The organism is Streptomyces sp. NPDC043853 (genome assembly GCF_056436025.1).
Genome location: NZ_JBWKDJ010000008.1, coordinates 173,014 through 285,713, shown reverse-complemented (window position 1 = coordinate 285,713; position 112,700 = coordinate 173,014). Strand labels below are relative to the sequence as shown.

General features: G+C 70.1%; 115 protein-coding genes and 4 tRNA genes (2 of these 119 only partly in view). 90 read left to right on the top strand and 29 right to left on the bottom strand.

What is annotated here, in order from left to right:
• Positions 1-148: the start of a DUF3152 domain-containing protein gene (locus tag AC067U_RS22690; protein WP_478831544.1), read on the bottom strand. Its footprint begins 707 nt before the window's first position; only the first 148 of its 855 coding nucleotides appear in the window; its start codon is at positions 146-148; the stop codon falls past the left edge of the window.
• Between the two features lie 205 nt (positions 149-353).
• Between AC067U_RS22690 and AC067U_RS22685 the strand changes: the two genes are divergently transcribed.
• A complete protein-coding gene (locus tag AC067U_RS22685) occupies positions 354-1,103 on the top strand; it encodes a demethylmenaquinone methyltransferase (protein ID WP_478831543.1) in 750 nt (249 codons plus the stop codon).
• On the top strand, positions 1,103-2,014 hold the full coding sequence (locus AC067U_RS22680; protein ID WP_478831542.1) for a glutaminase: 912 nt from the start codon (positions 1,103-1,105) through the stop codon (positions 2,012-2,014). Before AC067U_RS22685 ends, AC067U_RS22680 begins: the two co-directional genes overlap by 1 nt.
• Positions 2,015-2,072: 58 nt before the next feature.
• On the opposite strand, the gene AC067U_RS22675 is transcribed toward AC067U_RS22680, so the two are convergent.
• Positions 2,073-2,597, bottom strand: coding sequence for a GNAT family N-acetyltransferase (locus AC067U_RS22675; RefSeq protein WP_478831648.1), 525 nt, complete (start codon positions 2,595-2,597; stop codon positions 2,073-2,075).
• 102 nt (positions 2,598-2,699) lie between these two features.
• Between AC067U_RS22675 and AC067U_RS22670 the strand changes: the two genes are divergently transcribed.
• Both AC067U_RS22670 and AC067U_RS22665 read left to right on the top strand, forming a co-directional pair.
• Positions 2,700-3,983, top strand: a complete 1,284-nt coding sequence (locus AC067U_RS22670; protein ID WP_478831541.1) for a geranylgeranyl reductase family protein — start codon at positions 2,700-2,702, stop codon at positions 3,981-3,983.
• A 154-nt stretch (positions 3,984-4,137) separates the two neighbouring features.
• Positions 4,138-5,025, top strand: coding sequence for a hypothetical protein (locus AC067U_RS22665; protein WP_478831540.1), 888 nt, complete (start codon positions 4,138-4,140; stop codon positions 5,023-5,025).
• A gap of 88 nt (positions 5,026-5,113) precedes the next feature.
• Here AC067U_RS22665 and AC067U_RS22660 read toward each other — a convergent pair whose 3' ends face one another.
• The gene (locus tag AC067U_RS22660; RefSeq protein WP_478831539.1) at positions 5,114-5,554 is read right to left on the bottom strand and encodes a hypothetical protein; all 441 of its coding nucleotides are present in this window, start codon (positions 5,552-5,554) and stop codon (positions 5,114-5,116) included.
• Positions 5,555-5,779: 225 nt separating this feature from the next.
• Between AC067U_RS22660 and AC067U_RS22655 the strand changes: the two genes are divergently transcribed.
• A complete protein-coding gene (locus tag AC067U_RS22655) occupies positions 5,780-6,196 on the top strand; it encodes a hypothetical protein (RefSeq protein WP_478831538.1) in 417 nt (138 codons plus the stop codon).
• A gap of 53 nt (positions 6,197-6,249) precedes the next feature.
• Here the strand turns inward: AC067U_RS22655 and AC067U_RS22650 are convergent, their stop codons facing one another.
• From AC067U_RS22650 to AC067U_RS22635, 4 genes are all read right to left on the bottom strand, one after another.
• Positions 6,250-7,500 (bottom strand): ABC transporter permease, encoded by a 1,251-nt coding sequence (locus AC067U_RS22650; protein WP_478831647.1) that lies wholly within the window; start codon positions 7,498-7,500, stop codon positions 6,250-6,252.
• A gap of 8 nt (positions 7,501-7,508) precedes the next feature.
• Entirely contained in the window at positions 7,509-8,180 is a 672-nt protein-coding gene (locus tag AC067U_RS22645; RefSeq protein ID WP_478831646.1) for an ABC transporter ATP-binding protein, read from the bottom strand.
• A 113-nt stretch (positions 8,181-8,293) separates the two neighbouring features.
• Complete coding sequence (locus tag AC067U_RS22640) at positions 8,294-9,802, bottom strand: peptidoglycan-binding protein (protein ID WP_478831537.1); 1,509 nt, start codon at positions 9,800-9,802, stop codon at positions 8,294-8,296.
• A complete protein-coding gene (locus AC067U_RS22635; RefSeq protein WP_478831536.1) occupies positions 9,802-10,251 on the bottom strand; it encodes a hypothetical protein in 450 nt (149 codons plus the stop codon). The genes AC067U_RS22640 and AC067U_RS22635 overlap by 1 nt, the downstream gene beginning before the upstream one ends.
• A 203-nt stretch (positions 10,252-10,454) precedes the next feature.
• Here AC067U_RS22635 and AC067U_RS22630 point away from each other — a divergent pair, with 203 nt between their 5' ends.
• Entirely contained in the window at positions 10,455-10,853 is a 399-nt protein-coding gene (locus AC067U_RS22630) for a hypothetical protein (RefSeq protein ID WP_478831535.1), read from the top strand.
• Positions 10,853-11,815 carry a hypothetical protein gene (locus AC067U_RS22625; RefSeq protein ID WP_478831534.1) on the top strand — a complete coding sequence of 321 codons (963 nt, stop codon included), beginning with the start codon at positions 10,853-10,855 and terminating at the stop codon, positions 11,813-11,815. The genes AC067U_RS22630 and AC067U_RS22625 overlap by 1 nt, the downstream gene beginning before the upstream one ends.
• A 115-nt stretch (positions 11,816-11,930) precedes the next feature.
• Here AC067U_RS22625 and AC067U_RS22620 read toward each other — a convergent pair whose 3' ends face one another.
• On the bottom strand, positions 11,931-12,755 hold the full coding sequence (locus AC067U_RS22620; protein ID WP_478831533.1) for a C40 family peptidase: 825 nt from the start codon (positions 12,753-12,755) through the stop codon (positions 11,931-11,933).
• A gap of 786 nt (positions 12,756-13,541) precedes the next feature.
• Between AC067U_RS22620 and AC067U_RS22615 the strand changes: the two genes are divergently transcribed.
• Genes AC067U_RS22615 through nuoN form a run of 14 tightly spaced genes read left to right on the top strand, consistent with a single transcriptional unit; the run spans position 13,542 to position 29,269 of the window.
• Positions 13,542-13,901: an NADH-quinone oxidoreductase subunit A gene (locus tag AC067U_RS22615; RefSeq protein ID WP_365105677.1), complete on the top strand. Its 360-nt coding sequence runs from the start codon at positions 13,542-13,544 to the stop codon at positions 13,899-13,901.
• Between the two features lie 15 nt (positions 13,902-13,916).
• Positions 13,917-14,471, top strand: coding sequence for a NuoB/complex I 20 kDa subunit family protein (locus AC067U_RS22610; protein WP_478831532.1), 555 nt, complete (start codon positions 13,917-13,919; stop codon positions 14,469-14,471).
• Positions 14,468-15,202: an NADH-quinone oxidoreductase subunit C gene (locus tag AC067U_RS22605; RefSeq protein ID WP_478831531.1), complete on the top strand. Its 735-nt coding sequence runs from the start codon at positions 14,468-14,470 to the stop codon at positions 15,200-15,202. Before AC067U_RS22610 ends, AC067U_RS22605 begins: the two co-directional genes overlap by 4 nt.
• Positions 15,202-16,542 (top strand): NADH-quinone oxidoreductase subunit D, encoded by a 1,341-nt coding sequence (locus AC067U_RS22600; protein ID WP_478831530.1) that lies wholly within the window; start codon positions 15,202-15,204, stop codon positions 16,540-16,542. Before AC067U_RS22605 ends, AC067U_RS22600 begins: the two co-directional genes overlap by 1 nt.
• Positions 16,539-17,276, top strand: coding sequence for an NADH-quinone oxidoreductase subunit NuoE (nuoE, locus tag AC067U_RS22595; RefSeq protein ID WP_478831529.1), 738 nt, complete (start codon positions 16,539-16,541; stop codon positions 17,274-17,276). Before AC067U_RS22600 ends, nuoE begins: the two co-directional genes overlap by 4 nt.
• Positions 17,276-18,625, top strand: coding sequence for an NADH-quinone oxidoreductase subunit NuoF (nuoF, locus tag AC067U_RS22590; RefSeq protein ID WP_478831528.1), 1,350 nt, complete (start codon positions 17,276-17,278; stop codon positions 18,623-18,625). The genes nuoE and nuoF overlap by 1 nt, the downstream gene beginning before the upstream one ends.
• The gene (locus tag AC067U_RS22585; protein ID WP_478831527.1) at positions 18,622-21,093 is read left to right on the top strand and encodes an NADH-quinone oxidoreductase subunit G; all 2,472 of its coding nucleotides are present in this window, start codon (positions 18,622-18,624) and stop codon (positions 21,091-21,093) included. The genes nuoF and AC067U_RS22585 overlap by 4 nt, the downstream gene beginning before the upstream one ends.
• Positions 21,090-22,451, top strand: coding sequence for an NADH-quinone oxidoreductase subunit NuoH (gene nuoH / locus AC067U_RS22580; protein ID WP_478831526.1), 1,362 nt, complete (start codon positions 21,090-21,092; stop codon positions 22,449-22,451). The genes AC067U_RS22585 and nuoH overlap by 4 nt, the downstream gene beginning before the upstream one ends.
• Positions 22,444-23,034, top strand: a complete 591-nt coding sequence (gene nuoI, locus AC067U_RS22575; RefSeq protein WP_478831525.1) for an NADH-quinone oxidoreductase subunit NuoI — start codon at positions 22,444-22,446, stop codon at positions 23,032-23,034. The genes nuoH and nuoI overlap by 8 nt, the downstream gene beginning before the upstream one ends.
• Entirely contained in the window at positions 23,031-23,843 is an 813-nt protein-coding gene (locus AC067U_RS22570) for an NADH-quinone oxidoreductase subunit J (RefSeq protein ID WP_478831524.1), read from the top strand. Before nuoI ends, AC067U_RS22570 begins: the two co-directional genes overlap by 4 nt.
• Positions 23,840-24,139 (top strand): NADH-quinone oxidoreductase subunit NuoK, encoded by a 300-nt coding sequence (gene nuoK / locus AC067U_RS22565; RefSeq protein WP_393580500.1) that lies wholly within the window; start codon positions 23,840-23,842, stop codon positions 24,137-24,139. Before AC067U_RS22570 ends, nuoK (AC067U_RS22565) begins: the two co-directional genes overlap by 4 nt.
• Positions 24,140-24,151: 12 nt before the next feature.
• Complete coding sequence (gene nuoL / locus AC067U_RS22560; RefSeq protein WP_478831523.1) at positions 24,152-26,047, top strand: NADH-quinone oxidoreductase subunit L; 1,896 nt, start codon at positions 24,152-24,154, stop codon at positions 26,045-26,047.
• Between the two features lies 1 nt (position 26,048).
• On the top strand, positions 26,049-27,647 hold the full coding sequence (locus AC067U_RS22555; RefSeq protein ID WP_478831522.1) for an NADH-quinone oxidoreductase subunit M: 1,599 nt from the start codon (positions 26,049-26,051) through the stop codon (positions 27,645-27,647).
• The gene (gene nuoN / locus AC067U_RS22550) at positions 27,644-29,269 is read left to right on the top strand and encodes an NADH-quinone oxidoreductase subunit NuoN (RefSeq protein ID WP_478831521.1); all 1,626 of its coding nucleotides are present in this window, start codon (positions 27,644-27,646) and stop codon (positions 29,267-29,269) included. The genes AC067U_RS22555 and nuoN overlap by 4 nt, the downstream gene beginning before the upstream one ends.
• An 89-nt stretch (positions 29,270-29,358) precedes the next feature.
• Here nuoN and AC067U_RS22545 read toward each other — a convergent pair whose 3' ends face one another.
• From AC067U_RS22545 to fahA, 3 genes are all read right to left on the bottom strand, one after another.
• Positions 29,359-29,913 carry a hypothetical protein gene (locus tag AC067U_RS22545; protein ID WP_478831520.1) on the bottom strand — a complete coding sequence of 185 codons (555 nt, stop codon included), beginning with the start codon at positions 29,911-29,913 and terminating at the stop codon, positions 29,359-29,361.
• 11 nt (positions 29,914-29,924) lie between these two features.
• On the bottom strand, positions 29,925-30,557 hold the full coding sequence (locus AC067U_RS22540; protein WP_478831519.1) for a hypothetical protein: 633 nt from the start codon (positions 30,555-30,557) through the stop codon (positions 29,925-29,927).
• Positions 30,558-30,783: 226 nt separating this feature from the next.
• On the bottom strand, positions 30,784-32,010 hold the full coding sequence (fahA, locus tag AC067U_RS22535) for a fumarylacetoacetase (RefSeq protein ID WP_478831518.1): 1,227 nt from the start codon (positions 32,008-32,010) through the stop codon (positions 30,784-30,786).
• Between the two features lie 253 nt (positions 32,011-32,263).
• Here fahA and AC067U_RS22530 point away from each other — a divergent pair, with 253 nt between their 5' ends.
• Entirely contained in the window at positions 32,264-33,046 is a 783-nt protein-coding gene (locus AC067U_RS22530; protein WP_478831645.1) for an HAD family hydrolase, read from the top strand.
• Between the two features lie 357 nt (positions 33,047-33,403).
• Here AC067U_RS22530 and AC067U_RS22525 read toward each other — a convergent pair whose 3' ends face one another.
• Positions 33,404-35,455: a CocE/NonD family hydrolase gene (locus AC067U_RS22525; protein ID WP_478831517.1), complete on the bottom strand. Its 2,052-nt coding sequence runs from the start codon at positions 35,453-35,455 to the stop codon at positions 33,404-33,406.
• Between the two features lie 206 nt (positions 35,456-35,661).
• Here AC067U_RS22525 and AC067U_RS22520 point away from each other — a divergent pair, with 206 nt between their 5' ends.
• From AC067U_RS22520 to AC067U_RS22505, 4 genes are all read left to right on the top strand, one after another.
• Positions 35,662-36,672 carry a polyprenyl synthetase family protein gene (locus AC067U_RS22520; RefSeq protein WP_478831516.1) on the top strand — a complete coding sequence of 337 codons (1,011 nt, stop codon included), beginning with the start codon at positions 35,662-35,664 and terminating at the stop codon, positions 36,670-36,672.
• Positions 36,673-36,895: 223 nt separating this feature from the next.
• On the top strand, positions 36,896-38,113 hold the full coding sequence (locus AC067U_RS22515; protein ID WP_478831515.1) for a LolA family protein: 1,218 nt from the start codon (positions 36,896-36,898) through the stop codon (positions 38,111-38,113).
• Positions 38,114-38,223: 110 nt separating this feature from the next.
• Complete coding sequence (locus AC067U_RS22510; protein WP_478831514.1) at positions 38,224-38,427, top strand: hypothetical protein; 204 nt, start codon at positions 38,224-38,226, stop codon at positions 38,425-38,427.
• Positions 38,424-38,858 carry a hypothetical protein gene (locus AC067U_RS22505; protein WP_478831513.1) on the top strand — a complete coding sequence of 145 codons (435 nt, stop codon included), beginning with the start codon at positions 38,424-38,426 and terminating at the stop codon, positions 38,856-38,858. Before AC067U_RS22510 ends, AC067U_RS22505 begins: the two co-directional genes overlap by 4 nt.
• On the opposite strand, the gene AC067U_RS22500 is transcribed toward AC067U_RS22505, so the two are convergent.
• The 7 genes from AC067U_RS22500 to AC067U_RS22470 all read right to left on the bottom strand — a co-directional run bounded on the left by AC067U_RS22500 (position 38,848) and on the right by AC067U_RS22470 (position 48,305).
• On the bottom strand, positions 38,848-40,179 hold the full coding sequence (locus AC067U_RS22500) for a M28 family metallopeptidase (RefSeq protein WP_478831512.1): 1,332 nt from the start codon (positions 40,177-40,179) through the stop codon (positions 38,848-38,850). The two genes, AC067U_RS22505 and AC067U_RS22500, sit on opposite strands and share 11 nt — an antisense overlap.
• 188 nt (positions 40,180-40,367) lie before the next feature.
• Entirely contained in the window at positions 40,368-41,345 is a 978-nt protein-coding gene (gene rarD / locus AC067U_RS22495; RefSeq protein WP_478831511.1) for an EamA family transporter RarD, read from the bottom strand.
• Between the two features lie 203 nt (positions 41,346-41,548).
• On the bottom strand, positions 41,549-42,625 hold the full coding sequence (locus AC067U_RS22490) for a 2-oxoacid:ferredoxin oxidoreductase subunit beta (RefSeq protein WP_478831510.1): 1,077 nt from the start codon (positions 42,623-42,625) through the stop codon (positions 41,549-41,551).
• On the bottom strand, positions 42,618-44,561 hold the full coding sequence (locus AC067U_RS22485; protein ID WP_478831509.1) for a 2-oxoacid:acceptor oxidoreductase subunit alpha: 1,944 nt from the start codon (positions 44,559-44,561) through the stop codon (positions 42,618-42,620). Before AC067U_RS22485 ends, AC067U_RS22490 begins: the two co-directional genes overlap by 8 nt.
• Positions 44,562-44,705: 144 nt before the next feature.
• Entirely contained in the window at positions 44,706-45,365 is a 660-nt protein-coding gene (locus AC067U_RS22480) for a LuxR C-terminal-related transcriptional regulator (RefSeq protein WP_478831644.1), read from the bottom strand.
• Between the two features lie 233 nt (positions 45,366-45,598).
• A complete protein-coding gene (locus AC067U_RS22475; protein WP_478831508.1) occupies positions 45,599-46,936 on the bottom strand; it encodes a sensor histidine kinase in 1,338 nt (445 codons plus the stop codon).
• Positions 46,937-47,099: 163 nt separating this feature from the next.
• On the bottom strand, positions 47,100-48,305 hold the full coding sequence (locus AC067U_RS22470; RefSeq protein ID WP_478831507.1) for a sensor histidine kinase: 1,206 nt from the start codon (positions 48,303-48,305) through the stop codon (positions 47,100-47,102).
• Between the two features lie 82 nt (positions 48,306-48,387).
• Between AC067U_RS22470 and AC067U_RS22465 the strand changes: the two genes are divergently transcribed.
• The 13 genes from AC067U_RS22465 (at position 48,388) to AC067U_RS22405 (ending at position 60,253) form a co-directional block, all read left to right on the top strand.
• Positions 48,388-48,861: an NADH-quinone oxidoreductase subunit A gene (locus AC067U_RS22465; RefSeq protein WP_478831506.1), complete on the top strand. Its 474-nt coding sequence runs from the start codon at positions 48,388-48,390 to the stop codon at positions 48,859-48,861.
• A complete protein-coding gene (locus AC067U_RS22460; protein WP_478831505.1) occupies positions 48,852-49,433 on the top strand; it encodes an NADH-quinone oxidoreductase subunit B in 582 nt (193 codons plus the stop codon). The genes AC067U_RS22465 and AC067U_RS22460 overlap by 10 nt, the downstream gene beginning before the upstream one ends.
• Positions 49,430-50,800 (top strand): NADH-quinone oxidoreductase subunit C, encoded by a 1,371-nt coding sequence (locus AC067U_RS22455; protein ID WP_478831504.1) that lies wholly within the window; start codon positions 49,430-49,432, stop codon positions 50,798-50,800. Before AC067U_RS22460 ends, AC067U_RS22455 begins: the two co-directional genes overlap by 4 nt.
• Complete coding sequence (locus AC067U_RS22450) at positions 50,797-51,765, top strand: complex I subunit 1/NuoH family protein (protein ID WP_478831503.1); 969 nt, start codon at positions 50,797-50,799, stop codon at positions 51,763-51,765. The genes AC067U_RS22455 and AC067U_RS22450 overlap by 4 nt, the downstream gene beginning before the upstream one ends.
• The gene (locus tag AC067U_RS22445; protein WP_478831502.1) at positions 51,765-52,379 is read left to right on the top strand and encodes a NuoI/complex I 23 kDa subunit family protein; all 615 of its coding nucleotides are present in this window, start codon (positions 51,765-51,767) and stop codon (positions 52,377-52,379) included. The genes AC067U_RS22450 and AC067U_RS22445 overlap by 1 nt, the downstream gene beginning before the upstream one ends.
• A 56-nt stretch (positions 52,380-52,435) precedes the next feature.
• The gene (locus AC067U_RS22440; RefSeq protein WP_478831643.1) at positions 52,436-52,975 is read left to right on the top strand and encodes an NADH-quinone oxidoreductase subunit J family protein; all 540 of its coding nucleotides are present in this window, start codon (positions 52,436-52,438) and stop codon (positions 52,973-52,975) included.
• Entirely contained in the window at positions 52,975-53,331 is a 357-nt protein-coding gene (gene nuoK / locus AC067U_RS22435) for an NADH-quinone oxidoreductase subunit NuoK (protein WP_478831501.1), read from the top strand. The genes AC067U_RS22440 and nuoK (AC067U_RS22435) overlap by 1 nt, the downstream gene beginning before the upstream one ends.
• Positions 53,328-55,313 carry an NADH-quinone oxidoreductase subunit 5 family protein gene (locus AC067U_RS22430; protein WP_478831500.1) on the top strand — a complete coding sequence of 662 codons (1,986 nt, stop codon included), beginning with the start codon at positions 53,328-53,330 and terminating at the stop codon, positions 55,311-55,313. Before nuoK (AC067U_RS22435) ends, AC067U_RS22430 begins: the two co-directional genes overlap by 4 nt.
• Positions 55,314-55,327: 14 nt before the next feature.
• Positions 55,328-56,914 carry an NADH-quinone oxidoreductase subunit M gene (locus AC067U_RS22425; RefSeq protein ID WP_478831499.1) on the top strand — a complete coding sequence of 529 codons (1,587 nt, stop codon included), beginning with the start codon at positions 55,328-55,330 and terminating at the stop codon, positions 56,912-56,914.
• The gene (locus tag AC067U_RS22420) at positions 56,911-58,485 is read left to right on the top strand and encodes an NADH-quinone oxidoreductase subunit N (protein ID WP_478831498.1); all 1,575 of its coding nucleotides are present in this window, start codon (positions 56,911-56,913) and stop codon (positions 58,483-58,485) included. Before AC067U_RS22425 ends, AC067U_RS22420 begins: the two co-directional genes overlap by 4 nt.
• 211 nt (positions 58,486-58,696) lie before the next feature.
• Complete coding sequence (gene htpX, locus AC067U_RS22415) at positions 58,697-59,560, top strand: zinc metalloprotease HtpX (RefSeq protein ID WP_478831497.1); 864 nt, start codon at positions 58,697-58,699, stop codon at positions 59,558-59,560.
• Positions 59,557-59,949 carry a YccF domain-containing protein gene (locus AC067U_RS22410; protein ID WP_478831496.1) on the top strand — a complete coding sequence of 131 codons (393 nt, stop codon included), beginning with the start codon at positions 59,557-59,559 and terminating at the stop codon, positions 59,947-59,949. The genes htpX and AC067U_RS22410 overlap by 4 nt, the downstream gene beginning before the upstream one ends.
• A 139-nt stretch (positions 59,950-60,088) precedes the next feature.
• Positions 60,089-60,253, top strand: a complete 165-nt coding sequence (locus AC067U_RS22405) for a hypothetical protein (RefSeq protein ID WP_478831495.1) — start codon at positions 60,089-60,091, stop codon at positions 60,251-60,253.
• On the opposite strand, the gene AC067U_RS22400 is transcribed toward AC067U_RS22405, so the two are convergent.
• From AC067U_RS22400 to AC067U_RS22385, 4 genes are all read right to left on the bottom strand, one after another.
• Positions 60,220-61,515, bottom strand: coding sequence for an APC family permease (locus AC067U_RS22400; RefSeq protein ID WP_478831494.1), 1,296 nt, complete (start codon positions 61,513-61,515; stop codon positions 60,220-60,222). The two genes, AC067U_RS22405 and AC067U_RS22400, sit on opposite strands and share 34 nt — an antisense overlap.
• Before the next feature lie 18 nt (positions 61,516-61,533).
• A complete protein-coding gene (locus AC067U_RS22395; protein ID WP_478831493.1) occupies positions 61,534-63,024 on the bottom strand; it encodes a SulP family inorganic anion transporter in 1,491 nt (496 codons plus the stop codon).
• A gap of 147 nt (positions 63,025-63,171) precedes the next feature.
• On the bottom strand, positions 63,172-64,479 hold the full coding sequence (locus AC067U_RS22390) for an MFS transporter (protein ID WP_478831492.1): 1,308 nt from the start codon (positions 64,477-64,479) through the stop codon (positions 63,172-63,174).
• Between the two features lie 233 nt (positions 64,480-64,712).
• Positions 64,713-65,846 (bottom strand): LuxR C-terminal-related transcriptional regulator, encoded by a 1,134-nt coding sequence (locus tag AC067U_RS22385; protein ID WP_478831491.1) that lies wholly within the window; start codon positions 65,844-65,846, stop codon positions 64,713-64,715.
• A 399-nt stretch (positions 65,847-66,245) separates the two neighbouring features.
• On the opposite strand from AC067U_RS22385, the gene AC067U_RS22380 reads away from it, so the two are divergent.
• Complete coding sequence (locus AC067U_RS22380) at positions 66,246-66,443, top strand: hypothetical protein (RefSeq protein ID WP_478831490.1); 198 nt, start codon at positions 66,246-66,248, stop codon at positions 66,441-66,443.
• A 69-nt stretch (positions 66,444-66,512) separates the two neighbouring features.
• On the opposite strand, the gene AC067U_RS22375 is transcribed toward AC067U_RS22380, so the two are convergent.
• Positions 66,513-67,001 (bottom strand): YajQ family cyclic di-GMP-binding protein, encoded by a 489-nt coding sequence (locus tag AC067U_RS22375; RefSeq protein ID WP_478831489.1) that lies wholly within the window; start codon positions 66,999-67,001, stop codon positions 66,513-66,515.
• A 215-nt stretch (positions 67,002-67,216) separates the two neighbouring features.
• On the opposite strand from AC067U_RS22375, the gene AC067U_RS22370 reads away from it, so the two are divergent.
• Positions 67,217-67,298: transfer RNA gene (locus AC067U_RS22370), tRNA-Tyr, on the top strand.
• Between the two features lie 159 nt (positions 67,299-67,457).
• A complete protein-coding gene (locus AC067U_RS22365) occupies positions 67,458-67,862 on the top strand; it encodes a DUF3574 domain-containing protein (RefSeq protein WP_478831488.1) in 405 nt (134 codons plus the stop codon).
• 237 nt (positions 67,863-68,099) lie between these two features.
• Here AC067U_RS22365 and AC067U_RS22360 read toward each other — a convergent pair whose 3' ends face one another.
• Positions 68,100-68,756 carry an SDR family oxidoreductase gene (locus tag AC067U_RS22360; protein WP_478831487.1) on the bottom strand — a complete coding sequence of 219 codons (657 nt, stop codon included), beginning with the start codon at positions 68,754-68,756 and terminating at the stop codon, positions 68,100-68,102.
• A 43-nt stretch (positions 68,757-68,799) separates the two neighbouring features.
• On the bottom strand, positions 68,800-70,050 hold the full coding sequence (locus tag AC067U_RS22355; RefSeq protein ID WP_478831486.1) for an amidohydrolase family protein: 1,251 nt from the start codon (positions 70,048-70,050) through the stop codon (positions 68,800-68,802).
• Positions 70,051-70,331: 281 nt separating this feature from the next.
• Here AC067U_RS22355 and AC067U_RS22350 point away from each other — a divergent pair.
• From AC067U_RS22350 to AC067U_RS22305, 10 genes are all read left to right on the top strand, one after another.
• A tRNA-Thr gene (locus AC067U_RS22350) sits at positions 70,332-70,404 on the top strand.
• 48 nt (positions 70,405-70,452) lie between these two features.
• A tRNA-Met gene (locus AC067U_RS22345) sits at positions 70,453-70,525 on the top strand.
• An 88-nt stretch (positions 70,526-70,613) separates the two neighbouring features.
• Positions 70,614-70,778 (top strand): 50S ribosomal protein L33, encoded by a 165-nt coding sequence (gene rpmG / locus AC067U_RS22340; protein WP_003956487.1) that lies wholly within the window; start codon positions 70,614-70,616, stop codon positions 70,776-70,778.
• Between the two features lie 100 nt (positions 70,779-70,878).
• Positions 70,879-71,337: an FAS1-like dehydratase domain-containing protein gene (locus AC067U_RS22335; protein ID WP_478831485.1), complete on the top strand. Its 459-nt coding sequence runs from the start codon at positions 70,879-70,881 to the stop codon at positions 71,335-71,337.
• Position 71,338: 1 nt separating this feature from the next.
• Positions 71,339-71,767: a MaoC family dehydratase gene (locus AC067U_RS22330; RefSeq protein WP_478831484.1), complete on the top strand. Its 429-nt coding sequence runs from the start codon at positions 71,339-71,341 to the stop codon at positions 71,765-71,767.
• Between the two features lie 92 nt (positions 71,768-71,859).
• Positions 71,860-72,441 carry a TetR/AcrR family transcriptional regulator gene (locus AC067U_RS22325; RefSeq protein WP_478831483.1) on the top strand — a complete coding sequence of 194 codons (582 nt, stop codon included), beginning with the start codon at positions 71,860-71,862 and terminating at the stop codon, positions 72,439-72,441.
• Between the two features lie 79 nt (positions 72,442-72,520).
• Positions 72,521-74,029: a DHA2 family efflux MFS transporter permease subunit gene (locus tag AC067U_RS22320; RefSeq protein WP_478831482.1), complete on the top strand. Its 1,509-nt coding sequence runs from the start codon at positions 72,521-72,523 to the stop codon at positions 74,027-74,029.
• A gap of 110 nt (positions 74,030-74,139) precedes the next feature.
• On the top strand, positions 74,140-74,544 hold the full coding sequence (locus tag AC067U_RS22315) for a DUF3291 domain-containing protein (protein ID WP_478831481.1): 405 nt from the start codon (positions 74,140-74,142) through the stop codon (positions 74,542-74,544).
• 65 nt (positions 74,545-74,609) lie between these two features.
• Positions 74,610-75,665 (top strand): UDP-N-acetylmuramate dehydrogenase, encoded by a 1,056-nt coding sequence (locus AC067U_RS22310; protein ID WP_478831480.1) that lies wholly within the window; start codon positions 74,610-74,612, stop codon positions 75,663-75,665.
• 3 nt (positions 75,666-75,668) lie between these two features.
• The gene (locus AC067U_RS22305) at positions 75,669-76,088 is read left to right on the top strand and encodes a hypothetical protein (protein ID WP_478831479.1); all 420 of its coding nucleotides are present in this window, start codon (positions 75,669-75,671) and stop codon (positions 76,086-76,088) included.
• 36 nt (positions 76,089-76,124) lie between these two features.
• Here AC067U_RS22305 and AC067U_RS22300 read toward each other — a convergent pair whose 3' ends face one another.
• Both AC067U_RS22300 and AC067U_RS22295 read right to left on the bottom strand, forming a co-directional pair.
• On the bottom strand, positions 76,125-77,144 hold the full coding sequence (locus AC067U_RS22300; protein ID WP_478831478.1) for an adenosine deaminase: 1,020 nt from the start codon (positions 77,142-77,144) through the stop codon (positions 76,125-76,127).
• Positions 77,145-77,319: 175 nt separating this feature from the next.
• Positions 77,320-78,546 (bottom strand): pyridoxal phosphate-dependent aminotransferase, encoded by a 1,227-nt coding sequence (locus AC067U_RS22295; RefSeq protein WP_478831477.1) that lies wholly within the window; start codon positions 78,544-78,546, stop codon positions 77,320-77,322.
• Between the two features lie 326 nt (positions 78,547-78,872).
• Between AC067U_RS22295 and AC067U_RS22290 the strand changes: the two genes are divergently transcribed.
• The 10 genes from AC067U_RS22290 (at position 78,873) to AC067U_RS22245 (ending at position 92,110) form a co-directional block, all read left to right on the top strand.
• Positions 78,873-78,945 (top strand) — tRNA-Trp (locus tag AC067U_RS22290).
• Positions 78,946-79,050: 105 nt separating this feature from the next.
• Positions 79,051-79,332 (top strand): preprotein translocase subunit SecE, encoded by a 282-nt coding sequence (secE, locus tag AC067U_RS22285; RefSeq protein ID WP_365106142.1) that lies wholly within the window; start codon positions 79,051-79,053, stop codon positions 79,330-79,332.
• 84 nt (positions 79,333-79,416) lie between these two features.
• On the top strand, positions 79,417-80,310 hold the full coding sequence (gene nusG / locus AC067U_RS22280) for a transcription termination/antitermination protein NusG (protein ID WP_478831476.1): 894 nt from the start codon (positions 79,417-79,419) through the stop codon (positions 80,308-80,310).
• A 172-nt stretch (positions 80,311-80,482) separates the two neighbouring features.
• On the top strand, positions 80,483-80,917 hold the full coding sequence (gene rplK / locus AC067U_RS22275) for a 50S ribosomal protein L11 (protein WP_478831475.1): 435 nt from the start codon (positions 80,483-80,485) through the stop codon (positions 80,915-80,917).
• Positions 80,918-81,005: 88 nt separating this feature from the next.
• Complete coding sequence (gene rplA / locus AC067U_RS22270) at positions 81,006-81,734, top strand: 50S ribosomal protein L1 (protein WP_478831474.1); 729 nt, start codon at positions 81,006-81,008, stop codon at positions 81,732-81,734.
• 162 nt (positions 81,735-81,896) lie between these two features.
• Positions 81,897-82,754, top strand: coding sequence for an SCO4651 family lipoprotein (locus AC067U_RS22265; RefSeq protein ID WP_478831473.1), 858 nt, complete (start codon positions 81,897-81,899; stop codon positions 82,752-82,754).
• Positions 82,755-83,044: 290 nt separating this feature from the next.
• The gene (gene rplJ, locus AC067U_RS22260; protein WP_478831472.1) at positions 83,045-83,575 is read left to right on the top strand and encodes a 50S ribosomal protein L10; all 531 of its coding nucleotides are present in this window, start codon (positions 83,045-83,047) and stop codon (positions 83,573-83,575) included.
• A 111-nt stretch (positions 83,576-83,686) separates the two neighbouring features.
• On the top strand, positions 83,687-84,070 hold the full coding sequence (rplL, locus tag AC067U_RS22255; RefSeq protein ID WP_179173462.1) for a 50S ribosomal protein L7/L12: 384 nt from the start codon (positions 83,687-83,689) through the stop codon (positions 84,068-84,070).
• Between the two features lie 556 nt (positions 84,071-84,626).
• A complete protein-coding gene (gene rpoB / locus AC067U_RS22250; RefSeq protein ID WP_478831471.1) occupies positions 84,627-88,109 on the top strand; it encodes a DNA-directed RNA polymerase subunit beta in 3,483 nt (1,160 codons plus the stop codon).
• A gap of 101 nt (positions 88,110-88,210) precedes the next feature.
• Positions 88,211-92,110, top strand: a complete 3,900-nt coding sequence (locus AC067U_RS22245; RefSeq protein WP_478831470.1) for a DNA-directed RNA polymerase subunit beta' — start codon at positions 88,211-88,213, stop codon at positions 92,108-92,110.
• 217 nt (positions 92,111-92,327) lie between these two features.
• On the opposite strand, the gene AC067U_RS22240 is transcribed toward AC067U_RS22245, so the two are convergent.
• A complete protein-coding gene (locus AC067U_RS22240; RefSeq protein WP_478831469.1) occupies positions 92,328-94,805 on the bottom strand; it encodes a YfhO family protein in 2,478 nt (825 codons plus the stop codon).
• 322 nt (positions 94,806-95,127) lie between these two features.
• On the opposite strand from AC067U_RS22240, the gene rpsL reads away from it, so the two are divergent.
• From rpsL to map, 28 genes are all read left to right on the top strand, one after another.
• Positions 95,128-95,499, top strand: coding sequence for a 30S ribosomal protein S12 (gene rpsL, locus AC067U_RS22235; RefSeq protein WP_007265893.1), 372 nt, complete (start codon positions 95,128-95,130; stop codon positions 95,497-95,499).
• 2 nt (positions 95,500-95,501) lie between these two features.
• Positions 95,502-95,972, top strand: coding sequence for a 30S ribosomal protein S7 (rpsG, locus tag AC067U_RS22230; RefSeq protein ID WP_478831468.1), 471 nt, complete (start codon positions 95,502-95,504; stop codon positions 95,970-95,972).
• Between the two features lie 39 nt (positions 95,973-96,011).
• Entirely contained in the window at positions 96,012-98,141 is a 2,130-nt protein-coding gene (gene fusA, locus AC067U_RS22225) for an elongation factor G (protein WP_478831467.1), read from the top strand.
• Between the two features lie 151 nt (positions 98,142-98,292).
• Positions 98,293-99,486 (top strand): elongation factor Tu, encoded by a 1,194-nt coding sequence (gene tuf / locus AC067U_RS22220; RefSeq protein ID WP_478831466.1) that lies wholly within the window; start codon positions 98,293-98,295, stop codon positions 99,484-99,486.
• A gap of 664 nt (positions 99,487-100,150) precedes the next feature.
• On the top strand, positions 100,151-100,459 hold the full coding sequence (gene rpsJ, locus AC067U_RS22215; RefSeq protein ID WP_003948644.1) for a 30S ribosomal protein S10: 309 nt from the start codon (positions 100,151-100,153) through the stop codon (positions 100,457-100,459).
• A gap of 14 nt (positions 100,460-100,473) precedes the next feature.
• The gene (gene rplC, locus AC067U_RS22210) at positions 100,474-101,118 is read left to right on the top strand and encodes a 50S ribosomal protein L3 (protein WP_478831465.1); all 645 of its coding nucleotides are present in this window, start codon (positions 100,474-100,476) and stop codon (positions 101,116-101,118) included.
• A gap of 5 nt (positions 101,119-101,123) precedes the next feature.
• A complete protein-coding gene (rplD, locus tag AC067U_RS22205) occupies positions 101,124-101,774 on the top strand; it encodes a 50S ribosomal protein L4 (protein ID WP_219664739.1) in 651 nt (216 codons plus the stop codon).
• On the top strand, positions 101,774-102,094 hold the full coding sequence (gene rplW, locus AC067U_RS22200; RefSeq protein ID WP_125642234.1) for a 50S ribosomal protein L23: 321 nt from the start codon (positions 101,774-101,776) through the stop codon (positions 102,092-102,094). Before rplD ends, rplW begins: the two co-directional genes overlap by 1 nt.
• A gap of 39 nt (positions 102,095-102,133) precedes the next feature.
• Positions 102,134-102,970: a 50S ribosomal protein L2 gene (gene rplB, locus AC067U_RS22195; RefSeq protein ID WP_478831464.1), complete on the top strand. Its 837-nt coding sequence runs from the start codon at positions 102,134-102,136 to the stop codon at positions 102,968-102,970.
• Between the two features lie 12 nt (positions 102,971-102,982).
• Positions 102,983-103,264: a 30S ribosomal protein S19 gene (rpsS, locus tag AC067U_RS22190; protein ID WP_007265903.1), complete on the top strand. Its 282-nt coding sequence runs from the start codon at positions 102,983-102,985 to the stop codon at positions 103,262-103,264.
• Positions 103,265-103,307: 43 nt separating this feature from the next.
• Complete coding sequence (gene rplV / locus AC067U_RS22185; protein WP_030201575.1) at positions 103,308-103,655, top strand: 50S ribosomal protein L22; 348 nt, start codon at positions 103,308-103,310, stop codon at positions 103,653-103,655.
• Positions 103,655-104,488, top strand: coding sequence for a 30S ribosomal protein S3 (rpsC, locus tag AC067U_RS22180; protein WP_352193896.1), 834 nt, complete (start codon positions 103,655-103,657; stop codon positions 104,486-104,488). The genes rplV and rpsC overlap by 1 nt, the downstream gene beginning before the upstream one ends.
• A 5-nt stretch (positions 104,489-104,493) precedes the next feature.
• Positions 104,494-104,913: a 50S ribosomal protein L16 gene (rplP, locus tag AC067U_RS22175; protein WP_478831463.1), complete on the top strand. Its 420-nt coding sequence runs from the start codon at positions 104,494-104,496 to the stop codon at positions 104,911-104,913.
• Entirely contained in the window at positions 104,913-105,140 is a 228-nt protein-coding gene (gene rpmC, locus AC067U_RS22170) for a 50S ribosomal protein L29 (protein ID WP_478831462.1), read from the top strand. Before rplP ends, rpmC begins: the two co-directional genes overlap by 1 nt.
• On the top strand, positions 105,140-105,421 hold the full coding sequence (rpsQ, locus tag AC067U_RS22165; RefSeq protein ID WP_400105731.1) for a 30S ribosomal protein S17: 282 nt from the start codon (positions 105,140-105,142) through the stop codon (positions 105,419-105,421). The genes rpmC and rpsQ overlap by 1 nt, the downstream gene beginning before the upstream one ends.
• 128 nt (positions 105,422-105,549) lie before the next feature.
• A complete protein-coding gene (gene rplN, locus AC067U_RS22160; protein WP_003956455.1) occupies positions 105,550-105,918 on the top strand; it encodes a 50S ribosomal protein L14 in 369 nt (122 codons plus the stop codon).
• 2 nt (positions 105,919-105,920) lie between these two features.
• Positions 105,921-106,232 (top strand): 50S ribosomal protein L24, encoded by a 312-nt coding sequence (gene rplX, locus AC067U_RS22155; protein ID WP_030201562.1) that lies wholly within the window; start codon positions 105,921-105,923, stop codon positions 106,230-106,232.
• On the top strand, positions 106,232-106,783 hold the full coding sequence (gene rplE / locus AC067U_RS22150; RefSeq protein WP_478831461.1) for a 50S ribosomal protein L5: 552 nt from the start codon (positions 106,232-106,234) through the stop codon (positions 106,781-106,783). The genes rplX and rplE overlap by 1 nt, the downstream gene beginning before the upstream one ends.
• Positions 106,784-106,788: 5 nt before the next feature.
• Complete coding sequence (locus tag AC067U_RS22145) at positions 106,789-106,974, top strand: type Z 30S ribosomal protein S14 (protein ID WP_003956452.1); 186 nt, start codon at positions 106,789-106,791, stop codon at positions 106,972-106,974.
• A 220-nt stretch (positions 106,975-107,194) separates the two neighbouring features.
• Positions 107,195-107,593, top strand: coding sequence for a 30S ribosomal protein S8 (gene rpsH, locus AC067U_RS22140; RefSeq protein WP_478831460.1), 399 nt, complete (start codon positions 107,195-107,197; stop codon positions 107,591-107,593).
• 20 nt (positions 107,594-107,613) lie between these two features.
• Positions 107,614-108,153: a 50S ribosomal protein L6 gene (gene rplF / locus AC067U_RS22135; protein WP_478831459.1), complete on the top strand. Its 540-nt coding sequence runs from the start codon at positions 107,614-107,616 to the stop codon at positions 108,151-108,153.
• A gap of 4 nt (positions 108,154-108,157) precedes the next feature.
• Positions 108,158-108,541, top strand: coding sequence for a 50S ribosomal protein L18 (rplR, locus tag AC067U_RS22130; RefSeq protein ID WP_478831458.1), 384 nt, complete (start codon positions 108,158-108,160; stop codon positions 108,539-108,541).
• Between the two features lie 45 nt (positions 108,542-108,586).
• Complete coding sequence (gene rpsE, locus AC067U_RS22125) at positions 108,587-109,192, top strand: 30S ribosomal protein S5 (protein WP_030201551.1); 606 nt, start codon at positions 108,587-108,589, stop codon at positions 109,190-109,192.
• Positions 109,192-109,374, top strand: a complete 183-nt coding sequence (gene rpmD, locus AC067U_RS22120) for a 50S ribosomal protein L30 (protein WP_005313525.1) — start codon at positions 109,192-109,194, stop codon at positions 109,372-109,374. The genes rpsE and rpmD overlap by 1 nt, the downstream gene beginning before the upstream one ends.
• Before the next feature lie 2 nt (positions 109,375-109,376).
• Positions 109,377-109,832, top strand: a complete 456-nt coding sequence (gene rplO, locus AC067U_RS22115; protein ID WP_030201548.1) for a 50S ribosomal protein L15 — start codon at positions 109,377-109,379, stop codon at positions 109,830-109,832.
• 187 nt (positions 109,833-110,019) lie between these two features.
• The gene (secY, locus tag AC067U_RS22110) at positions 110,020-111,339 is read left to right on the top strand and encodes a preprotein translocase subunit SecY (protein ID WP_478831457.1); all 1,320 of its coding nucleotides are present in this window, start codon (positions 110,020-110,022) and stop codon (positions 111,337-111,339) included.
• The gene (locus tag AC067U_RS22105; RefSeq protein WP_478831456.1) at positions 111,339-111,986 is read left to right on the top strand and encodes an adenylate kinase; all 648 of its coding nucleotides are present in this window, start codon (positions 111,339-111,341) and stop codon (positions 111,984-111,986) included. Before secY ends, AC067U_RS22105 begins: the two co-directional genes overlap by 1 nt.
• Positions 111,987-112,088: 102 nt before the next feature.
• Positions 112,089-112,700, top strand: partial view of a type I methionyl aminopeptidase gene (gene map, locus AC067U_RS22100; protein ID WP_478831455.1) — the 5' portion only. Its footprint extends 249 nt past the window's final position; 612 of the gene's 861 nt are visible here — the first part of the coding sequence; it begins with the start codon at positions 112,089-112,091; the stop codon falls past the right edge of the window.

The window sequence follows — 112,700 nt, the reverse complement described above, 5'->3', positions numbered from 1 at the left end:
GCCGCAGCACGAGCACCGCGACCGCGGCCACGCCGGCCACGCAGACCACCCCCAGGACCGTACGGCGGAGCCGTCTGCGGCGCTGGGAGCGGGCTCGCGACCGGGCGGCGCGGCGTTCCCCGCCACGTGTGGTGTGTGACTCGCGCATACATTCGCCGTCCGGAACCGGTCCGCTCGGCTTCCCCCTGGATCGTCGGTGCGGGTGCGGAACTGATGCACTATTCACCTTCGTAGATGCGTGAAGGAGGGGTCCAGGTTTCACCGGGGCCTGAAGTTCTCGTTCCGAACCGCCTGCCAGAATGGACCGGGCACCACCGACGCACCCGAACCGAGACGAGCGAGGCCGACCGCCAGTGACCCGCGCACACCTGGACAAGCAGCCGCACGAAGTCGCCTCGATGTTCGACGACGTGGCGGCGAACTACGACCTGACCAATGACGTCCTCTCGCTCGGGCAGGCCCGGCTGTGGCGCAAGGAGGTCGCCCGCGCCGTGGACGCCCGGCCCGCCCAGAAGGTGCTGGACCTGGCCGCCGGCACGGCCACCAGCTCCCTCCCGTTCGCGGCCGGCGGCGCGTACGTCGTCCCCTGCGACTTCTCCCTCGGCATGCTCCGCGAGGGCAAGCGCAAGCACCCGTGGCTGCCGCTGACCGCCGGCGACGCGACGAAGCTGCCGTTCCGCGACGACACCTTCGACACCGTCACGATCTCCTTCGGGCTGCGCAACGTCCAGGACACCGACGCCGCGCTGCGCGAGCTGTACCGGGTGACCAAGCCCGGCGGCAAGGTGGTCATCTGCGAGTTCTCGCAGCCGGTCTGGGGGCCGTTCCGGACCGTCTACACCGAGTACCTGATGCGCGCCCTGCCGCCGGTCGCCCGTGCCGTGTCCTCCAACCCGGACGCGTACGTCTACCTCGCCGAGTCCATCCGCGCCTGGCCCGACCAGCCCGAACTGGCCGGTCTGCTGCGGAAGGCCGGCTGGGGCCGGCCGGCCTGGCGGAACCTCAGCGGCGGCATCGTCGCCCTGCACCGGGCCTACAAGGCCGTCGAGGGCGGCCAGGGAACCGAGGGCGGTCAGGGAACCGAGGACGGCACGGGCGCGTAGTGGACTACCAGGCGCTGCTGGAGCGGATCGCCGGTGAGGTCGCACCGCTCGTCGGCAGCGGCACCCCCGCCGCCTACATCCCGGCTCTGGCCTCCGTGGACCCCGGCCGGTTCGGCATGGCCGTCGCCGACCTCGACGGCCGGGTGTACGGGGTGGGGGACTGGCGGGTGCCGTTCTCCGCGCAGTCCATCACCAAGGTGTTCGCGCTCGCCCTCGCGCTCGCCGAGGGCGGCGACAGCCTGTGGGAGCGGGTGGGCCGGGAGCCCTCCGGCAACCCCTTCAACTCGCTGGTGCAGCTGGAGTACGAGAACGGCATCCCGCGCAATCCGTTCATCAACGCGGGTGCGCTGGTGGTCACCGACCGGCTGCAGACCCTCACCGGTGACGCGAGCAGCGAGGTGCTCACCTTCCTCCGGGAGGAGAGCCAGAACGCGGAGCTCGGGTTCGACGCCGAGGTCGCGGCCTCCGAGCAGGAGCACGGCGACCGGAACGCCGCCGTCGCCCACTTCATGGCCTCGTACGGGAACATGGACAACCCGGTGCCGGCCCTGCTGGAGCACTACTTCTGGCAGTGCTCCATCGAGACCAGCTGCGCCGATCTGGCGCTCGCGAGCCGCTTCCTGGCCCGGCACGGGCTGCGCGCGGACGGCAGCCGGCTGCTGACCCGCAGCGAGGCCAAACAGATCAACGCCGTGATGATGACCTGCGGGACCTACGACGCGGCGGGCGAGTTCGCCTACCGCGTCGGGCTGCCCGGCAAGAGCGGGGTGGGCGGCGGCATCGTGGCCGTCGTCCCCGGCCGCTGCACGCTCGCCGTGTGGAGCCCCGGGCTGGACGCGCAGGGCAACAGCGTGGCGGGCGTGGCGGCGCTGGACCGCTTCACGACCCTGACCGGGCTGTCCGTCTTCTGACGCTCCCGTTCCCGGCGGACCGGGAGCGGGACCGGGACCGGGAACAGGAACGGGAGCGTCAGGAACCGCCGTTCAGGGCGAGCGCGTACCGGCGCCCTCTGCGGGCGCCGCCCGGCAGCGGAAACGTCTCCTCAAGGCTCATGCCCAGGCGTTCGGCCACCGCGATCGAGCGCTCGTTGGCCTCGTCGATCATCGCCACGACCCGCGGCAGCCCGGTCTGCCGCACCCGGTCCACGGTGGCCAGCGCGGCGGCGTACGCGTACCCCTTGCCCCAGTGCTCCCGCCCGAGCCGCCAGCCGATCTCTATCTCGCCGACCGGACCCCAGGCCTTCTCCGCCGGCCAAGGCTGCGCCCCGGTGAAGCCGACGACCTGCCCGTCCGAGTCGAGCAGGGTCCACAGGCAGTAGCCCAACCGCGCGTCGTGCAGCCGCTGGCGCGCGGTGAACTCCTCGTACGCCGAAAGCTCGGCGGGACCGCCCAGGAACTCCATGACGTCCGGGTCGTCGAAGACCCGGTGCCAGGCGTGGGCGTCCTCGTCGGTCGGCACGCGGAGGCTGACGGCCGGAAGCGGTGCGTTGGTCATCGTGCGGCCCTTCTCGGTGGTGATCACTGTTCGCTGCATAGACTGCCCATGTCCTGTGCCTTCGGCACGCAGAAGTTTCCAGCGCCCTCGGGAGATCCCGCAGTGACCGAGCCCCTCTCCGAACACACCGCGGATGTGATCGTCGTCGGGGCAGGTCCCGCCGGCGCCACCACCGCCTACTACCTCGCCAAGTCGGGCCTCGACGTCCTGCTGCTGGAGAAGACGGCGTTCCCGCGCGAGAAGGTCTGCGGTGACGGTCTGACCCCGCGCGCCACCAAGCAGCTGGTGGCCATGGGCATCGACATCTCCGAAGAGGCCGGCTGGCTGCGGAACAAGGGCCTGCGGATCATCGGCGGCGGGCAGCGGCTCCAGCTGGACTGGCCGGAGCTGGCCTCGTTCCCCGACTACGGACTCGTGCGCAAGCGCGACGACTTCGACGAGACGCTGGCCCGGCAGGCGCAGAAGGCGGGCGCCCGGCTGTACGAGCGCTGCAACGTCGGCGAGCCGATCCGCGACCCGCGCACCGGGCACATCACGGGCGTGCACGCCAAGCTCGGCGAGGAGAAGACGGCCGTCACCTTCCACGCCCCGCTGGTGGTCGCCGCCGACGGCAACTCCTCCCGGCTGTCGCTGGCCATGGGCCTGCACCGGCGCGAGGACCGCCCGATGGGCGTGGCCGTCCGCACGTACTTCACCTCGCCGCGGCACGACGACGACTACCTGGAGTCCTGGCTGGAGCTGTGGGACCGGCGCGGCCCGCAGGACCGGCTGCTGCCCGGCTACGGCTGGATCTTCGGCATGGGCGACGGCACCTCCAACGTGGGCCTGGGCATCCTCAACTCCTCCTCCGCCTTCCGCGAGCTGGACTGGCGCGAGGTGCTCAAGGCCTGGTGCGCGTCCATGCCGGCGGACTGGGGCTACACCCCGGAGAACATGACCCAGCCGATCCGCGGCGCGGCCCTGCCGATGGCCTTCAACCGGCAGCCGCACTACACCAAGGGCCTGCTGCTGGTCGGTGACGCGGGCGGCCTGGTCAACCCGTTCAACGGCGAGGGCATCGCCTATGCGATGGAGTCCGGGAAGATCGCGGCCGACGTGATCGTGCAGGCGCACGCCCGCGCGACCCCGGCGCAGCGGGAGCTGGCGCTGCACAGCTACCCCAAGGTCCTCAAGGAGACCTACGGCGGCTACTACTCCCTCGGCCGCGCCTTCGTGAAGCTGATCGGCAACCCGAAGGTGATGAAGGTCGCCACGCAGCGCGGTCTGACCCACCCGGTGCTGATGCGGTTCACGCTGAAGATGCTGGCGAACCTGACCGACCCGGCGGGCGGCGACGCCATGGACCGGATCATCAACGGCCTGTCGAAGGTGGCCCCGCGCGCCTGACGCGCACGGCCGACGGCTGACGTATGCCCGCCCGAGGCGGTGAACCGCCTCGGGCCGCACACCTGTTGCCCTTTATGCACCCCTCTTGGCAGACTCGCGCCGATCGCTTTTGATCTTCGTTTCTTCACGGGGGGTACACACAGTGGAATTCCGCATGCCCGCACGCGCCGCCGTAGGCGCGGCCGCCGCGCTCACCATCGCCGCCCTCGCGGTCCCGCTCGCCATCGCCGGCACCGCTCAGGCCGCCGTCATGCCGACGGCCGAGTTCATGTGGGCCGGGGACTCGGGCGACGGCCAGACCGACAGGCAGGTCTGGTACGGGCCGGTCTTCAACGACAAGATCGACGTCACGGCCTCCGCCGACCACCGCAGCCTGCGGGTCACGGTCACCCGCCCCGGCGACTCCTGGACCATGGACCTGGCGGCGCCGGCCGGCCAGACCCTGGCGCCGGGCTCGTACGCGAACGCGGTGAAGACGCCGGAGATGCCGGGCGTGGTCCTGGACCAGCCCAGCATGTTCGTCAACGGCTACCTCGGCGGCTGCAACTCCCTCACCGGCGGCTTCACGATCAAGGAGCTGGAGTTCGGCGAGGGCACCGCGGTCAAGAAGATCGACCTCTCCTACGCGCAGGACTGCGACGACCGCGACGAGCTCAGGGGCTACCTGACGGCCACGAACGTGGCCCCGCCGAAGCCGGTCGCCCTGACCATGACGGTCAACGCGGGCGGCAAGCTGTCCAAGGACGGCAAGGCCACCGTGAACGGCACGCTCACCTGCACCAAGCCGGTGAAGGTCGACGTCGGAGGCTCGGCGAAGCAGGAGCAGCCGAAGTTCGTCCAGGGCTACATCCGCACCCAGGTGAACTGCGTCCCGGGCAAGACCTTCACCTGGACCTCGCCGGTCACGGTGCACACCCCCGAGACGGGCACGCCGTTCATCAAGTCCGAGCGGCTCGCGGTCTTCGGCTGGGTCTCCACCACCGACCCGGACACCAAGCAGTACGTCTCGGTCAGCGCCGACAAGTGGGTGAACCTGCGCTGACGGGTCCGGATGACCCCTGACGGGGCCCGGCCGGGTGACCGGCCGGGCCCCGTCGGCCTTTTCACTCGTTGTTGCTGTGCTTCTTGGCCTAGTCGCTCCGGCACTCCTGCAGCGCGTCAGAATGCTGCCTCTTCAAGTCGCCCATCTGCTCGGCGGTCAACGGTGCCGTCCCGGTGGTCGGATTGACGTCGGGAACCCAGGTCAGTCCTTGCCGGCGCAGGCAGTCGACCCAACGCTGTTCCTCGGCAAGCTGCTCGGCGCCGACAGGCTCCACGGGGGGCAGCAGAGGAGCGCATTCCTTCGAGGCCGCGTCGATCTGTTCCGGCGGTTCGGTTTTGGCCAGTTTAGGCGTCCCATTGTCCGTGTATTCCACGGTGAGGCCCTGCTCTTTGAGACAGCCGTAGTACTTGATTTCGGCCGCCGACGGCGAAGGGCTGTCACTCGCCTTGGGCTCTGAATCGCCGGAGCAGCCGCTCAGGGCCAGGGTCGCGGCAAATGCCAGCGGAATGCACAGCCGGATGCGTATCACGATGCTTCCCCGATGTTTGGTCTTGGGCTCCCGTTCTGTTCGGGAGAGGTGCCACGGTCTCGCCCACCACGGGGTCCGGATGTTATTCACGGGACTTGCGCAACGTCAAGGTGACCAAAAATCAAGGTTGTTGAGTCCACTATCCGGAATGACCCTTTACTTCAGTCGGGTTCTGAACCTTAGATTCGACCGTCCCGAAAGGCGTTTACTGGAAGGGAACATTCCATGGACAAGAAGCTTCGGGTGTGGGCGGTCGGCGCTCTCGTTCCGGCACTCAGTGCGGCCGCACTTCTCCTCTCCGGCAGTCCCGCGATGGCCATCAACAAGGACGGCTACCTGGAAAAGGACGAGTTCGGCCTCTACTACAGCACCAACCGCACGGGGTGCGTGTTCGACCTCGGAAAGGAGGACATGAACTTCAGCGACAACAAGTTCTGGGGACCGTCCGGCTACGCCGGCTACCAGCGCATCACCAACGACAACACCGAGTCCTACTGGAACCGGGACGTCTTCACGTGGAAGGTCGGTACGGACAAGGACATGGACGGCCAGGTCGGCACATTGCCCGAAGGCCACATCGGCAACGCATCCGCCACGTTCAAGAACAAGATCAGCTCCGCCGACTACATCCTCGGCACCTGACACGGGGCGCACACCGACCGGCCCTCCGCCGAGATCCGGTGGGCAGGCCCGGATCAGCGGCGGAGGGCCTCCGCCGGCTCGATCCGGGCCGCCCGCCAGGCCGGGTAGAGGCCGGCCAGCAGGCCGGTGAGCAGGCCCACGAGGGGGGCACCCGCCACCGTGACGGGGTGGAGCACCGGGGTCCAGTCCCGGACCACCGCCACCGCGACCACCGTCAGCTCGCCCAGTGAGGTCCCCACCAGTCCGCCGAGCGCACCCAGCGCGGCGGACTCGGTCAGGAACTGCCCGGCCACATGCCGGCCCCGGGCCCCCAGCGCCCGCCGCAGGCCGATCTCCCCGGTCCGCTCCAGGACCGCGACCAGCGTGGTGTTGGCGATCCCGACCGCCCCGATCACCAGGCAGATCCCGGCGAGCAGCAGGAACAGCGCGCTCAGGTCCGAGGTGACGCTCGCCCGCAGCATCCGCGGATCCGGCGGCGGCACGGCCTTCAAGTACTCGGGGTGGTCGGGCCGCAGGGCGACCGGCGCCAGTTCGGCCACCTGCCGCGCCGCCCCCAGATCGGTGGCGATCAGCATCCGCGCCTCGGTAGGGCCGGGCGGCCCCCAAAGGTCCTCGGCGGTGGCCTTCGGGACCAGGACGGACATCAGGTGCTCGGGCTGCCGGCGTACGTCCCCGATGATCCCGGCCACGGTGAACGGCTGGTCGCCGATGAACACGGCCGGGCGGGTGGACAGGGAGCCGATGCCGAGGCGGTCGGCGAGCCCGCCGCCGATCAGCACGACCCGCTGCCGGCTCTGCTCGGCGAAGGCGTCGTACAGCCGGCCCTCCCGCAGGGTCGGGACCATCGCGGCGACGGCGCCCGGAGAGGCGGCGAAGACGGTGGAGCCGGTACCGGAGGCCGGCCCGGCTGCGGTGCCGGTCTCGGGCGGCACCGTGCCGACGGCGGCGGCCGAGGCGGCGCGGACCTGCCACAGGACGCCGGCCTGCTCGATACCGGCCACCGCCCGCAGCCGCTCCTCCGCGTCGGCGGGGAAGCCGGGCCCGGCGAACTCGTCCTGCTGTCCGGCCACGTCCTCGATGGTCACTTCCGTGGCGCTCAGCACGTTGAACCTGCCGTCGATCTGCGCCGAGATGGTGCCCGTCAGGCCGAGCACGGCGACGAAACTGCCCACGCCCAGCACCGTGCCGAGCGCGGTCAGCGCGGCGCGGCCGGGCCGGCGCAGCATCCCGGCCACGGCCTCGGAGAGCGCGTCGCGGAGCCTGAGCCGGGTGGGCGGTATCCGTTCGCTGGTCGGGTCCTTCATCCGTGCTCTCACCCGGTCTCTCCCAGCAGGCCGTCCCGGATGGTGACGGTCCGCTGTCCGCGTGCGGCGACCTCGGCGTCGTGCGTGATGACCAGTACGGTCATGCCCGCGCCGTGGAGCGCGTCCAGCAGGGCCAGCACCGAGGCGGCGTTGGCGGAGTCCAGGTTGCCGGTCGGTTCGTCGCAGAGCAGCAGCGAGGGCCGGCCGACCAGGGCCCGGGCGATCGCCACCCGCTGGCGTTCACCGCCGGAGAGCCGCCCGGGCACGGCGCCCGCGCGGTGGCCCAGGCCGACCTGTTCCAGGGCCTCGCGGGCACGGCCGATGCGCTCGGCGCGCGGGACTTGGGTGTAGAGCATGGCGAGGGAGACGTTCTCCAGGGCGCTGCGGTGGGGCAGCAGGTGGAAGGACTGGAACACGAAGCCGATACGGCGCCCGCGCAGCGCGGTGCGGTCCCGGTCGGCGAGGGTGCCGGTGTCGATGCCGTCGAGCAGGTAGCGCCCCCGGGTGGGGGAGTCGAGGAGCCCGGCGACGTTGAGGAAGGTGGACTTCCCGGAGCCGGACGGGCCGACGACGGTGATGAACTCGCCCCGGTGGACGGTCAGATCACACGGTTTGAGGGCGTCGACGGGCGGGGGGCCCGGATAGCGGAGGCCGACTTGCTCGAAGCGGATGACCGGCACGGCGTCGGTCTCGGTGTCGGTGTCGGCGTTGGTTTCGGCATCAGCCTCGGGGTCGGCGTCGCCCGACACGGCCGGCAGGGCTTCCGGGCCGCCCGGCCCGCGCCGCCACGGGCTCAACGTCCGCCTCCCGGGGGCGCTTCGCCGGTGGTGCCGATGACCACCTTGGCGCCGGGTGTGAGGGCGTCCGCCCGCTCGGTGGTGACGGCCACGTACCCGTCGCCGCTCGTGCCGGTACGGACCCCGACCCGCTGCTGGGAACCGTCCGCACCCACCACGGTGACCACGGTCTTGCCGTCGGCGCCCGCGGACACCGCGGTGACCGGCACCACCAGCGCTTCCCCGTCGGTGGCCGCGGACTCGATGGTCAGCCGCACGTCCTGGCCGGTGAAGGACGCGGGGAGCGCCTGGTCGGGCCGGACCAGCATCCGGTACCCCACGCCCGCCGGGGGGCCCGCGGCTCCGCCCGAGGAGGAGTCCTGTCCGCCCCCGCCGTCCTTGCCGTCGCCGGAGCCCCCCGGGGCCCCGCCCCGGTCCTGCTGCCCGGTGGACCGCTCGGAGGCGACGAGGGACACCTTGGCACGGATGTCCTGGCCGGCCGCCTCGGAGGAGATCAACGCCGGCATCCCGGGGCGCAGCAGCTGCTTCTTGTCCTCGGGGAGGTACGCCTCGACGACCAGGTCCCCGGAGGACAGGGTGAGGACCGGGCCGGACACCGCGGCCCCCAGCCGGGTGCCGACCGAGCTGACCCGGGCCGGGAACGAGCCGAGGAACACCGTCTCCGCGGCCGGCAGCGTCGGCCCGTCGGCGGCCTCGGCGGCGGCCAGTGCCGCGCGTGCGTCGGTGAGTTGCCGGCGGGCGCGGGCCAGTTCCCGTCCGCCGTCCGGCGAGGCCGGAGCCGTGGCTCCGGACCCCTTCTCCGGGGTGGTTCCGTCCTTGTCCCCGGTGCCGGGCTTGGCCTCGGTGCCGGGCTTGGCGGCGTCCTCGACGGCCCACTCGGCGGACCGTACGGCCTCCCGGGCCTGCTTGAGCGCGGCTCCGCCGTCGGGGACGGCGGGCAGCGGCTCGTACCCGATGGCCCGGTAGCGGGTGGTGAGCGCCGCCTTCGTCCCGGGGCCGAAGGTGCCCTTGGGGTCACGGCCGGTGCCGTGGCCGAGCTCGCGCAGTGCCTGCTGGAGCTGGGCGACGTCGTCGCCGGTGGCGCCCGGCTTCAGGTCGCGGTAGACCGGGAGCCCGCCCTTGAGGGCGAACACGGGCCGCCCGGAGACCTCGGCCAGCAGCTGACCGGCCTTGACCTCGTCGCCCGCCTTCAGCGGCAGCTTGGTCACCACGGCCGCGCCCGCGCCATCCCCGCCCCCGCCGCCCTGCGGGGACACGGCGACGGTCTGGCCCGCGATGACGGTGCCCCGCATGACCACGGTCTCGGCCAGCACGCGGTGCTCGACGGTGGCGGTCAGCGCCTGCTGCGCGGGCGGCCGGCTCTCCGCCGCGACCTGCGCGGGCGACTTCACCACGAACGTGGCGAGCAGCCCGCCCACGGCCATCAGCCCGGCCCCGGCCACCACCCCGAAGACGACCCGCCGCCCGCGGACGAGCGTGGCGCCACCCTGATCCTTCTCCGCCACTAGCCCTTGCCCTGCCGGCATTTCGCGAGGGCGTCCACGTGCTTGGTCTTGAGCTCGCCGGCCTGCTCGCTGCTCAGCGTGTCGAACTCGCCGGAGACCGGATTAGGGTCCGGGAACCAGGAAATTCCCTCGGCACGCATGCACTCGGTGTGTCTCCGAGCAGCGGAGAGTTCCGCGGCGGTGGCGCGCCGCTCGGCCGGCTTGGGCTGCAGTGAGGCGCATTCCTTTTGCGCCACCACGATTTTCTCCGCGGGGTCCGTTTTCTCCAAACGCGGGCTTCCGCCTTCGGAGGTTCCTACCTTCAGTCCCTGTTTCTCCAGGCAGTCGTAGTACGCGATTTCCTCGGCGGATGGCGGAGGGCTGTCCTTGGCGGACGGCTCTTTCTCCCCGCTGCAGGCCGTGACCGGCAGGAACAGGGCCACCAGTAGGGTGCCGAGATATTTGCGCATTACAGCCCTTCGGGTACGGGGGAGCGTGAGCCTCCGGATGTTAATCAGAGGCCTTACGGAGCGTCAAGTTCCGCAAGACTGCCTTAAGTTACCGGTCCGGAATGTGGAACCGCCTTTACTTTCCGTCGGATCTGATTCTTAGATTCAACCGGATCGGAAAGATCATTACTGGAGGGGAACATTCCGTGAATAAAAAGCTTCGTGTGCGCATGGCTGCCGCGGTCGTACCGGCCATGGCTGCGGCCGCTCTTCTCGCCGCCGGCGGCACTGCGGCGGCGTACGGCAAGGACGGCTACCTGGAAAACCAGGAGTTCGGCCTGTACTACCTCACCGACCGCGGCGGCTGCGTGTTCGACCTGATCAAGGAGGACTACAACTTCAGCGACAACACGTTCACCGGCCCGGCCGGCTGCCACGGCCGCACCGACACCACCAACGACAACACCGAGTCCTACTGGAACCGGGACGTCCTCACCTGGAAGGTGGCCACGGACAAGGACCTCGGCGGCAACGTCGGCACGATCCCCGAGGGCTACATCGGCAACGCTTCGGCGACCTACAAGAACAGGATCAGCTCCGCCGACTACATCCTCGGCACCTGATGGCGGGGCAGGGCCGCAGCATCCCCGTGGCCGCCGTGGCACTCGCCGCGGCCCTGCTGGCGTCGGGCTGCGGCACGGACGGAGGTGGCGGCAAGCAGGGTGGGAAAGAGCCCGGGCTCGGCCCCGTCGCCCAGAACCCGGCCACGTCCTCCCTCGCGTTCCCCATGGACGCGTTCACGGACTCCGATGCCGATGTCATCCGCATGGCCCGGGTCCAGGACCGGCTGACCGCGCAGTGCATGACCCGGTTCGGTTTCGCGTACGAGGGCTCCGCCTCGACAACGGCCCCCGCGGGCGCCGATGACCGTCACCGCTACCTGTTCGGACTGGCCGACCCGGTCCACGCCGCCCGGTACGGCTACGACAAGAACGCCGGAGTCGAGCGCACCAGGCCCGCCCGGCCGACGCTCAGCGACAGCGCCACCGTCGTCCTGCAGGGCTTGCGCTCCGGTGAGAACGCGGGGAGCCGCCCTGATCCGCTGACGCAGGAAGAGGCGGACAAGACCGACAGCGGGATCGACGTCGGAGGCAAGAAGGTCCCGGCGGGAGGCTGCGTCCGGGAGGGCTACCGCAAGCTGTACGCCCCGACCAAGGACAGTGTGGACCTGCTGTTCGCGTTCGGGCTGTCCTCCGAGGCGCACGAGCGGTCGAGGAGCGACTCGCGGGTCAAGGCCGTCCTCGGGAAGTGGTCGGACTGCATGGCCAAAGCCGGCTACTCGGGCATCCCGACCCCCTACGACGTAGTCGAGAAGCTGGGCCTGACCGACGACAAGGGCGGCCCGAAGGCGGTCGCAGTCGCGGTCAAGGACGTCGCCTGCAAGCGCGAGGTGAACCTCGTCGGCGTCTGGGCGGCGGTGGAGAAGGCGTACCAGGAGCAGTTGGCCGAGGAGCACGCCCAGACGCTCGCGCTCTACAAGAAGCAGCGCGACGCCCGGTTCAAGCTGGCCGCCTCCATGTCCTGAGGCGGCTCAGGCGGCATACGCGGCGTACGCGCACGAAGGGCCGGCACTCCCGAGCGGGGGAGTGCCGGCCCTTCGCCGTGTCCCGGAGGACGGTGTCCCGGAGGACGGAGGACGACTAGAGCACGCGGACCGCGCCCGTGGGGCGGTCGTAGCTCAGCGAGCGCTCCACGATGCCCGTGCGCGGGTTCTGGGCGCCGACGAACTTGCCGCCGCCGACGTAGATGGCCACGTGGTACGCGCTGCCCTTGGAACCCCAGTACAGGACGTCGCCCGGCTGCAGGTTGCTCAGCGAGACGGAGCGGCCGGCCAGCGACTGGGACTGGGAGGTGCGGGACAGGGAGATGCCGGCCTGGCGGTAGGCGGCCTGCACCAGACCCGAGCAGTCGTAGGCGGAGGGGCCGGTGGAGCCCATCACGTACGCCTTGCCGACCTGGGCGCGGGCGAAGTTCACGATGGCGGCGGCGGAGCCGGTGGCCACGGACTTCGTCGGGGTCTCGCCGTTGTTGACCGTCGTCTTCAGCGTCAGCGAGGAGCGGCCGTCGTTGCGGGTCGCGCGCTCGGCGGCGGCCTTGCGCTCGGCCTCGGCCTTGGCCTTCTTCTCGGCGTCGGCCTTCTTCTGGGCCGCTTCCTTGGCCTGCTTCGCCTGGGCGGCGGCGCCGGTCCGGGCGCTCTCCTCCTGAGCGGTCAGCTCGCCCTCGACGGCGGCCGCGCGGGAGTTGTCGGCGGCGGCGGTGACGGCGGAGGCGATCTCGGAGCCGAGGTCCAGGTCCAGGACCGGCATCTCGAGGGTCTCGGGCGACGGCTCGACCGGCGTTGCGCTCGCCGTGCCGGCCATCGCCAGGGTGCTGAGCACGCCACCGGCAACTCCGGCGCGGACCGCGAGCTTCGAAGCGCTGCGACGGGGCTTCCGGTGGCTGGGTATGTGAGCGGTATGGGACATGAGTACAACGGCTATCAGGGCTCCAGGGGTCCCTTCAAGAAACGTGGCTTGCGCCACAGTTGTGGCACAAGCGGCCTGAACCAGGCGTTCCGGAAGCCTTATTGACGCCGTAACGGGCGAATCGGACAGTGGCTCATAAGGCTGTGATCAAGGCGTTTCTTTGATTTGTCCTATTTGATCTAGCGCCTACCATCCATGCGCACAGATGGCCAAGCCCTCTTTCCCGGACGCGGAGCGGGCGTGACGCAGGTCACAGCGCGGTCACGGTTGGGTGGAGCCTTGAGTGTCATTTCCGGCCGGGCCGGGCCGGTCGCGCCCGCACCCCCCGTGCGGCGACGGGGTTCGTGAACCGACGCACGCACCGGAGTGCCCCGTGGGAGCCGCCCCGTGCGTCCACTTCCGTACCCCCCGCCTCCCCCGGCCGGGCGATGCGAGTTCCCTTATCACGCCACCGGCCGTGCTGCCAATTTGCGTGCAGGGGCCAATGTTTGGTAGTGCGGCAGCCTCTCTACCTGCGGTAACCGGCCCCGATGTCACCTCTGGTGATCATGTGGGTGCTTCGCGTACGAAGATCACCACTCATCGGACTTCATGATCGTTCGTCAGGTGGTGGAGATCACAAACTCGGTCTTGCAACCCGTGTCGCAGATCACAGAGGAGCGGGCATAGGATGCGCAGCAGTCCGGCTTGTGAACTGCCTCACATGTACGCGATCTTCGCGAGGCGGGACACGCGCGCCGGGTACAGCGGTCCAACGGTCAAGGACGACTGGAAGGAGCGAGGAGCGTGAATGCCTACACGCCCATCCTCGTACTCGGCGCACTGGGCGCAGGGTTTGCGATCTTCTCCGTGGTCATGGCCACGCTGATCGGCCCCAAGCGGTACAACCGGGCCAAGCTCGAAGCGTACGAGTGCGGCATCGAGCCGACTCCGCTGCCGGCCGGCGGCGGTCGCTTCCCCATCAAGTACTACCTGACGGCGATGCTCTTCATCGTCTTCGACATCGAGATCGTCTTCCTCTACCCCTGGGCCGTCACCTTCGACGCCCTGGGGATCTTCGGGCTCGTCGAGATGCTGCTCTTCGTGCTCACCGTCTTCGTCGCCTACGCGTACGTCTGGCGGCGGGGCGGCCTGGAATGGGACTGAGGGGCTGAGTTTTCCATGGGACTGGAAGAGAAGCTGCCGAGCGGCTTCCTGCTGACCACCGTCGAACAGGCCGCGGGCTGGGTGCGCAAGGCGTCCGTCTTCCCCGCCACCTTCGGCCTGGCGTGCTGTGCCATCGAGATGATGACGACCGGGGCGGGCCGCTACGACCTGGCCCGTTTCGGCATGGAGGTCTTCCGCGGCTCGCCGCGTCAGGCAGACCTGATGATCGTGGCCGGCCGGGTCAGTCAGAAGATGGCGCCGGTACTGCGCCAGGTGTACGACCAGATGCCCGCTCCCAAGTGGGTCATCTCCATGGGCGTGTGCGCCTCCTCGGGCGGGATGTTCAACAACTACGCGATCGTCCAGGGCGTCGACCACATCGTCCCGGTGGACATCTACCTGCCCGGCTGCCCGCCCCGGCCCGAGATGCTGATGGACGCGATCCTCAAGCTCCATCACAAGATCCAGACCTCGAAGCTCGGCGTGAACCGGGAAGAGGCGGCCCGTGAGGCGGAGGAGGCGGCCCTCAAGGCGCTCCCCACCATCGAGATGAAGGGGCTGCTCCGGTGAGTGAGACCCGCGAACCCAACCCGGACAAGGACATCAGCGCCCAGAACCTGCCCGGCCAGCGCGGGGACCACGGCGAGGAGATCCGCGTCCAGCGCGGCATGTTCGGCGCCCGCAACGGCGGTGACACCTCCGGCTACGGCGGCCTGGTCCGGTCCGTCCGGATGCCCGGCCCGTCCGCCCGCCCGTACGGCTCCTATTTCGACGAGGTCGCCGACGAACTCGAAGGCGCCCTGGAGGAACAGGACCTGGTCCCCGCCCACGCGATCGAGAAGACGGTCGTCGACCGCGGCGAGGTCACCTTCCACATCGCCCGCGAGCACCTGCTCCGCGTCGCCCGCACCCTGCGCGACGACCCCGCCCTGCGCTTCGAGCTCTGCACCGGCGTCTCCGGCGTCCACTACCCGGAAGACAAGGGCCGCGAGCTGCACGCCGTCTACCACCTGCGCTCGCTCACCCACGGCCGGCTGATCCGGCTGGAGGTCTCGGTCCCGGACGCCGACCGGCACCTCCCGTCGCTCGTCTCCGTCTACCCGACCAACGACTGGCACGAGCGCGAGACGTACGACTTCTTCGGTCTGATCTTCGACGGGCACCCGGCCCTCACCCGGATCATGATGCCGGACGACTGGCAGGGCTTCCCGCAGCGCAAGGACTACCCGCTCGGCGGCATTCCCGTCGAGTACAAGGGCGCCCAGATCCCGGCTCCCGACCAGCGGAGGTCGTACAGCTGATGTCCCACACCCCGAACCACGCGGAAGCGCGGGCCGAAGCCCGGGAGACCACCGAGGGCACCGTCTACACCGTCACCGGCGGCGACTGGGACGAGATCGCCCGGTCCGCGGCCACGGCGGACGACGAGCGCATCGTCGTCAACATGGGTCCGCAGCACCCGTCCACCCATGGAGTGCTCCGGCTGATCCTGGAGATCGACGGTGAGACGGTCACCGAGGCCCGCTGCGGAATCGGTTACCTGCACACCGGAATCGAGAAGAACCTCGAATTCCGCAACTGGACGCAGGGCACCACGTTCGTCACGCGCATGGATTACCTGACGCCCTTCTTCAACGAGGCGGCGTACTGCCTGGCCGTGGAGAAGCTGCTCGGCATCACCGACCAGGTCCCCGACCGGGCCACGGTCATCCGCGTCCTGCTGATGGAGCTCAACCGGATCTCCTCCCACCTGGTGTGCATCGCCACCGGCGGCATGGAGCTGGGCGCGACCACGATCATGATCTACGGCTTCCGCGACCGCGAGCTGATCCTCGACGTCTTCGAGCTGATCACCGGCCTGCGCATGAACCACGCGTTCATCCGGCCCGGCGGCCTGGCCCAGGACCTGCCCCCGGGCGCCATGGACCGGCTCCGCGACTTCGTGAAGACCTTCAAGAAGAACCTGCCGGAGTACGACAAGCTCGCCACCGGCAACCCGATCTTCAAGGCCCGTATGCAGGACGTCGGCTACCTCGACCTGGCCGGCTGCCTGGCGGTGGGCTCCACCGGCCCCATCCTGCGCTCCGCCGGACTCCCGCACGACCTGCGCAAGTCCGACCCGTACTGCGGCTACGAGGACTACGAGTTCGACGTGCCGACCACCGAGACCTGCGACTCCTACGGGCGGTTCCTGATCCGCCTGGAGGAGATGCGGCAGTCGCTGCGGATCGTCGAGCAGTGCCTGGACCGGCTGGAACCCGGCCCGGTCATGGTCGCCGACAAGAAGATCGCCTGGCCCGCCCAGCTGGCCCTCGGCCCCGACGGCCTCGGCAACTCGCTCGACCACATCAAGAACATCATGGGCACCTCCATGGAGGCCCTCATCCACCACTTCAAGCTGGTGACCGAGGGTTTCCGGGTCCCGCCCGGCCAGGCGTACGCGGCCGTCGAGTCGCCCAAGGGCGAGCTCGGCGTCCACGTGGTCTCCGACGGCGGCACCCGCCCCTACCGGGTCCACTTCCGCGACCCATCCTTCACCAACCTGCAGGCCATGGCCGCGATGTGCGAGGGCGGCCAGGTCGCCGACGTCATCGTCGCCGTCGCCTCCATCGACCCCGTGATGGGAGGTGTCGACCGATGACAGACGTTTCGCTCGGCATGCCGCAGCTCCCGGCCCCGGACTTCCCGGCGGACGTGCGCGCCCGGCTCGAAGCGGACGCGGGGGAGCTCGTCGCCCGCTACCCCGGCAGCCGGTCCGCCCTGCTGCCGCTGCTGCACCTGGTGCAGTCGGAGGAGGGCCACGTCTCCCGCACGGGCATCCGGTTCTGTGCCGAGGTGCTCGGGCTGACCACCGCCGAGGTCACCGCGGTCGCCACCTTCTACACGATGTACCGGCGCAAGCCGTCCGGCGACTACCAGGTCGGCGTCTGCACCAACACCCTGTGCGCGGTCATGGGCGGCGACGCCATCTTCGAGGAGCTCAAGGAGCACCTCGGCGTCGGCAACAACGAGACCACCGAGGACGGCAAGGTCACCCTCGAACACATCGAGTGCAACGCGGCCTGCGACTTCGCCCCCGTGGTGATGGTCAACTGGGAGTTCTTCGACAACCAGACCCCCGAGTCCGCGAAGGCCCTGGTCGACGACCTGCGCGCGGGCCGCCCGGTCGAACCGACCCGGGGCGCCCCCCTGTGCACCTACAAGGAGACCGCCCGCATCCTGGCCGGCTTCCCCGACGAGCGCGAGGGCGCCGTCGCGGCGAGCGGCGGCGCGGGCCCCGCCTCCCTGGTCGGCCTGCGGATCGCCCGCGGCGAGACCCCGCACGCGCCGATCGTCCACCCGCGCGGTGAAGCCAAGGCCGAGGGAGGGGAGTGATGAGCTTGTCGACCGAACTCAGTAAGAACGGCACCTCGCCGGAGAAGCTCCTCGCGCCCGTGCTGTCGGCGTTCTGGGACGAGCCCGAGTCGTGGACGCTGGAGACCTACCGGCGGCACGACGGCTACCAGGGCCTGCGCAAGGCCCTGGCGATGACCCCCGACGAGGTCATCGCCTACGTCAAGGACTCCGGACTGCGCGGCCGCGGCGGCGCCGGCTTCCCCACCGGGATGAAGTGGCAGTTCATCCCGCAGGGCGACGGCAAGCCGCACTACCTCGTGGTGAACGCCGACGAGTCGGAGCCGGGCACCTGCAAGGACATCCCGCTCCTCTTCGCCAACCCGCACTCCCTCATCGAGGGAATGATCATCGCCTGCTACGCGATCCGCTCCGAGCACGCCTTCATCTACCTGCGCGGCGAGGTCGTCCCCGTCCTGCGCAGGCTGCACGAGGCCGTGCGCGAGGCGTACGCCGCGGGTTACCTCGGACAGAACGTCCTGGGCAGCGGCCTCGACCTCGAACTCACCGTCCACGCCGGCGCCGGCGCGTACATCTGCGGTGAGGAGACCGCCCTCCTCGACTCCCTCGAAGGCCGGCGCGGACAGCCCCGGCTGCGTCCCCCCTTCCCCGCGGTGGAGGGCCTCTACGCCTGCCCCACCGTGGTGAACAACGTGGAGTCGATCGCGTCGGTTCCCGCGATCCTGAACCGGGGCAAGGACTGGTTCAAGTCGATGGGGACGGAGAAGTCCCCCGGCTTCACCCTGTACTCGCTGTCCGGACACGTCGCCAACCCCGGCCAGTTCGAGGCCCCGCTCGGCATCACCCTGCGCCAGCTGCTCGACATGAGCGGCGGCATGCGGCCCGGCCACCGGCTGAAGTTCTGGACCCCGGGCGGCTCCTCCACCCCGATGTTCACCGACGAGCACCTCGACGTCCCGCTGGACTACGAGGGCGTGGGCGCGGCCGGCTCGATGCTCGGCACCAAGGCCCTGCAGTGCTTCGACGAGACCACCTGCGTGGTGCGGGCCGTGACCCGGTGGACCGAGTTCTACGCCCATGAGTCCTGCGGCAAGTGCACGCCCTGCCGCGAGGGCACGTACTGGCTGGTCCAGTTGCTGCGCGACATCGAAGCCGGCAAGGGCGTGATGTCCGACCTCGACAAGCTGAACGACATCGCGGACAACATCAACGGCAAGTCGTTCTGCGCGCTCGGCGACGGCGCGGCCAGCCCGATCTTCTCCTCGCTGAAGTACTTCCGCGAGGAGTACGAGCAGCACATCACGGGCAAGGGCTGCCCCTTCGACCCCAAGAAGTCGACCCTGTGGGCCGACACGGAGGTGACCGCATGACCGCCCCGGCAGAGGACCTGGTCTCCGTGACCATCGACGGGGTCGAGCTGTCCGTCCCCAAGGGGACCCTCGTCATCCGGGCCGCCGAGCAGATCGGCGTCGAGATCCCCCGCTTCTGCGACCACCCCCTGCTCGACCCGGTCGGCGCCTGCCGCCAGTGCATGGTCGAGGTGGAGGGCCAGCGCAAGCCGATGGCCTCCTGCACGATCACCTGCACCGACGGCATGGTGGTCCGCACCCAGCTGACCTCGCCGGCCGCCGACAAGGCGCAGCGCGGCGTGATGGAGCTGCTGCTGATCAACCACCCGCTGGACTGCCCGGTCTGCGACAAGGGCGGCGAGTGCCCGCTGCAGAACCAGGCCATGTCGCACGGCAACTCCGAGTCCCGCTTCGAAGGGAAGAAGCGGACGTACGAGAAGCCCGTCCCGATCTCCACGCAGGTGCTGCTGGACCGGGAGCGGTGCGTGCTGTGCGCGCGCTGCACCCGTTTCTCCAACCAGGTGGCCGGCGACCCGATGATCGAGCTGGTGGAGCGCGGGGCGCTGCAGCAGGTCGGCACCGGCGAGGGCGACCCGTTCGAGTCGTACTTCTCCGGCAACACCATCCAGATCTGCCCGGTCGGCGCGCTCACCTCGGCCGCCTACCGGTTCCGCTCCCGCCCCTTCGACCTGGTGTCCTCGCCGAGCGTCTGCGAGCACTGTGCGGGCGGCTGCGCCACCCGCACCGACCACCGGCGCGGCAAGGTGCTGCGGCGGCTCGCGCAGAACGATCCCGAGGTCAACGAGGAGTGGATCTGCGACAAGGGACGGTTCGCCTTCCGGTACGCCCAGCGGCCGGACCGGCTGACCACCCCGCTGGTCCGGGACGCCGGGACGGGCGCCCTGGTCGAGGCGAGCTGGCCGGAGGCGCTGGCCGCGGCGGCCCGCGGACTCGCGGCGGCCCGCGGCCGCACGGGAGTCCTCACCGGCGGCCGGCTCACCGTCGAGGACGCGTACGCGTACGCCAAGTTCGCGCGGGTGGTGCTGGACACCAACGACATCGACTTCCGGGCCCGGGTGCACAGCGCCGAGGAGGCCGACTTCCTGGCCGCGCAGGTGGCGGGCACCGGGGTCGGGCTGTCCGGTGAGGGGGTCACGTACGCCTCGCTGGAGGCGGCACCCGCGGTGCTGCTGGCCGGTATCGAGTCCGAGGAGGAGGCTCCCGGCGTCTTCCTGCGGCTGCGCAAGGCGCACCGCAAGCGCAAGCAGCGGACCTTCGGGCTGGCGCCGTTCGCGACCCGCGGCCTCACCAAGGCGGGCGGCACCCTGCTCGCCGCCGCCCCCGGCACCGAACCGGAGTGGCTGGAGGCGCTGGCCTCCCGCACCGGTCTGGAGGAGGGCGGCCACGAGGCCGCCGAGGCCCTCCGTGCGCCGGGCTCCGTCATCGTCGTCGGGGAGCGCCTGGCCGGTGTGCCGGGGGCGCTGACCGCCGCCGTACGGGCGGCCGCCGCGACCGGGGCGCAGCTGGTGTGGATCCCGCGGCGGGCCGGTGAACGGGCCGCGATCGAGGCGGGCGCGCTGCCCTCGCTGCTGCCGGGGGCCCGGCCGGCCACCGACCCGCGGGCGCGCGAGGAGGTCGCGCGGGCCTGGGGCCTGGCGGAGCTCCCGCACCGGTACGGCCGGGACACCGGCCAGATCGTGTTGGCCGCGGCCACCGGCGAGCTGTCCGCCCTGCTGGTCGGCGGCGTCGAGGTCGCGGACCTGCCGGACCCGGCGCGGGCCCGCGAAGCCCTGGCCGAGGCCTTCGTGGTCTCGCTGGAACTGCGCCCGAGCGAGGTCACCGAGTACGCCGACGTGGTGTTCCCGGTGGCCGCGGTGGCGGAGAAGAGCGGCGCGTATCTCAACTGGGAGGGGCGGATCCGGCCGTTCGAGGCGGCCCTGAAGCCCGACCAGATGACCCGGCGGCTCGCCCCCGCGGACTCCCGGGTGCTGCACATGCTGGCCGACGAGGCCGGCCGGCCGCTGGGCCTGCCCGACGTCCACGCGGTGCGCCGCGAGTACGACCGGCTCGGCGCCTGGACCGGCGAGCGGGCCACCGCACAGCCGGCCGGCACCGAGCCGCTGCCCCGCCCCGGTGCGGGCGAGGCGGTCCTGGCCGGGCACCGGCTGCTGCTCGACCAGGGGCTGCTGCAGCAGGGCGACGAGGCCCTGGCCGGCACCCGGCACGAGGCGAGCGCCCGGCTGTCGGCGGCCACCGCCGCCGAGACCGGGGTCAAGGAAGGTGACGTGCTGGCCGTGACCGGCCCGGCCGGCACCGTGGAACTCCCGCTGCGCGTCACCGAGATGCCCGACCGGGTGGTCTGGCTCCCGCTGAACTCGACGGGCGGCGGGGTCCTCGCGGACCTGGGCACCCGCCCGGGCACCCTCGTCCGGATCGGCGCGGCCGGTCCGGCGCCGTCCGGCGACACCACTGCGGAGGTGGGCGCGTGAACACCGTCGTACTCGCCGCCGAGGACCTTTCGTTCTTCGGCAGCGACCCCTGGTGGCTGGTCCTCGTCAAGGCGGTGTTCTGCTTCGCCTTCCTGATGGTCACCGTGCTGTTCTCGATCGTGTGGGAGCGCAAGGTCGTCGCCTGGATGCAGCTGCGCATCGGGCCCAACCGACACGGCCCGTGGGGCATGCTCCAGTCCCTCGCCGACGGCATCAAGCTGATGCTGAAGGAAGACATCATCGTCAAGCGGGCCGACAAGGTCGTCTACGTGCTGGCCCCGATCGTCGCGGCCATCCCGGCCTTCATGGCGATCGCGGTGATCCCCTTCGGCCCGGCCGACGACCAGGTCTCCATCTTCGGCCAGCGCACCTCGATGCAGCTCACCGACCTGCCGATCGCGATGCTCTACATCCTCGCGGTCGCCTCCGTCGGCATCTACGGCATCGTGCTGGCGGGCTGGTCCTCCGGCTCGACCTACCCGCTGCTCGGCGGCCTCCGCTCCTGCGCGCAGATGATCTCGTACGAGATCGCCATGGGTGCGGCCTTCGCCTCGGTGTTCCTCTACTCCGGGTCGATGTCGACCTCGGCGATCGTCGAGGCTCAGCAGGACCGCTGGTTCATCGTCCTGCTGCCGGTGTCCTTCATCATCTACGTGGTCACCATGGTCGGCGAGACGAACCGGGCCCCGTTCGACATGCCGGAGTCCGAGGGCGACCTGGTCGGCGGCTTCAACACCGAGTACTCCTCGATCAAGTTCGCGATGTTCATGCTGGCCGAGTACGTCAACATGGTCACCGTCTCGGCGGTCTCGGTCACCCTCTTCCTCGGCGGCTGGCGGGCCCCCTGGCCGATCAGCACCTTCTGGGAGGGCGCCAACCACGGCTGGTGGCCGCTCCTGTGGTTCGTCATCAAGGTGCAGCTGCTGCTGTTCTTCTTCATCTGGCTGCGCGGCACCCTGCCGCGGGTCCGCTACGACCAGCTGATGAAGCTGGGCTGGAAGGTCCTCATCCCCGTCTCGGTGGTCTGGCTGATGCTCGTCGCCACCGTCCGCGCCCTGCGCAACGAGGCCTACGACTTCGGGCAGATCGTCCTCTACGTCGGCGGGGGCGTGTTCGCGGTCCTGCTGCTCTCCCTGGTCGTGGACGTGTTCCGGGACCGGAAGGCGAAGACGGCGGCCGCCGCCCCGCGGGCGGAGGAGCCCTTCGACCCGATGGCGGGCGGGTTCCCGGTGCCGCCGAAGCCCGGACAGAGCATGCCACTCGTACCGCGCAGGCGGCCCCGTGCGGAGCGGGAGCTGATTGTCAGTGGCGGGACGAATACTGACAGTGACCGAGAGGAGGGTGCTGAGAATGTCTGACGAGAAGTGGCAGAACCCGGTGGCCGGCTTCGGCGTGACCTTCAAGGCCATGTTCAAGAAGCGGCTCACCGAGCAGTACCCGGAGCAGCCGAAGACCACCGCGCCGCGCTTCCACGGGCGGCACCAGCTCAACCGCCACCCGGACGGGCTGGAGAAGTGCATCGGGTGCGAGCTCTGCGCCTGGGCCTGTCCCGCCGACGCGATCTACGTGGAGGGCGCGGACAACACGGAGGAGGAGCGCTACTCCCCGGGCGAGCGGTACGGGCGGGTCTACCAGATCAACTACGCCCGCTGCATCCTCTGCGGGCTCTGCGTGGAGGCGTGCCCGACCCGGGCGCTCACCATGACCAACGAGTTCGAACTGGCCGACGCCAGCCGCGAGTCGCTGATCTACACCAAGGAGCAGCTGCTGGCCGGGCTGACCGAGGGCATGGTCGAGGCGCCGCACGCGATGTACCCGGGGACGGACGAGGGGGACTACTACCGCGGCCTGGTGACGGGCGCGGCACCGGGCACCGAGCGCCAGACCGCCGTCTCCAAGGGCGCAACCCCGGTTGGTGACGACGAGGAGGTCGGGGCATGAGCACGCTCGCCGAAGCGGCCTCCACGGGCGAGGCCGTCCAGTTCTGGATCCTCGGCACGATCGCCGTGATCGGCGCGCTGTGCACGATCCTGATGAAGAAGGCCGTGCACAGCGCCCTCTGCCTGGCCGGCACGATGATCATCCTCGCGGTGTTCTACCTGGCCAACGGGGCCTACTTCCTCGGCGTGGTCCAGGTGATCGTCTACACCGGCGCGATCATGATGCTCTTCCTCTTCGTGGTCATGCTGGTCGGTGTCACCGCCGCGGACTCCCTCAAGGAGACCCTCAAGGGCCAGCGCTGGCTGGCCGTGCTGTGCGGGCTCGGCTTCGGCATCCTGCTGATCGCCGGCATCGGCCACGCCCGGCTCACCGAGTTCAACGGGCTCTCCCGGGTCAACTCGGCGGGCCAGGTCGAGGGCCTGGCCGCGCTCATCTTCACCAAGTACGTGTTCGCCTTCGAGATCACCGGCGCGCTGCTGATCACCGCCGCGGTCGGCGCGATGGTGCTGACCCACCGCGAGCGCACCGAGCGGGCCGCGACCCAGCGGGAGCTGGCCGAGCGCCGCGTACGCGAAGGGGTCCAGGTCCCGCCGCTGCCCGCGCCCGGCGTCTACGCCCGGCACAACGCGGTCGACGTACCCGGTCTGCTGCCCGACGGCACCCCGTCCGACCTGACGGTCAGCGACACGCTGCGGGCCCGGGGCCAGATCCGGGACGTGTCCGGGCAGGCGCTGGAGGACCTCAAGGCACTGGAGCAGCGCGCCGCCGAGCGCCTCGGGCGCGATGCGCACGAGGAGGCTGCCAAGTGAATCCGGTCAACTACCTGTACCTGTCGGCGCTGCTGTTCACCATCGGCGCGGCCGGCGTGCTGATCCGGCGGAACGCGATCGTGCTGTTCATGTGCATCGAGCTGATGCTCAACGCCTGCAACCTCGCGTTCGTCACCTTCTCCCGGATGCACGGCAACCTCGACGGGCAGGTCATCGCGTTCTTCACGATGGTCGTCGCCGCCGCGGAGGTCGTGGTCGGCCTGGCGATCATCGTGTCGCTGTTCCGTACCCGCCATTCGGCCTCGGTCGACGACGCCAGCCTGATGAAGCTGTAAGGGGCGTACACCGTGGAGAATCTGATCGCGCTGCTCGTGGCGGCGCCCCTGCTCGGAGCGGCGCTGCTGCTGTGCGGCGGCCGGCGGCTCGACGCCGTCGGGCACTGGCTGGGCACCCTGCTCGCCGCCGCGTCCTTCGGGATCGGCGTGGCCCTGTTCGCGGACATGCTGGGCCGTCCCGCGGACGACCGCGCCATGCACCAGTTCCTGTACCGCTGGATCCCGGTCGAGGGCTTCCAGGCGGACGTGGCCTTCCAGCTGGACCAGCTGTCGATGACCTTCGTCCTGCTGATCACCGGCGTGGGCACGCTCATCCACCTGTACTCGGTCGGGTACATGGAGCACGACGAGCGCCGGCGCCGCTTCTTCGGCTATCTGAACCTGTTCCTCGCGGCGATGCTGTTGCTGGTCCTCGCCGACAACTACCTGCTGCTGTACGTCGGCTGGGAGGGCGTGGGCCTCGCCTCGTACCTGCTGATCGGCTTCTGGCAGCACAAGCCCAGCGCGGCCACCGCCGCGAAGAAGGCCTTCCTGGTCAACCGGGTCGGCGACATGGGTCTGTCCATCGCCATCATGCTGATGTTCACCACCTTCGGCACCTTCGCCTTCGGGCCGGTGCTGAGCTCCGCGGGCGAGGCGTCCGAGGGCAAGCTGACCGCGATCGGGCTGATGCTGCTGCTGGCCGCCTGCGGCAAGTCCGCCCAGGTGCCACTGCAGTCCTGGCTCGGTGACGCGATGGAGGGCCCGACCCCGGTCTCGGCCCTGATCCACGCGGCGACCATGGTGACCGCCGGCGTCTATCTGATCGTCCGGTCCGGTGCCATCTTCAACGGCTCGCCGGACGCCCAGCTGGTCGTCACGATCGTCGGTGCGGTCACGCTGCTCTTCGGTGCGATCGTCGGTTGCGCCAAGGACGACATCAAGAAGGCGCTGGCCGGCTCGACCATGTCGCAGATCGGCTACATGGTCCTCGCGGCCGGCCTCGGCCCGATCGGCTACGCCTTCGCGATCATGCACCTGGTGACGCACGGCTTCTTCAAGGCGGGCCTCTTCCTCGGCGCCGGCTCGGTCATGCACGGCATGAACGACGAGGTCGACATGCGGAAGTACGGGGCCCTGCGGAAGTACATGCCGGTCACCTTCGTGACCTTCGGACTGGGCTACCTGGCCATCATCGGCTTCCCGGGCCTGTCCGGCTTCTTCTCCAAGGACAAGATCATCGAGGCGGCCTTCGCCAAGGGCGGCACCGAGGGCTGGATCCTCGGCGGAGTGGCCCTGCTGGGTGCGGCCATCACCGCGTTCTACATGACCCGCGTGATGCTGATGACCTTCTTCGGCGAGAAGCGCTGGCAGCTCGACGAGCACGGCCACGAGCCGCACCCGCACGAGTCCCCGAAGTCGATGACCGTCCCGATGGTCCTGCTCGCCTTCGGCTCGGTGTTCGCCGGCGCCGTGTTCAGCTGGCACGACTCCTTCGTGACCTGGCTGGAGCCGGTCACCTCCTTCGAGCACGGGCACCCGCCGATCGGCGCCGCCGCCATCACCGGCCTCACCGTGGTGGCCCTGGTCATCGGTGTCGCCGTGGCCTACGGGCAGTACGGCCGCAAGCCCGTCCCGGTCACCGCCCCCCGCGGCAGCTGGGCCACCCGGGCGGCCCGCAAGGACCTGTACCAGGACGACTTCAACCACGTCGTGCTGGTGCGCGGCGGCGAGCACCTCACCCGCTCGCTGGTGTACGTGGACCACAGCCTGGTCGACGGGGTGGTCAACGGCACGGCCGCCTCCGTCGGCGGGCTCTCCGGCCGGCTGCGCAGGCTGCAGAACGGCTACGCCCGCTCGTACGCGGTGTCGATGTTCGGGGGGACGGCGGTCCTCATCGCCGCGACCCTGCTGATGAGGGCGGTGTGACATGAACTTCCCGCTTCTGACGGTGACGGCGGCGACACCCGCGGTCGGCGCGATCCTGACGGCGGCCGTCCCGGCCGCCCGCCGGACCGCCGCCAAATGGCTCGCGCTGCTCGTCTCCCTGGCGACGCTGGCGCTGGCCGCGGTCGTCGCGGTCCGGTTCGAGCCCGGCGGCGCCCGCTACCAGCTCACCGAATCCCACCCCTGGATCCCGGACTTCGGGGTCAGCTACGAACTGGGCGTGGACGGCATCGGGGTGGCGCTGATCGCGCTCACCGCCCTGCTGATCCCGTTCATCATCCTCGCCGGCTGGCATGACGCGGATCCACAGGAGACCGACAGTCGGCGTTGGCGCCCGACCCAGGGCTTCTTCGCCCTGATCCTGATGGTCGAGGCGATGGTGATCATCTCCTTCGCCGCCACCGACGTCTTCCTCTTCTACATCTTCTTCGAAGCCATGCTCATCCCGATGTACTTCCTCATCGGCGGCTTCGGGGACCGGGCCACGTCCTCCCCATCAGGCGCTGCCGCGCCGGGGGGCTCGGACGAGAACGCGGCCGCCCAGCGGTCGTACGCGGCGGTCAAGTTCCTGCTCTACAACCTGGCCGGCGGCCTGATCATGCTGGCCGCCGTCATCGGGCTGTACGTGGTCGCGGGCAGCTTCTCCCTGACGGAGATCACCGACCTGCGCGCCGCCGGCAAGCTGGACATGTCCACCAACACCGAGCGGCTGCTGTTCCTCGGCTTCTTCTTCGCCTTCGCGGTGAAGGCCCCGCTGTGGCCGCTGCACACCTGGCTGCCGAACGCGATGGGCGAGTCCACCGCCCCGGTCGCCGTCCTGATCACCGCGGTGGTCGACAAGGTCGGCACCTTCGCGATGCTCCGCTTCTGCCTGGGCCTGTTCCCCGACGCCAGCAAGTGGGCCACCCCGGTGGTCCTGGTTCTCGCCCTGATCAGCATCGTCTACGGCGCGCTGCTCGCGGTCGGCCAGCGGGACATCAAGCGGCTGGTCGCCTACGCCTCGATCTCGCACTTCGGCTTCATCATCCTGGGCATCTTCGCGATGACCTCCCAGGGCCAGTCCGGCGCCACCCTCTACATGGTCAACCACGGCCTGTCGACGGCCGCGCTGATGCTGGTGGCCGGCTTCCTGATCTCGCGCCGCGGCTCCCGGCTCATCGCCGACTACGGAGGCGTCCAGAAGGTCGCGCCGGTGCTCGCCGGCACCTTCCTGATCGGGGGTCTCGCCACCCTCTCGCTGCCCGGACTCGCTCCGTTCGTCAGTGAGTTCCTGGTCCTGGTCGGCACCTTCGCCCGCTACCCGGTCGTCGGCCTCATCGCCACCTTCGGCATCGTGCTGGCCGCGCTCTACACCCTGGTGCTCTACCAGCGCACCATGACCGGGCCGGTCCGCGAGGAAGTCCGGACCATGCCCGACCTGCGCCTGCGCGAAGTCCTGGTGGTGGCCCCGCTGATCGCGGCGCTGATCTTCCTGGGCGTCTACCCGAAGCCGCTGACCGAGATCGTCAACCCGGCGGTGGAACACACCATGTCCGACGTGAAGCAGACGGATCCCCGTCCCGAGGTGGAGGCCGCGAAGTGATCACTCTGAGCGCCGACGCGGTGGACCGGATCCCGGCCCCGCACATCGAGTACGCACAACTGGCGCCCACGCTGATCGTGGTGGGCGCGGCCATCCTCGGCGTGCTCGTGGAGGCATTCGTACCGCGCAAGTCCCGCTACCCCGTGCAGGTCTTCCTCTCGGTGGCCGCGCTCGCCTCGGCCTTCGCGGCCGTGGTGGCACTGGCCGCGGGCGGGTACGGCACGACCAAGGCGCAGGTCGCCGCCATGGGCGCGCTGGCCGTGGACGGGCCCGCCCTGTTCCTCCAGGGCACCATCCTGCTGGCCTCGGTCGTCGCCCTGTTCACCTTCGCCGAGCGCCGCCTCGACCCGAAGGCGCACGGCCGGCGGGTGGACTCCTTCGCCGCCCAGGCGGCCTCCGTCCCGGGCAGCGACAGCGAGAAGGCCGCCGTCAAGGCCGGCTTCACCACCACCGAGGTGTTCCCGCTCGCGCTGTTCGCGATCGCCGGCATGCTGATGTTCCCGGCGGCCAACGACCTGCTGACGCTGTTCGTCGCCCTGGAGGTCTTCTCCCTCCCGCTGTACCTCCTCTGCGCCGTCGCCCGCCGCCAGCGGCTGATGTCCCAGGAGGCCGCGGTGAAGTACTTCCTGCTCGGTTCCTTCTCCTCCGCCTTCCTGCTGTTCGGCATCGCCCTGATGTACGGCTACGCGGGCTCCGTCTCGTACGCGGCGATCGCCGACGTGGTGGACGGCACGGTGACCCGGATCGACCCGGCGCTGGCCACCACCATGGGCAACGACGTGCTGCTGCTGATCGGCGGCGCGCTGATCCTGATGGGCCTGCTGTTCAAGGTCGGCGCGGTGCCGTTCCACATGTGGACCCCGGACGTCTACCAGGGCGCGCCCACCCCGGTCACCGGCTTCATGGCCGCGGCGACGAAGGTGGCCGCGTTCGGCGCGCTGCTCCGGCTGCTCTACGTGGTCCTGCCCGGCCTGCGCTGGGACTGGCGGCCGGTCATGTGGGGCGTGGCGATCGTGACCATGCTGGCGGGCGCGGTCATCGCGGTCACCCAGACCGATGTGAAGCGGCTGCTGGCCTACTCCTCGATCGCGCACGCCGGCTTCATCCTGGCCGGTGTGATCGCCACCTCGGAGGAGGGCATCTCCTCGGTGCTGTTCTACCTGGGCGCGTACTCCTTCGTGACGATCGGCGCGTTCGCCGTGGTCACCCTGGTGCGCGACGCGGGCGGCGAGGCCACCCACCTGTCCAAGTGGGCGGGCCTGGGCCGGCGTTCCCCGCTGACCGCGGCCGTGTTCGCGGTCTTCCTGCTGGCCTTCGCGGGCATCCCGCTGACCTCCGGCTTCACCGGGAAGTTCGCGGTGTTCAGCGCGGCGGCGGAGGGTGGCGCGGGCGCGCTGGTCGTGGTCGGTGTCATCTCCTCCGCGATCGCCGCGTTCTTCTACATCCGGGTCATCGTGCTGATGTTCTTCAGCGAGCCGAAGGCCGACGGCCCGACGGTCGCGGTGCCCTCGCCGCTGACCATGACCACCATCGCGGTGGGCGTCGCGGTGACGGTGGTGCTGGGTGTGGCGCCGCAGTACTTCCTGGACCTGGCGGGATCGGCGAGCACCTTCGTCCGCTGACTGCCGACCGCTGACCGTGAGTACGGCCGGGCCCGGCTCCCCTCGCAGGGGAGCCGGGCCCGGCCGTGTGCCGTGGGTGCGGGATCCGCTCAACGCGTCGGTGAGGCGGGGCACTTCACGTTCGGGTTGTGGACCTCGAACCTGCCGCGGGGGTTGTTCCTGAACAGCCACACGTGCAGTTCGTAGTGATGGGGCTGGCCCGAGACATGGCCGGGCATCGGACCCTCGAAGGGCATCCCGAACAGGTAGGGGCGGTCGTCGGAGGTCTCCAGCGTGCCGTCGCCGTCGTTGACCACCCATTCCGCGGCGACCAGTTCGCGGCCCTTCGGGCCGTCCGCGTAGACGAGGGTGGCGGGCGTGCGGGGGTCCACCGAGCCGACGTACTTCGGGTTGACGTAGTGGTAGCCGATGCCGCCGGACTTCGGGTCGGAGGCGCACTCCTCCGTGCGGATCCAGCCGTCCTTGATCGCGAGGGCCTCATCCGCGTACTTCGCCGTGGCCTTCGTGGCCGCCGAGAGCTCGCGCGCCTCGCGGACGGGGTCCGGGTCGGCGGCGGCCCGCGCCGGGGCGGGTGCGAGGACGGGCGAGAGGGTCAGGGCCGCGGTGACGGCGGCCAGCACGGGTGCGAGGGTGCGCACGGACATTCCTCCGGCTCCTACGGGTGCTGATGTGCGGGGGTGGGGGCGGGGGTGGACGGGGTGGTGCCGGGCTTGGCGCCGGGGCAGGTGACGGCGGGGTTCCAGTTGTGGAAGCGGCCCGACGGGTTGTCCTTGTACGCCCACATGTGCAGGTCGTAGTGCCTGGGCATGCCCGCCCAGTGGCCCGGCATGGGTCCGTCGAAGGGCAGGCCGAACATCGACGGGCGGTCCTCGGTGGTGGTCAGGTCCTGGTCCTTGTCGGAGACCATCCACTCCACGGCGTAGAGCCGGTGCTTGCCGTTCCGGTCCGTCTCCGGGCTGTAGACGAGCGCGGTCGGCTTGCTCGGGTCGGTCGACCCCCAGTAGTCGTCCTTGACGTAGTGGTAGCCCATCGCGCCGGGGCCGAACGGGTTGAGCAGGCACTCGCCGTGGCGGACGTAGCCGTCCTTGAGCGCCTGGTCCTCGTCCACGTACCTGGCGGTGACCGCGATGGCCGTGGCCATGTCGCGCATCGCCTGCGCGTCGAGCGGGTCGGGGGCGGGACCCTCCACGGCCCGCGCGGCCGGGGTGACTGCCGGAGCGACGGCCGGGGCGAGGGACAGGGCCACGGCCGCGGCGGCGAGGGCCGCGGTGCGGGCGGACACGAGCATGGCGGGGCCTCCTGCACGGCGGGGACATCCGGCTGTCCGAGCAGCATGCGGTCGCCGCCTCCCGCCCCGCCACGCGAACGGTCCGGACGGATGACCCCACCCGCCCGAACGGGCCCGCGGCCGGGCCGGACCACGCCCACGACCGGGCGGGCGTACGGGCCCGGTGCCGTGCGGGCGGGGCGGCGGGATCCGCCACCCCTCCCGCGAGGCCGTCACGGGGTGTGGACTAGCGGGTGCCCACGATGCGGCCGGTGACCTCGCCGAGGCCGACCTTGGTGCCGTCCGGGCCCGGGGCCCAGGCGGTGAGGGTGACGGTGTCGCCGTCCTCCAGGAAGGTCCGCTTGCCCTCGGCGAGCTCGATGGCGTCGCGGCCGTTCCAGGTCAGCTCCAGCAGCGAACCGCGCTGGTTCGTCTCCGGGCCGCTGACGGTGCCGGAGCCGAAGACGTCGCCGGTGCGCAGCGAGGCGCCGTTGACGGTCATGTGGGCGAGCTGCTGGGCGGCGGTCCAGTACATGGTGTCGAACGGCGGGTGCGCCACCTCCTGCCCGTTGACGGACACGGTGATGCGCAGGTCGAAGCCGCCCTGCTCGTCGGCGTCCGCGTCGTCGAGGTAGGGGAGCAGCGGGAAGTCCCGGGCGGGCGGCGCGACCCGGGCGGCGTCCAGGGCCTCCAGCGGGGTGACCCAGGCGGACACCGAGGTGGCGAAGGACTTGCCGAGGAACGGGCCGAGCGGCACGTACTCCCAGGCCTGGATGTCCCGGGCGGACCAGTCGTTGAGCAGGAACAGCCCGAAGACGTGCTCGCGGAACTCGCCGACGGAGACCGGCCGGCCCTGCTCGGAGGGAGTGCCGACGACGAAGCCGACCTCGGCCTCGATGTCGAGCTTGACGCTCGGGCCGAAGACGGGCGCCGGGTCGGCGGGCGCCTTGCGCTGACCGGACGGCCGTACGACATCGGTGCCGGAGACCACGATGGTGCCGGACCGGCCGTGGTAACCGATGGGCAGGTGCTTCCAGTTGGGGGTGAGGGCGTCGCCGTCCGGCCGGAACATCTTCCCGACGTTGGTGGCGTGGTGCTCGCTGGCGTAGAAGTCGACGTAGTCGGCGACCTCGTACGGCAGGTGCAGGGTCACCGCGTCGAGCGGCAGCAGGTGGGGCTCGACGGTGGGGCGGTGGCCGGGGTCGGTGACCCAGGCGGTCAGCGCGCGGCGCACGTCGTGCCAGGCGGTGCGGCCGGCGGCCAGCAGCGGGTTGAGGGAGGAGTGCCCGAGCAGCGCGGCGTACGGGGAACCGAGCGCGAGGGCGGCCGCGCCCGCGTCGAGGACGTGCCCGCCGATCCGCACACCGATGCGGCGCCGCTCCGGCTCCCCGGCGGTGCTGAACACCCCGTACGGGAGGTTGTGCGGGCCGAACGGATCGCCCTCGGGGACGTCGAGGGGGCTCTGCTGGGGCATGGGGTGCTGCCTCGCTTTCCACGCGGTCCGGGGGTGTCCCGGGTGACACAGTGAGGGTTGACACGTTACGTGGCCGGTGGGGGCTGCGGGAGGGCGGATTCGGGCGCTATTTGTAGGACTTGTCCGAGGAGGTCCTATCCTTGGCGCCGTGACAAGCGCCCTCCCACACGCCTCTTCGCACGCCTTCCGCGCCTCTTCGCACGCCTCTCCGCAGGTCCCCGCTTACGCCGGGCCGCACGCCGCCCCGTACGCCCTGATCGCGACCGACCTGGACGGAACCCTGCTGCGTGCCGGGGACACCGTCTCACCCCGCTCGCGGGCCGCGCTCGCGCTGGCGCGCGCCGCCGGCGCCGGGCACATCGTGGTCACGGGGCGCCCGGTCCCCCAGGTACGGCATGTCCTGGACGGACTCGGATATGCGGGGCTCGCGGTGTGCGGTCAGGGCGCGCAGGTGTATGACGCGGCGCGCGGCCGAATGCTTCACTCCGTCGAGATGGACCGGGAGCTGGCCGAGGTCGCCCTGGGCAAGATCGAGGCGGAGATCGGGGAGGTCTACGCCGCGGTCGACGGGGCCGGCCTGGACGCGGCGATGCTGACGGAGCCGGGCTACCGGATGCCGCACCCCCACCTGGCGACGGTCCGGGTGGGCCGCCGGGCCGACCTCTGGTCCGCCCCCATCAACAAGGTGCTGCTCCAGCACCCCGAACTGGACGACGACGAACTGACCCGCATCGCGCGGGCGGTGGTCGGTCACATGGTCAACGTGACGATGGCGGGCGAGCACACGGTGGAGCTCCAGCCGCCGGGCGTCTCCAAGGCGACCGGCCTGGCCCTGGCGGCGGCGGAACTGGACGTCCCGGCCGCCGGAACGATCGCCTTCGGCGACATGCCGAACGACATCCCGATGTTCGCCTGGGCGGCGCACGGCGTGGCCATGGCCAACTCCCACCGGGAACTGAAGGCGGTCGCGGACGAGGTCACCCTCTCCTGCGACGAGGACGGCATCGCGGTCGTCCTGGAACGCCTCTACGCCTGACGGCTCGCCCCGCCGGGCCCACTGCCCGACCCCTTCCCCCTCCCCGCCCCTTGGGCTTCGCCCCCGCGTGCCCGAGGGACGTGGGCTGCGCGTAGGCGGGGCCGCGGGCACCGAGAACGGGTCCCGGGCGGAGCCCGGGTACCCGAACGGGGGCCGGGGCGGAGCCCCGGGAGGGGGCTGGGGACGGAGTCCCCAGTTTCGGGAAGGGGCGGGGAGGGGAATGGCCCCGCGCAGCGGACCGCCCCCCCGCAACGGACCGGCCCCCCGGGCAGCCGCCCCGGGCAGCCCCCCGGGCGCCCCCCGGGCACACGCCCCGCGGGGTGCGGGGCGGCAGCCCTGGCGCGGGGACGGGGGCGCCTAGCCCGCGGCACGCGGAAGGCGGCGCTGCCACGTCCGGTGGAAGACCACCTCGTCCCCCTCACGGCAGACCAGCTCGTTCGAGGTGACGAAGCCCCCCTCGTCGCAGGACGTCTCCGAGTGCGTCTCCACGCGGACGTCCCAGCCGTCCTCCGGCCGGTGCAGCCGGACCCGCCAGTCCGAGCGCGCCCGCGCCGACAGCGGGTCCGCGTCCTGGATCTCGTAGACCTCCAGCACCTCCTCGCCGGCCTCCAGGCCGTCCGGGTACACCCGCGGGCCGTCGTACCGCGGGTCAACCTCCAGCCGCCACAGCCCGCGCGCGACGTCCCGTACGACCAGCCGCTCCGGCCGCGGCTCGTCCAGCGTCACCGGCACCGAGACGCCCAGCGGTTCCGCCTGCTCCGGCCCCTCGAAGGACACCTCCGCGTCCGCCGGCGACGCGCTCCGCACCGGAAGGACCAGCTCGCTGCCGGCCGGATCCACCGTCCACCCCGCCTCCGAGCCGGCCCGCGGCCAGATCCACGGCCAGTACGCCGAGGAAAGCGCCAGCCGGATCCGGTGCCCCGGCGGGAACGCGTGCCCGATGGCGTTGAGCTCGAACGTGACCGTCTCCCAGGCGCCCACCGGCCACGGCACCGCCCGGTCCCGCCCCGACCGCGCCGACAGGTTGAGCGCTCCCCTGGTGACCAGCGTCGACGCCCCGTCCGGCGCGACGTCGCACAGCCGCGCGACGATCTGGCCGTACGGGACGTCCATCCGGAGCCGGACCGTCACCGAGGCCCGGCCCAGCACCTCCACCGCGGAGCCGCCGGGAACTCCGGGCGCTCCCGGCGCTCCCGGCACCGGGAACTCGAAGCACGCCGACTTCGCGTCCTCTTCCCGCTGGTCCGGCGGCAGGTCGGCCTCGTTGCCGAACGGGCAGAACCGCCCCGCGTCCAGTCCCGTGTGCTGCGGCGAGCGGACCGGCACCAGCGCGCCCTGGAGGGCGTACGCGACGGGTTCCACGTTCGGCGAGGGCCACCCGGGGTCGGCGGCCCAGCGCCCCGGCAGCTCCTCGTACGAGGTGCGCGGCGGGTGCGAGCCGCTGATCCAGGAGCGGAGCAGCGGCTCCGCCATCACCCCGTTGTCGGCCCCCTTCAGCCAGTGGTCCCACCATCGCAGGGTCTCCTGCAGGAAGCCGATCGCCGGCCCCGGCGGCAGCCCGCGGTCCGGGTACTGGTGCGGCCAGGGCCCGATCACCCCCCGCACCCGGTCCGCGGGCAGCGCGGCCACCAGCCGCAGCACCGCGTCCCGGTACGGGTCGTGCCAGCCGCCGACCGCGAGCACGGCCGCGCCGATCGCCCCGGGGTCCTCGCAGACGCTGCCGTGCCTCCAGTAGTCGTCCCGGGTCTGGTGGGAGAGCCAGGTGTGGAGCAGCGGCTCCACCGCCTCCAGCCGGGACAGCCACAGGTCCCGCCAGCCCTCGCCCGCGTACCGCGGGTCCGGCGGACGCGCCGAGAGGGCCAGCATGGCCGCGCCCCGGGCGTGCATCTCCGAGCCGAGCACCGAGCCGCCCATGTAGTGCGCGTCGTTGTCGTAGCGGTCGTCGCTCGCACAGACCGCGACCACGGCCTTCAGCGGCTCGGGCGCGAGCGCGGCGACCTGCAGCGAGTTGGAGCCGCCCCAGGAGACGCCGAACATGCCGACGGAGCCCGTGCACCAGGGCTGCGCCGCCAGCCATTCGACGACCTCGGCCCCGTCGGCCAGCTCCCGCGCGTCGTACTCGTCGCCGGGCCGGCCGCCGCTGTTGCCGTGGCCGCGTACGTCGACCCGTACGGAGGCGTAGCCGTGCCCGGCGTACCAGGGGTGGCGCTGCGCGTCGCGCGGCGCGGTCCAGTCGGTGAGCCGGTACGGGAGGTACTCCAGCAGGGCCGGTACCGGCGCGTCGGTGACGGGCCGCCAGATCCGCGCGTACAGCCGCACCCCGTCCCGCATCGGGATCCGGACGTCCTCGTGGCGCGTCTCATGGGGGAAGGAGGTGCGGATCGTCGTACGGGCCACGGGCCGGCTCATGGGCAAAACGCACTCTCCACACCAATCGACACACAGAGAACATACCGGGGTGCATGGGGTGGTGTACGGAAGGCGGGACCGCCTGGACCGGCGGGCGCTCACGGTGATCGAAAATGGACGGGATACGCTGGCTTGAGTGAAGGCAGCGACACATCGACAATCCAGGTGATCGTCACCGTGGTCGTCAGCAGACAGGAGTACCCCTCGTGACCGTCGTCGGGCCGTTCGGACTGCGCGTGCGGGACCAGGCTCTTGAGACCGATGTCCAGGCCGGACTGGCCGCCGTCGAGGCGGGTCTGCTGGAGGCCACCAAGAGCGAGGTCCCCTTCATCACCGAAGCCGCCCAGCACCTGGTGAAGGCCGGGGGCAAGCGCTTCCGTCCGCTGCTGGTGATGCTGGCCGCCCGATTCGGGGACCCGTACGCACCCGGGATCGTGCCCTCCGCCGTGGTCGTGGAGCTCACCCACCTGGCGACCCTCTACCACGACGACGTCATGGACGAGGCGGACGTGCGCCGCGGGGTGCCCAGCGCCAACGCCCGCTGGGGGAACTCGGTGGCCGTCCTGACGGGTGACTTCCTCTTCGCCCGCGCCTCGCACATCCTGGCCGACCTCGGCCCGGAGGCCGTCCGCATCCAGGCCGAGGCCTTCGAGCGGCTGGTCACCGGACAGATCCTGGAGACCGCGGGCCCGCGGGACGGCCGGGACCCCGTCGAGCACTACCTGGAGGTCATGTCCGGCAAGACCGGCTCGCTGGTCGCCGTCTCCTGCCGCTTCGGCGCGCTGATGGCCGGCGCCGACGAGGCGGCCGTCGACATCCTCACGCAGTACGGCGAACGCCTCGGCACCGCCTTCCAGCTGGCCGACGACGTGCTGGACATCGCCTCCGACACCCACGAGTCGGGCAAGACCCCCGGCACCGACCTGCGCGAGGGCATCCCGACGCTGCCGGTGCTGCGGCTGCGCGAGATGGCCGCGCGGGACGGCCGCGAGGAGGACCTGGACCTCGTCCAGCTCCTCGACGGCGACCTCACCGACGACGCCCGGCACGCCGAGGTGCTGGCCCGGCTCCGGGTGCACCCGGCGCTGGAACAGGCCCGCCGCGACACCGTGCGCTACGCCGAGGAGGCCAGGGCCACCCTGGCCCCGCTGCCCGACTGCTTCGCCAAGTCGGCGCTGGAGGAACTGTGCGACGCGGTGGTCCACCGCGCGGGGTAGTACGCCCGGGGTAGTGCGCGCGGGGTAGTGCGCGCGGGCGGTCGGCACCCGCTGCGGGAAACGGCCCTTCCGAACCCCTACGGGATGGGGGAGGAGGGGCCTTGCCATGTCATACCGGGGTCGTACGCGGAGTTGGCTCCGGGGGTTGACGCGCACCCCGTGTCCGGTTTGGTCAGATGGAGCCATCAACCGCACCGGATCGGGACAGAGGGCAGGATCTGACATGGCAGCGAACGTGAAGACTTCCCGCAAGGCCGCTCGGTACGCCGTACCCGCCGTGGTGCTCGGCGTGGTGGGCGCGACGGTCGCACTCGTCCCGGCCTTCGCCAACGCCGGCGGCCCCGACCTGCCGAAGATCACGGCGCAGGAGCTGATCGAGAAGATCGCCGCCTCCGAGGTGGAGCAGCTGTCCGGCACGGCGAAGATCACCACGGACCTCGGCCTGCCGAAGCTGGCCGGCGGCCTGCTCGGCGGTGTCGGCGGCGCCGGCGGGATCGCGGGCGGCTCGGCGAACCCGGAGGACAAGCTGGCGCAGCTGGCCGCCGGCACCCACACCTTCAAGGTGGCGGCGGACGGCCCCGACCGTCAGAAGCTGACCTTCCTGGACGGGAAGGACGAGTACACCCTCGTCCACAACGGCAAGGACGTCTGGGGCTACGACAGCAAGTCCAACGAGGTCTTCCACGAGAAGTCGGAGGAGGCCGGGGCGCCGGGGGAGGCCGGCAAGCGGCACAAGACCGCCGAGCGGATGCCCGCCACGCCCAAGCAGCTGGCCGAGGAGGCCCTGAAGGCCGCCGGCCCCACCACCACGGTGACCGTCGGCGACACCGCGCAGGTGGCCGGGCGGAACGCCTACCAGCTGGTGCTCACGCCCAAGCAGTCCGGTTCCACGGTCGGTTCGGTCCGGATAGCGGTCGACGCGAAGAACGGCGTGCCGCTGCGCGTCCAGCTGCTGTCGAGCAAGGGTGGCAAGCCGATCGTCGACGCGGGCTTCACCCAGGTCGAGTTCGCCAAGCCGGCCGCCTCCGCCTTCGAGTTCACCCCGCCCAAGGGCGCCAAGGTGACCGAGGGTGAGGGCGAGCACGGCAAGGACGGGGGCAAGGAGTTCAAGGCCCTGGAGTCCCTCCCGGGTTTCGGTGGACTGACCGGCGGAGCCGGCGGCCCGGGCGATGTGAAGGAGCTGGGCGAGGGCTGGGCCACGGTGGCCCGCATCGACTCCGGTGCCGGCCAGGGTCTCAAGGAGCTGGAGAACGACAAGAACGCGCCGAAGGAGGCCAAGCAGTTCATGGACTCCCTCGGGGACAAGGTCTCCGGCAAGTTCGGTGAGGGCCGGGTCTTCTCGACCCGCCTGGTCAACGCCTTGATCACGGACGACGGCAAGGTCTACGTCGGCGCGGTCACGGCGGACCAGCTGGTGAAGACGGCCAACGCCGACAAGTAGGCGGCAGGCGGCCCCGCCTGCGCGACGAGGGTGGCCCGGGACCTGTGTCCCCGGCCACCCTTCGGCCGTTCCCTTTCTGCGTACAGCGCGCCCGCTGTACGGTGAACGGCATGTCGAGACACGTCACCATCCGCCTGGACGAGGAGTTCCACGACCGCCTCAAGGCGCGGGCGGCGGCGCTGGGTACGACGGTCACCGCGATGATCACCGAGGTCACCGAACGCGAACTGGACGAGGACCGGAAGAAGTTCCTGTCCGGCATCGAGGAGTTCGCCGATCACTGGGGCTACTTCCAGGAGCGGTTCGGCCATTGAAGATCACCATGGAGTGGGCCTGGACCGCCCTGGCCCATCATCTCCCCTCCGACCCCGCCGTCTGGGACCCGTCCGGGGTCGCCGCCGCCGTGGCCCGGCACCAGAACGACCTGGTGCTCGTGCCCGAGCAGCCGGCCCCCGACACCGCCTGGCGGGCCGCCGCTTTCCTGCACACCCTGGCGGTGTGCCCCGCCCTCGAATCCCCGATGAACGAGTTCTACGCGGCCGCGGCCACCCGCTCGTACCTGCGGGTGGCCGGTGCCAGACAGCTGCCGTCGCCGGAAGTGCTGGGGGATCTGGTGGAGGCCGCCAAGAAGGGCCGGGCGGACGTCGCCGCGGTCGCCGAGGAACTGCGCGCCCAGATCCAGGAGCCGCCGCCGGTCCTGCACGGCGACGGCTCCGAGGACGGCGGCACCGGGATCAGAAAGTGATCTTCCAGCTGTTGATGTAGCCGACGTCCTGCGCGGCCAGGTCCTTCACCCGGAGGTTCCAGACCCCGTTCGCGACCTCACTGGAGGCGTTGACGGTGTACGACTGGACGAGGTTGTCGGCGCTGCCGCCGCTGCGGTTGTGCAGGTTGTAGACGGTGCCGTCGGGGGCGATCAGGTCGACCACCAGGTCACCGCGGTAGGTGTGGACGATGTTCACGTCCACCTTGGTGGTGGCCGGGGCGTTGCCCGCGACACCCGAGGCCGTGATCGGCGAGTTCACCGCGGCGGCCGGGTAGTCGGGGACGTTCACGTCGGCGGTGTTCTCGAAGGACGGGCCGGGCGGGACCGGGGTGGCGGCGCCCAGGTTCCAGATCGCGTAGGCGGCGGCGTCGCTGTTGCGGTCCAGGGCGGTGTCGTTGATGTTCGCCGTGGTGTCGCAGGAGGAGTGGTAGCAGCGGTCGAAGGACTGGCCGGCGGTGCCGCCCCACTTCTGCGCCTGGGCCGAGGTCTTGGTGTTGCCGGCGCCGGTGAACAGGCCTCCGACCGGGATGCCGACGTTCTTGAACGAGGCGTGGTCGGAACGCCCGTCGCCCTCGGTCTCGATCTCGGTCGGGACGCCGATGCCCGCGAAGTAGTTCTTGAAGGTCTGCTCGATGGTCGGGTCGTCGTCGTAGACGAAGTAGCCCGGGTTCGGCGAACCGATCATGTCGAAGTTCAGGTAGCCCGCGAACTTCGCCCGCTCGGCGGCGGACAGGCTGTTCACGTAGTTCTTCGAGCCGACCAGGCCGAGTTCCTCGGCGCCCCACCAGCCGAAGCGCAGGTGCTTGGTGGGCTGGAGCTGGGCGCGGGAGACGGCGAGCGCGACCTCCAGGGTCGCCGCCGAGCCCGAGCCGTTGTCGTTGATCCCGGCGCCCGAGGTGACCGAGTCCAGGTGCGACCCGGCCATCAGGATCGAGTCGGGGTCGCCGCCCGGCCAGTCGGCGATCAGGTTGTAGCCGGTGGCGCCGCTGTACGTGAAGGTCTGCAGGCTGGTGGTGAAGCCGGCCGCGTCGAGCTTGGCCTTCACGTAGTCGATCGACGCCTTGTAGCCGGTCCGCCCGTGGGCCCGGTTGCCGCCGTTGTTCGCGGCGATGGTCGAGAACTGCGTCAGATGCGCCTTGACGTTGGCCAGCGGTATGTCCGGCGGGGTCGGTGCGGCGGTGGCGGTGGCGGCCGCCGGTGCGGCCAGGGCGGAGGGCGCGGTTGCGGCGACCAGCCCGCCGACCGCGAGGGCGGCGACGGCGGCGAAGACGGCAGGGCGCCGCGAAACGGACAGACTCATGTGGGGGCTCCGTGATTCCGAACGGGGATGGAACGGAACGTGCGGGGATAGAGCGTCTGTGCGAGCCCGATGGTCAGTGAGGATATGACAGTGCGTCAAGAGCGTAATCCGGTCAGCATGGTTCGCTGAACGGACGGTCCCCCGTACGCATGGTGCGTACGGGGGACCGAGTGGCGGAGGGGGCGGTGTTACGCCGGCTCGCGCGCGGGTGCCGCCGTGTCTGCGGCGGGTGCCTGTGGGGCCTCCTGCGGGACCTCTTGCGCGGCGGCCAGGGCGGCCCGGCTGCGCCGGGCGGCGCGCAGCGCGTCCCAGGTGAGCAGGGCCAGTGCGGCCCACACCAGAGCGAAGCCGGCCCAGCGCTCGGGCGGCATGGCCTCGTGGAAGTAGAGGACGCCCAGGGCGAACTGGAACACCGGCGCCATGTACTGCAGCAGTCCGAGGGTGGACAGCGGCACCCGGATGGCGGCGGCACCGAAGCAGACCAGCGGCAGCGCGGTGACCAGGCCGGTGGCGACGAGCAGGCCGCCGTGTCCGGCACCGTGCTGCCCGAAGGCCAGCCCACCCTGGCCGGAGAGCCACAGCAGATAGCCCAGGGCGGGCAGGAACTGCACGGCGGTCTCGGCGGCCAGCGACTCCACCCCACCGAGGTTGATCTTCTTCTTGATCAGCCCGTAGGTGCCGAAGGAGAAGGCCAGGATCAGCGAGATCCACGGCGGGCGCCCGTACCCGAAGGCCAGGACCAGCACGGCGGTGAGGGCGATGCCGACCGCCGCCCACTGGGCCGGACGCAGCCGCTCACCGAGCACCAGGACCCCGATGCCGATGCTGACCAGGGGGTTGATGAAGTAGCCGAGGCTGGCCTCGACCACGTGCCCGGCGTTGACGGCCCAGATGTAGACGCCCCAGTTCACCGTGATCACGGTGGCGGCGAGCGCGGTCAGGGCCAGCTTGCGGGGCTGCCGGAGGAGCTCCGGTATCCAGCTCCAGCGGCGCAGCGCGCAGAGCAGCAGGGCCACCACGGCCAGGGACCAGACCATCCGGTGGGCCAGGATCTCCAGGGCCTCGGCAGGCTTGAGCAGGGGCCAGAAGAGGGGCACGAGTCCCCACATGCCGTAGGCGGCGAATCCGTAGAGCAGACCCGTGCGCTGTTCGTTCTGTGCCTTCACGGGCCCTCCACCGCTACTTCAAGCCAACTTCTCGACCGTAGCGCCGGCGGCGTTATATGTCATGTCCGTAGACAGTGACAGTCATGACATCCCACATGGTAGACGGTGGGGCGGGCCCTGCGGGCCCCGCCGGGTGGCCGCGGGCAGCAGAACGGGCCCGGAGCTCAGCGGAGCTCCGGGCCCGTGGGGCCGTTCCGGGCGGGTCAGCCGACGACGGTCCAGGTGTCGTTGCCGGCGAGGAGGCGGCCGAGGTCGCCCTTGCCGTTCTGCTCGATGGCCTGGTCGAGCTGGTCGGACATCTGGGTGTCGTAGACGGGCCGCTCGACGCTGCGGAAGACGCCGATGGGGGTCTGGTGCAGGGTGTCGGGGTCGGCGAGCCGGGAGAGGGCGAAGGCGGTGGTCGGGGACGCGCTGTGGGCGTCGTGGACCAGGATCCGCGCCTCGTTCTCGGGGGTGACCGCGACGACTTCGAGGTCGCCGGTGGCCGGGTGGCGGACGACGCCCTTGTGGCCGTCGGCGCCGAACCGGATGGGCTTGCCGTGTTCCAGGCGGATGACGGCTTCCAGGGCCTGGTCCTGGTCCTTGAGGACCTCGAAGGCGCCGTCGTTGAAGATGTTGCAGTTCTGGTAGATCTCCACCAGGGCGGTGCCGGGGTGGTCGGCGGCCTGCCGCAGGACCTCGGTGAGGTGCTTGCGGTCGGAGTCGACCGTGCGGGCCACGAAGGAGGCCTCCGCGCCCAGGGCCAGCGAGACCGGGTTGAACGGGGCGTCCAGGGAGCCCATGGGGGTGGACTTGGTGATCTTCCCGACCTCGGAGGTGGGGGAGTACTGGCCCTTGGTGAGTCCGTAGATCCGGTTGTTGAACAGGAGGATCTTGAGGTTCACATTGCGGCGGAGGGCGTGGATGAGGTGGTTTCCGCCGATGGAGAGGGCGTCGCCGTCGCCGGTGACCACCCAGACGGAGAGGTCGCGGCGGGAGGAGGCCAGGCCGGTGGCGATGGCCGGGGCGCGTCCGTGGATGGAGTGCATCCCGTAGGTGTTCATGTAGTACGGGAAGCGGGAGGAGCAGCCGATGCCGGAGACGAACACGATGTTCTCCCGGGCCAGGCCGAGCTCGGGCATGAAGCCCTGCACCGCGGCCAGCACGGCGTAGTCACCGCAACCGGGGCACCATCGGACCTCCTGGTCCGACTTGAAGTCCTTCATGGACTGCTTGGCCTCGGCCTTGGGGACCAGCGAGAGCAGGGAGTGACCGGCAGGTGCCGCCGCCGTCTCAGTCATTGATGGCCTCCTTGAGAACCGTCGCGAGCTGCTCCGCCTTGAAGGGCATTCCGTTGACCTGGTTGTACGACTGGGCGTCGACCAAGTACTTCGCCCGGATCAGGGTGGCCAGCTGCCCGAGGTTCATCTCCGGCACCACTACCTTGTCGTAACGCTTCAGGACCTCCCCCAGATTCCGCGGGAAGGGGTTGAGGTGGCGCAGGTGGGCCTGCGCGATGGGGGCGCCGGTGATGCGGAGCCGGCGGACGGCTGCGGTGATCGGGCCGTAGGTGGAGCCCCAGCCCAGGACGAGTGTGCGGGCGTCGTCGGGGTCGTCGACGAGGAGGTCGGGGACCTCGATGCCGTCGATCTTGGCCTGCCGGGTGCGGACCATGAAGTCGTGGTTGGCGGGGTCGTAGGAGATGTTGCCGGTGCCGTCCTGCTTCTCGATGCCGCCGATCCGGTGTTCCAGGCCCGGGGTGCCCGGCACGGCCCAGGGGCGGGCCAGGGTCTGGGGGTCGCGCTTGTAGGGCCAGAACACCTCGGTGCCGTCGGCCAGCGTGTGGTTGGGCCCGGAGGCGAACTGCACCCGCAGGTCCGGGAGCTCCTCCAGGTCCGGGATCCGCCAGGGCTCGGAGCCGTTGGCCAGGTAGCCGTCGGAGAGCAGGAACACCGGGGTGCGGTAGGTCAGGGCGATCCGGGCCGCGTCCAGGGCGGCGTCGAAGCAGTCCGCCGGGGTGCGGGGGGCCACGACCGGGACCGGGGCCTCGCCGTTGCGCCCGTACATGGCCTGCAGGAGGTCGGCCTGCTCGGTCTTGGTGGGCAGGCCGGTGGAGGGGCCGCCGCGCTGGATGTCCACGATCAGCAGCGGCAGCTCCAGGGAGACCGCCAGGCCGATCGTCTCGGACTTCAGGGCCACACCGGGACCGGAGGTGGTGGTCACCGCCAGAGAGCCGCCGAAGGCCGCGCCCAGGGCCGCGCCGATGCCGGCGATCTCGTCCTCGGCCTGGAAGGTCCGCACGCCGAAGTTCTTGTGCCGGGACAGCTCGTGCAGGATGTCCGAGGCCGGGGTGATGGGGTAGGAGCCCAGGTAGAGCGGCAGGTCGGCCTGCCGGGAGGCCGCGACCAGGCCGTAGGACAGGGCCAGGTTCCCGGAGATGTTCCGGTAGGTGCCCGGCTCGAACGCCTTCGTGGCCGGTGCCACCTCGTAGGAGACCGCGAAGTCCTCGGTGGTCTCGCCGAAATTCCAGCCCGCCCGGAACGCCGCCACGTTCGCCGCCGCGATATCCGGCTTCTTCGCGAACTTCTGCCGGAGGAATTTCTCCGTGCCCTCCGTGGGGCGGTGATACATCCACGACAGCAGTCCCAGCGCGAACATGTTCTTGCTGCGCTCGGCCTCCTTGCGGGAAAGCCCGAAATCCTTCAGGGCCTCCACCGTCAGCGTGGTGAGCGGTACCGGATGCACGTTGAACGCGTCCAGGGATCCGTCTTCCAGCGGCGAGGTCTCATAGCCGACCTTCGCCATCGGCCGCTTGGTGAACTCATCGGTGTTGATGATGATCTCCGCGCCCCGCGGGACATCTCCGATGTTGGCCTTCAGGGCCGCCGGATTCATCGCCACCAGCACGTTCGGGGCGTCACCCGGAGTGAGGATGTCATGATCGGCGAAATGCAGCTGGAAGGACGACACGCCCGGCAGCGTGCCGGCGGGCGCCCGGATCTCGGCGGGGAAGTTCGGCAGCGTGGACAGGTCGTTCCCGAACGACGCCGTCTCCGAGGTGAAGCGGTCACCGGTGAGCTGCATTCCGTCACCCGAGTCACCCGCAAAACGAATGATCACACGGTCGAGGCGGCGAACTTCCTTGGCGTCCGAGCTCGCGGGCGTGCGCTGTTCGCCGACAACAGCCTCTTCGGCCCCGTCGGTCTGCTCGGCTGTGCTACTGACCTGGCTGGTCACTGAACTGGACCTCCTTCGAGGCATGGCATCCCCAAGGCCAACCCTACGTCGCTAAGGGTGTCCTTCCTCGGGCTGCTCATATTCTGGACGGCTTTTTGAGACGGCCGGTTCAATTACGCCTATATCTGACAGGGTGTCAGTTGATCAGGAATTCAGATAGGTGAGGACCGCCAGTACACGGCGGTGATCCCCGTCACTCGGCGAGAGGCCGAGTTTCATGAAGATGTTGCTGACGTGCTTCTCCACCGCTCCGTCGCTGACCACGAGCTGTTTCGCGATCGCCGAATTGGTGCGTCCCTCGGCCATCAGCCCCAGCACTTCGCGCTCGCGCGGGGTCAGCCCGGCCAGCACGTCCTGCTTGCGGCTGCGCCCCAGCAGCTGGGCCACCACCTCGGGGTCCAGGGCGGTGCCGCCCCGGGCGACCCGCACCACGGCCTCGGTGAACTCGCGGACCTCCGCGACGCGGTCCTTCAGCAGATACCCCACGCCGGTAGTGGAACCGGCCAGGAGTTCGGTGGCGTACTGCTCCTCCACGTACTGCGACAGCACCAGCACGCCTATGCCCGGGTGCTCCCGACGCAGGCGCACGGCCGCCCGCACCCCCTCGTCGGTGTGGGTCGGAGGCATGCGCACGTCCGTCACCACCACGTCCGGCACCGTGTGCTCGGCCGCGAGGTCCGCGACCGTCTTCAGCAGGGCTTCCGCGTCCCCGACGCCGGCCACGACGTCATGCCCCCGGTCGGTCAGCATCCGGGTCAGGCCCTCACGGAGCAGGACCGAATCCTCGGCGATGACCACCCGCACCCTGTCTTCCACGACGTATGCGCTCCCCGCGTCCACTCGTATCCGCCTTGTCACTGCTTCATGGTGAGCCAAGCATCCCAGCCTTACGGCCGGAACGCGGTCAGCCTCTCAGCGATACGAATGAAGATCGTGAAGAGTGCCCGCCCCGTGGACCGTCCCGTGGACCGTCCCGTGTGCCGGGCGGGGCGGGCGGGGAGCGGGCACGGGAGCGGGCGTGGGACGGGCGCGGCGCGTCAGTGGCGGGCCGTCGTGGCGGCCCGCTCCCGCCAGGGCAGCTCGGCGGTCGCCGTGGTCCCGCCGCCGACCGGGGAGCGGACGATCAGTACGCCGTCCACCGCGTCCAGCCGCTCCCCGAGCCCGGCCAGTCCGCCGCCGGCCCCGGCGGCCGCGCCGCCGCGCCCGTCATCCGTCACCTGGACCAGCAGCCGGTCGCCGGACTTCCACACGTCCACCGAGGCGGAGCGTGCTCCGGCGTGCTTGCTGATGTTCTGGAGGAGTTCGGAGACGGTGAAGTAGGCGATGCCTTCGATGGCTTCGGCGGGGCGGGTGGGGAGGTCGACGGTGACGCGTACGGGGACGGTGCAGCGGGAGGCGATGGCGGAGAGGGCGGCGTCGAGTCCGCGGTCCGTGAGGACGGCGGGGTGGATGCCGCGGGCGAGGTCGCGGAGTTCCTGGAGGGCGATCTTCACTTCGCCGTGTGCTTCGTCGACCATGCGGGCGGCTGCTTCGGGGTCTTCGGTGAGTTTTTCCTTGGCGAGGCCGAGGTCCATGGCGAGGGCGACGAGGCGGGCCTGGGCTCCGTCGTGGAGGTCGCGTTCGATGCGGCGGAGGTCGGCGGCGGCGGTGTCGACCACCACCCCCCGGTCCGACTCCAGCTCGGTGACCCGGCCGGCCAGCCGGGACGGGCCGAGCAGGCCCCTGACCAGCAGTCCGTCGACGGTGGTCAGCGCCCGCATCAGCCACGGCGTGACCAGGGTGAAGGCCAGGCCGAGCAGGAAGGCTCCGAGCACCCGGACCGGGCTGTCCACGTAGTAGGTGTAGTCGTCGTTCTGGAAGAGCGGGAGGCCCGGCTCGTCGGAGTAGACGGGGACCACCCAGAACCACAGCGGGCAGGTCACCAGCGTCCAGCCGATGGACCAGAAGACCATCGTGACGACGAAGGCGAAGAGCGACCACGGGAAGTGGAAGACCGAGTACACCGTGTGCCGCCAGGCGCTGCCGCTGCGCAGCAGCGCTCCGATCCAGGGGAAGACGCCGGGCTTGGCGCCCCGCACCGGCTCGGGGTCGGCGACGTCCAGCCCGAGCAGCACCCGGGCGCGGACCCGCTCGAACCGGCCGATGCCCCGGCACATGGCCAGTACGCCGGCGAGCACCGGGATGCCGAGGAAGGTGACCAGCAGGCCGGCCCCCAGGCTGATGCCCGTGATCGCCAGGGAGAAGTAGAGGACGCTCAGCGGGAACCCGAGCATCAGGTACCCGAACCTGCGCCAGGTCCGCCCCTCCAGGGGCGCCCGCAGAAGCTGCACCGCCACCGGCGGCCCGTCCGCTCCCGCCGTCGTCCTGCTGGTCATCTTCCGGCCCCGTTTCTGTCCGTCGTCCGTACGCTTCCACCCTCGCCGCCGGCCCCCTGGCCGGACCATGCGGCGGGTAGGCCTCTTCGCCGGGGGGATAACCCCACCCCCGGGGCGCGCCACCCCGCGGGCCGGCCCGGCCGCCGCGGGCGTGCGCCCCGGCCTACCTCCGTGCGGCCGGGGCGGTGGCGGAGCGGTCGCGCCAGGGCAGCTCGGCCGTCACCGTGGTCCCGCCGCCCTCGGGGGAGTCGACGACGAAGACGCCGTCCACCGCGTCCAGCCGTTCCGAGAGCCCGGCCAGTCCGGACCCGCCACCGGGCAGGGCCCCGCCCCGCCCGTCGTCCGAGACCCGGAGCATCAGCCGGGCCCCGGCCCCCGTCCCGGAGTGCCAGACCTCGACCTCGGCGCGCCGGGCGCGGGCGTGCTTGCTGATGTTCTGGAGGAGTTCGGAGACGGTGAAGTAGGCGATGCCTTCGATGGCTTCGGCGGGGCGGGTGGGGAGGTCGACGGTGACGCGTACGGGGACGGTGCAGCGGGAGGCGATGGCGGAGAGGGCGGCGTCGAGTCCGCGGTCGGTGAGGACGGCGGGGTGGATGCCGCGGGCGAGGTCGCGGAGTTCCTGGAGGGCGATCTTCACTTCGCCGTGTGCTTCGTCGACCATGCGGGCGGCTGCTTCGGGGTCCTCGGTGAGTTTTTCCTTGGCGAGGCCGAGGTCCATGGCGAGGGCGACGAGGCGGGCCTGGGCTCCGTCGTGGAGGTCGCGTTCGATGCGGCGGAGGTCGGCGGCGGCGGTGTCGACCACCACCCCCCGGTCCGACTCCAGCTCCGCGATGCGCCGCTCCAGCTCGTCCGAGGGCGAGAGCAGGCCCCGGACCAGCATCCGGTCCACGTTCGCCATGCCCCGGACCACCCACGGCAGCACCGGCCACAGCACGAACAGTCCGATCAGCGTCACCGTGAAGGTCAGCACGCCCCAGGGCAGCCGGATCAGGTGGAAGAGGACGCTCCGCCAGCCCACCGGATCCTTGAAGGCTGCCCACAGCCAGGCGAAGAACCCGCCCGACCGCCCCGGTCCGGGCAGCGGCGACGGCTCGTCCACGCGGACGCCGAGCAATATGCGGGCCCGCCCCCGTTCGAACCGTCCTGTCAGGCGGGACAGGTGGAGACCGACCGCGAGCAGCGGCAGTCCGACCACGGTCACGGACAGCCCGCCGGCCGTGCCGATCATGAACACCGTGTAAACAAAACCGATGATCGTGACGGGCAGATTCGCCAGGGCGTACCCGATCTCTTTCCACGTATCTACGCTGAAAACAGCGCGCACCGGCGAGGGCCGGTCGTTGTCCGGTCCCGGAGTGTTGACGCTCATGCGGCACAGCCTGTCAACCGCAGGGAGCTGATGCCATGGGGTGCCCTTGTCTCAGTGAACGGGGGATAACCCCACCCCCCTGATGGCAGGCCCTAGACTCCCGTCGGTACAGATCGTCGACAGTGGCCATGAGGAGCGAGGAACGGACGTGCCAGACCAGGCGGTATCGACCGTAACCGTGCTCGCGGCGGACTACTTCCGAAGTTATTCGGTCGTCGGCCTGCTCGCGGCTTTCGGTGTGCTCTTCGTGGCCGTGGCCTTCGGCGCGGGACGGCTGCTGCGGCCCGTCGTGCCCACGCCCGAAAAGCTGCTGACGTACGAATGCGGTGTCGACCCGGTCGGCGAGGGCTGGGCGCACACCCAGGTCCGCTACTACGTCTACGCGTTCCTCTACGTCATCTTCGCCGTCGACTCGATCTTCCTCTTCCCGTGGGCGACGGTGTTCGACGCCTCCGGCTACGGGGCCACCACCCTGGTCGAGATGTTCATCTTCCTGGGCTTCCTGGCCGTCGGCCTGCTCTACGCGTACAAGAAGGGCGTCCTCGAATGGACGTGACACCGGAGCCCCAGCTGCTCCCGGAGCCCAAGCGCCTGGGAGTGCTCTCCCGCCTCGCACCGGAGCCCATGAAGGTGGTCCTGAACTGGGGCCGCCGCTACAGCCTGTGGGTCTTCAACTTCGGCCTGGCCTGCTGCGCGATCGAGTTCATCGCCGCGTCCATGGCCCGCCACGACTTCATCCGGCTCGGGGTGATCCCGTTCGCGCCCGGACCGCGCCAGGCCGACCTGATGATCGTCTCGGGCACGGTCACGGACAAGATGGCCCCGGCGGTCAAGCGGCTCTACGAGCAGATGCCGGAGCCCAAGTACGTGATCTCCTTCGGCGCCTGCTCCAACTGCGGCGGCCCCTACTGGGACTCGTACTCGGTCACCAAGGGCGTGGACCAGATCATCCCGGTCGACGTCTACGTGCCCGGCTGCCCGCCCCGGCCCGAGGCGCTGCTCCAGGGCATCCTCAAGCTGCAGGAGAAGATCGCCCGCGAGTCGCTGGCCTCCCGCTACGCCGCGGACCGGCCCTCGGCCTCGGTGGCGCAGCTGACCAGCCCGCTCGTGAAGGGGCCGGACGCGTGAACCCGTACGACTCCCTGCCCGACGCCGCCCCCGAGATCTTCGGCGCGGAGGCCGTCGCCGACCTCTCCTACGACGTCCTGACCGTCGACGTGCCCGTCGGCTCCTGGATCTCCTCGCTGGAGATCGCCCGGGACAAGCTGGGCTGCACCTACTTCGACTGGCTGAGCGCCGTCGACGAGCCGGGCACCGGCTTCCGGATCTGCGCGCACGTGGTCGCCCTGGAGGGCCACCGCGTACGCCGCCTGCTGCTGCGCACCACCGTCCCGCACACCGCGCCCGAGCTGCCCTCGGCGGTCGCCGTGTACGCGGGTGCCTCCTGGCACGAGCGCGAGACGTACGAGATGTTCGGCGTCACCTTCACCGACCACCCGCACCTCGTCCCGCTGCTGCTGCCCGAGAACTTCGAGGGGCATCCGCTGCGGAAGGACTTCGTCCTGGCGGCCCGGGTCGCCAAGGCCTGGCCCGGCGCGAAGGAGCCGGGCGAGGGCGCGGAGACCGGCGGCCCCAAGCGGCGCACCATGCTGCCGCCGGGCGTGCCGGACCCCAACGACTGGGGCCCGCTCAAGGGCCAGCTCCCGCCCGCCCCGGCCCGTCCCGCCCGAACCCCGCGCGCCGCGGGCGACCGCCCGGCGCGCGCCCCGCGCGAGGGCGCGCCGGTACGCCGCTCCCGCTCGGTCGCGGAGGGCTCGGCCAGCCAGTCGGGCTCGGCGCCCGCCTCGCCCGAGGAAACCGGAACCACTGCCGCCGCCGCGGTCGAGCCGACCGAAACCCCGGCCCGCCCGGCGCGCCGTACCCGCTCGGCCTCCGACGGCTCGGCGAGCCAGCCGGCTCCCGCCGACGCGGTTCCCACCGAGGGTGCCGCTCCGTCGGACGCTGCGGTCGGGGATGGCCCGGCCCGCCCGGCGCGCCGCAGCCGCTCGGCCTCCGACGGCTCGGCGAGCCAGCCGGCTCCCGCTGCCCCGGAGGAGTCGGCGGCCCCTGCCGGGCAGCCGCCGGCTCGCCGTGCGGCGCCCCGCAGCAGCGACGCGCCCTGGCACAACCCGAAGCCCGCCTTCGACGAGCCGGAACGCCCGTCCGGGACCCCCGCACCCGCAGCGGAACCGGCCGCGCCGACCGAGCCGGCCGAACCCGCCGCGCCCGCGGCGCCGCAGGCCGAACCGGTGACGCCCGCCGCGCCGAGCGGGCAGACCGCCCCCGCGGAGCCCGCCGCCGCGCCCGCCGCGCCCGCCGCGCCCGCCGAACCGGCTGAGCAGCCTGCCGGACCCGCCGTAGCCGAAGGCGATGGCGCAGGCGAAGGCGATGACGGCGACGGTGGCGAAGCCACCAGGACCACCCGACCCGAAACCGACCACGGAGGCGACGCGTGAACGACGTGCTCGACGTCGCGCTGCGGATCATCGCCGTCTTCGCGATCTTCCTCGTGCTGCCGCTCGTCGTCGGACAGACGGAGCACAAGGTGATGGCGCACATGCAGGGCCGGCTCGGCCCGATGTACGCCGGCGGCTTCCACGGCTGGGCCCAGCTCGTCGCGGACGGCGTGAAGTTCGCGCAGAAGGAAGACGTCGTCCCGGCCAACGCCGACCGGCGGATCTTCCAGCTCGCGCCCGCCGTCGCGCTGCTCCCCTACCTCCTCGTCCTGATCGCCATCCCGATCGGCCCGGGCGAGGGCGCGGTCGGGCAGGTCATCGACGCCGGCGTGTTCTTCGTGCTCGCCGTCATGGGCGTCGGGATCCTCGGCTCCCTGATGGCCGGCTGGGCCTCCGCCAACAAGTTCTCCCTGCTCGGTGGTCTCCGCACCGCCGCCCAGCTGCTCGCCTACGAGCTCCCGATGCTCCTCGCGGCAGCCTCGGTCGCGATGGCCGCCGGCACCGTCTCCCTCCCGGGGATCGTCGGCGCCTTCGAGTGGTGGTGGCTGCCCTGGCAGATCGTCGGCGCGATCGTGTTCTTCACCGCCGGTCTCGCCGAACTGCAGCGTCCCCCCTTCGACATGCCCGTCGCCGACTCCGAGATCATCTTCGGCGCGTACACCGAGTACACGGGCCTGCGCTTCGCCCTGTTCCTGCTCGCCGAGTACGCCGGCATCGTCGTGCTCTGCGCGCTCACCAGCGTGCTCTTCCTCGGTGGCTGGCACGGCCCGTTCGGCGCCGACGGCCTCGGCTGGTTCTGGACCCTGCTGAAGACCGCCGTGCTCGCGTTCCTCGTCATCTGGCTGCGGGTCACCTACCCGCGACTGCGCGAGGACCAGCTGCAGCGGCTCGCCTGGACCACTCTCATCCCGCTCGCGCTCGCCCAGATCGCGCTCACCGGCATCGTGAAGGTGGCGATCCCGTAATGCCCATCCCCGGATCCGGTCTCGCCAAGGGCCTGGCCGTCACCCTGCGCACGATGACGAAGCGCTCGCACACCGCGCAGTACCCCGAGGTGCAGCCCGAACTCCCGCCGCGCACCCGCGGGGTCATCGGCCTGTTCGAGGAGAACTGCACGGTCTGCATGCTCTGCGCCCGTGAGTGCCCGGACTGGTGCATCTACATCGACTCCCACAAGGAGACGATCCCGGCCGCCACGCCCGGCGGCCGCGAGCGCAGCCGCAACGTCCTGGACCGTTTCGCCATCGACTTCTCCCTCTGCATGTACTGCGGTATCTGCATCGAGGTGTGCCCCTTCGACGCCCTCTTCTGGTCGCCGGAGTTCGAGTACGCGGAGACGGATATCCGCGAACTCACCCACGAGCGCGACAAGCTGCGCGAGTGGATGTGGACCGTTCCGGCCCCGCCCGCCCTCGACCCGGCCGCCGAGGAGCCCAAGGAGCTCGCGGCCGCCCGCAAGGCGGTCGAGAAGGCGGAGGCCGAAGCGGCCGCCGCCGCCGCTGCCGCCGCGGCCGAGGCGGAGAACGCCGCGGCCGCGGAACCGACCGACCCCGACGCGCTGGCCGGAGGTGCCGCGTGACCCACACCGCCCTCCTCGCCGCCGCCCAGGGCACCGCCGCCCAGGGCAACGGCTTCATGTCCCCGACCGGCGTCGAGGTGACCTTCCTGCTCGTCGGCCTCGCCACCCTCGGCGCGGCCGTCGTCACCGTCACCACCAAACAGCTCGTGCACGCCGCCCTCTGGCTGGTCGTCGCGCTGGGCGGGGTCGCCGTCGAGTACCTGCTGCTGACGGCCGAGTTCGTGGCCTGGGTACAGGTGCTGATCTACCTCGGTTCCGTGGTGGTCCTCCTCCTCTTCGGTCTGATGCTCACCAAGGCGCCCATCGGCCGCTCCCCGGACGCCGACTCGGGCAACCGCCTCGTCGCCCTCGCGGTCGCCGTGGTCTCCGCCGCGGCCCTGGTCTGGGTCGTGGCCGATGCCTTCCGCACCACCTGGATCGACCTGGACACGGTGCAGGGCTCCACCCAGGTGACCGGCGAGATCCTCTTCCGGCACTGGGTGCTGCCCTTCGAGGCGCTCTCGGTGCTCCTGCTGGCCGCGCTGATCGGAGCCATCGTGCTGTCCCGCAAGACCGGCGCCGCCGCGGGCGAAGACACCGAGAAGGGCACGCGCTGATGCACCTCGCCTACCCCGCCGTGCTGGCGGTGCTCCTCTTCTGCACGGGCCTGTACGGGGTCCTCGCACGCCGCAACGCCATCCTGGTGCTGATGTCCGTCGAGCTCATGCTCAACGCCGTCAACCTCAACCTGGTGGCCTTCGACGTCTGGCTGCGCGACGCCCTGCACGCCGGCCAGGCCCTCACCCTCTTCACCATCGCCATCGCCGCCGCCGAGATCGGCATCGGCCTGGCCATCGTGCTGATGGTGTACCGCAACCGGGGCACGTCCGACGTGGACCGGCTCCGGGACACCGCCGAGGGCCACGAACCCGCTCCGACCGCCGAGACCGCCCCCACCGAGGTCGCCGCGTGACCACCACGACCCTCGCCGTCCTCGTCCCCCTCCTTCCGTTCCTGGGATCGGCGGGCGGATTCATGCTCGGCCGCACCGCCCCCGGGTTCGTCCGGCCGCTCGCCGTACTGCCGACCCTGGCCGCGGCCGTGCTGGCCGTCCTCGTCGCCGTCCGCCAGGGCGGCGGCGCCCCGATCCTGGCCTCGACGGAGCTCACCCCGACCGGCTCGGTGCCGATCGACCTCGCCCTGAACATCGACGGGTTCGCCGCCCTCGTGGCCGTCCTCGTCGGTGTCGTGGCCACCTGCGTACAGCTCTACTCGACGGCCTACCTGCGCGAGGACCCGCGCTACCCGTCGTACGCCGCTCTGGTCTCACTGTTCACCTCCGCGATGCTGCTCGTCGTCTACTCCGGCGACCTCATGGTGCTGCTGGTCGGCTGGGAGGTCATGGGCATCTGCTCGTACTTCCTGGTCGGCCACTACTGGGAGACCGAGGCGGCCCGCTCCGCCTCCCTGAAGGCCTTCCTCGTCACCAAGCTCGGCGACGTACCGTTCCTGATCGGCCTGTTCGCGCTCGCCGCCGACGCCGGCTCCTTCGAGATCAACGAGATCCTCGGCACCGTCACCGCCGGCGGCCTGGACCACCCGACGCTGATCGGCCTGCTGCTGCTGGCCGGCGTCGCGGGCAAGTCCGCGCAGTTCCCGCTCCACACCTGGCTCCCGGACGCCATGGCGGGCCCCACCCCGGTCTCCGCGCTGATCCACGCCGCGACGATGGTCGCCGCCGGTGTCTACTTCATCGCCCGTCTCCTCCCGGTCTTCGCTGCCTCGCAGGCCACGCTGGTCGTGATGGCGGTCATGGCGGCCGTGACGATGATCGGCTCCGGGCTCGCCGCCCTCGCCCAGGACGACATCAAGCGCGTCCTCGCCTACTCCACCGTCGGCCAGCTCGGCTACATGATCGGCGCGCTGGCCGTCGCCGACCGCTCGGCCGCCGTCTTCCACCTCCTGTCCCACGGCTTCTTCAAGGCACTGCTCTTCCTCGGCGCCGGCGTGATCATCCACGCCGCCGGGACCAACTCCCTCGCCGCCATGTCCCGCATGGACGGCCTCACGAAGCGCATCCCGGACGCCTTCTGGACGATGACGATCGCGCTGCTCGCGCTCGCCGCCGTACCCCCCTTCGCCGGCTTCTTCTCCAAGGAAGCCGTCCTCGTCGCCGCCGAGCACGCCGCCACCGGACACACCGCGTCCGTCCCCGGCGCGGCCGGCTGGCTGGTCCTCGTCGCCGGCGTACTGACCGCCCTCCTCACCGCCGCGTACGCCATGCGGCTGTGGCTGATGGCCTTCCGCGGCCGCGGCGCCGCCGCCCCCGACCACGGCCGGGAGCCGCTCGCCATGACCGGAGTGCTCTGGCTCCTCGCGGTCCCCACGGTCGCCTTCGGCCTCGCCGCGGGCCCGATCGCCGACTGGTTCGACGGCACCGCGCTCAGCCCCACCCTGACCACCTCGGTCCTCGGCACCGGCGCCGCCGTCATCGGCGGACTCCTCAGCTACGCCCTGTGGCAGCGCGCCTCGGCGGCCACCGTCCGCGGGGTCCCCGCGGCCGTCGCCGCCGCCGAATCCGAGGCCGAGACCCCCGAGGTCGCCGAGGTCACCCACGACCACCCCGCCGCCCCGGCCGGCCCGGTCCCCGACCCCGGCAAGGCACTCCTGGGCCCGCTCTACCCGCACGCGCACGTCGGCTTCCACCTGGACGCCGTCTACGACGCCCTGTTCGTCCGCCCCGTGCGCGCCGCCGCAACGCTGGTCCGCTTCCTGGACCGCGAGGTCGTCGACACCTACGTCCGCGGCGCCGGAACCGGGGCCGGATGGCTCGGCGCGCTCGTCCGCCGCGCCCAGACCGGCAACGTGCAGAGCTACCTGAGCGCCCTGTTCGCCGGTGCCGTGGTCCTGGCGATCGCCACCGCCGTCCTCGCCAACCTCAACGCCGGATCGTGAGCCGTGAGTCAGCCGTGATTGATATCAGCGCATCCGTGATGCAGTTCCTTCTGGCGTTCACCGTGGCCCTGCCGCTCCTCGGCGCGGCCGCGGCCCTCCTGCCGGCCCCGCCCGGCCTGCGGGGCCGCAGCCCCGAGCAGGCGGTGCTCCGCCACGGCGTGACCGTGACCGGAGCCGTCCTCGCCGCGGCCGCCGCCCTCACCCTGGGCTTCGACCACGACGACCCGTCCCGCTTCCAGGCGACGACGGACATCAGCTGGATCCCGGCGCTGAACGTCCGGATCCACCTCGGCATCGACGGCATCTCGCTCCCCCTCCTCCTGATGACCGCGCTGCTGTTCTTCCTCTGCGCGGTGTACAGCTACTTCAAGCTCCCCGCGGGCCCCTCCCCGAAGGCCTTCGTCGCGCTGCTCCTGGTCCTGGAATCCGGCACCCTGGCCACCTTCGCCGTCCTGGACCTGCTGCTCTTCTTCCTCGCCTTCGAGATGGTGCTCATCCCGATGTACTTCCTCATCGCCCGCTGGGGCGGTGACCAGCGGCAGGCCGCCGCCTGGAAGTTCATCCTCTACACGCTGCTCGGTTCCGTGGTCATGCTGCTCGGCCTGCTGCTGATCGGCATCAACGCGGGCACCTTCGACATGGTGGCACTGGCCACCGACAACGGCCGCGAACTCACCCACACCACCCAGCTCCTGGCGGTCCTCGCCATCGGCATCGGCCTCGCCGTGAAGACCCCGATGTGGCCGCTGCACAGCTGGCTCCCGGACGCCCACACGGCCGCCCCGACCGTCGGCTCCGTCCTGCTCGCCGGCGTGCTGCTCAAGATGGGCACCTACGGGTTCGTGCGGATCCTGCTGCCCGCCACCCCCGACGGCATGCAGACCCTCGCCCCCTACCTGGCCGCGTTCGCCGCCGTCGGCATCGTCTACGGGTCCCTCGCCTGCCTCGCGCTGGCCCGCAAGGGTGCCAAGGGCGACCTCAAGCGCCTGATCGCGTACTCCTCCGTCGGCCACATGGGCTTCGTGCTCCTGGGCATCGCCACCATGACCCCCACCGGCGTCAACGGCGCGCTGTTCGCGAACATCGCCCACGGCCTGATCACCGGCCTCCTCTTCTTCCTGGTCGGCGCGCTCAAGGACCGCTACGGCAGCACCGACCTCGACACCCTCGCCGGGGCCACCGGCGCCGCCCTCTACGGCCGCGCCCCCCGCTTCGGCGCGCTGCTCGCCTTCGGCGCCGTCGCCTCCCTCGGCCTGCCCGGCCTGGCCGGCTTCTGGGGCGAGATGCTCGCGCTGTTCGGCGCCTTCGACCCGGCCGAGGGCCTGTCCCGGCCGGCCTTCCTCACCTTCATGGCGATCGGCGCCTTCGGCACCCTGCTCACCGCCGCATACCTCCTGGTCGTCGTACGGCGGGTGTGCATGGGCGACCCGACGGCGCTCCCCGAGGCGGCCCCGGCCGCGGTGGCCGACGTCCGGCACTACGAGTTCGCCGCCTGGACCCCGCTCGTCGCCCTCACCGTCCTCGCCGGCCTCTGGCCCGCGGTCCTCCTCGGCCTCACCGACCCGGCCGTCCAGAAGCTCCTCGCAGGAGGCAACGCATGACGGCCCTCGCCGCCACCGGCGCCGCCAGTCTCGTCCAGAACGTCGACTGGCTCGCCATCGCGCCCGTGGTCATCCCGGCCACCGTGGCCCTGATCGTCCTCGTCGCCGACCTCTTCGCCGACGACAGGCGCAAGCCGCTCCTGGGCTGGATCTCCGTGGCCGGCCTGGCCGCCGCGACCGCCACCCTGCTGCCGCTGCGCGGCGAGGACCGCTCCACCTTCTGCCTCGTCGGCGACCCGGCCGCCTCCCTCACCTCGGCCGGCACCGCCGCCTGCAGCTACACCGCCGACTCCTTCACCCTGGTCATCCAGCTGCTGGTGCTCGGCGGCGCCCTGGTCACCGCCCTGCTGTCGCTCACCGCCGTCCGCGAGACCGGGCTGCCCGCAGGCGAGTACTGGTTCCTGCTGCTGTCCTCGGCCGCCGGGGCCGCCCTGCTGCCGGCCTCCCGCGACCTCGCCACCCTGATCGTCGCCCTCGAAGTCGCCTCGCTGCCCGCGTTCGCGCTGGTCGGCCTGCGCCGCGGCGACCGGATGTCCTCCGAGGCCGCCCTCAAGTTCTTCCTCTCCTCGGTCACCGCGACCGCCGTCTCGCTGCTCGGCGTCAGCTTCGTCTACGGGGCCACCGGCACCCTGCACCTCGCCCTGCTCGCCGACCGCCTGGAGGACGTCCCGGGGCAGCTCGACACCCTCGCCATGGCGGGCGTGGCGCTCACCCTCGTCGGCTTCGCCTTCAAGACCGCCGCGGTCCCCTTCCACTTCTGGGTCCCCGACACCTACGTCGGCGCGCCGCTGCCCATCGCCGGCTACCTCTCGGTCATCGGCAAGGCCGTCGGCTTCACCGGCCTGATCCTGGTCACGGTGATCGCCTTCCCGGCGTACTCCGACATCTGGGGCCCGGCCCTGGCCGTCCTCGCCGCGCTGACCATGACCCTCGGCAACGCCGCCGCGCTGCGCCAGTCCCCGGACCGCCCGCACAGCGCCGTACGGCTGCTCGCCTGGTCCTCGGTCGGCCAGGCCGGATACCTGCTGGTCCCGATCGCCGCGGCCGCGTACACCGACCGCGACGCGATCGGCTCCACCGTGGCCTACGCCCTGATGTACGCCGCCGTGAACCTGGGCGCCTTCGCGGTCGCCGCGCTGGTCGCCCGGACCAGCCCGGCCAACCGGATCGCCGACTACCGCGGCCTCTACCACCGGAAGCCGGCCGCCGCCCTCTCGCTGGCCTTCTTCCTGCTCTGCCTGGCCGGCCTGCCGCCGGGCATCATCGGCCTCTTCGCCAAGGTCACCGTCTTCCAGTCCGCGGTCGACGCGGGCCTTGGCTGGCTGGCCGTGGTCATGGCGGTCAACGTGGTCATCGCCCTGTACTACTACCTGCAGTGGACGGCGATCCTCTTCCGCGCCCCGGAAGGAGCGGAAGCGGAGGCCGCGCAGGCCGCGCCGGCCGCCCGGCGGACCCGGACCCCGGCCCCGGTCACCGTCGCCATCGCCCTCACCGGCGTCATCGCCGTGGTCCTGTCGGGAGACCCGCAGGCGGTCCTGCGCTTCGCCGCGACCAGCCTCTTCCCTCAATAGCGGGCCGGCAGCGGCAGCGGCTCACCCGTACGGAGCAGCGCCCCTCCGGAGCGGCGAGGGGGTGCCCGGCCACGAACGGCCGGACACCCCCCGGGGCGGGCCCGGGAACCAGGTCCCCTCGCCTGGCGTTGACCAGGCAGGGAGAGTCCACTGGACCGTAGCCCCACGGACCCATGACGGGGCCCCTGCCGCACCATCTGGAGGGCGTACCGTGCACCGCCGGCACAACGGGCTGAAGACCGCCGTACTCCTCGGCGGCCTGTCCGCACTCATCATCCTCATCGGAAGCTTCTTCGGACGCGCCGGTCTGATCGTGGCCGTCTTCGTCGCCCTGGGCACCAACGCGTACGCGTACTGGAACAGCGACAAGCTGGCTCTACGCGCGATGCGCGCGCGTCCGGTGAGTGAGTTCGAGGCGCCCGAGCTCTACCGGATGGTGCGCGAGCTCTCCACCTCCGCGCGCCAGCCGATGCCCCGGCTGTACATCTCGCCGACGGAGGCGCCGAACGCCTTCGCGACCGGACGGAACCCGCGCAACGCCGCCGTGTGCTGCACCGAGGGCATCCTGCGGATCCTCGACGAGCGCGAACTGCGCGGGGTCATCGGGCACGAGCTGAGCCACGTCTACAACCGCGACATCCTGATTTCCTCGGTGGCCGGCGCCCTGGCCTCGGTGATCATGTTCCTGGTGAACTTCGCCTGGCTGATCCCGATCGGCCGGTCCGACGACGACGAGGGCCCCGGCCTGCTCGGCATGCTGCTGATCGCGATCCTGGGCCCGCTGGCCGCGTCCGTGATCCAACTGGCCATCAGCCGCTCGCGGGAGTACGAGGCCGATGCCGCGGGCGCCCAGCTCACCGGCGACCCGCTGGCCCTGGCCAGTGCGCTGCGCAAGCTGGACGCGGGCACCAAGCAGCTCCCGCTGCCGCCCGAGCCCCGGCTGGAAACGGCGAGCCATATGATGATCGCCAACCCGTTCCGGCCGGGACAGGGCCTCTCGAAGCTGTTCTCCACCCACCCGCCCATGGCCGAGCGCATCGCCCGGCTCGAGCAGATGGCAGGTCGACACCAGTGAAGACGCTCCTCAACCTCATATGGCTCGTGCTCAGCGGATTCTGGCTGTTCCTCGGCTACTGCCTGGCCGGCGTGATCCTGTGCATCACGATCATCGGCATCCCGTTCGGCATCGCGGCCTTCCGGATCGCCGTCTACGCGCTCTGGCCGTTCGGCTACACCACGGTCGAGCGCCGTGACGCGGGCGCCCCGTCCTGCGTGGGCAACGTGCTCTGGCTGGTCCTGGCGGGCTGGTGGCTGGCCCTGGGCCACATCTTCACCGGCATCGCCCTGTGCATCACCATCATCGGGATCCCGTTCGGCATCGCGAACTTCAAGATGATCCCGATCTCGCTGCTGCCGCTGGGCCGCGAGATCGTCCGTACGGACGCGCCCTTCGCCTCCCGGTGACGGCCGGGGCGGGGGAGGAGCCTGCGAGGGCCCGGCCGGGACTCCGCGGCGAGCCCGCGCGGGACGGCACGGCGCGGAGCCGCGCCGAGGTTTTCCACAGGGCGTGCGGGGCGTCGGCGGGGTCGTCCACCATGAAGCCGTGAACGAGACGGAGATGGTGCCGGCGCACGCCGCCGACCGTGAACACGACTACCGCCCCGAGCAGCGGCAATCCCTGCCGGAGCCGGTCCCCGCGGCCCGGCCGCGGCAGGCCGGGGGCATATCCCAGCCCTACGCGCGCTGCCGCCCGCTGCGCAGCAGGTAGACGGCCGCGCCCAGCGCCAGCACTCCAGCACCCGCCACCGCCGACGCGACCGGCAGCGCGCAGGCGACCACCACACAGCCGGCCAGCCCCACGGCTGCCACGGTCCGCCCCTTGACACCTGAATCGTGTGAACCCGCATCGCGCACACCCGCATCGTGCGATCCCAGCGTCCACGCGGACGCGTTCGCGATCGCGTAGTAGACGAGCACGCCGAAGGACGAGAAGCCGATCGCGCCCCGGAGGTCCGCGGTCGCCGCCAGCACCGCCACCACCGCACCCACCGCCAGCTCCGCGTGGTGCGGCACCTGGTACCGCGGGTGTACGGCGGCCAGCGTGCGGGGCAGGTGGCCGTCGCGCGCCATGGCGAGGGTCGTCCTGGACACCCCCAGCACCAGCGACAGCAGCGCGCCGAGGGCCGCCAGCGCCGCTCCCGCCTGGACCACGGGCGCGAGTCCGGGCCGTCCGGCCTCCCGGACCGCGTCGGCCAGCGGCGCGGCCGAACCGGCCAGGCCCGGGGCGCCCAGCACCGACAGCACGGCCACCGCGACCGCCGCGTACACCGCCAGCGCGATCCCCAGCGCGATCGGGACGGCGCGCGGGATCGTCCGCGTCGGATCGCGCACCTCCTCGCCCAGGGTGGTGATCCGCGCGTAGCCCGCGAAGGCGAAGAACAGCAGTCCGGCCGCCTGCAGCAGGCCCCAGGCCCCGCCGGGTTCGCCGGTGCCGGCCCCGTCCTGCCACAGCCGTGCGGCGTCGGCCGGACCGGACCCCAGGCACACCACCACGACCCCGGCCAGTACGGCCAGCACCACGGCGACGATCACCCGGGCGATCCGCGCCGACTTCTGCACACCGCCGTAGTTAGCGGCGGTCAGCGCCAGCACGGCGGCCACCGCCACCGCCTGCGCCTGCTCCGGCCACAGGTACGCGCCCACGGTCAGTGCCATCGCCGCACAGGACGCGGTCTTGCCGACCACGAAGGCCCAGCCCGCCAGGTACCCCCAGAACGGGCCCAGCCGTTCGCGTCCGTACACGTACGTCCCGCCGGAGGACGGGTACCGGGCCGCGAGCCGCGCGGAGGAATGCGCGTTGCAGTACGCCACCACCGCGGCCACCGCCAGGGCCGCGAGCAGTCCGCCGCCCGACCCGACCGCTTTCGCCGCGGGCCCGAACGAGGCGAAGATGCCCGCGCCGACCATGGCGCCCAGTCCGACGATGACCGCGTCGGACACCCCCAGAGTGCGTCTCAGCTGCTGTTCCACGGGCGGAGAGTAGCCCGCCTAGGTTGCGCCTTCGTGGCCGGGCGCCATCGGTCCGGGAGTCATGGGTCCGGGATTCATGGGGCCCGGAGTCATGGGGCCGGGCGCCCTCGCGGTCCGCTGCCGCTCCCAGACCTCCAGGGCCGTCAGCCAGGCGTGGTCCATGTGCCGCAGCCCGCTGAGGTCGAGCCGCACCGGCCGGTCACCGGGGAGGGCGTCCAGGACGTCCAGCAGCTTCGGCAGCCGCAGGAAACTGGCGTTGCCCGCCACCCGAAGACACAGCCCGTCGCCCTCCCGCACCTGTTCGAGATGCACGTGCGAGGTCTCCCAGGCCGCCTTCGCGACGGCCAGGCCGAGGCCCACCAGCACCCCCTCGAACAGATTGGTCGCCGTGATCGCCCCCGCCGTCACCACCAGGACCAGAGCCTCGCCCGGGTGCGTCCGCCACAGCGCGGCCAGGGCCCGCCCCGGCAGCAGCTTCCAGCCCGCGTGCAGCAGCACCCCCGCCAGGGCCGCCAGCGGCACCGCACCCAGCAGGTCCGGCAGGAGCACCGCGAACAGCAGCAGCCAGCCGCCGTGCAGCACCCGGGCGGCCCGGGTCCGCGCCCCCGCCTCCACATTGGCCGAGCTGCGCACGATCACGGCGGTCATCGGGAGGGCGCCCAACACCCCGCACAGCGCGTTCCCCACGCCCTGGGCGACCAGCTCACGGTCGTAGTCGGTCCGCGGCCCGTCGTGCATCCGGTCCACCGCCGCCGCGCTGAACAGGGTCTCCGCGGAGGCGATCAGGGCCAGCGCCAGTACGGTCCCCACCGCGCCCGCCGTGGCCAGGACGCCGAAGTCCGCGGCGGCCGGCACGTGCACCGCGGCCATCACCCCCGCCACGGTGACCCGGTCGACCGGGAGGTGCAGCACCGCCGCCGCCGCCGAGGCCGCCACCACCCCGGCCAGGGCGCCCGGCACCACCCGGACCCGTTCCGGCATCCGGCGCCACCCGACCATGACGAGCACGGTCCCCGCGCCCAGGGCGACGGCGGTCCAGTCGGCCCGCCCGAGGAGCCCGGGAAGGCCGCCGGCCTTTGCCAGGGTTCCGCCCGGCGCGGCGATGTCCGCGACGGCGTAGAGCTGACCGGAGATCAGCACGAGCCCGATCCCGGCCAGCATCCCCTGCACCACCGCGACCGAGATCGCCCGGAACCACCGCCCCAGCCTCAGCACCCCCATGCCCAGCTGCAGCAGTCCGGCGGCGAGCACCAGCACGCCCAGCGAGGGCAGCCCGTGCGCCCGCACCGCCTCGTGCACGAGCACCGTCAGGCCGGCCGCGGGCCCGCTGACCTGTAGCACGCTCCCCCGGAAGCAGCCCGTCACCAGCCCGCCCACCACCCCGGTGACGATCCCGAGTTCGGCCGGTACGCCCGAGGCGACGGCCACCCCCACGCAGAGCGGGAGCGCGACCAGCGCGACGACGACCGATGCCCCGAAGTCCTCACGGAAGGTGTCGGCCACGGGCATACGGGAACCCCCTGTCAGCGGGCTGATAACCGGTCCTCAGCCTGCCGTTCGCACCCGTACACACAACAGGGGCCACAGGGGGTTCACGTCGGCACGCGCGCCGCACGCGCGCCGCACGCGCCGCCGCGCAATGGACATGACGTCCGCTCAGGAGGCCGCCGTACCCACCGCATTGCCCTGGCCGAGAAGACCGCTCCCGTCCCCGTCCCCCTGCGGCAGCGCGCGCAGCCCCCGCACCGGCCCGAGCAACGGCCAGGCACAGGACCCGAGCAGCCCCACCGCAGACACCACGAGCGTCGCCCGCACCCCGAGCGCCCCCGCCCCCAACGCCCCCGCCAGCAAGGCCCCGATCGGCTCCACACCCCGGCTGACGAACCGCACCGCCCCGCTCACCCGCCCGAGCACGGCACCAGGCACCATCGCCCGCTTGACGGACTCACCGAGCACCAGGTTCACCACCACCGAGAACACCCACCCGAACTGCGAGAGCCCGACCAGCACCACCGCGCCCGCCGTCCCCCGCCCTTCGGCGAGCGGCACCAGGAGACCGGCGACCCCGGGAGCCGCGTACGCGCACGCGAGCGGCACGCCGTAGCCGAACCGCCGGCCGATCCGGCCCGCCGTGGCCGCGCCGAGCAGCGCGCCCACGCCGCCCGCCGCGCCGAGCACGCCGAGCAGGAGGGGGCTCAGGCCCAGCGTCGTCACCACGTACAGCGTGTAGAGCGCGTAGAACATCGAGGCGAAGAAGTTGAAGTGGGCGGCGGCCAAGGTGAGGGAACGCTGCACCGGATCGCGCATCAGCAGCCGCAGGCCGGCCAGGTCGGCCCGCGTGGCCCGGACACGCTTGCCACGGGCCGCTTCCGCGGGCGCCGGCTCGGACTTCGGCAGGCCGCGCAGGGCGAGCGCGCTGCCCGCGTGGCTGACCGCATCGGCCAGGAGCGCCACCGGTGCGCCCAGGACGTGCACCAGCACCCCGGCGAGACCGGGACCCACGACGTCGCCGACCGCCGAACTGCCCTCCATCCAGGAGTCGGCCTCGTCGAGACGGTTCCCGCCGACGAGCCTCGGCAGGAAGCGGGACACGGCGCCGTCGAACACCAGGCTCAGCGCGCCGACCACGAAGGTCACCATGAGCAGCATCCAGACGGTCAGCGCGTCCACGAGCCACAGCACCGGGATCACGGCTGCCGCCAGCGCCCGGGCCGCGTTGCACAAGCGCAGGACCCGGCGGTGCTCGAAGGAGTCCGCCCATGCTCCGGCCGACAGGCCGAAGAGGAGCGCCGCCGCCGAACCGGCCGCACCGAGCAGCCCCATCTCCCAGCTGCCGGCGTCCAGGGCGAGCACGGCGACGAGGGGCATCGCGAAGTAGGTGACCTGGGTGCCCGCGAGGGAGAGGGTCCCTCCGGTCCAGAGCCGGAGGAAGCCGGTCTCCCGGAGCTCGGCGGAGATGGGCATGGCGGTCCTCGGCAATCGGTGAGCATCGGCCGCGGAGCGGAGGAATCGTCCCGCTCGGCGGCCGGCGCTGCCCACTCTGCCTCCGGCAGCGGGCCCCGGCCAGGCGTCCGCGCTGTCCCGAACCGGCCCTGTCCCGAACAGTCCTGCCCTGACCGAACCGTCCCGCCCTGCCCCGACCCGTCCCCGACCCGAACCGTCCCCCCCCGAACAGTCCCCGACCCGAACCGACGGGCCTACGCCACCTCGGTCGCGCCCACGTCCGGCTCCGGCAGCCACCCCTGGGTCGCCGCCAGCGCCCCCGCCTGGAAACGGCTACGCGCCCCGAGACGCTCCATCAGGGCACTGGCCAGCCGCCGGGCGGTCCGCGAGGACACCCCCAGCCGCTTGGCGATGGCCTCGTCCGTGAGCCCCTCCGCCAGCAGCCACAGCACCATGCGCTCCTGCCCGGTCAGCGCCTGTGCGCGCCCCCGCCGCTGCGGTGCCTCTCCGAGCGGGACCGCCTCCTGCCACACCTGTTCGAACAACGCGCACAGCGCGGCGAGCACCCCGGCCCCGGTCAGGATCGTGGCCCCGGCCGCCGAGTCCTCCGGATCCACCGGCACCACGGCCAGCTTCCGGTCCACGATGATCATGCGGGTGGGCAGGGACGGCACGGTCCGCACCCGGGCGCCGCGCTCGGTCAGCCACTCCGCGTGCGCCATGGTCGGCGGGCTGTTGCGGATGCTGTCCAGGTACACCGTGCGCATCCGCACACCGCGCTCCAGGACCTGCTGGTTCAGCGGCTGTGCGGCCATCCGGTTGGCCTCGGTCTGCGCCCCGTCCGGCGCGAACGACAGGACTTCCTCCCGCACGTCGCGGGTGATCTCCGCCAGCCGCAGCCGTACGGTCTCCACGCCGATCAGCACCTCGGCCGCCCGGTGCTCCTCGTACGGGCGCATGCGGTGGTACTCGGCGGCCAGCCGTGACGCCAGCGCCTGGGTCTCCGCCAGCCGCTGCTGCTGGGCGGCGAGCTCGGCCCGCTGCCGGGCGAGCAGTGCGTCCATGCCCGCCTCCGGGTTCACCACGTGCACCCCGCCGGGTATCTGCGCGGAGGTGCGGATCAGGGCCAGGGCGCCCAGCCGCTCGGTGGCCCGGCGTATTCGCTCCGGATCCAGGTCCAGCCGCCGGGCCAGGTCGGCCGCTGCCTCGTGCGGGTGGAGCAGCATCGCCCGGTACACGTCCTGCGCGTCCTGGTCGAGTGCGAGCGCGGACCGGCCTCCGGCCTCCGACTCCGCCTCCTGCGGTGTCGGCACCGGCGCCACACCGGTCTCTTCGGGTGCCCGCTCGGAGTGGTCGCTCCGGCGGGTCCCGGCCACGTCTGCTGGCACGCGTTCCAACCCCCTCGCCGTCCGGACGCCTCACGGCCGGGTCGGCCTGCGCCCGCGTGGCCGTGGGTCGAGGCCGCGTTCGCCGATGTGATTCGCCCGGGGTCCCCCAGTAAGGAGTCAGCATCATGTCACGTCCGGCCTCTTCCGGTCCCGGCCGGAAAAGGCCAGCGTGAAGGCATGCCCGGGGCCCGTCGGCACCGGCACAGTTCACAGGGTGCCCCCGGTGCTCCACCCCCCACCGCCGGGGGCCCGTCCGGCGCACCGCCCCTCGCGCCGCCCGTCCGGGACGACTTGGGACATGACCCTTTGTGGCCAGGGTCTTGCTCTTCTCCTGGGCCCCGGTCAGGCCGAGACTTTCCCCAGCGCCGATTTTCGGCCCCTCCCGGAAAGGCTCCGCCAGTGACCCGCGTGATCAACCGCCACTCCGCCCGCCGTGCGCTCGCCACCGCGGCCCTCCTGGCCGCCGCCGGAGCCGCACTGGCCGGCCCTGCTGCGGCCGCCGAAGCCCCGGCTGCCGCGCGGCAGGCCCAGCAGGTGCAGCACCTCCCGACCGGGGACAGCCGGCAGACGCCCAAGCTGGACATCGGCTGGCAGTAGCCCGACGGGCGGCCGGGCAGGAGCCCGGCCGCCCGTCACAGGCGCGGTGCAGCCGCAGGAGCGGCGGCGTCAGCGGTAGTTCACGAACTGGATCGCGAAGTCCAGGTCCTTGCCCTTGAGCAGCTGCTGGACGGCCTGCAGGTCGTCCCGGCTCTTGGAGCTGACGCGCAGCTCCTCGCCCTGAACCTGGGCCTTGACGCCCTTGGGGCCCTCGTCACGGATCATCTTCGCGACCTTCTTGGCGTTCTCCTGGGAGATACCCTCCTCGATCGTCGCGAAGATCTTGTACTCCTTGCCGGAGAGCTGCGGCTCGCCAGCGTCCAGCGCCTTCAGCGAGATGCCGCGCTTGACCAGCTTGGTCTCGAAGACGTCGAGGACGGCCTTGACCCGGTCCTCGGAGTTCGCCTCCATGAGGATCTTGTCGCCGGACCACGTGATGGACGCGCCGGTGCCCTTGAAGTCGTAGCGCTGCGAGAGCTCCTTGGCGGCCTGGTTGAGGGCGTTGTCGACCTCCTGCCGCTCGACCTTCGAGACGATGTCGAAACTGGAGTCGGCCATGTGCTGTGGCTCCTTGAAGTCGGCTGCGATGTGCTCACGGCGTGCGGACGGGAGTCCCCGACCACACCCCCGCAAAGCCTAGGGGGTGCGCCCCCGGCAGCGTCCGTCCCCGCCACTGATCAATCCGGTGGCGAAGCACCCCCGAGCATCGGGTATCGTTTACGTCGTTGCCGGAGAACACCGCGGAAAAGCGGGAAACGAAGGCGACATCCCATGGCGGTGTGCCCGAGTGGCCAATGGGAGCGGACTGTAAATCCGTCGGCTTAGCCTACCCAGGTTCGAATCCTGGCGCCGCCACGCGATGCAAGACCCCTGTCCACCTGCGGAAACGCAGGGGCGGGGGTCTTCTCGCATGTCCGAACAGCGCGGCATGCCCGGACGGCGGCATTTCCGCATCGTCGGCCGGGCCGCGTCGTTAGGGCACGCGTGAAATGGACTTCCGAGGCGCGCGGCGCCGTGAGTACCGGGGTGCTGGCCGCCCTGATCGCAGCCGGAGTACCGGCGCTCGTCGGGGCACTGGACCCGGCCGAGAGCCGGCCGTACAAGGAGACCCGGCTCTACTTCGGGACGCAGCGGACCGGCGGCGGAGAGATTCCGAAGGCCGAGTTCATGCGCTTCCTGGACCGCGAGGTCACCCCGGCCTTCCCCGAGGGGCTCACCCTCCAGGAGGGCTACGGGCAGTGGCGGGGCGAGGACGGGAAGATCGTCCGCGAGGCCTCCTACGAGCTGGTCCTGCTCTACCCGGAGAAGAGCGCCGAGGAGCGCGACCGGAGCATCGAGCGGATCCGCACCGCCTACGAGGAGCAGTTCCAGCAGGACTCCGTCGGCCGGTCGGACGACCAGGTGTCGGTGGACTTCTGACGACCGCGGGCAGGCCCGGCGGCCGCACGGGCGGGACCTGACGGATTCCCGCCCGGTCGCGCGGTTCCCGCCCGGTCGCGCGGTTGGTCCCGCGCTCCCGCCCGGTCCCGCGGTTCCCATCCGGTCCCGCGGATCCCACCCGACCGCGCCCGATCCCGCGATCCCACCGGATTCCGCCCGGTCCCGCGATCCCACCGGATCCCACCTGATCCCGCCGGGATCCGCGGGTCCGTCGTGTCAGTTGCCCGCCACGTCCTTCACCGCGACCTCCACCGGCGTGCCGCCCGAGACCAGCTCCAGCGTCAGGCCCGCCGTCGCCGGGGTCTCGATCAGCTCCGCCAGCACCGCCGCCACGTCCTCGCGCGGCACCGGGCCGCGGCCGGTGTACGCCTCCAGGCGGACCCGGCCGGTGGCCGGATCCTCCGTCAGCATCCCCGGACGCAGGATCGTCCACTCCAGCCCCAGCCGGGTCCGGACGTGCTCGTCCGCCGCACCCTTGGCCCGCAGGTACGCGTCGAACACCTCGGCGCCCGGATGGTCCGCGTCCGCGCCCATCGAAGAGACCATCAGGAAGCGCCTCACGCGGGCCCGTTCGGCCGCGTCCGCGAACAGCACCGCCGCGCCCCGGTCCACCGTGTCCTTGCGCGCCGCCCCGCTGCCCGGACCGGCCCCCGCCGCGAACACCGCGGCGTCCGCGCCCTGCAGCACCGCGGCCACCTGCTCCAGGGAGGCCGACTCCAGGTCGCAGAGCACCGGTTCGGCACCGACCTCCCTCAGGTCGTCGCCCTGGGCCGGATCGCGGATGATGCCCGCGACCTCGTACCCGCGCGCCGACAGCAGCCGCTCCAGCAGCAGCGCGATCCGACCGTGTCCACCCGCGATGACGATGCGCATGCCCCGACCGTACGACGACCGGCCCGCCCGCGCCCGGGAACACTCAGGGGCCTGGCTCCATACGGCCCTGCCGGGGCAGGTCCAGGGCCGCCGCCACCGCCGAGTCGCAGTACTCCCGCACCGCGCTGGTCCGGGCCACCACCCGCCCCCGGTGGATCACGATCCGGCTGTACGCCAGCGACAGGACCCCCGCGATCCCGTCCCCGCGCACGGCCAGGAGCTCCGCGGGGAACCCCGCCTCCACCCGGATCTCCGGCAGGCCCATCGCCGCCCGGGCCGCCGCGCTGACCGCCTCGTAGGCGTCCGCCGGCCGCAGCCCGCCCTGCGAGGCGAGCAGGTACGCCGCTTCGAGCGGATCCCCACGGCCCACCGGATTGGCCGCGTCGCGCAGCGCCCCGCTGCCGGCCGCCACCCGCACCCCGGCCGCCCGCAGCAGCCGTACCGGTGCGCCGCGCGGGCCGCGCCGCTCCAGGGCCGCGCAGTCGCCCTGCGGCAGGCAGGTGACCCGCACCCCGGCCGCGGCCAGCTGGTCCGCCGCGCGCGTCGCCACGTCCAGGGGGAGCCGGGACATCCCGCCGCAGGGGCCGATGCTGACACCGGGGCGCAGCCCGCCCGCCATGGCCGCCAGCCGGGCCAGCCGCGCCGGATCGTCGCCGTCGGTGTGCAGGTCCACCGGGCAGCCGTGCTCGGCCGCCAGTTCCAGCACGGCCTCGATGAACCCGGTCGGGTCGGGGTCCAGGTCCGGGCAGCCGCCGACCACCGCCGCGCCCATCTTCACCGCGTCCCGGAGCATGGCGAGGCCGTCCGCGCCGGCCACTCCGGTCAGCAGCCGGGGCATCGCCACGGCCGTGAGGTCGGTGAGGCCGCGCAGCGAACGGCGGGCCTGGAGCACGGCCTCCATCGGGGCCAGCCCGTGCACATCGCCGATCCGGACGTGCGAGCGGACCGCGGTCGCCCCGTGGCCGAGCTGCAGCAGGGCCGCCTCGGTGGCACGGCGCTGCACCTCGTCGGCGCCGCAGGCGGCGGGCCCCTGACCGTCGGCGGTCAGCGCGGTGTCCCCGTGGGCGTGCGGCTCCGCGGGCGCGGGCAGCAGCAGGAACCCGGCGAGGTCGACCCGGGACGGGGTCGGCGCGGGCAGGCTCCCGGCCGTGCCCACCGCCTGGATCCGGCCGCCGCTGAGCCGGACGTCGACGGTGCGGCCGTCGGTGAGGCGGGCGCCCGCGAGCAGCAGGGAGGTCGGTTCGGCGGCCGATCCGTGCGCGGCGCCGTGTCCGTGTGGGTGGCTGTCGGGCATCGCGCTCCTGCGGTGGCTCGGGCGGTCCCTGGGCCACGGCCCAAGATCACGCAGCGTGGTCAGAGCCTAGGGCGCTGGGCTGCGCCCTTCACGGAAGGGGCCAATAGTCGTACCGGTGTTGCGCCTCCGCCGGTCCCCCGCGAGGGGCCGGCGCCACCTCCGGGATTCCGGGCCGGACCCCTGCCGGGTGGCCGCCGGGGGACCGCCGGAGGGCGGCTCGGGGGCCGCCGGGCAATGGATTTGGGCGATCGGCCGGAGGCCGTGTAATGTCTTCCCTGCTCGCCCCAATAGCTCAGTCGGTAGAGCGTCTCCATGGTAAGGAGAAGGTCTGCGGTTCGATTCCGCATTGGGGCTCTGGTGAGAGAGGTTCCCCGCCCTCGGGTGGGGAACGGATCTCATCAAAGCGGCGTAGCTCAGTCGGTAGAGCAAGCGGCTCATAATCGCTGTGTCACCGGTTCAAGTCCGGTCGCCGCTACACCCAGTAGCCGATTGTGGGGTCGGTCTCCCGATCGGCTACTCTTTTATGCGTTCATCCGTCCATCTGTCCGTCAAGGAGCACTCACGTGGCTGCCACCGACGTCCGCCCGAAGATCACGCTGGCCTGCGTGGAGTGCAAGGAGCGGAACTACATCACCAAGAAGAACCGGCGCAACAACCCGGACCGTCTTGAGATGAAGAAGCACTGCCCGCGCTGCAACTCGCACACCGCGCACCGCGAGACCCGCTGACCCCAGCGAGTCTTCGGACCAAGGCACTGTCACGAGGTCGTCCCCTTCCCGGGGACGGCCTCGTGTCGTTTCCGCAGTAACTACCAGGAGGTAGCGATCCATGGCGCTCGACCAGTCCTTCGTGGGGCGGACGTATCCGCCCACCGATCCGTACGAGGTCGGCCGGGAGAAGATCCGCGAATTCGCGGAGGCGGTGGGTGACACCAATCCCGCCTACCGCGATCCGGAAGCCGCCAAGGAGCTCGGCCATTCCGATGTGATCGCCCCGCCGACCTTTGTGTTCGCGATCACTTTCAAGGCCGCCGGACTGGTCATCCAGGACCCGCAGCTCGGCCTGAACTACGACCGCGTGGTGCACGGCGACCAGAAGTTCGCCTACACCCGCCCGGTGCGGGCCGGGGACCGGCTCGTGGTGACCTCGACCATCGAGGCGATCAAGTCCCTCGCGGGCAACGACATCCTGGACATCCGCGGTGAGGTCCACGACGAGACCGGCGAGCACGTGGTGACGGCCTGGACCAAGCTCGTGTCCCGCGCCGCAGACGCAGAGGAGGCGTGAGATGACCGCGAAGATCGGTTACGCGGACGTCGAGGTCGGCACGGAGCTGCCGGCGCAGACCTTCCCGGTGACCCGCGCCACCCTCGTCCAGTACGCGGGCGCTTCCGGAGACTTCAACCCGATCCACTGGAACGAGAAGTTCGCCAAGGAGGTCGGGCTGCCGGACGTCATCGCGCACGGCATGTTCACCATGGCCGAGGCGATCCGGGTGGTCACCGATTGGGCGGGGGACCCGGGCGCGGTCGTCGAGTACGGCGTGCGCTTCACCAAGCCGGTGGTGGTCCCCAACGACGGCACCGGCGCGGTCATCGAGGTCGGCGCCAAGGTCGCGGCCCTGCTGGACGGGAACCGGGTCCGGGTCGACCTGACGGCCACCAGCGCCGGGCAGAAGGTGCTGGGCATGTCCCGGGCGGTCGTACAGCTCGCCTGAGACGGTCCGTCCGAGGCCTGTGAGGGGCGCCCCCCGCGGGGGCGCCTCTCTTTCGCTTGACTTGGTTAGTGATTGAGCACTAACTTAGTCGCATGGTCAGGATGAGCGCAGAAGAGCGACGCGAGAGCGTCATCCGCGCCGCCGTGCACGAGTTCGCGCAGGGCGGCTACTACGGCACGTCCACCGAGGCGATCGCCAAGCGGGTGGGTGTCTCGCAGCCGTACCTCTTCCGGCTCTTCCCGAACAAGCAGGCCATCTTCCTGGCCGCGGCGGGCCGCTGCCTGGAGGGGACCCGCAGGGTCTTCGCCGAGGCGGCCGACGGCCTGCACGGCGAGGACGCCCTCCGCGCCATGGGTGAGGCGTACATCCGGCTGATCGCCGAGGACCCGGCGATGCTGCAGATGCAGCTCCAGATGTACGTCGCCGTCGCCTCGGCCGAGGCGGCCGGCGACCACGAGCTCGGCGAGCTCGTACGGGCCGGCTGGCTGGAGCTGTGGGACACCGTACGGCTCCCGCTCGGCGGCGACCCCGGCCCGACCACGGAGTTCATGGCCCAGGGCATGCTCATCAACACCCTGTCCGCCATGGGCTTTCCCGCCGGCCATCGGATCTGGGACGGGTTCTCGGGCGGGGTCGGCAAGGCTGCCGGTTCGCTGGGCGACCGGCGGGCCTGATGCGCGGGGCCGTACGCGGCCGCGCGTCTTTCTGTCCGCGAAAGTTAGTCATCAATAACTAACAAGACCAGGGGGAACCGTGAACACCACGCGAGACAACACCACGCGAGACAACCGCGCGCGAGACAACCGCGCGCGAGACGGCCGGCCGGGTGCCGGACTCGGCGGCCGCGCGGTCTGGGCGCTCGTCCTCACCAGCGCCGCCGGCTTCATGGCCGCCCTCGACAACCTCGTCGTCACCACCGCCCTCCCCGCCATCCGGTCGGATCTCGGAGGCAAGCTCGAAGACCTCGAATGGACGGTGAACGCCTACACCCTCACCTTCGCCGTCCTCCTCATGTTCGGCGCAGCCCTCGGCGACCGCTTCGGCCGCCGCCGCCTCTTCATCGCCGGTCTCGCGGTCTTCACCGGAGCCTCCGCCGCGGCCGCCCTCGCCTCCGGCGTCGGGACCCTGATCGCCGCCCGCGCCGTCCAGGGGGTGGGCGCCGCGGTCATGATGCCGCTCACCCTCACCCTGCTCACCGCCGCCGTCCCGGCGGCCCGCCGCGGCATGGTCCTCGGCATCTACAGCGCCGTCGGCGGCCTCGCCGTGGCCAGTGGCCCGCTCATCGGCGGCAGCCTCACCGAGCACATCTCCTGGCAGTGGATCTTCTGGATCAACGTGCCCATCGGCCTCCTGCTGATGCCGCTGGCCCGCCTCCGGCTCGCCGAGTCCACCGCCCCCGGAGCCCGTCTCGACCTGCCCGGCACCCTCCTTATCAGCGGCGGCCTCTTCGGCATCGTCTACGGGCTGGTCAACGCCAACGCCCACGGCTGGACCAGCGCCCCCGTCCTCACCGGACTGATCGCCGGCGCCGCGCTCGTCGGCGGCTTCGTCCACCACGGCTTCCGCAGCAAGAACCCCATGCTCCCCATGCGGCTCTTCCGTGACCGGGGCTTCTTCGGGATCAACATGGCGAGCCTGCTGATGTACCTCGGCATGTTCGGCTCGATCTTCCTGCTCGCCCAGTTCCTCCAAGGCGTCGCCGGCTACTCGCCCACCGAGGCCGGCCTGCGCATGCTGCCCTGGACCGGGATGCCCATGGTCGTCGCCCCGATCGCCGGCGTCCTCGCCGACCGGATCGGCGGCCGCCCCGTCGTCGCCGCCGGGCTGGCCCTCCAGGCGGTCGGCCTCGGCTGGTTCGCCGCGATCCTCGGCCCGGACGTGTCGTACGCCGCCCAGCTCCCGGCGCTCGTCCTCAGCGGCATCGGCATGGCCCTCTACTTCGCCCCCGCCGCGCACGTGCTGATGGCCACCGTCCGCCCCGCCGACCAGGGCATGGCCTCAGGTGCCAACAACGCCCTGCGCGAGGTCGGCGGCGCCCTCGGGGTGGCGGTCCTGGCCTCGGTGTTCTCCGCCCGGGGCGGCTACGAGTCGCCCGTGGCCTTCACCGACGGCACCGTCCCCGCCCTGTGGATCGGCGCCGCGGCCGTCGCCGTGGCCGCCCTGCTCGCCCTGCTGGTGCCCGGCCGGCGGCGGACCCCGCCGGCCCCGGCCGCCCGGGAGGCCGCGGTCCCGGCGAAGACGGCGGTTCCGAGCCGACTCTGAAAACGCAGTACCCAAGAAGGCGCAGGCCCGCCCTTGCCCGCCCGGTGTGCCGCCGCACCACCCGTACGACCGAGAACCTCCATTCCGAACCCGTACGAAGGAGACCGGCCATGCCCGACATCCCGTGGATGACCCCCACCGCACCCGCCGCGCCCGACGCCGAGGTCTACGTCATGGCCTCGCGCTTCGAGACCCGGAGCCTGCTCGGCGCCCTCCGCTTCTTCCTCAGGGCGCCCGGCATCATCGGCCAGATCCGCAAGGCCCCCGGCGCCCACGGCGCCGCCCTCCGCGCCCGCGTCCCGCGCCGGACCTTCCTCACCCTGTCCGCCTGGCAGGACCGCGACGCCCTCTACCGCTTCGCCGCCAGTGAGCCGCACCGCTCCAGCTCCCGCGCCGCCGCCGCGTTCATGAAGGAATCCGCCTTCACCTTCTGGACCGCGAAGGCCTCCGACCTCCCCATCACCTGGGAGGAGGCCGAACGCCGCCTCGCCGACCAGCAGCGGGCCGAGCGCTGATCGCCGGTACGCACGGTCCGTGGCCCCGCAGGGAAGCCGGAGCCGCGGACCGTACTCTTGTGCACGTGCTGGAACTCCACGACGCGCCCCTCGCCCCGCTGACCACCTTCCGCCTGGGCGGCCCGGCCACCCGTCTGGTCACCGCGACCAGCGACGCCGAGGTCGTCGCCGCCGTCCGCGCCGCGGACGAGAGCGGCACGCCCCTGCTGGTCATCGGAGGCGGCAGCAACCTGGTCATCGGCGACGAGGGCTTCGACGGCACCGCCCTGCGCATCGCCACCACCGGCTTCCACCTCGACGGCACCGCCCTGGAACTCGCCGCCGGCGAGAACTGGAGCGAGGCCGTGGCCCGTACCGTCGAGGCGGGCCTCGCGGGCGTCGAATGCCTCGCCGGAATCCCCGGCTCCGCCGGTGCCACCCCGATCCAGAACGTCGGCGCGTACGGGCAGGAGGTCGCGGACACCATCACCGAGGTCGTCGCCTACGACCGCACCCGCGGGGAGACCGTCACCCTCACCCACGCCGAGTGCGGCTTCTCGTACCGGCACAGCACCTTCAAGGACCGGCCCGACCGGTACGTCGTCCTCCGCGTCCGCTTCCGGCTGGAGGACGCCGGCGGCCTCTCGGCGCCGATCAAGTACCCCGAGACCGCCCGCACGCTCGGCGTCGAGGCCGGCGACCGGGTCCCGGCCGCCGTCGCCCGCGAGACCGTCCTGCGGCTGCGCGCCGGCAAGGGCATGGTCCTCGACGCCACCGACCACGACACCTGGTCCGCCGGGTCCTTCTTCACCAACCCGGTCCTCTCCGACGAGGCGTACCGGGCCTTCCTCGACCGCGTCCGGGAGCGCCTGGGCCCGGACACGGTCCCGCCCGCCTATCCGGCCGGCGAAGGCCGTACGAAGACCAGCGCGGCCTGGCTGATCGACAAGGCCGGCTTCACCAAGGGCTACGGCACCGGGCCCGCCCGGATCTCCACCAAGCACACCCTGGCACTCACCAACCGGGGCGAGGCCACCACCGCGGACCTGCTCGCGCTCGCCCGCGAGGTCGTCGCCGGCGTGCACGCCGCGTTCGGCGTAACCCTCGTCAACGAGCCGGTGACGGTCGGCGTCAGCATCTGAGCGATGCACTGTCCCCTGCACGGGGCCGGAACGGACCCCACCCGGCTGGTGGGCCGCACGATCCGCAGAATCGTCGCGTCCTGGCACGTCACCGACGACGGTGAACGGTCCGAAGCCCCCCTCGACATCTGGCTCATCGACAGCGAGGGAGAGTCCACCCTCATCACCACCGGCTCCGACTGGTGCCTGATCGTGGAATCCGGCGAGCCCGACGAGCCGTACGACATGGGGGAGTGGGGCAGCGTCGTGGTCGGCGAGGACCTCGGCGACCACCCGTTCCTCCGGCACCTCGGCGACACCGTCGCCACGGTGGCCGAATTCGCCGACCCGTGCACCGGCCGGACCCTGCTGGAGATCGGGTTCGCCGACGGGGACCGGGTGCGGGCCGACTGCTGGCAGGGCGACCTGCGGCTCACCCGCTGACCGGCACCACGTTCCCGGAGCCGGCCCGCCGGGCCGTCAGGACGTGAGCCAGTGGTCGATGCCTGCCAGCAGCTTGGCCTGCACCTCCTCCGGCGCGGCCGAGCCCCGTACCGACTGCCGGGCCAGTTCCGCCAGCTCGGCGTCCGTGAAGCCGTGGTGCCGCCGGGCGATCTCGTACTGCGCGGCCAGCCGGGAGCCGAACAGCAGCGGGTCGTCGGCGCCCAGCGCCATCGGTACCCCGGCGTCGAAGAGGGTGCGCAACGGGACGTCCTCGGGCCGCTCGTAGACCCCCAGGGCGACGTTGGAGGCCGGGCACACCTCACAGGTGATCTGCCGGTCCGCCAGCCGCCGGAGCAGCCGCGGGTCCTCCGCCGCCCGTACGCCGTGGCCGATGCGCGCCGCGTGCAGGTCGTCCAGGCAGTCCCGGACCGAGGCCGGACCGGTCAGCTCCCCGCCGTGCGGGGCCGCCAGCAGGCCGCCCTCGCGGGCGATGGCGAAGGCCCGGTCGAAGTCGCGGGCCATACCGCGGCGCTCGTCGTTGGAGAGGCCGAAGCCGACCACACCGCGGTCGGCGTACCGCACCGCGAGCCGCGCCAGGGTGCGGGCGTCCAGCGGGTGCTTCATCCGGTTGGCGGCGATCAGCACCCGCATGCCCAGACCCGTCTCCCGGGACGCGGAGTCCACGGCGTCCAGGATGATCTCGACCGCCGGGATCAGGCCGCCGAGGTGCGGCGCGTACGAGGTGGGGTCGACCTGGATCTCCAGCCAGCCGCCGCCGTCCCGGACGTCCTCCTCGGCGGCCTCGCGGACCAGGCGCCGGATGTCCTCGGGCGCGCGCAGGCAGGAGCGGGCGGCGTCGTAGAGCCGCTGGAAGCGGAACCAGCCGCGCTCGTCGGTGGCCCGGAGCTTGGGCGGCTCACCGGCGGTCAGCGCGTCCGGGAGCCGTACGCCGTACTTGTCGGCGAGTTCGAGCAGCGTCGAGGGCCGCATGGACCCGGTGAAGTGCAGGTGCAGATGGGCTTTCGGCAGAAGCGTGAGATCGCGTACGTGCTCCATCCGGTGATCCTGCCGCATCCTCACCCGTTCGGCAGCCCGATTCCCTGAACGGGAGCTTGCCCGAACACGAATACGGGGGGGGAGGGGGACCGGGAGGGAAGAGCGCGGAGCCGGAAACGCCGGAGCGGCGCCCCCCGGACGGGGTGACGCCGCTCCGGACCCGCTGCCGGCCGACTCAGGCCTTGGCCTCGGCGAGGAGCTTCTGGATCCGGGACACGCCCTCCACCAGGTCCTCGTCGCCCAGGGCGTAGGAGAGGCGCAGGTAGCCGGGGGTGCCGAAGGCCTCGCCCGGAACGACCGCGACCTCGGCCTCGTCGAGGATCAGGGAGGCGAGCTCGGCGGAGGTCTGCGGGCGCTTGCCGCGGATCTCCTTGCCCAGCAGCTCCTTGACCGACGGGTACGCGTAGAACGCGCCCTCGGGGGTCGGGCAGAAGACGCCGTCGATCTCGTTGAGCATCTTCACCATCGTCTGGCGGCGGCGGTCGAAGGCCTTCCGCATCTCCGCGACCGCGTCCAGGTCACCCGAGACCGCGGCGATGGCGGCCACCTGGGCCACGTTGGAGACGTTGGAGGTCGCGTGCGACTGCAGGTTGGTCGCCGCCTTGATGACGTCCTGCGGGCCGATGACCCACCCGACGCGCCAGCCGGTCATCGCGTACGTCTTGGCGACGCCGTTGACGATGATGCACTTGTCGGCCAGGGCGGGCACCAGCACCGGCAGCGAGGTGAACTTCGCCTCGCCGTAGACCAGGTGCTCGTAGATCTCGTCGGTGAGGACCCACAGGCCGTGCTCGGCCGCCCACTCGCCGATCGCCTTCGCGTCCTCCTCGCTGTAGACCGCGCCGGTCGGGTTGGAGGGGGAGACGAACAGGACGACCTTGGTGCGCTCGGTGCGCGCGGCCTCCAGCTGCTCGACGGAGACCCGGTAGCCGGTGGTCTCGTCGGCGACGACCTCGACCGGGACACCGCCCGCGAGACGGATGGACTCCGGGTAGGTGGTCCAGTACGGGGCCGGGACGATGACCTCGTCACCCGGGTCCAGGATCGCCGCGAAGGCGTTGTAGATCGCCTGCTTGCCACCGTTGGTGACCAGCACCTGGGCCGGGTCCACCCGGTAACCGGAGTCGCGCAGCGTCTTCTCGGCGATGGCCTTCTTCAGCTCCGGCAGGCCGCCGGCCGGCGTGTAGCGGTGGAACTTCGGGTCGCGGCAGGCCTCGACCGCGGCCTCGACGATGTAGGCCGGGGTCGGGAAGTCGGGCTCGCCCGCGCCGAAGCCGATCACCGGACGCCCGGCGGCCTTGAGGGCCTTGGCCTTGGCGTCGACGGCGAGGGTGGCGGACTCGGAGATGGCGCCGATGCGGGCTGAAACCCGGCGCTCGGAGGAAGGCGTTGCAGAGGTCATGGTCCCAATCGTCCCAGACGGAAAACTGCCGCGGCACCCCGTTTCAGAGAGCGGACGGATCGGTTCCCGTCAACCTTCCGACAAGCTTTCGACAAGGCTCCGGAGCGCCGACGGGCGGGCTGCGGAGCCTTGCGGGAACGGGCTCCGGCACACCCGTCGGCACGCCCCCGTACCGCTCCGCGCACGGTCGCATCCCCGGTGCGGATCAATGCTGTTCGACGTCGGGCGCAGGAACACGTACACTCACCTGTCGTTGGCCCTCAGCAAGCGCCGAGATCGCGTGCACAGCGTGCATCCGCTCGGATGCTGTAGGTTGGGGGACGCAAAGGGTCGTAGCTCAATTGGTAGAGCACTGGTCTCCAAAACCAGCGGTTGGGGGTTCGAGTCCCTCCGGCCCTGCTCCACACTCCCTCGCCGGATGTGTGCGCAGGTACGTACTTCGATGCACCGCCGTGCGGCTCAACCGGGCGCGGCACGGCCATGACCCGGATTCAGGTGAGAGACGTGACGGACGCCCTGGGCTCCATCGACATGCCTGACGCCGAGGACGAGACCCGCGAGAAGAAGGCCCGCAAGGGCGGCAAGCGCGGAAAGAAGGGCCCTCTGGGCCGCCTCGCGCTTTTCTACCGCCAGGTCGTGGCGGAGCTCCGCAAGGTCGTATGGCCGACCCGAAACCAGCTGACGACGTACACCACCGTGGTGATTGTCTTCGTGCTCATCATGATCGGTCTGGTGACCGTGATTGACTATGGGTTCCAGGAAGCCATCAAGTTCGTCTTCGGCTGATCCCCGCGGAGGGCGGCGCCTTGATGGGTGCCGCCCGTTTTCGCATGTTCCACCCATTTTTGTATCCAGGAAGAAGCCGCCACCGTGTCTGACCCGAACCTGAACGCGAGCAACGACTCCGTCGAGTCCGTCGAGGACGAGCTCGACATCGTCGAGGCGGCGGACGCTGTGGACCCCGACGAGGCCGAGGCCGCCGACATCGAGGCCGGCGAGCCCGCCGAGGAAGCCGCGCTGCACGCCGAGGGCGCGGACGCCGACGAGATCGCCGAGGCCGACGAAGCCGAGGACGAGGCCGTCGAGGCCGAGGACGAGGCCGTCGAGGCGCAGGCGGAGGAGGCCCCCGAGGAGCCGGCCGAGCCGGTCGACCCGGAGCAGGCCCTGCGCGAGGAGCTCCGCACCCTCCCCGGCGAGTGGTATGTGATCCACACCTACGCGGGCTACGAGAAGCGCGTGAAGGCCAACCTGGAGCAGCGCGCCGTCTCGCTGAACGTCGAGGAGTTCATCTACCAGGCCGAGGTGCCCGAGGAAGAGATCGTCCAGATCAAGAACGGCGAGCGCAAGAACGTCCGGCAGAACAAGCTGCCCGGCTACGTGCTCGTCCGCATGGACCTGACGAACGAGTCCTGGGGCGTCGTCCGGAACACCCCGGGCGTCACCGGCTTCGTGGGCAACGCCTACGACCCGTACCCGCTGACCCTGGACGAGATCGTCAAGATGCTCGCCCCGGAGGCCAAGGAGAAGGCCGCCAAGGCCGCCGCGGAGGAGGCCGGTCTGCCGGCGCCCGCCGTCAAGCGCGAGATCCAGGTGCTGGACTTCGAGGTCGGCGACTCCGTCACCGTCACCGACGGCCCGTTCGCGACGCTCCAGGCGACGATCAACGAGATCAACCCGGACTCGAAGAAGGTCAAGGGCCTCGTCGAGATCTTCGGTCGCGAGACCCCGGTCGAGCTCAGCTTCGACCAGATCCAGAAGAACTGACAGCGAGCTTCTGGCCCACAGTCGTCCGAACAGGTCGGATCGCCCCGCAAAGGGCGGTCTGACCTGCTCGGTTTTAAGCCCCGCACCGATACCCGTTATCGTGGTGCGGTATGCCTCCATCCGGATGACCGGCTGGGGGCTGGAAAACTCTCACTAGGACCCGGAGAGAGCAATGCCTCCCAAGAAGAAGAAGGTCACGGGGCTTATCAAGCTCCAGATCAACGCCGGTGCGGCCAACCCGGCCCCGCCGGTCGGCCCCGCGCTGGGTCAGCACGGCGTCAACATCATGGAGTTCTGCAAGGCCTACAACGCCGCGACCGAGTCGCAGCGTGGCATGGTCGTGCCGGTGGAGATCACGGTCTACGAGGACCGCACCTTCACCTTCGTCACCAAGACTCCGCCGGCCGCCCGCCTGATCCTCAAGGCCGCGGGTGTGGAGAAGGGCTCCGGCGAGCCCCACAAGACCAAGGTCGCCAAGCTGACGCGCGACCAGGTCCGGGAGATCGCCACCACCAAGATGCCCGACCTGAACGCCAACGACCTCGACGCCGCCGAGAAGATCATCGCCGGCACCGCCCGCTCCATGGGCATCACCGTCGAGGGCTGAGTTCAGCCCCCAGCAGTACCCAGTGGTAGGGCCAAGCGCTGGTCCGCACCACGACTCCACACCTCAAGCAACAAAAACAGGAGCAGAAGTGAAGCGCAGCAAGACTCTCCGCGCTGCGGACGCCAAGATCGACCGGGAGAAGCAGTACGCCCCGCTCGAGGCCGTCCGTCTGGCCAAGGAGCTCTCGTCCGTCAAGTTCGACGCGACCGTCGAGGTGGCCTTCCGCCTGGGTGTCGACCCTCGCAAGGCCGACCAGATGGTCCGCGGCACCGTGAACCTCCCGCACGGCACCGGTAAGACCGCCCGGGTCCTGGTCTTCGCGACCGGTGACCGTGCTGCGGCCGCGGAAGCCGCCGGCGCCGACATTGTCGGCAACGACGAACTGATCAACGAGATCGCCAAGGGCAACCGCCTGAACGAGTTCGACGCGGTCGTCGCCACCCCGGACCTCATGGGCAAGGTCGGCCGCCTCGGCCGCGTGCTCGGTCCGCGTGGCCTGATGCCGAACCCGAAGACCGGCACCGTGACGATGGACGTGGCCAAGGCCGTCACCGACATCAAGGGCGGCAAGATCGAGTTCCGCGTCGACAAGCACTCGAACCTGCACTTCATCATCGGCAAGGTCTCCTTCTCCGATGAGCAGCTGGTCGAGAACTACGGCGCGGCCCTGGACGAGATCCTCCGTCTGAAGCCGTCCGCCGCGAAGGGCCGGTACCTGAAGAAGGCCGCCCTGACCACCACCATGGGCCCCGGCATCCAGCTGGACCCGAACCGCACCCGCAACCTCCTCGTCGAGGAGGACCCGGCCGCGGTTTGATCGGGCCGAGCCCCCGCGGCTCCCTGAGTGGCTGAACTCGGGCCCTCCGTCCCCCAGGGACGGAGGGCCCGTTTTCGTACCCCTGTGTGAAAATCGCGGCAAGGCTTGCTACCGGCCCGTAAGGTGCTGGAGCGAGAAACGCGTACAAGGGGTGGGGAACACATGCGCATGCGTCAGAAGACCACGAGGACCGCGGCGGCCGTGCTCACGGCCGTTCTGCTCGTCGGCGGGGCCACGGCCTGCGGTGACAAGAAGGCCGACGGCAAGGCGGGGGACAGGGCCGGCGGCGGCAGCACGACCGCGGTCACCGAGGTCGCGCCGGCCGCGTACCTGGAGAAGGCGCAGAAGAAGTCCGCGGACATCAGCTCGGTCCGCTTCACGGTTTCCGGCACCACCCAGGGCCAGAAGGCCGACGGTGAGATCGCCATGCGCATCAAGCCCACCGTCGCGATGTCCATGAAGATGTCCAACCCGGAGAAGCCCGGCGAGAAGGTGGACATCCGTCTCGCCGACGGCGTGATGTACATGGGCGCCGAGGGCAAGTGGCTGAAGATCTCCCTCAAGGACGCGGATCCGAAGGCGGCCAAGCAGCTGGAGACGCTGAGCCAGGGGAGCCAGGGCGAGAACCCCGGGGACCGCGCCGGACAGCTGCGCACCGCCAAGGACCTCAAGAAGGTCGGCGAGGAGACCGTCGACGGGAAGAAGACCACGCACCTGGCCGGCACCGTCACGCTGGAGGAGATGAAGGCCTCGCTCGCCACGGCCACCCCGGAGGCCAAGGAGCGCCAGCAGAAGAACATCGACCAGCTCGAGTCGCAGGGGATCAAGAGCCTGGCCATGGACATGTGGATCGGCGAGGACGACACGGTCAAGCAGGTCCGCACCCGGGGCGAGGGCACGCAGGGCCCGCTCGACGTGACGATGAAGATCCTCGGGATGAACGAGCCGGTCGAGGTCCAGGCACCGCCGGCCGACCAGGTGGTGGACCTGTCCGAGCTGGCCAAGGCCCAGGGCGCCTGACGCCCCCGGTGCCGGTCCGGCAACCGTCCGGCGGTCCGCGGATTTGCTTCTGCGGACCGCCGTCCCGTACAGTTCCGGACGAAGCCAAAGACCGCTGGTCGTTGCCGTGCCCGTGAGGGGACGGTGGCCGAAGGATCCGCTGAAAGCGGGCGACCCGCGCAGGTGAATGTGGAAAGGCTCCCGGGATTTTTTCCGGTCGAGCGTTGCCCCGTGCGCCTGCGCCCGGGGCGCTTTGTTTTGTCCAGCCCCTTCTGCGCGGTCCTCATCACCCGGAAGGAGGCCGACGCTCTATGGCAAGGCCCGACAAGGCTGCCGCGGTAGCCGAGCTGGAGGACATGTTCCGCAGCTCGAACGCCGCTGTGCTGACCGAGTACACGGGGCTCACCGTTGCGCAGCTCAAGACGCTGCGTCGTTCGCTCGGTGAGAACGCCCAGTACGCCGTGGTGAAGAACACGCTGACCAAGATTGCGGCCAACTCGGTCGGGATCACCGCGCTGGACGAGCACCTTGCTGGTTCGACCGCGGTCGCCTTCGTCACCGGTGACCCGGTGGAGTCGGCGAAGGCTCTGCGTGACTTCGCCAAGGAGAACCCCAAGCTCGTCATCAAGGGCGGTGTCCTTGACGGCAAGGCGCTGTCCGCCGACGACATCAAGAAGCTTGCGGACCTCGAGTCCCGCGAGGTTCTGCTCGCCAAGCTGGCCGGCGCGCTGAAGGGCAAGCAGTCTCAGGCTGCCGCGCTCTTCCAGGCGCTGCCGTCGAAGCTCGTCCGCACCGTGGACGCGCTTCGCGCCAAGCAGGCCGAGCAGGGCGGTGCCGAGTAATTCGGCTCGCGCATTGATCCGCGCCGCCTAGTGCGCGGGTCGTAGCGGGCCGTTACGCCCGCCTTTCGATACATCTCGGCACCAGCCGAATTAGTGGAAGGATCGCCCATCATGGCGAAGCTGTCTCAGGACGACCTGCTCGCTCAGTTCGAGGAGATGACCCTCATCGAGCTCGCCGAGTTCGTGAAGGCCTTCGAGGAGAAGTTCGACGTCACCGCCGCCGCCCCGGTCGCCGTTGCCGCCGCCGGTGTCCCCGGTGCCCCGGCCGAGGCCGAGGAGGAGAAGGACGAGTTCGACGTCATCCTCACCGGTGCGGGCGACAAGAAGATCCAGGTCATCAAGGTCGTGCGTGAGCTGACCTCCCTGGGTCTGAAGGAGGCCAAGGACCTCGTCGACGGCACCCCGAAGCCGGTCCTCGAGAAGGTCAACAAGGAGGCCGCTGACAAGGCCGCCGAGGCCCTCAAGGGCGCCGGTGCCTCCGTCGAGGTCAAGTAACACCTCTGAGGCCGTCTGACGGCCTCTGCGAAGGGCGATCACCCGTAAGGGTGGTCGCCCTTTGACGTATCCGAAGTGCCTGACTTGCCCTGCTCTCGTTGAGGAGTATGGTGATCTTCGTTGCTCTGTCCGCGGGTCCGGTGATGATCCGCACGGAGCAGGGGGCCTTGACGAACGGCACGCGGCGCGCAATTCTCAGGACCGCGCCCAGATCGATCCGGTTCCGAGGCATGGATCGACTACGAAGAGGGCAGTATCGATACGCGCTCTGTGTTCGGGGCGCGCGAGTGTCGCAGCGTTGAACAACACAGGGAAGGGTCTTTTGCCGGGCTTCAGAAACCTGGTCTGGACATCAGTGAGCCCAGTGGCTACACTGACCCTTTGCGCTGCCTGTTAGCTGCCCCCTGCCCGTCGCCAGGGGCATGCCCACGCTCGAGCAGACCTGACTGAATGTCTCTGACCTGGCCTTTTGCCTGGAAGGAGACGCATTCCGTCTCCTGTGTCGGCTGGGACCGGTACGCGCGTAGTGAGTCCGAGCCCTCGGAAGGACCCCCTCTTGGCCGCCTCGCGCAACGCCTCGACCAATACGAACAACGGCGCCAGCACCGCCCCGCTGCGCATCTCCTTTGCAAAGATCAAGGAGCCCCTCGAGGTTCCGAACCTCCTGGCGCTGCAGACCGAGAGCTTTGACTGGCTGCTCGGCAATGCCGCCTGGAAGGCTCGGGTCGAGTCTGCCCTTGAGAGTGGACAGGACGTCCCCACCAAGTCCGGTCTGGAAGAGATCTTCGAGGAGATCTCGCCGATCGAGGACTTCTCCGGGTCGATGTCGCTGACCTTCCGCGACCACCGCTTCGAGCCGGCGAAGAACTCCGTCGACGAGTGCAAGGAGCGCGACTTCACGTACGCGGCCCCGCTCTTCGTCACGGCCGAGTTCACGAACAACGAGACCGGAGAGATCAAGTCTCAGACGGTCTTCATGGGCGACTTCCCGCTCATGACCAACAAGGGCACCTTCGTGATCAACGGCACCGAGCGTGTCGTCGTGTCGCAGCTGGTGCGCTCCCCCGGTGTCTACTTCGACTCCTCCATCGACAAGACGTCCGACAAGGACATCTTCTCCGCCAAGATCATCCCGTCCCGGGGTGCCTGGCTGGAGATGGAGGTCGACAAGCGCGACATGGTCGGCGTCCGTATCGACCGCAAGCGCAAGCAGTCCGTCACCGTCCTCCTGAAGGCCCTCGGCTGGACCACCGAGCAGATCCTCGAGGAGTTCGGCGAGTACGAGTCCATGCGCGCCACCCTGGAGAAGGACCACACCCAGGGTCAGGACGACGCGCTGCTCGACATCTACCGCAAGCTGCGTCCGGGCGAGCCGCCGACCCGTGAGGCCGCGCAGACGCTGCTGGAGAACCTGTACTTCAACCCGAAGCGCTACGACCTCGCGAAGGTCGGCCGCTACAAGGTCAACAAGAAGCTCGGCGCGGACGAGCCGCTCGACGCCGGTGTCCTCACCACCGACGACGTCATCGCGACGATCCGCTACCTCGTGAAGCTCCACGCGGGCGAGGTCGAGACCGTCGGTGAGAACGGCACGAACATCGTGGTCGAGGTCGACGACATCGACCACTTCGGCAACCGTCGTCTGCGCAACGTCGGCGAGCTCATCCAGAACCAGGTCCGCACGGGTCTGGCTCGTATGGAGCGCGTCGTCCGCGAGCGCATGACCACCCAGGACGTCGAGGCGATCACGCCGCAGACCCTGATCAACATCCGGCCGGTCGTCGCCTCCATCAAGGAGTTCTTCGGCACCAGCCAGCTGTCGCAGTTCATGGACCAGAACAACCCGCTGTCGGGTCTGACGCACAAGCGTCGTCTCTCGGCGCTGGGTCCCGGCGGTCTCTCCCGTGAGCGGGCCGGCTTCGAGGTCCGTGACGTGCACCCGTCGCACTACGGCCGCATGTGCCCGATCGAGACCCCCGAAGGCCCGAACATCGGTCTGATCGGCTCGCTCGCCTCGTACGGCCGCGTCAACGCGTTCGGTTTCGTCGAGACCCCCTACCGCAAGGTCGTCGAGGGTGTCGTCACCGACGACGTGGACTACCTGACCGCCGACGAGGAAGACCGCTTCGTCATCGCCCAGGCCAACGCGCGCCTGGACGAGGAGATGCGCTTCTCCGAGAACCGCGTGCTGGTCCGCCGTCGTGGTGGCGAGATCGACTACATCGCCGGCGACGACGTCGACTACATGGACGTCTCCCCGCGCCAGATGGTGTCGGTCGCGACCGCCATGATCCCCTTCCTCGAGCACGACGACGCCAACCGCGCCCTCATGGGCGCGAACATGATGCGCCAGGCCGTTCCGCTCATCAAGGCGGAGGCCCCGCTCGTCGGCACCGGCATGGAGTACCGCTGCGCCGTCGACGCCGGCGACTCCATCAAGGCGGAGAAGGACGGTGTCGTCCAGGAGGTCTCGGCCGACTACATCACCGTCGCCAACGACGACGGCACGTACACCACGTACCGCGTCGCCAAGTTCAACCGCTCCAACCAGGGCACCTCGGTCAACCAGAAGGTCATCGTCAACGAGGGTGACCGGATCGTCGAGTCCCAGGTCCTCGCCGACGGTCCCGCGACCGAAGAGGGCGAGATGGCCCTCGGCAAGAACCTGCTCGTGGCGTTCATGCCGTGGGAGGGTCACAACTACGAGGACGCGATCATCCTGTCGCAGCGCCTCGTGCAGGACGACGTCCTCTCCTCGATCCACATCGAGGAGCACGAGGTCGACGCCCGTGACACCAAGCTGGGCCCCGAGGAGATCACCCGGGACATCCCGAACGTCTCCGAGGAGGTCCTCGCCGACCTCGACGAGCGCGGCATCATCCGCATCGGTGCGGACGTCGTCGCCGGCGACATCCTGGTCGGCAAGGTCACCCCGAAGGGTGAGACCGAGCTGACCCCGGAGGAGCGTCTGCTCCGCGCGATCTTCGGTGAGAAGGCCCGTGAGGTCCGTGACACCTCCCTGAAGGTGCCGCACGGTGAGATCGGCAAGGTCATCGGTGTCCGCGTCTTCGACCGCGAGGAGGGGGACGAGCTTCCCCCGGGCGTGAACCAGCTGGTCCGCGTCTACGTCGCCCAGAAGCGCAAGATCACCGACGGTGACAAGCTCGCCGGCCGCCACGGCAACAAGGGTGTCATCTCCAAGATCCTCCCGATCGAGGACATGCCCTTCCTCGAGGACGGCACCCCGGTCGACATCATCCTCAACCCGCTCGGTGTCCCGTCCCGAATGAACCCGGGACAGGTCCTGGAGATCCACCTCGGCTGGCTCGCCAGCCGCGGCTGGGACGTCTCCGGCCTCGCGGACGAGTGGGCCCAGCGCCTGCAGGCCATCGGCGCGGACCAGGTCGCCCCCGGCACCAACGTCGCCACCCCGGTGTTCGACGGCGCCCGCGAGGACGAGCTGGCCGGCCTCCTGCAGCACACGATCCCGAACCGCGACGGCGAGCGCATGGTGCTCCCGACCGGCAAGGCGCGCCTGTTCGACGGCCGCTCCGGCGAGCCGTTCCCGGACCCGATCTCGGTCGGGTACATGTACATCCTCAAGCTCCACCACCTGGTCGACGACAAGCTGCACGCGCGTTCGACCGGTCCGTACTCGATGATCACGCAGCAGCCGCTGGGTGGTAAGGCGCAGTTCGGTGGCCAGCGCTTCGGTGAGATGGAGGTGTGGGCGCTGGAGGCTTACGGCGCCGCGTACGCCCTCCAGGAGCTGCTGACCATCAAGTCCGACGACGTCACCGGCCGAGTGAAGGTCTACGAGGCCATCGTCAAGGGCGAGAACATCCCCGAGCCGGGCATTCCCGAGTCCTTCAAGGTGCTCATCAAGGAAATGCAGTCGCTCTGCCTCAACGTGGAGGTGCTGTCCTCGGACGGCATGTCCATCGAGATGCGCGACACCGACGAGGACGTCTTCCGCGCGGCGGAGGAGCTCGGTATCGACCTGTCCCGGCGCGAGCCGAGCAGCGTCGAAGAGGTCTGAGGGGTCTGACCGGGGGATCTCACGAAGATCCCCCGGTCGTCCCCGGACCCTTTCAGACCACTGATCAAGAGACACGACCCCGAAAGAGGGATTGACGCACAGTGCTCGACGTCAACTTCTTCGACGAGCTGCGGATCGGCCTTGCCACCGCGGACGACATCCGTACCTGGTCCCACGGCGAGGTCAAGAAGCCGGAGACCATCAACTACCGCACCCTGAAGCCCGAGAAGGACGGACTCTTCTGCGAGAAGATCTTCGGTCCGACCCGGGACTGGGAGTGCTACTGCGGCAAGTACAAGCGTGTCCGCTTCAAGGGCATCATCTGTGAGCGCTGTGGCGTCGAGGTGACCCGCGCCAAGGTGCGCCGTGAGCGGATGGGCCACATCGAGCTGGCCGCTCCCGTCACCCACATCTGGTACTTCAAGGGCGTCCCGTCGCGCCTGGGCTACCTGCTGGACCTCGCGCCGAAGGACCTCGAGAAGGTCATCTACTTCGCCGCGTACATGATCACGTTCGTGGACGACGAGCGCCGTCAGCGCGACCTGCCGTCGCTGGAGGCCCACGTCTCCGTCGAGCGCCAGCAGATCGAGAACCGCCGCGACGCCGACCTCGAGGCCCGCGCCAAGAAGCTCGAGACCGACCTGGCCGAGCTCGAGGCCGAGGGTGCCAAGGCCGACGTGCGCCGCAAGGTGCGCGAGGGCGCCGAGCGCGAGATGAAGCAGCTCCGCGACCGCTCCCAGCGCGAGATCGACCGCCTGGACGAGGTCTGGAACCGCTTCAAGAACCTCAAGGTGCAGGACCTGGAGGGCGACGAGCTCCTCTACCGCGAGCTGCGTGACCGCTTCGGCACGTACTTCGACGGCTCGATGGGTGCCGCGGCGCTGCAGAAGCGCCTGGAGTCCTTCGACCTGGAGGAGGAGGCCGAGCGCCTCCGCGAGATCATCCGTACCGGCAAGGGACAGAAGAAGACCCGTGCGCTGAAGCGCCTGAAGGTCGTCTCCGCGTTCCTGCAGACCAGCAACAGCCCCAAGGGCATGGTCCTGGACTGCGTCCCGGTCATCCCGCCGGACCTGCGTCCGATGGTGCAGCTGGACGGTGGCCGCTTCGCGACCTCCGACCTGAACGACCTGTACCGCCGCGTCATCAACCGCAACAACCGTCTGAAGCGTCTGCTCGACCTCGGTGCCCCCGAGATCATCGTGAACAACGAGAAGCGGATGCTCCAGGAGGCGGTCGACGCCCTCTTCGACAACGGCCGTCGTGGTCGCCCGGTCACGGGCCCCGGCAACCGTCCGCTGAAGTCCCTCAGCGACATGCTGAAGGGCAAGCAGGGTCGGTTCCGTCAGAACCTTCTCGGTAAGCGTGTGGACTACTCCGCGCGTTCCGTGATCGTCGTCGGTCCGCAGCTGAAGCTGCACCAGTGCGGTCTGCCCAAGGCCATGGCGCTGGAGCTCTTCAAGCCGTTCGTGATGAAGCGCCTGGTCGACCTGAACCACGCGCAGAACATCAAGTCGGCCAAGCGCATGGTCGAGCGCGGCCGCACCGTCGTGTACGACGTCCTCGAAGAGGTCATCGCCGAGCACCCGGTGCTGCTGAACCGTGCGCCCACGCTGCACCGCCTCGGCATCCAGGCCTTCGAGCCGCAGCTGGTCGAGGGCAAGGCCATCCAGATCCACCCGCTCGTCTGCACCGCCTTCAACGCGGACTTCGACGGTGACCAGATGGCCGTGCACCTGCCGCTGTCCGCGGAGGCGCAGGCCGAGGCCCGCATTCTGATGCTGTCCTCGAACAACATCCTCAAGCCGGCCGACGGCCGCCCGGTGACGATGCCGACCCAGGACATGGTCCTCGGTCTGTTCTTCCTCACCACCGACGGCGAGCTGCGGAACGTCAAGGGCGAGGGCCGCTCCTTCGGCTCCACCGCCGAGGCGATCATGGCGTTCGACGCCGGCGAGCTGTCGCTGCAGTCGGCAGTCGACATCCGCTTCCCGGTGGGCACCATCCCGCCGCGCGGCTGGGTCCCCCCGGTCGCCGAGGAGGGTGAGCAGGAGTTCCAGCCGGGCGACAGCTTCCGTCTGAAGACCACGCTGGGCCGTGCGCTCTTCAACGAGCTGCTGCCGGAGGACTACCCGTTCGTCGACTACTCGGTGGGCAAGAAGCAGCTCTCCGAGATCGTCAACGACCTGGCCGAGCGCTACCCCAAGGTCATCGTGGCGGCGACGCTCGACAACCTGAAGGCGGCCGGCTTCCACTGGGCGACCCGTTCCGGCGTCACCGTGGCCATCTCCGACGTCGTCGTGCCTGAGGCGAAGAAGGAGATCGTCGCGGGCTACGAGGCCCAGGACGAGAAGGTCCAGAAGCAGTACGAGCGCGGTCTGATCACCAAGGACGAGCGCACGCAGGAGCTCATCGCGATCTGGACCAAGGCGACCAACGAGGTCGCCGAGGCGATGAACGCGAACTTCCCCAAGACCAACCCCATCTTCATGATGGTTGACTCGGGTGCCCGAGGAAACATGATGCAGATGCGGCAGATCGCCGGTATGCGTGGTCTGGTGTCGAACGCGAAGAACGAGACCATCCCGCGTCCGATCAAGGCGTCCTTCCGTGAGGGCCTGTCCGTGCTGGAGTACTTCATCTCCACCCACGGTGCCCGTAAGGGTCTGGCCGACACCGCCCTGCGTACCGCCGACTCGGGTTACCTCACCCGTCGTCTGGTGGACGTCTCGCAGGACGTCATCATCCGCGAGGAGGACTGCGGCACCGACCGCGGCCTGAAGCTGAAGATCGCCTCCCGGGGCGAGGACGGCGTCCTGCGGAAGGCCGACGACGTCGAGACCTCCGTCTACGCCCGCATGCTGGCCGAGGACGTCGTCATCGACGGCAAGGTCATCGCGCCGGCCAACGTGGACCTCGGCGACGTCCTGATCGACGCCCTGGTCGCCCACGGCGTCGAGGAGGTCAAGACCCGCTCGGTCCTGACCTGTGAGTCCGCGGTCGGCACCTGTGCCTTCTGCTACGGCCGCTCGCTGGCCACCGGCAAGCTGGTCGACATCGGTGAGGCGGTCGGCATCATCGCCGCCCAGTCCATCGGTGAGCCCGGTACCCAGCTGACGATGCGTACCTTCCACACCGGTGGTGTGGCCGGTGACGACATCACCCAGGGTCTGCCGCGTGTCGTCGAGCTCTTCGAGGCCCGTACCCCGAAGGGTGTCGCCCCGATCTCCGAGGCCGCCGGCCGCGTGCGGATCGAGGAGACCGAGAAGACCAAGAAGATCGTCATCACGCCGGACGACGGCTCCGACGAGACCGCGTTCCCGATCTCGAAGCGTGCGCGCCTCGAGGTCACCGAGGGCGACCACGTCGAGGTGGGCCAGAAGCTCACCGCGGGTGCCACCAACCCGCACGACGTGCTGCGCATCCTCGGCCAGCGGGCCGTCCAGGTCCACCTGGTCGGCGAGGTCCAGAAGGTCTACAACTCGCAGGGCGTGTCGATCCACGACAAGCACATCGAGATCATCATCCGGCAGATGCTGCGCCGCGTGACGATCATCGAGTCCGGCGACGCGGAGCTGCTGCCGGGTGAGCTCGTGGAGCGCTCGCGCTTCGAGCAGGAGAACCGTCGTGTGGTCACCGAGGGCGGCCACCCCGCCTCCGGCCGTCCGCAGCTGATGGGTATCACCAAGGCCTCGCTGGCGACGGAGTCCTGGCTGTCGGCCGCCTCCTTCCAGGAGACGACCCGAGTCCTGACGGACGCGGCGATCAACGCCAAGTCCGACAGCCTCATCGGCCTCAAGGAGAACGTCATCATCGGTAAGCTCATCCCGGCCGGTACGGGTCTGTCCCGCTACCGCAACATCCGGGTGGAGCCCACCGAGGAGGCCAAGGCCGCGATGTACTCGGCCGTCGGTTACGACGACATCGACTACTCGCCCTTCGGCACCGGCTCCGGCCAGGCGGTCCCGCTGGAGGACTACGACTACGGCCCGTACAACGGCTGAGGTCTCAAGCAGTAGGGCAACAGGGCGGTCACCCCGGGAGGGGTGGCCGCCCTGCGGCGTTCCCGGGGCCCGTTCCCCTGCCCGTTCCCCTGCCCGTTCCCCTGCCCGTTCCCCTGCCCGGGCCCCGGGCCCCGTTCCGCGCCGCGGACGCACGGGGACGCGGATACGGAAGAGCCCCCGGCCGGTGACGGCGGGGGCTCTTCCGTGGGTGCCGGGGCTAGGCGGCCGCGGTGACCGTGGGACGGTCCTCAGCGGCGGGTTCCGGCGGGGTGGGGCGGGAGCGGCGACGGGAGGCCACGGCCACCGTCAGGAGGGCCAGCAGGGCCAGGCCGGCGGCGGCCAGGCCGGGGAGGAAGCCCTTCGGGGTGAAGGTGCAGGAGACCTTCGTGGTGCCGGCCGGGACATCCACGGCGACCAGGCCGTGGAAGGGCTTCAGCGGGGCCGAGCACTGCCAGCCGGGGACGGCGGTCATGGCGAAGACGGCGGTGCCGCGGGTCCCCTCCGGGAGGGTGGCCGCGATGCCGTGGCCGCCGACGTCGACGGAGGTGGCGCCGGTGGCGGTGAGGTCCTTGACGGTCCCCTCGACGGCACCCGGCCTCAGGCAGCCGATGGGCTGCTCCGGGGCCCTGCCCTGGCTCTTGGTGCGGACGACGGTCTCGACCCGGCCGTTCGCGGGGACGGTACCGAGCTTCACCACACCGGTCTGCCTGTCCTCCAGGCGGTGGTCGGTGCCGCCCGTACGGAGGACGCCGTTCAGGGCGGGGGAGTACCAGTACGCCTCGGAGCCGGGGGCGCACCGGGCCACGTACCTCTGCTCGCCCGCACTGCCGGACCGGGTGGTCCGCGGCACCTCGTAGACCGCGCTGCCCAGGGCGTTCTCCTGGTTCGCCCAGACGCTGCCCGCCGGGTGCCGGGAGGTGAAGGACCCGTCCCGGACGGTCACCAGCGGGGGAGTGGGGAACTTCGTGCCCCGCCAGGCGTTCTTCTCACCCGGGACCGGGGAGACCCGGGCGCCGATCGAGAAGATCGTGTCGAGGACGGGGTTGTCGGCGCCGAAGATGGTCCGGCCGTCGTTCTTGTAGCCGTAGCCCAGCGGTTCGAGCGCCTCGAACGTGTCCTCGGGCAGGTAGCTGCTGTAGTACTGCGGGCCTTCCGCCCGGAGTGCCAGGGCATCGTTGTACGCGGTCTGCGGCGCGCCGGAATCCGTCCGGTATACGGGCCAGCCGTCCACCTGGCGGACCGCCTCGAAGTGGTTGGTGATCGACCGGCTGGAGGTCGCGGCCGGCTTCGCCCACCGCTCCCGGGCCCGCTTCTCGTCCGCGTTGACGGCGGACAGCGCGGACTCGCCGAGGACCACGCCCGCCATCAGCACCGCGGCCAGCGGGACCAGCGCCCGGCGCCGCTCGCCCAGGCGCAGCAGGAACAGCGCGAGCAGCGAGAGCCCGCCGCCGCCCAGGACGGCGTACCAGGTCTCGACGGAGAAGTCGTCCGTGTTCCGCAGCAGGAACGTGGCGAGCACCAGCAGTCCGAAGGTGAGCGCCAGGTGCAGCGGGCGCGGCCGGTGGGCCAGCGACATCCAGGCCAGGACCACCAGCATCGCGCTGAAGACGAAGGCCTCGCGGTACGGGTTGCCGTTCGGCACCGCCAGGCCGTGCCAGACGTACTGGGTGGGCGGGAACTGGAAGGAGGCCGCGACCAGCACCGCGGCCAGGCCCCACACCAGCCGGGTCTTCCGGGCGACACGCGTGTTGAGCAGGAACGTGCCGGCCAGGATCAGGCCCAGTGAGGCGACGTAGAGCCGGGGCCGGCCGCCCCACAGGTGGGTGGCGGGCAGCATCCCGGTGAGGAACACGTCCAGCCGCTGCGGGTCGAACTCGGCGACCTTCGTGGGCTGGGCGGCACCGCTGGAGAGGAAGGACGGGAGCAGCAGCGGGAGGGTCAGCACGATGCCGGTGCCGGCCGCGGTGGCGGCCCGCCACAGGGCCCGGAGCTTCCCCCGGACTCCGTCCGGGGGGACCCCCAGGCCGCCGGTCATGTCCCGAGTGATGAGACGGATGACCAGAATGATGCCGACGGCCATCGTCGCCATCATCGCGGTGTAGAAGTTGCCCAGCCAGGCGAGGGCCACGAGCGCGGTCGCGGCCGGCCAGCGCCGCTGTTCCAGGCACCACTCCACCGCGATGCCGAGCATCGGGAGGGCGGCCAGGCCCCAGAGCCACATCGGGATGTACGAGGCGTCGCTGAGCGCCCACCCGCACAGTCCGTACGCGGCGCCGAGCACCCCGCGCTGCCACCACGGGCCCGGCACCAGCCGGCCCAGGTAGACGGCCATCAGCGCGGCCGCGAACCCCATGGTGACCGGGGTGATCAGGAAGACCGCGAGGTCGACGTGGGCCCGGGGGACCAGCACCGCGAGCCAGGAGAACGGGTTGCCGAGGTAGGTGTGGTAGTCGGACAGGAACTGCTGTCCGAAGCCCCCGCGCCAGGTGAAGAGGAGGTCACCGGCCGCCTGTCCGTGCACCAGGTCCCAGAGCGCCCGGTGGAAGGGCACGTACTGGTTGGCCTGGTCGTTGATGGCCCGCCCGGTGTTCCCGAAGGGGAAGCTGCCGCGCCACACCCAGGCCGAGCAGAACGCTGCCGAGGTGATCGCGAAGGCGAGCAGGGGGGCGTACAGCCGCTTGATCCGGCTCGCCAATGCAGTACTCCCTGAAGATCGCTATAATGGCCTGTTCGGTAGTTTATGCAGCCGTTCGGGGAGCGGAGCGGGGCGGTTCCCCGGCCCGGGGCATTTGTTTTGACCGGAGTCAGTGCGGTAGGTACGCTCAGACCTTGTGCCTGGGGTGTGCCTGGGCTCCCGTGCGTGTCCATCAACCGCATGACGAGCCGCATCGGCCACCGCGATCCGAGTGCGTTTTCCGCTTCGGCGGAGGACCGGCCGGGTTCGACACACCCGACCGCGTGGGTCGGCAAAGTTCCAGGTTAGCTTTACTACACGGCACACAGAAACCGGAGAAGTAGTGCCTACGATCCAGCAGCTGGTCCGTAAGGGCCGGCAGGACAAGGTCGAGAAGACGAAGACGCCCGCGCTTGAGGCTTCGCCCCAGCGTCGCGGCGTCTGCACGCGTGTGTTCACGACCACCCCGAAGAAGCCGAACTCGGCCCTCCGTAAGGTCGCGCGTGTGCGTCTGACCTCGGGCATCGAGGTCACCGCTTACATTCCGGGTGAGGGACACAACCTGCAGGAGCACTCGATCGTGCTCGTGCGTGGTGGCCGTGTGAAGGACCTGCCGGGTGTTCGTTACAAGATCATCCGCGGTGCGCTTGACACCCAGGCTGTCAAGAACCGCAAGCAGGCCCGCAGCCGCTACGGCGCCAAGAAGGAGAAGTAAGAATGCCTCGTAAGGGCCCCGCCCCGAAGCGCCCGGTCATCATCGACCCGGTCTACGGTTCTCCTCTGGTGACCTCGCTCATCAACAAGATCCTCCTGAACGGCAAGCGCTCCACCGCCGAGCGCATCGTTTACGGCGCCATGGAAGGCCTCCGTGACAAGACCGGCAACGACCCGGTCATCACGCTGAAGCGCGCGCTGGAGAACGTCAAGCCGTCCCTCGAGGTCAAGTCCCGCCGTGTCGGTGGCGCGACCTACCAGGTCCCCGTCGAGGTCAAGCCGGGTCGTCAGTCGACCCTGGCCCTCCGCTGGCTCGTGGGTTACTCCCGCGCCCGCCGCGAGAAGACCATGACCGAGCGCCTCATGAACGAACTGCTCGACGCCTCCAACGGCCTCGGCGCTTCGGTCAAGAAGCGTGAGGACACGCACAAGATGGCCGAGTCCAACAAGGCCTTCGCGCACTACCGCTGGTAGTCGCAACCCACATCGAGACCGAGAGAAGACTGAAGCCTTATGGCTACCACTTCGCTTGACCTGGCCAAGGTGCGCAACATCGGCATCATGGCCCACATCGACGCGGGCAAGACGACCACCACCGAGCGCATCCTGTTCTACACCGGTGTGTCTTACAAGATCGGTGAGGTCCACGACGGCGCCGCCACGATGGACTGGATGGAGCAGGAGCAGGAGCGCGGCATCACGATCACGTCCGCCGCGACGACCTGCCACTGGCCGCTCGAGGACGTCGACCACACGATCAACATCATCGACACCCCGGGTCACGTCGACTTCACCGTCGAGGTGGAGCGTTCGCTCCGCGTCCTCGACGGTGCCGTCACCGTGTTCGACGGTGTTGCCGGTGTCGAGCCGCAGTCCGAGACGGTGTGGCGTCAGGCCGACCGTTACGGCGTGCCGCGCATCTGCTTCGTGAACAAGCTCGACCGCACCGGTGCCGAGTTCATGCGCTGCGTCGACATGATCAAGGACCGCCTCGGTGCGGTTCCGATCGTCATGCAGCTGCCGATCGGCGCCGAGGCCGACTTCAAGGGTGTCGTCGACCTCGTCACCATGAAGGCGTTCGTCTGGTCCGCCGAGGCGACCAAGGGCGAGATGTACGACATCGTCGACATCCCGGCCACGCACACCGAGCTCGCTGAAGAGTGGCGCGGCAAGCTGGTCGAGACCGTCGCCGAGAACGACGACGAGATCATGGAGCTGTACCTGGGCGGCGAAGAGCCGACCGTGGAGCAGCTGCACGCCGCCGTCCGTCGCATCATCCTCAGCTCCGGCAAGGGTGGCGGCTCGACCGTCACCGCGGTGTTCTGTGGCACGGCGTTCAAGAACAAGGGTGTTCAGCCCCTGCTCGACGCCGTCGTCCGCTACCTGCCGTCGCCCCTGGACATCGAGGCCATCGAGGGCCACGACGTCAAGGACGCCGAGCTCGTCGTGAAGCGCAAGCCGTCCGACGAGGAGCCCCTCGCGGCGCTGGCGTTCAAGATCATGAGCGACCCGCACCTCGGCAAGCTCACCTTCGTCCGGGTTTACTCGGGCCGCCTGGAGGCCGGCACCTCGGTGCTGAACTCCGTCAAGGGCAAGAAGGAGCGCATCGGCAAGATCTACCGCATGCACGCGAACAAGCGTGAGGAGATCGACGCGGTGGGCGCCGGCGACATCGTCGCCGTCATGGGCCTGAAGCAGACCACCACCGGTGAGACGCTGTGCGACGAGAAGGCCCCGGTCATCCTGGAGTCCATGGACTTCCCGGCCCCGGTCATCCAGGTCGCCATCGAGCCCAAGTCCAAGGGTGACCAGGAGAAGCTGGGTGTCGCCATCCAGCGTCTCGCGGAGGAGGACCCCTCCTTCCACGTTCACTCGGACGAGGAGACGGGCCAGACCATCCTCGGCGGTATGGGCGAGCTGCACCTCGAGGTGCTGGTCGACCGTATGAAGCGCGAGTTCAAGGTCGAGGCCAACGTCGGCAAGCCGCAGGTCGCGTACCGCGAGACGATCCGCAAGGCCGTCGAGCGCATCGACTTCACCCACAAGAAGCAGACCGGTGGTACCGGTCAGTTCGCCAAGGTGCAGATCGCGATCGAGCCGATCACGGACGCCGATGGTCCGGCGTACGAGTTCGTGAACAAGGTCACCGGTGGCCGCATCCCGAAGGAGTACATCCCTTCGGTCGACGCGGGTGCGCAGGAGGCCATGCAGTTCGGCATCCTGGCCGGCTACGAGATGACGGGCGTCCGCGTCACGCTTCTCGACGGTGGCTACCACGAGGTCGACTCCTCCGAGCTCGCCTTCAAGATCGCCGGTTCGCAGGCGTTCAAGGAGGGTGCGCGCAAGGCCAGCCCCGTGCTGCTCGAGCCGATGATGGCCGTTGAGGTCACCACGCCCGAGGACTACATGGGTGAGGTCATCGGAGACATCAACTCCCGCCGTGGCCAGATCCAGGCCATGGAGGAGCGTCACGGCGCTCGCGTCGTGAAGGGCCTCGTGCCGCTTTCGGAGATGTTCGGCTACGTCGGAGACCTCCGCAGCAAGACCTCGGGTCGCGCAAGCTACTCGATGCAGTTCGACTCCTACGCCGAGGTTCCGCGGAACGTCGCCGAGGAGATCATCGCGAAGGCCAAGGGCGAGTAACTCTTCCGAGTACACGCTTTAGGCTTGTCACCGGAACCTCTGGGGCAGCAGGCGCAACAGCACTTGTTGCCCCGGGGGAGCCGGCATTCCAGCAAAGATCACCTGGCGCCGATGAGTAAGGCGTACAGAACCACTCCACAGGAGGACCCCAGTGGCGAAGGCGAAGTTCGAGCGGACTAAGCCGCACGTCAACATCGGCACCATCGGTCACATCGACCACGGTAAGACGACCCTCACGGCCGCCATTACCAAGGTGCTGCACGACGCGTACCCGGACCTGAACGAGGCCTCGGCCTTCGACCAGATCGACAAGGCTCCCGAGGAGCGCCAGCGCGGTATCACCATCTCCATCGCGCACGTCGAGTACCAGACCGAGGCGCGTCACTACGCCCACGTCGACTGCCCGGGTCACGCGGACTACATCAAGAACATGATCACCGGTGCGGCGCAGATGGACGGCGCCATCCTCGTGGTCGCCGCCACCGACGGCCCGATGCCGCAGACCAAGGAGCACGTGCTCCTGGCCCGCCAGGTCGGCGTTCCGTACATCGTCGTCGCCCTGAACAAGGCCGACATGGTGGACGACGAGGAGATCCTGGAGCTCGTCGAGCTCGAGGTTCGTGAGCTCCTCAACGAGTACGAGTTCCCGGGCGACGACGTTCCGGTCGTCCAGGTCTCGGCGCTCAAGGCGCTCGAGGGCGACAAGGAGTGGGGCGAGAAGCTCCTCGGCCTCATGTCCGCCGTCGACGAGGCGATCCCGACCCCGCCGCGTGACACCGACAAGCCGTTCCTGATGCCCGTCGAGGACGTCTTCACGATCACCGGTCGCGGTACGGTCGTCACCGGCCGTATCGAGCGTGGTGTCCTGAAGGTCAACGAGACCGTCGACATCATCGGTATCAAGGAAGAGAAGACCACCACCACGGTCACCGGTATCGAGATGTTCCGCAAGCTGCTCGACGAGGGCCAGGCCGGTGAGAACGTCGGTCTGCTCCTCCGTGGCATCAAGCGCGAGGACGTCGAGCGCGGCCAGGTCATCATCAAGCCCGGTTCGGTCACGCCGCACACCGAGTTCGAGGCCCAGGCCTACATCCTGTCGAAGGACGAGGGTGGTCGTCACACCCCGTTCTTCAACAACTACCGCCCGCAGTTCTACTTCCGTACCACGGACGTGACCGGCGTCGTGACCCTCCCCGAGGGCACCGAGATGGTCATGCCGGGCGACAACACCGAGATGACGGTCGCGCTGATCCAGCCGGTCGCCATGGAGGAGGGCCTGAAGTTCGCCATCCGTGAGGGTGGCCGGACCGTCGGCGCCGGCCAGGTCACCAAGATCACGAAGTAATTCGTGTTCTGACCTGGTAGCTCAGCAGTAGCAGAGCTTCCTGAGGGGCCCCGTCCCACCGCTTCGGCGGTGGGGCGGGGCCCTTCGCTCTTCCCGGACCCTCTCGGCGACCGTGCGGCCCGTACGGGGCCCCGGCGGTGGCCCGGCGCGGGCGGGCCCGGGAGGCGTGTCACAGGGGTCGCGGGCGGCGGCTGCGGGGCCCGCGGTCGGACCCGGCCCCCTGGCGGGTACGCGGCGAGTTTGACGTGATCGCCCGGCGGGGTATTGTCTTCGGCCCCGATTGGCGCAGTACGTGTCTCGTATGGCAGACTGTCGGGGTTGCTCGGTTGAGTGCCGATGCTGCGCGCCTCCCGCCGGGAGGACCGGAAGCGAGTCCCACAGTACTCGTCGCCTTTATCTGTCCCTCGGGGCAGCAATGGGGCGGACGTACGGGAATCTTCCGGGAAGCGTGGGCGGGGTTCTCACCAGGCACTCGGTGGGTGTTTCTCCCCCGAAGCGTGGTCCGGGAAAGGATCGCAACCCTCTGACCAGGGAATTTCCGTATGGGAATTTTCTCGGAGGGAACGCGACACGCCCGACCGCGTGGGTCGGAGAGAAGCGGCGTGAGAACGCAGCCGGCCGAGTTCCAGAGCGTTGTTACTAGACAAAGGACTACTGAGTAGCCATGGCGGGACAGAAGATCCGCATCCGGCTCAAGGCCTACGACCACGAGGTCATCGACTCCTCGGCGAAGAAGATCGTCGAGACGGTGACCCGCACTGGTGCGTCGGTCGCGGGCCCGGTGCCGCTGCCCACTGAGAAGAACGTGTACTGCGTCATCAAGTCGCCGCACAAGTACAAGGACTCGCGCGAGCACTTCGAGATGCGCACGCACAAGCGCCTGATCGACATCCTCGACCCGACGCCCAAGACCGTTGACTCGCTGATGCGCCTGGACCTTCCGGCCGGCGTTGACATCGAGATCAAGCTCTGAGAGGCGTCGAGAAGATGGCAAAGCAGATCAAGGGCGTCCTGGGCGAGAAGCTCGGCATGACCCAGGTCTGGGACGAGAACAACCGTGTCGTCCCGGTGACCGTCGTCAAGGCCGGCCCCTGCGTCGTGACCCAGGTCCGTACCAACGACGTCGACGGCTACGAGTCGGTCCAGATCGCCTTCGGCGAGATCGACCCGCGCAAGGTGAACAAGCCCCTCAAGGGCCACTTCGCCAAGGCCGACGTGACCCCGCGCCGCCACCTGGTGGAGCTCCGTACCTCCGACGCCGCCGAGTACACGCTCGGCCAGGAGATCACGGCTGCCGTGTTCGAGTCCGGCGTCAAGGTTGACGTCACGGGCACGAGCAAGGGCAAGGGCTTCGCCGGTGCCATGAAGCGCCACAACTTCCGTGGTGGCAAGGCTTCCCACGGTGCCCACCGCGTGCACCGCAAGCCCGGTTCGATCGGTGGCTGCGCCACCCCGGGCCGCGTCTTCAAGGGTATGAAGATGGCCGGCCGCATGGGTAGCGACCGGGTCACCACCCAGAACCTGACCGTTCACGCCGTTGACGCGGAGAAGGGCCTGCTGCTCATCAAGGGCGCGGTTCCTGGTCCGAACGGCGGCCTCGTCCTGGTCCGCACTGCGGCCAAGGGGGCCTGAGGACTATGAGCACCATTGACATTCTGTCGCCTGCCGGCGACAAGACCGGGACCGTTGAGCTCCCGGCCGAGATCTTCGACGCCAAGGTCAGCGTTCCGCTGATCCACCAGGTCGTCGTCGCGCAGCTGGCCGCCGCCCGTCAGGGTACGCACAAGGTCAAGACGCGTGGCGAGGTCCGCGGTGGTGGCAAGAAGCCGTACCGCCAGAAGGGCACCGGCCGCGCCCGTCAGGGTTCGACCCGTGCGCCGCAGTTCGCCGGCGGTGGCGTCGTCCACGGTCCCGTGCCGCGTGACTACTCGCAGCGGACCCCGAAGAAGATGAAGGCAGCCGCTCTGCGTGGCGCCCTCACCGACCGGGCCCGTCACTCCCGCATCCACGTCGTCTCCGGCGTGGTCGAGGGTGCCGCCTCCACCAAGGCCGCCAAGACGCTGTTCGGCAAGATCTCGGAGCGCAAGAACCTGCTCCTGGTCGTCGAGCGTGCCGACGAGGCCGCGTGGCTGTCCGCCCGCAACCTGCCCCAGGTGCACATCCTGGAGCCGGGCCAGCTGAACACGTACGACGTGCTCGTCTCGGACGACGTGGTCTTCACCCAGGCCGCTTTCGAGTCCTTCGTGTCTGGCCCCAAGGCCGCTGAGACCGAAGGGAACGAGGGCTGATGTCTGAGGCCACGATCACCAGCAAGACCTTCACGGACCCGCGCGACATCCTTGTCCGCCCGGTCGTCTCCGAGAAGAGCTACGCGCTGCTGGACGAGAACAAGTACACGTTCATCGTCGACCCCCGCGCCAACAAGACCCAGATCAAGCAGGCCGTCGAGGCGGTCTTCTCGGTCAAGGTCGCCGGGGTGAACACGATCAACCGCCAGGGCAAGCGCAAGCGCACCCGCACCGGTTTCGGTAAGCGCGCCAACACCAAGCGCGCCATCGTGACCCTTGCCGAGGGCGACCGTATCGACATCTTCGGCCAGGCCTCCTAACGGAGCGCCCTGGTCCGAATATCGGACGAGGACTGAGAAATGGGTATCCGCAAGTACAAGCCGACGACTCCGGGCCGTCGTGGCTCCAGCGTCGCCGACTTTGTCGAGATCACGCGGTCCACGCCGGAGAAGTCGCTGGTCCGTCCCCTGCACAGCAAGGGCGGCCGTAACAACGCCGGTCGTGTGACCGTTCGCCACCAGGGTGGCGGACACAAGCGCGCCTACCGTGTGATCGACTTCCGTCGTCACGACAAGGACGGCGTGCCGGCCAAGGTCGCGCACATCGAGTACGACCCCAACCGCACCGCTCGCATCGCCCTCCTGCACTACGCGGACGGCGAGAAGCGCTACATCATCGCTCCGCGCGGCCTGACCCAGGGCGACCGGATCGAGAACGGCCCGACGGCCGACATCAAGCCCGGTAACAACCTGGCGCTCCGCAACATCCCGGTCGGTACCACGATCCACGCGATCGAGCTCCGTCCCGGTGGCGGTGCCAAGTTCGCCCGTTCCGCGGGTGCCTCCGTGCAGCTGCTGGCGAAGGAAGGTGCCATGGCGCACCTCCGTATGCCGTCCGGCGAGATCCGTCTGGTCGACGTGCGCTGCCGCGCCACGATCGGCGAGGTCGGCAACGCCGAGCAGTCGAACATCAACTGGGGCAAGGCCGGCCGCATGCGCTGGAAGGGCGTTCGCCCGACCGTCCGCGGTGTCGCCATGAACCCGGTTGACCACCCGCACGGTGGTGGTGAGGGCAAGACCTCCGGTGGTCGCCACCCGGTCTCCCCGTGGGGTCAGAAGGAGGGTCGTACTCGTTCGCCGAAGAAGGCTTCGAACAAGTACATCGTCCGCCGCCGCAAGACGAACAAGAAGCGCTAGGAGCGGGTTTAGATGCCGCGCAGTCTCAAGAAGGGGCCCTTCGTCGACGACCACCTCGTAAAGAAGGTGGACGCCCAGAACGAAGCCGGCACCAAGAACGTCATCAAGACCTGGTCCCGTCGCTCGATGATCATCCCCAGCATGCTGGGTCACACCATCGCGGTGCACAACGGCAAGACCCATGTCCCGGTGTTCGTCACCGAGTCCATGGTCGGCCACAAGCTCGGCGAGTTCTCGCCGACTCGCACCTTCCGCGGCCACGTCAAGGACGACCGGAAGTCGAAGCGCCGCTAATCGCGGGGTGGGAACGACTATGACTTACACCGAAGGGACAACCATGGAAGCCAGGGCCCAGGCGCGGTACATCCGCGTCACGCCCATGAAGGCCCGCCGTGTGGTGGACCTCATCCGTGGCATGGATGCCACGGAGGCCCAGGCGGTCCTGCGTTTCGCCCCGCAGGCCGCATCTGTGCCGGTCGGCAAGGTGCTCGACAGCGCCATCGCCAACGCCGCGCACAACTACAACCACACGGACGCCTCCTCGCTCTTCATCAGCGAGGCGTTTGTTGACGAGGGCCCGACCCTGAAGCGGTTCCGTCCGCGCGCCCAGGGCCGTGCCTACCGGATCCGCAAGCGGACCTCCCACATCACCGTGGTCGTCAGCAGCAAGGAAGGAACCCGGTAATGGGCCAGAAGGTAAACCCGCACGGGTTCCGGCTCGGCATCACCACCGACTTCAAGTCGCGCTGGTACGCCGACAAGCTGTACAAGGACTACGTCAAGGAAGACGTCGCCATCCGTCGGATGATGACGTCCGGCATGGAGCGCGCCGGCATCTCGAAGGTTGAGATCGAGCGCACCCGTGACCGTGTCCGCGTGGACATCCACACCGCCCGTCCGGGCATCGTCATCGGCCGCCGTGGCGCCGAGGCCGACCGCATCCGCGGTGACCTCGAGAAGCTCACCGGCAAGCAGGTCCAGCTGAACATCCTCGAGGTCAAGAACCCCGAGGTCGACGCTCAGCTCGTGGCCCAGGCCGTTGCCGAGCAGCTGTCCTCCCGCGTCTCCTTCCGTCGGGCCATGCGCAAGAGCATGCAGTCCGCCATGAAGGCCGGCGCCAAGGGCATCAAGATCCAGTGTGGCGGCCGTCTCGGCGGCGCCGAGATGTCCCGCTCGGAGTTCTACCGCGAGGGTCGTGTGCCGCTGCACACGCTGCGCGCGAACGTCGAGTACGGCTTCTTCGAGGCCAAGACCACCTTCGGCCGCATCGGCGTGAAGGTCTGGATCTACAAGGGCGACGTCAAGAACATCGCCGAGGTCCGCGCCGAGAACGCTGCGGCCCGTGCGGGTAACCGCCCGGCCCGTGGTGGCGCTGACCGCCCCGCCGGCCGTGGTGGCCGCGGTGGCGAGCGTGGCGGCCGTGGCGGCCGCAAGCCGCAGCAGGCTGCTGCTGCCGAGGCCCCCAAGGCCGAGGCCGCTGCCGCCGCTCCGGCCGAGAGCACCGGAACGGAGGCCTGACCGACATGCTGATCCCTCGTAGGGTCAAGCACCGCAAGCAGCACCACCCGAAGCGCCGCGGTATGGCCAAGGGCGGTACTGAGGTCGCATTCGGCGAGTACGGCATCCAGGCGCTGACCCCGGCGTACGTGACCAACCGTCAGATCGAGTCCGCTCGTATCGCGATGACCCGTCACATCAAGCGTGGCGGCAAGGTCTGGATCAACATCTACCCGGACCGTCCCCTCACCAAGAAGCCTGCCGAGACCCGCATGGGTTCCGGTAAGGGTTCCCCGGAGTGGTGGATCGCGAACGTGCACCCGGGCCGGGTCATGTTCGAACTGTCCTACCCGAACGAGAAGATTGCGCGTGAGGCTCTGACGCGTGCGGCCCACAAGCTGCCGATGAAGTGCCGGATCGTCAAGCGCGAGGCAGGTGAAGCGTGATGTCGACCGCCGGTACCAAGGCGTCGGAGCTGCGCGAGCTCGACAACGAGGAGCTCGTTGCCAAGCTGCGTTCGGCCAAGGAAGAGCTGTTCAACCTCCGCTTCCAGGCGGCGACCGGTCAGCTCGAGAACAACGGCCGCCTCAAGGCCGTCCGCAAGGACATCGCCCGGATCTACACCCTGATGCGTGAGCGTGAGCTGGGCATCGAAACGGTGGAGAACGCCTGATGAGCGAGAAGAACGTGACTGAGAAGACCGAGCGCGGCTTCCGCAAGACCCGTGAGGGTCTGGTCGTCAGCGACAAGATGGACAAGACCGTCGTCGTCGCCGTCGAGGACCGCGTCAAGCACGCGCTGTACGGCAAGGTCATCCGCCGTACCAACAAGCTCAAGGCACACGACGAGCAGAACGCCGCCGGCGTCGGCGACCGCGTCCTCCTGATGGAGACCCGGCCGCTGTCCGCCAGCAAGCGCTGGCGCGTCGTCGAGATCCTCGAGAAGGCCAAGTAAGGAACTTCCCGCGAGGGAAGTCCAAAGACACAGCCTGAGGGGTTTCCCTCAGGTCAGTTCCGCCAGGCTCGGTCGGGGGCTTCCCGTAAGCCCCCGGCCGGGAACCGGCAGACAAACAGGAGATAGACGTGATCCAGCAGGAGTCGCGACTTCGCGTCGCCGACAACACTGGTGCCAAGGAGATCCTTTGCATCCGTGTTCTCGGTGGCTCGGGTCGCCGCTACGCGGGCATCGGTGACGTCATCGTCGCCACCGTCAAGGACGCGATCCCCGGTGGCAACGTGAAGAAGGGTGACGTCGTCAAGGCGGTCATCGTTCGCACCGTCAAGGAGCGCCGCCGCCAGGACGGCTCGTACATCCGCTTCGACGAGAACGCCGCTGTCATTCTGAAGAACGACGGCGACCCTCGCGGCACCCGTATCTTCGGCCCGGTCGGCCGTGAGCTGCGCGAGAAGAAGTTCATGAAGATCATCTCGCTCGCGCCGGAGGTGCTGTAAGCATGAAGATCAAGAAGGGCGACCTGGTCCAGGTCATCACCGGTAAGGACAAGGGCAAGCAGGGCAAGGTCATCCAGGCCCTCCCCGCCGAGAACCGTGTCCTGGTCGAGGGTGTCAACCGGGTCAAGAAGCACACCAAGGCTGGTCCGAACCAGGCCGGCGGCATCGTGATCACCGAGGCCCCCGTCCACGTTTCGAACGTCCAGCTGGTCGTGGAGAAGGACGGCAAGAAGGTCGTCACCCGCGTCGGTTACCGCTTCGACGACGAGGGCAACAAGATCCGCGTTGCCAAGCGCACGGGTGAGGACATCTGATGGCTACCACTCCGCGTCTGAAGACGAAGTACCGCGAGGAGATCACGGGCAAGCTGCGTGAGGAGTTCTCGTACGAGAACGTCATGCAGATCCCCGGTCTCGTCAAGATCGTCGTGAACATGGGTGTCGGCGACGCCGCCCGTGACTCGAAGCTGATCGACGGCGCCATCCGCGACCTGACCACGATCACCGGTCAGAAGCCGGCCGTCACCAAGGCCCGCAAGTCCATCGCGCAGTTCAAGCTGCGTGAGGGTCAGCCGATCGGTGCCCACGTCACCCTCCGCGGTGACCGCATGTGGGAGTTCCTGGACCGCACCCTGTCGCTCGCGCTGCCGCGCATCCGCGACTTCCGCGGCCTGTCCCCGAAGCAGTTCGACGGCCGTGGCAACTACACCTTCGGTCTCACGGAGCAGGTCATGTTCCACGAGATCGACCAGGACAAGATCGACCGTACCCGGGGTATGGACATCACCGTGGTCACCACGGCGACCAACGACGCTGAGGGCCGTGCGCTCCTTCGTCACCTCGGCTTCCCCTTCAAGGAGGCGTAAGCGAGATGGCGAAGAAGGCTCTGATTGCCAAGGCTGCTCGTAAGCCCAAGTTCGGTGTGCGCGCGTACACCCGCTGCCAGCGCTGCGGCCGCCCGCACTCCGTGTACCGCAAGTTCGGCCTCTGCCGCGTGTGCCTTCGTGAGATGGCTCACCGTGGCGAGCTGCCGGGCGTGACCAAGAGCTCCTGGTAAATCCTTCTGTCCCTGGACAGTTGGGTTTGCAGGTAACTCTCGGTAAGCATCTGGGTCGGCGGAGGCCCCTCCCCCATGCCGTAGGCTAGTGGGGTTGGGCGTCCGCCGCCCGCACGACTTACTACGCCGTAGGTCCCCGCACCGCACCCGTCCCGTCTCTGTACGGGGAGAGGGATGGCGCATACAGGAAACCCCGGCGAGAGAGGCCGAAGGCCACTTCATGACCATGACTGACCCCATCGCAGACATGCTCACGCGTCTGCGTAACGCTAACTCGGCGTACCACGACCAGGTCGTGATGCCGCACAGCAAGATCAAGTCGCACATCGCGGAAATCCTCAAGCAGGAGGGTTTCATCACCGGCTGGAAGGTCGAGGACGCTGAGGTCGGCAAGAACCTCATCCTCGAGCTGAAGTTCGGTCCGAACCGCGAGCGCTCGATCGCCGGCATCAAGCGGATCTCGAAGCCGGGTCTGCGTGTCTACGCGAAGTCCACCAACCTGCCGAAGGTCCTCGGCGGCCTGGGCGTGGCGATCATCTCCACGTCCCACGGTCTCCTGACCGGCCAGCAGGCGCAGAAGAAGGGCGTGGGTGGGGAAGTCCTCGCCTACGTCTGGTAGTCGGGAACGGAGGAAAAGCTATGTCTCGTATCGGCAAGCTCCCCATCCCGGTTCCCGCCGGCGTGGACGTCACCATCGATGGCCGCACGGTCACCGTCAAGGGCTCCAAGGGCTCCCTGACGCACACCGTTGCCGCCCCCATCGAGATCGTTAAGGGCGAGGACGGCGTTCTGAACGTCACCCGTCCGAACGACGAGCGTCAGAACAAGGCCCTCCACGGCCTGTCCCGCACGCTGGTGGCCAACATGATCACCGGTGTGACCCAGGGATACGTCAAGGCGCTCGAGATCAGCGGTGTCGGTTACCGCGTGGCCGCGAAGGGCTCCGACCTGGAGTTCCAGCTCGGCTACAGCCACCCGATCCTGGTGGAGGCCCCCGAGGGCATCTCCTTCAAGGTCGAGTCGCCGACCAAGTTCTCGGTCGAGGGCATCGACAAGCAGAAGGTCGGCGAGGTCGCCGCCAACATCCGCAAGCTGCGGAAGCCCGACCCGTACAAGGCCAAGGGCGTCAAGTACGCGGGCGAGGTCATCCGCCGCAAGGTCGGAAAGGCTGGTAAGTAAAGCCATGGCATACGGTGTGAAGATCGCCAAGGGCGACGCTTACAAGCGGGCTGCCAAGGCCCGCCGCCACATCCGCATCCGCAAGACCATCTCCGGTACGGCCGAGCGTCCGCGCCTGGTCGTCAACCGGAGCAACCGTGGCATCACCGCCCAGGTGATCGACGACATCCAGGGCCACACCCTGGCGTCGGCGTCCCACCTGGACGCGTCGATCCGCGGTGGCGAGGGTGACAAGTCCGCGCAGGCCAAGCAGGTCGGTGCCCTGGTCGCTGAGCGCGCCAAGGCCGCCGGCGTCGAGGCCGTCGTGTTCGACCGTGGTGGCAACAGGTACGCCGGGCGCATTGCCGCTCTGGCTGACGCCGCCCGCGAAGCCGGGCTGAAGTTCTAAGCCCCGGTTCCGGGACTAACGGACGTAACAGAGAGAGGTAATCCAATGGCTGGACCCCAGCGCCGCGGCAGCGGTGCCGGTGGCGGCGAGCGGCGGGACCGGAAGGGTCGCGACGGTGGCGCTGCTGCCGCCGAGAAGACCGCGTACGTTGAGCGCGTTGTCGCGATCAACCGCGTCGCCAAGGTTGTCAAGGGTGGTCGTCGTTTCTCCTTCACCGCGCTGGTCGTGGTGGGTGACGGTGACGGCACCGTAGGTGTCGGCTACGGCAAGGCCAAGGAGGTGCCGGCCGCCATCGCCAAGGGTGTGGAGGAGGCCAAGAAGCACTTCTTCAAGGTCCCCCGTATCCAGGGCACCATCCCGCACCCCATCCAGGGTGAGAAGGCTGCGGGCGTCGTCCTGCTGAAGCCTGCTTCCCCCGGTACCGGTGTTATCGCCGGTGGCCCGGTGCGCGCCGTCCTGGAGTGCGCCGGCGTTCACGACATCCTGTCGAAGTCGCTCGGCTCCGACAACGCGATCAACATCGTGCACGCGACCGTGGAGGCCCTGAAGGGCCTGCAGCGCCCCGAGGAGATCGCGGCCCGCCGTGGTCTGCCGCTCGAGGACGTTGCCCCCGCGGCCCTGCTTCGTGCGCGTGCGGGAGCGGGTGCGTAATGGCTCGCCTCAAGATCACGCAGACGAAGTCGTACATCGGCAGCAAGCAGAACCACCGCGACACCCTGCGTTCGCTCGGGCTCAAGCGCCTGAACGACGTGGTCGTCAAGGAGGACCGCCCCGAGTTCCGCGGCATGGTGCACACCGTCCGCCACCTCGTGACGGTTGAGGAGGTCGACTGATCATGGCGGAAAACAACCCGCTCAAGATCCACAACCTCCGTCCCGCCCCGGGCGCCAAGACCGCCAAGACCCGCGTGGGTCGTGGTGAGGCGTCCAAGGGTAAGACGGCCGGTCGTGGTACCAAGGGCACCAAGGCCCGCTACCAGGTTCCGGAGCGCTTCGAGGGTGGGCAGATGCCCCTCCACATGCGCCTCCCGAAGCTGAAGGGCTTCAAGAACCCGTTCCGCACCGAGTTCCAGGTCGTCAACCTGGACAAGCTGGCCGCCCTGTACCCGCAGGGTGGCGAGGTCACCGTGGCCGACCTGGTCGCCAAGGGTGCCGTGCGCAAGAACCAGCTCGTCAAGGTCCTGGGCCAGGGCGAGATCTCCGTGGCGCTGCAGGTTTCGGTTGACGCCGTCTCCGCCTCCGCCAAGGAGAAGATTGCCGCCGCGGGCGGCACGGTCACCGAGCTCGTCTGAGACGAGATCAGTGGCTCATAACGAGTGAAACCGACCGGGGATGCCTCACATTTGGGGCATCCCCGGTTGGTCGTTCCACGGGGGGCGCAGACGCCGCTAAGCTGGCCTGCACCTTTGCTTTGTCGTATTCCTCGAATCCTTAGACCGTCACCTCTGACGCAGTAGCGCGGGGGTCGCAGGAGGCACCGTGCTCACCGCGTTCGCCCGGGCGTTCAAGACGCCCGACCTGCGCAAGAAGCTGCTCTTCACGCTCGCCATCATCGTGCTCTACAGGCTCGGGTCCCATATCCCGGTCCCCGGCGTGAGCTACAAGAACGTGCAGTTCTGTGTCGACCAGGCGCAGGCCACCTCCAACGGGGGACTGTTCGGCCTCGTCAACATGTTCAGCGGCGGCGCGCTGCTGCAGATCACGATCTTCGCGCTCGGCATCATGCCGTACATCACGGCGAGCATCATCCTGCAGCTGCTGACCGTGGTCATCCCGAAGCTGGAGAACCTCAAGAAGGAGGGGCAGGCCGGCACGGCGAAGATCACGCAGTACACGCGTTATCTGACGATCGCGCTCGCCATCCTCCAGGGCACCGGTCTGGTCGCCACCGCACGCAGCGGTGCGCTGTTCACCGGCTGCCCGGTCGCCAGCGAGATCGTCCCGGACCGCTCCATCTTCACCACCGTCGTCATGGTCATCACCATGACCGCGGGCACCGCCGTCGTCATGTGGCTCGGTGAGCTGATCACCGACCGCGGCATCGGCAACGGCATGTCCATCCTCATGTTCATCTCGATCGCCGCCGGCTTCATCGGCGCGCTGTGGCAGATCAAGCTCCAGGGCAAGATCGCCGACGGCTGGGTCGAGTTCGGTGTGGTGATCCTGGTCGGCCTCGCGATGGTGGCCCTGGTGGTCTTCGTCGAGCAGGCGCAGCGCCGGATCCCGGTCCAGTACGCGAAGCGCATGATCGGCCGCCGTTCCTACGGCGGTACGTCCACCTACATCCCGCTCAAGGTGAACCAGGCGGGTGTGATTCCCGTCATCTTCGCCTCGTCGCTGCTGTACATCCCGGCGCTGGTCGTCCAGTTCAGCGGGTCCACAGCACCGTGGGCCGCCTGGGTCCAGCGCAACCTCGCGGACACCAACGCGCCGTTCCACATCTCCCTGTACTTCCTCCTGATCGTGTTCTTCGCCTTCTTCTACGTGGCGATTTCGTTCAACCCGGAGGAAGTCGCGGACAACATGAAGAAGTATGGTGGCTTCATCCCGGGCATCCGGGCCGGTCGACCTACTGCCGAGTACCTGAGCTACGTGCTCAACCGGATCACCTGGCCGGGGTCGCTGTACCTGGGTCTCATCGCTCTTGTGCCGACGATGGCGTTGGCCGGCTTCGGCGCGAACCAGAACTTCCCGTTCGGCGGGACGAGCATCCTGATCATCGTGGGTGTGGGTCTGGAAACCGTGAAGCAGATCGAGAGCCAGCTCCAGCAGCGTAACTACGAAGGGTTCCTCCGCTGATGCGAATCGTCCTCGTCGGACCTCCCGGTGCGGGCAAGGGCACGCAGGCCGCGTACCTCGCCAAGAACCTGTCGATCCCGCACATCTCCACGGGCGACCTCTTCCGGGCCAACATCAGCCAGGGCACGGAGCTCGGTGTACGTGCGAAGGCGTTCATGGACGCCGGCGACCTCGTCCCGGACGAGATCACCATCGGCATGGCCAAGGACCGCATGGAGCAGCCGGACGCCGCGAACGGCTTCCTGCTCGACGGCTTCCCGCGCAACGTCTCGCAGGCCGAGGCGCTGGACGCGGCGCTCCAGGCCGACGGCATCAAGCTGGACGCCGTCCTCGACCTGGAGGTCGAGGAGGACGAGGTGGTCAAGCGCATCGCCGGCCGCCGGATCTGCCGCAACGACTCCGCGCACGTCTTCCACGTGACGTACGCCCCGCCGAAGGCCGAGGGTGTCTGCGACACCTGCGGTGGCGAGCTGTACCAGCGCGGCGACGACTCGGAGGGCACGGTCCGCAACCGGCTGGAGGTCTACCACACGCAGACCGAGCCGATCATCGACTACTACAAGGCCCAGGGCCTGCTGGTGACGATCTCCGCCCTCGGCAAGGTGGACGAGGTCACCCAGCGCGCGATGGACGCGCTGAAGAAGTAGTTCCGGCAGCAGCAGCTGCTCCGTACGGCCGCGGTGTCCTGTGGACGCCGCGGCCGTACTGTTGAGACGTCCCGATTCACCGGTGGAAGGCACACAGACGAGATGGTCCAGCTGAAGACTCCCGAGCAGATCGCGAAGATGCGGGAGGCCGGTCTGGTGGTGGCCGCCATTCACGCGGCGACCCGTGAGGCGGCCGTTCCGGGGGCGACGACGCGGGACCTGGACATGGTCGCGCGCAAGGTCATCGCGGACCACGGTGCGAAGTCGAACTTCCTCGGCTACGGCGGCTTCCCCGCGACCATCTGCACCTCGGTGAACGAGGTCGTCGTCCACGGCATCCCGGACGACAAGACGGTCCTCAAGGACGGCGACATCATCTCCATCGACGCCGGCGCGATCGTCGAGGGCTGGCACGGGGACGCGGCGTACACCGCCTTCGTGGGCACCGGTCACGCTCCGGAGCTGGTCGAGCTGTCCCGGGTGACCGAGGAGTCGATGTGGGCGGGCATCGCGGCGATGAAGCTCGGCAACCGGCTGGTGGACATCTCCCGCTCGATCGAGATGTACATCAAGCGCCAGCCGCGGCCGGCCGCCGGTGACCACAGCCTCGGCAAGTTCGGGATCATCGAGGACTACGGCGGCCACGGCATCGGCTCCGAGATGCACATGGACCCGCACCTGCTGAACTACGTCTCGCGCAAGCGGGGCAAGGGC

What these genes read in the sequence shown, in the direction of transcription:
- AC067U_RS22675 (WP_478831648.1), bottom strand. Translation starts at nt 2,597, where the DNA reads ATGACCAACGCACCGCTTCCGGCCGTCAGCCTCCGCGTGCCGACCGAC.
- AC067U_RS22665 (WP_478831540.1), top strand. Translation starts at nt 4,138, where the DNA reads ATGCCCGCACGCGCCGCCGTAGGCGCGGCCGCCGCGCTCACCATCGCC.
- AC067U_RS22655 (WP_478831538.1), top strand. Translation starts at nt 5,780, where the DNA reads ATGGACAAGAAGCTTCGGGTGTGGGCGGTCGGCGCTCTCGTTCCGGCA.
- AC067U_RS22650 (WP_478831647.1), bottom strand. Translation starts at nt 7,500, where the DNA reads ATGAAGGACCCGACCAGCGAACGGATACCGCCCACCCGGCTCAGGCTC.
- AC067U_RS22635 (WP_478831536.1), bottom strand. Translation starts at nt 10,251, where the DNA reads ATGCGCAAATATCTCGGCACCCTACTGGTGGCCCTGTTCCTGCCGGTC.
- AC067U_RS22625 (WP_478831534.1), top strand. Translation starts at nt 10,853, where the DNA reads ATGGCGGGGCAGGGCCGCAGCATCCCCGTGGCCGCCGTGGCACTCGCC.
- AC067U_RS22620 (WP_478831533.1), bottom strand. Translation starts at nt 12,755, where the DNA reads ATGTCCCATACCGCTCACATACCCAGCCACCGGAAGCCCCGTCGCAGC.
- AC067U_RS22610 (WP_478831532.1), top strand. Translation starts at nt 13,917, where the DNA reads ATGGGACTGGAAGAGAAGCTGCCGAGCGGCTTCCTGCTGACCACCGTC.
- AC067U_RS22600 (WP_478831530.1), top strand. Translation starts at nt 15,202, where the DNA reads ATGTCCCACACCCCGAACCACGCGGAAGCGCGGGCCGAAGCCCGGGAG.
- nuoE (WP_478831529.1), top strand. Translation starts at nt 16,539, where the DNA reads ATGACAGACGTTTCGCTCGGCATGCCGCAGCTCCCGGCCCCGGACTTC.
- nuoF (WP_478831528.1), top strand. Translation starts at nt 17,276, where the DNA reads ATGAGCTTGTCGACCGAACTCAGTAAGAACGGCACCTCGCCGGAGAAG.
- AC067U_RS22585 (WP_478831527.1), top strand. Translation starts at nt 18,622, where the DNA reads ATGACCGCCCCGGCAGAGGACCTGGTCTCCGTGACCATCGACGGGGTC.
- nuoI (WP_478831525.1), top strand. Translation starts at nt 22,444, where the DNA reads ATGTCTGACGAGAAGTGGCAGAACCCGGTGGCCGGCTTCGGCGTGACC.
- AC067U_RS22570 (WP_478831524.1), top strand. Translation starts at nt 23,031, where the DNA reads ATGAGCACGCTCGCCGAAGCGGCCTCCACGGGCGAGGCCGTCCAGTTC.
- AC067U_RS22555 (WP_478831522.1), top strand. Translation starts at nt 26,049, where the DNA reads ATGAACTTCCCGCTTCTGACGGTGACGGCGGCGACACCCGCGGTCGGC.
- AC067U_RS22545 (WP_478831520.1), bottom strand. Translation starts at nt 29,913, where the DNA reads ATGTCCGTGCGCACCCTCGCACCCGTGCTGGCCGCCGTCACCGCGGCC.
- AC067U_RS22540 (WP_478831519.1), bottom strand. Translation starts at nt 30,557, where the DNA reads ATGCTCGTGTCCGCCCGCACCGCGGCCCTCGCCGCCGCGGCCGTGGCC.
- fahA (WP_478831518.1), bottom strand. Translation starts at nt 32,010, where the DNA reads ATGCCCCAGCAGAGCCCCCTCGACGTCCCCGAGGGCGATCCGTTCGGC.
- AC067U_RS22525 (WP_478831517.1), bottom strand. Translation starts at nt 35,455, where the DNA reads ATGAGCCGGCCCGTGGCCCGTACGACGATCCGCACCTCCTTCCCCCAT.
- AC067U_RS22515 (WP_478831515.1), top strand. Translation starts at nt 36,896, where the DNA reads ATGGCAGCGAACGTGAAGACTTCCCGCAAGGCCGCTCGGTACGCCGTA.
- AC067U_RS22510 (WP_478831514.1), top strand. Translation starts at nt 38,224, where the DNA reads ATGTCGAGACACGTCACCATCCGCCTGGACGAGGAGTTCCACGACCGC.
- AC067U_RS22500 (WP_478831512.1), bottom strand. Translation starts at nt 40,179, where the DNA reads ATGAGTCTGTCCGTTTCGCGGCGCCCTGCCGTCTTCGCCGCCGTCGCC.
- AC067U_RS22490 (WP_478831510.1), bottom strand. Translation starts at nt 42,625, where the DNA reads ATGACTGAGACGGCGGCGGCACCTGCCGGTCACTCCCTGCTCTCGCTG.
- AC067U_RS22475 (WP_478831508.1), bottom strand. Translation starts at nt 46,936, where the DNA reads ATGACCAGCAGGACGACGGCGGGAGCGGACGGGCCGCCGGTGGCGGTG.
- AC067U_RS22470 (WP_478831507.1), bottom strand. Translation starts at nt 48,305, where the DNA reads ATGAGCGTCAACACTCCGGGACCGGACAACGACCGGCCCTCGCCGGTG.
- AC067U_RS22465 (WP_478831506.1), top strand. Translation starts at nt 48,388, where the DNA reads ATGGCAGGCCCTAGACTCCCGTCGGTACAGATCGTCGACAGTGGCCAT.
- AC067U_RS22460 (WP_478831505.1), top strand. Translation starts at nt 48,852, where the DNA reads ATGGACGTGACACCGGAGCCCCAGCTGCTCCCGGAGCCCAAGCGCCTG.
- AC067U_RS22445 (WP_478831502.1), top strand. Translation starts at nt 51,765, where the DNA reads ATGCCCATCCCCGGATCCGGTCTCGCCAAGGGCCTGGCCGTCACCCTG.
- AC067U_RS22440 (WP_478831643.1), top strand. Translation starts at nt 52,436, where the DNA reads ATGTCCCCGACCGGCGTCGAGGTGACCTTCCTGCTCGTCGGCCTCGCC.
- nuoK (WP_478831501.1), top strand. Translation starts at nt 52,975, where the DNA reads ATGCACCTCGCCTACCCCGCCGTGCTGGCGGTGCTCCTCTTCTGCACG.
- AC067U_RS22420 (WP_478831498.1), top strand. Translation starts at nt 56,911, where the DNA reads ATGACGGCCCTCGCCGCCACCGGCGCCGCCAGTCTCGTCCAGAACGTC.
- AC067U_RS22395 (WP_478831493.1), bottom strand. Translation starts at nt 63,024, where the DNA reads ATGCCCGTGGCCGACACCTTCCGTGAGGACTTCGGGGCATCGGTCGTC.
- AC067U_RS22390 (WP_478831492.1), bottom strand. Translation starts at nt 64,479, where the DNA reads ATGCCCATCTCCGCCGAGCTCCGGGAGACCGGCTTCCTCCGGCTCTGG.
- AC067U_RS22375 (WP_478831489.1), bottom strand. Translation starts at nt 67,001, where the DNA reads ATGGCCGACTCCAGTTTCGACATCGTCTCGAAGGTCGAGCGGCAGGAG.
- AC067U_RS22360 (WP_478831487.1), bottom strand. Translation starts at nt 68,756, where the DNA reads ATGCGCATCGTCATCGCGGGTGGACACGGTCGGATCGCGCTGCTGCTG.
- AC067U_RS22355 (WP_478831486.1), bottom strand. Translation starts at nt 70,050, where the DNA reads ATGCCCGACAGCCACCCACACGGACACGGCGCCGCGCACGGATCGGCC.
- AC067U_RS22335 (WP_478831485.1), top strand. Translation starts at nt 70,879, where the DNA reads ATGGCGCTCGACCAGTCCTTCGTGGGGCGGACGTATCCGCCCACCGAT.
- AC067U_RS22330 (WP_478831484.1), top strand. Translation starts at nt 71,339, where the DNA reads ATGACCGCGAAGATCGGTTACGCGGACGTCGAGGTCGGCACGGAGCTG.
- AC067U_RS22325 (WP_478831483.1), top strand. Translation starts at nt 71,860, where the DNA reads ATGGTCAGGATGAGCGCAGAAGAGCGACGCGAGAGCGTCATCCGCGCC.
- AC067U_RS22315 (WP_478831481.1), top strand. Translation starts at nt 74,140, where the DNA reads ATGCCCGACATCCCGTGGATGACCCCCACCGCACCCGCCGCGCCCGAC.
- AC067U_RS22305 (WP_478831479.1), top strand. Translation starts at nt 75,669, where the DNA reads ATGCACTGTCCCCTGCACGGGGCCGGAACGGACCCCACCCGGCTGGTG.
- AC067U_RS22300 (WP_478831478.1), bottom strand. Translation starts at nt 77,144, where the DNA reads ATGGAGCACGTACGCGATCTCACGCTTCTGCCGAAAGCCCATCTGCAC.
- AC067U_RS22295 (WP_478831477.1), bottom strand. Translation starts at nt 78,546, where the DNA reads ATGACCTCTGCAACGCCTTCCTCCGAGCGCCGGGTTTCAGCCCGCATC.
- rplK (WP_478831475.1), top strand. Translation starts at nt 80,483, where the DNA reads ATGCCTCCCAAGAAGAAGAAGGTCACGGGGCTTATCAAGCTCCAGATC.
- AC067U_RS22265 (WP_478831473.1), top strand. Translation starts at nt 81,897, where the DNA reads ATGCGCATGCGTCAGAAGACCACGAGGACCGCGGCGGCCGTGCTCACG.
- rplJ (WP_478831472.1), top strand. Translation starts at nt 83,045, where the DNA reads ATGGCAAGGCCCGACAAGGCTGCCGCGGTAGCCGAGCTGGAGGACATG.
- rplL (WP_179173462.1), top strand. Translation starts at nt 83,687, where the DNA reads ATGGCGAAGCTGTCTCAGGACGACCTGCTCGCTCAGTTCGAGGAGATG.
- rpsG (WP_478831468.1), top strand. Translation starts at nt 95,502, where the DNA reads ATGCCTCGTAAGGGCCCCGCCCCGAAGCGCCCGGTCATCATCGACCCG.
- fusA (WP_478831467.1), top strand. Translation starts at nt 96,012, where the DNA reads ATGGCTACCACTTCGCTTGACCTGGCCAAGGTGCGCAACATCGGCATC.
- rpsJ (WP_003948644.1), top strand. Translation starts at nt 100,151, where the DNA reads ATGGCGGGACAGAAGATCCGCATCCGGCTCAAGGCCTACGACCACGAG.
- rplC (WP_478831465.1), top strand. Translation starts at nt 100,474, where the DNA reads ATGGCAAAGCAGATCAAGGGCGTCCTGGGCGAGAAGCTCGGCATGACC.
- rplD (WP_219664739.1), top strand. Translation starts at nt 101,124, where the DNA reads ATGAGCACCATTGACATTCTGTCGCCTGCCGGCGACAAGACCGGGACC.
- rplW (WP_125642234.1), top strand. Translation starts at nt 101,774, where the DNA reads ATGTCTGAGGCCACGATCACCAGCAAGACCTTCACGGACCCGCGCGAC.
- rplB (WP_478831464.1), top strand. Translation starts at nt 102,134, where the DNA reads ATGGGTATCCGCAAGTACAAGCCGACGACTCCGGGCCGTCGTGGCTCC.
- rpsS (WP_007265903.1), top strand. Translation starts at nt 102,983, where the DNA reads ATGCCGCGCAGTCTCAAGAAGGGGCCCTTCGTCGACGACCACCTCGTA.
- rplV (WP_030201575.1), top strand. Translation starts at nt 103,308, where the DNA reads ATGGAAGCCAGGGCCCAGGCGCGGTACATCCGCGTCACGCCCATGAAG.
- rpsC (WP_352193896.1), top strand. Translation starts at nt 103,655, where the DNA reads ATGGGCCAGAAGGTAAACCCGCACGGGTTCCGGCTCGGCATCACCACC.
- rplP (WP_478831463.1), top strand. Translation starts at nt 104,494, where the DNA reads ATGCTGATCCCTCGTAGGGTCAAGCACCGCAAGCAGCACCACCCGAAG.
- rpmC (WP_478831462.1), top strand. Translation starts at nt 104,913, where the DNA reads ATGTCGACCGCCGGTACCAAGGCGTCGGAGCTGCGCGAGCTCGACAAC.
- rpsQ (WP_400105731.1), top strand. Translation starts at nt 105,140, where the DNA reads ATGAGCGAGAAGAACGTGACTGAGAAGACCGAGCGCGGCTTCCGCAAG.
- rplX (WP_030201562.1), top strand. Translation starts at nt 105,921, where the DNA reads ATGAAGATCAAGAAGGGCGACCTGGTCCAGGTCATCACCGGTAAGGAC.
- rplE (WP_478831461.1), top strand. Translation starts at nt 106,232, where the DNA reads ATGGCTACCACTCCGCGTCTGAAGACGAAGTACCGCGAGGAGATCACG.
- AC067U_RS22145 (WP_003956452.1), top strand. Translation starts at nt 106,789, where the DNA reads ATGGCGAAGAAGGCTCTGATTGCCAAGGCTGCTCGTAAGCCCAAGTTC.
- rpsH (WP_478831460.1), top strand. Translation starts at nt 107,195, where the DNA reads ATGACCATGACTGACCCCATCGCAGACATGCTCACGCGTCTGCGTAAC.
- rplF (WP_478831459.1), top strand. Translation starts at nt 107,614, where the DNA reads ATGTCTCGTATCGGCAAGCTCCCCATCCCGGTTCCCGCCGGCGTGGAC.
- rplR (WP_478831458.1), top strand. Translation starts at nt 108,158, where the DNA reads ATGGCATACGGTGTGAAGATCGCCAAGGGCGACGCTTACAAGCGGGCT.
- rpsE (WP_030201551.1), top strand. Translation starts at nt 108,587, where the DNA reads ATGGCTGGACCCCAGCGCCGCGGCAGCGGTGCCGGTGGCGGCGAGCGG.
- rpmD (WP_005313525.1), top strand. Translation starts at nt 109,192, where the DNA reads ATGGCTCGCCTCAAGATCACGCAGACGAAGTCGTACATCGGCAGCAAG.
- rplO (WP_030201548.1), top strand. Translation starts at nt 109,377, where the DNA reads ATGGCGGAAAACAACCCGCTCAAGATCCACAACCTCCGTCCCGCCCCG.
- AC067U_RS22105 (WP_478831456.1), top strand. Translation starts at nt 111,339, where the DNA reads ATGCGAATCGTCCTCGTCGGACCTCCCGGTGCGGGCAAGGGCACGCAG.